96 protein-coding genes and 2 tRNA genes (2 of these 98 cut by a window edge) are annotated in these 115,343 nt (G+C 63.5%); 59 read left to right on the forward strand and 39 right to left on the reverse strand.

Going from position 1 to position 115,343, the window contains the following annotated elements; genetic code table 11:
• Together glnL and ntrC are read left to right on the forward strand one after the other, a co-directional pair.
• Positions 1–1,060, forward strand: the 3' portion of a protein-coding gene (gene glnL / locus A9179_RS20110; RefSeq protein ID WP_187807967.1) for a nitrogen regulation protein NR(II). It extends 17 nt beyond the left edge of the window; the window shows 1,060 of its 1,077 coding nt (coding positions 18–1,077); its start codon lies beyond the left edge, outside the window; its stop codon occupies positions 1,058–1,060.
• A gap of 2 nt (positions 1,061–1,062) precedes the next feature.
• Positions 1,063–2,496 carry a nitrogen regulation protein NR(I) gene (gene ntrC, locus A9179_RS20115; protein ID WP_187807968.1) on the forward strand — a complete coding sequence of 478 codons (1,434 nt, stop codon included), beginning with the start codon at positions 1,063–1,065 and terminating at the stop codon, positions 2,494–2,496.
• Positions 2,497–2,884: 388 nt separating this feature from the next.
• On the opposite strand, the gene A9179_RS20120 is transcribed toward ntrC, so the two are convergent.
• The 17 genes from A9179_RS20120 to A9179_RS20200 are packed head-to-tail and all read right to left on the reverse strand — an operon-like array spanning position 2,885 to position 19,836.
• The gene (locus tag A9179_RS20120) at positions 2,885–6,808 is read right to left on the reverse strand and encodes a DUF6701 domain-containing protein (protein ID WP_187807969.1); all 3,924 of its coding nucleotides are present in this window, start codon (positions 6,806–6,808) and stop codon (positions 2,885–2,887) included.
• Positions 6,809–6,813: 5 nt separating this feature from the next.
• Entirely contained in the window at positions 6,814–7,233 is a 420-nt protein-coding gene (locus tag A9179_RS20125) for a hypothetical protein (RefSeq protein ID WP_187807970.1), read from the reverse strand.
• Positions 7,223–8,107, reverse strand: a complete 885-nt coding sequence (locus A9179_RS20130) for a prepilin-type N-terminal cleavage/methylation domain-containing protein (RefSeq protein WP_187807971.1) — start codon at positions 8,105–8,107, stop codon at positions 7,223–7,225. The genes A9179_RS20125 and A9179_RS20130 overlap by 11 nt, the downstream gene beginning before the upstream one ends.
• Positions 8,107–8,565: a type IV pilus modification PilV family protein gene (locus A9179_RS20135; RefSeq protein ID WP_316851845.1), complete on the reverse strand. Its 459-nt coding sequence runs from the start codon at positions 8,563–8,565 to the stop codon at positions 8,107–8,109. Before A9179_RS20135 ends, A9179_RS20130 begins: the two co-directional genes overlap by 1 nt.
• Positions 8,562–8,996 (reverse strand): prepilin-type N-terminal cleavage/methylation domain-containing protein, encoded by a 435-nt coding sequence (locus tag A9179_RS23120; RefSeq protein ID WP_187807972.1) that lies wholly within the window; start codon positions 8,994–8,996, stop codon positions 8,562–8,564. Before A9179_RS23120 ends, A9179_RS20135 begins: the two co-directional genes overlap by 4 nt.
• Before the next feature lie 3 nt (positions 8,997–8,999).
• On the reverse strand, positions 9,000–9,446 hold the full coding sequence (locus tag A9179_RS23125; RefSeq protein ID WP_187807973.1) for a type IV pilin protein: 447 nt from the start codon (positions 9,444–9,446) through the stop codon (positions 9,000–9,002).
• Positions 9,447–9,468: 22 nt separating this feature from the next.
• Positions 9,469–9,957 (reverse strand): type II secretion system protein, encoded by a 489-nt coding sequence (locus A9179_RS20150; RefSeq protein WP_187807974.1) that lies wholly within the window; start codon positions 9,955–9,957, stop codon positions 9,469–9,471.
• A gap of 9 nt (positions 9,958–9,966) precedes the next feature.
• Complete coding sequence (locus A9179_RS20155) at positions 9,967–10,494, reverse strand: hypothetical protein (protein WP_187807975.1); 528 nt, start codon at positions 10,492–10,494, stop codon at positions 9,967–9,969.
• Entirely contained in the window at positions 10,491–11,726 is a 1,236-nt protein-coding gene (locus tag A9179_RS20160; RefSeq protein ID WP_187807976.1) for a type II secretion system F family protein, read from the reverse strand. The genes A9179_RS20155 and A9179_RS20160 overlap by 4 nt, the downstream gene beginning before the upstream one ends.
• Entirely contained in the window at positions 11,726–13,450 is a 1,725-nt protein-coding gene (locus tag A9179_RS20165) for a GspE/PulE family protein (RefSeq protein WP_187807977.1), read from the reverse strand. Before A9179_RS20165 ends, A9179_RS20160 begins: the two co-directional genes overlap by 1 nt.
• Positions 13,447–14,820 carry a tetratricopeptide repeat protein gene (locus A9179_RS20170; RefSeq protein WP_187807978.1) on the reverse strand — a complete coding sequence of 458 codons (1,374 nt, stop codon included), beginning with the start codon at positions 14,818–14,820 and terminating at the stop codon, positions 13,447–13,449. The genes A9179_RS20165 and A9179_RS20170 overlap by 4 nt, the downstream gene beginning before the upstream one ends.
• Positions 14,817–15,749, reverse strand: a complete 933-nt coding sequence (locus A9179_RS20175; protein ID WP_187807979.1) for an ExeA family protein — start codon at positions 15,747–15,749, stop codon at positions 14,817–14,819. The genes A9179_RS20170 and A9179_RS20175 overlap by 4 nt, the downstream gene beginning before the upstream one ends.
• A gap of 4 nt (positions 15,750–15,753) precedes the next feature.
• Positions 15,754–17,343, reverse strand: a complete 1,590-nt coding sequence (locus A9179_RS20180) for a pilus (MSHA type) biogenesis protein MshL (RefSeq protein ID WP_262410625.1) — start codon at positions 17,341–17,343, stop codon at positions 15,754–15,756.
• 5 nt (positions 17,344–17,348) lie between these two features.
• Positions 17,349–17,639, reverse strand: a complete 291-nt coding sequence (locus A9179_RS20185) for a Type II secretory pathway component (RefSeq protein WP_187807981.1) — start codon at positions 17,637–17,639, stop codon at positions 17,349–17,351.
• A gap of 16 nt (positions 17,640–17,655) precedes the next feature.
• On the reverse strand, positions 17,656–18,357 hold the full coding sequence (gene gspM / locus A9179_RS20190; RefSeq protein ID WP_187807982.1) for a type II secretion system protein GspM: 702 nt from the start codon (positions 18,355–18,357) through the stop codon (positions 17,656–17,658).
• Entirely contained in the window at positions 18,350–18,958 is a 609-nt protein-coding gene (locus tag A9179_RS20195) for a PilN domain-containing protein (RefSeq protein ID WP_187807983.1), read from the reverse strand. Before A9179_RS20195 ends, gspM begins: the two co-directional genes overlap by 8 nt.
• The gene (locus A9179_RS20200) at positions 18,958–19,836 is read right to left on the reverse strand and encodes a type IV pilus biogenesis protein PilM (RefSeq protein ID WP_262410626.1); all 879 of its coding nucleotides are present in this window, start codon (positions 19,834–19,836) and stop codon (positions 18,958–18,960) included. The genes A9179_RS20195 and A9179_RS20200 overlap by 1 nt, the downstream gene beginning before the upstream one ends.
• 131 nt (positions 19,837–19,967) lie before the next feature.
• On the opposite strand from A9179_RS20200, the gene trmL reads away from it, so the two are divergent.
• Positions 19,968–20,429 carry a tRNA (uridine(34)/cytosine(34)/5-carboxymethylaminomethyluridine(34)-2'-O)-methyltransferase TrmL gene (gene trmL, locus A9179_RS20205; RefSeq protein ID WP_187807985.1) on the forward strand — a complete coding sequence of 154 codons (462 nt, stop codon included), beginning with the start codon at positions 19,968–19,970 and terminating at the stop codon, positions 20,427–20,429.
• Positions 20,430–20,493: 64 nt separating this feature from the next.
• Here the strand turns inward: trmL and secB are convergent, their stop codons facing one another.
• From secB to A9179_RS20220, 3 genes are read right to left on the reverse strand one after another with little or no spacing between them, the layout of a single operon-like run.
• Complete coding sequence (gene secB, locus A9179_RS20210; protein ID WP_187807986.1) at positions 20,494–20,964, reverse strand: protein-export chaperone SecB; 471 nt, start codon at positions 20,962–20,964, stop codon at positions 20,494–20,496.
• A 52-nt stretch (positions 20,965–21,016) separates the two neighbouring features.
• Positions 21,017–21,271: a glutaredoxin 3 gene (gene grxC, locus A9179_RS20215; protein WP_187807987.1), complete on the reverse strand. Its 255-nt coding sequence runs from the start codon at positions 21,269–21,271 to the stop codon at positions 21,017–21,019.
• Between the two features lies 1 nt (position 21,272).
• Positions 21,273–21,686 carry a rhodanese-like domain-containing protein gene (locus A9179_RS20220; protein ID WP_187807988.1) on the reverse strand — a complete coding sequence of 138 codons (414 nt, stop codon included), beginning with the start codon at positions 21,684–21,686 and terminating at the stop codon, positions 21,273–21,275.
• 146 nt (positions 21,687–21,832) lie between these two features.
• On the opposite strand from A9179_RS20220, the gene gpmI reads away from it, so the two are divergent.
• From gpmI to A9179_RS20235, 3 genes are all read left to right on the forward strand, one after another.
• The gene (gpmI, locus tag A9179_RS20225; RefSeq protein ID WP_187807989.1) at positions 21,833–23,368 is read left to right on the forward strand and encodes a 2,3-bisphosphoglycerate-independent phosphoglycerate mutase; all 1,536 of its coding nucleotides are present in this window, start codon (positions 21,833–21,835) and stop codon (positions 23,366–23,368) included.
• Positions 23,369–23,476: 108 nt separating this feature from the next.
• Complete coding sequence (locus A9179_RS20230; protein ID WP_187807990.1) at positions 23,477–24,721, forward strand: murein hydrolase activator EnvC family protein; 1,245 nt, start codon at positions 23,477–23,479, stop codon at positions 24,719–24,721.
• Between the two features lie 31 nt (positions 24,722–24,752).
• Positions 24,753–26,078 carry a S41 family peptidase gene (locus tag A9179_RS20235; RefSeq protein ID WP_187807991.1) on the forward strand — a complete coding sequence of 442 codons (1,326 nt, stop codon included), beginning with the start codon at positions 24,753–24,755 and terminating at the stop codon, positions 26,076–26,078.
• Positions 26,079–26,133: 55 nt separating this feature from the next.
• Here A9179_RS20235 and A9179_RS20240 read toward each other — a convergent pair whose 3' ends face one another.
• Complete coding sequence (locus A9179_RS20240; RefSeq protein ID WP_187808642.1) at positions 26,134–26,892, reverse strand: substrate-binding periplasmic protein; 759 nt, start codon at positions 26,890–26,892, stop codon at positions 26,134–26,136.
• Between the two features lie 337 nt (positions 26,893–27,229).
• On the opposite strand from A9179_RS20240, the gene A9179_RS20245 reads away from it, so the two are divergent.
• The 3 genes from A9179_RS20245 to A9179_RS20255 are packed head-to-tail and all read left to right on the forward strand — an operon-like array spanning position 27,230 to position 31,609.
• Positions 27,230–28,951, forward strand: a complete 1,722-nt coding sequence (locus tag A9179_RS20245) for a type I secretion system permease/ATPase (RefSeq protein WP_187807992.1) — start codon at positions 27,230–27,232, stop codon at positions 28,949–28,951.
• A gap of 4 nt (positions 28,952–28,955) precedes the next feature.
• A complete protein-coding gene (locus tag A9179_RS20250; RefSeq protein ID WP_187807993.1) occupies positions 28,956–30,284 on the forward strand; it encodes an HlyD family type I secretion periplasmic adaptor subunit in 1,329 nt (442 codons plus the stop codon).
• A 2-nt stretch (positions 30,285–30,286) separates the two neighbouring features.
• Positions 30,287–31,609, forward strand: coding sequence for a TolC family outer membrane protein (locus A9179_RS20255; RefSeq protein ID WP_262410627.1), 1,323 nt, complete (start codon positions 30,287–30,289; stop codon positions 31,607–31,609).
• Positions 31,610–31,738: 129 nt separating this feature from the next.
• On the opposite strand, the gene A9179_RS20260 is transcribed toward A9179_RS20255, so the two are convergent.
• The 8 genes from A9179_RS20260 to hisB all read right to left on the reverse strand — a co-directional run bounded on the left by A9179_RS20260 (position 31,739) and on the right by hisB (position 54,261).
• Positions 31,739–32,566, reverse strand: a complete 828-nt coding sequence (locus tag A9179_RS20260; RefSeq protein WP_187807995.1) for a hypothetical protein — start codon at positions 32,564–32,566, stop codon at positions 31,739–31,741.
• Positions 32,567–32,586: 20 nt separating this feature from the next.
• Complete coding sequence (locus A9179_RS20265; protein ID WP_187807996.1) at positions 32,587–34,428, reverse strand: O-linked N-acetylglucosamine transferase, SPINDLY family protein; 1,842 nt, start codon at positions 34,426–34,428, stop codon at positions 32,587–32,589.
• An 83-nt stretch (positions 34,429–34,511) separates the two neighbouring features.
• Positions 34,512–50,894, reverse strand: a complete 16,383-nt coding sequence (locus A9179_RS20270; protein ID WP_187807997.1) for a beta strand repeat-containing protein — start codon at positions 50,892–50,894, stop codon at positions 34,512–34,514.
• A gap of 331 nt (positions 50,895–51,225) precedes the next feature.
• On the reverse strand, positions 51,226–51,984 hold the full coding sequence (hisF, locus tag A9179_RS20275) for an imidazole glycerol phosphate synthase subunit HisF (protein ID WP_187807998.1): 759 nt from the start codon (positions 51,982–51,984) through the stop codon (positions 51,226–51,228).
• Between the two features lie 11 nt (positions 51,985–51,995).
• Entirely contained in the window at positions 51,996–52,733 is a 738-nt protein-coding gene (gene hisA, locus A9179_RS20280) for a 1-(5-phosphoribosyl)-5-[(5-phosphoribosylamino)methylideneamino]imidazole-4-carboxamide isomerase (protein ID WP_187807999.1), read from the reverse strand.
• A 37-nt stretch (positions 52,734–52,770) separates the two neighbouring features.
• On the reverse strand, positions 52,771–53,028 hold the full coding sequence (locus A9179_RS20285) for a DUF2164 domain-containing protein (RefSeq protein WP_061902555.1): 258 nt from the start codon (positions 53,026–53,028) through the stop codon (positions 52,771–52,773).
• A complete protein-coding gene (gene hisH / locus A9179_RS20290) occupies positions 53,029–53,667 on the reverse strand; it encodes an imidazole glycerol phosphate synthase subunit HisH (RefSeq protein WP_187808000.1) in 639 nt (212 codons plus the stop codon).
• Positions 53,668–54,261 (reverse strand): imidazoleglycerol-phosphate dehydratase HisB, encoded by a 594-nt coding sequence (gene hisB, locus A9179_RS20295; protein WP_043308064.1) that lies wholly within the window; start codon positions 54,259–54,261, stop codon positions 53,668–53,670.
• Positions 54,262–54,408: 147 nt separating this feature from the next.
• On the opposite strand from hisB, the gene A9179_RS20300 reads away from it, so the two are divergent.
• Positions 54,409–54,807: an acetyl-CoA sensor PanZ family protein gene (locus A9179_RS20300; RefSeq protein ID WP_187808001.1), complete on the forward strand. Its 399-nt coding sequence runs from the start codon at positions 54,409–54,411 to the stop codon at positions 54,805–54,807.
• A gap of 9 nt (positions 54,808–54,816) precedes the next feature.
• Here the strand turns inward: A9179_RS20300 and A9179_RS20305 are convergent, their stop codons facing one another.
• Positions 54,817–56,034 (reverse strand): sterol desaturase family protein, encoded by a 1,218-nt coding sequence (locus A9179_RS20305; RefSeq protein ID WP_187808002.1) that lies wholly within the window; start codon positions 56,032–56,034, stop codon positions 54,817–54,819.
• 209 nt (positions 56,035–56,243) lie between these two features.
• Here A9179_RS20305 and A9179_RS20310 point away from each other — a divergent pair, with 209 nt between their 5' ends.
• The 6 genes from A9179_RS20310 (at position 56,244) to A9179_RS20335 (ending at position 63,357) form a co-directional block, all read left to right on the forward strand.
• Positions 56,244–58,469: an AsmA family protein gene (locus tag A9179_RS20310; protein ID WP_187808003.1), complete on the forward strand. Its 2,226-nt coding sequence runs from the start codon at positions 56,244–56,246 to the stop codon at positions 58,467–58,469.
• The gene (mutY, locus tag A9179_RS20315) at positions 58,466–59,545 is read left to right on the forward strand and encodes an A/G-specific adenine glycosylase (protein ID WP_187808004.1); all 1,080 of its coding nucleotides are present in this window, start codon (positions 58,466–58,468) and stop codon (positions 59,543–59,545) included. The genes A9179_RS20310 and mutY overlap by 4 nt, the downstream gene beginning before the upstream one ends.
• Positions 59,542–59,814 (forward strand): oxidative damage protection protein, encoded by a 273-nt coding sequence (locus tag A9179_RS20320; protein WP_187808005.1) that lies wholly within the window; start codon positions 59,542–59,544, stop codon positions 59,812–59,814. Before mutY ends, A9179_RS20320 begins: the two co-directional genes overlap by 4 nt.
• A 124-nt stretch (positions 59,815–59,938) precedes the next feature.
• Positions 59,939–60,014, forward strand: a tRNA-Phe gene (locus A9179_RS20325).
• 238 nt (positions 60,015–60,252) lie between these two features.
• The gene (locus A9179_RS20330; RefSeq protein WP_187808006.1) at positions 60,253–61,281 is read left to right on the forward strand and encodes a WD40 repeat domain-containing protein; all 1,029 of its coding nucleotides are present in this window, start codon (positions 60,253–60,255) and stop codon (positions 61,279–61,281) included.
• Positions 61,282–61,401: 120 nt separating this feature from the next.
• The gene (locus A9179_RS20335) at positions 61,402–63,357 is read left to right on the forward strand and encodes an HD domain-containing phosphohydrolase (protein ID WP_187808007.1); all 1,956 of its coding nucleotides are present in this window, start codon (positions 61,402–61,404) and stop codon (positions 63,355–63,357) included.
• A 6-nt stretch (positions 63,358–63,363) separates the two neighbouring features.
• Here A9179_RS20335 and A9179_RS20340 read toward each other — a convergent pair whose 3' ends face one another.
• From A9179_RS20340 to A9179_RS20350, 3 genes are read right to left on the reverse strand one after another with little or no spacing between them, the layout of a single operon-like run.
• Positions 63,364–64,266, reverse strand: coding sequence for a M48 family metalloprotease (locus A9179_RS20340; RefSeq protein ID WP_187808008.1), 903 nt, complete (start codon positions 64,264–64,266; stop codon positions 63,364–63,366).
• 13 nt (positions 64,267–64,279) lie between these two features.
• Positions 64,280–64,792 (reverse strand): SH3 domain-containing protein, encoded by a 513-nt coding sequence (locus A9179_RS20345; RefSeq protein ID WP_187808009.1) that lies wholly within the window; start codon positions 64,790–64,792, stop codon positions 64,280–64,282.
• Positions 64,789–66,588, reverse strand: coding sequence for an adenylate/guanylate cyclase domain-containing protein (locus A9179_RS20350; RefSeq protein WP_187808010.1), 1,800 nt, complete (start codon positions 66,586–66,588; stop codon positions 64,789–64,791). Before A9179_RS20350 ends, A9179_RS20345 begins: the two co-directional genes overlap by 4 nt.
• A gap of 405 nt (positions 66,589–66,993) precedes the next feature.
• Here A9179_RS20350 and A9179_RS20355 point away from each other — a divergent pair, with 405 nt between their 5' ends.
• The 9 genes from A9179_RS20355 (at position 66,994) to A9179_RS20395 (ending at position 73,857) form a co-directional block, all read left to right on the forward strand.
• Positions 66,994–67,767, forward strand: a complete 774-nt coding sequence (locus A9179_RS20355; RefSeq protein ID WP_187808011.1) for an ABC transporter ATP-binding protein — start codon at positions 66,994–66,996, stop codon at positions 67,765–67,767.
• Positions 67,768–67,780: 13 nt separating this feature from the next.
• Positions 67,781–68,533, forward strand: a complete 753-nt coding sequence (locus A9179_RS20360; protein WP_187808012.1) for an ABC transporter substrate-binding protein — start codon at positions 67,781–67,783, stop codon at positions 68,531–68,533.
• A gap of 54 nt (positions 68,534–68,587) precedes the next feature.
• Positions 68,588–69,280, forward strand: a complete 693-nt coding sequence (locus A9179_RS20365; protein WP_187808013.1) for an ABC transporter permease — start codon at positions 68,588–68,590, stop codon at positions 69,278–69,280.
• Positions 69,280–70,035: an ABC transporter permease gene (locus tag A9179_RS20370; protein WP_187808014.1), complete on the forward strand. Its 756-nt coding sequence runs from the start codon at positions 69,280–69,282 to the stop codon at positions 70,033–70,035. The genes A9179_RS20365 and A9179_RS20370 overlap by 1 nt, the downstream gene beginning before the upstream one ends.
• A 71-nt stretch (positions 70,036–70,106) precedes the next feature.
• Entirely contained in the window at positions 70,107–71,312 is a 1,206-nt protein-coding gene (locus tag A9179_RS20375) for a methyltransferase (protein WP_187808015.1), read from the forward strand.
• A 290-nt stretch (positions 71,313–71,602) separates the two neighbouring features.
• Positions 71,603–71,678 (forward strand) — tRNA-Thr (locus A9179_RS20380).
• Positions 71,679–71,784: 106 nt separating this feature from the next.
• Entirely contained in the window at positions 71,785–72,855 is a 1,071-nt protein-coding gene (locus A9179_RS20385; RefSeq protein WP_187808016.1) for a tyrosine-type recombinase/integrase, read from the forward strand.
• Between the two features lie 155 nt (positions 72,856–73,010).
• Positions 73,011–73,256, forward strand: coding sequence for a hypothetical protein (locus A9179_RS20390; RefSeq protein WP_187808017.1), 246 nt, complete (start codon positions 73,011–73,013; stop codon positions 73,254–73,256).
• Complete coding sequence (locus A9179_RS20395; RefSeq protein ID WP_187808018.1) at positions 73,246–73,857, forward strand: helix-turn-helix domain-containing protein; 612 nt, start codon at positions 73,246–73,248, stop codon at positions 73,855–73,857. Before A9179_RS20390 ends, A9179_RS20395 begins: the two co-directional genes overlap by 11 nt.
• 162 nt (positions 73,858–74,019) lie before the next feature.
• Here A9179_RS20395 and A9179_RS20400 read toward each other — a convergent pair whose 3' ends face one another.
• Positions 74,020–74,451 carry a hypothetical protein gene (locus A9179_RS20400; protein ID WP_187808019.1) on the reverse strand — a complete coding sequence of 144 codons (432 nt, stop codon included), beginning with the start codon at positions 74,449–74,451 and terminating at the stop codon, positions 74,020–74,022.
• A gap of 969 nt (positions 74,452–75,420) precedes the next feature.
• Here A9179_RS20400 and A9179_RS20405 point away from each other — a divergent pair.
• From A9179_RS20405 to A9179_RS20445, 10 genes are all read left to right on the forward strand, one after another.
• Positions 75,421–76,353: a phage integrase N-terminal domain-containing protein gene (locus tag A9179_RS20405; RefSeq protein ID WP_187808020.1), complete on the forward strand. Its 933-nt coding sequence runs from the start codon at positions 75,421–75,423 to the stop codon at positions 76,351–76,353.
• A 20-nt stretch (positions 76,354–76,373) separates the two neighbouring features.
• A complete protein-coding gene (locus tag A9179_RS23065) occupies positions 76,374–76,508 on the forward strand; it encodes a hypothetical protein (protein ID WP_256578161.1) in 135 nt (44 codons plus the stop codon).
• Entirely contained in the window at positions 76,505–76,720 is a 216-nt protein-coding gene (locus A9179_RS20410; RefSeq protein WP_187808021.1) for a hypothetical protein, read from the forward strand. The genes A9179_RS23065 and A9179_RS20410 overlap by 4 nt, the downstream gene beginning before the upstream one ends.
• A complete protein-coding gene (locus A9179_RS20415) occupies positions 76,720–78,681 on the forward strand; it encodes a hypothetical protein (protein WP_187808022.1) in 1,962 nt (653 codons plus the stop codon). The genes A9179_RS20410 and A9179_RS20415 overlap by 1 nt, the downstream gene beginning before the upstream one ends.
• 104 nt (positions 78,682–78,785) lie before the next feature.
• Entirely contained in the window at positions 78,786–79,157 is a 372-nt protein-coding gene (locus A9179_RS20420; RefSeq protein WP_187808023.1) for a hypothetical protein, read from the forward strand.
• Positions 79,157–79,411: a hypothetical protein gene (locus A9179_RS20425; protein ID WP_187808024.1), complete on the forward strand. Its 255-nt coding sequence runs from the start codon at positions 79,157–79,159 to the stop codon at positions 79,409–79,411. The genes A9179_RS20420 and A9179_RS20425 overlap by 1 nt, the downstream gene beginning before the upstream one ends.
• On the forward strand, positions 79,411–79,833 hold the full coding sequence (locus A9179_RS20430) for a hypothetical protein (RefSeq protein WP_187808025.1): 423 nt from the start codon (positions 79,411–79,413) through the stop codon (positions 79,831–79,833). The genes A9179_RS20425 and A9179_RS20430 overlap by 1 nt, the downstream gene beginning before the upstream one ends.
• 165 nt (positions 79,834–79,998) lie before the next feature.
• On the forward strand, positions 79,999–80,229 hold the full coding sequence (locus A9179_RS20435; protein ID WP_187808026.1) for a hypothetical protein: 231 nt from the start codon (positions 79,999–80,001) through the stop codon (positions 80,227–80,229).
• A gap of 76 nt (positions 80,230–80,305) precedes the next feature.
• Complete coding sequence (locus A9179_RS20440) at positions 80,306–80,665, forward strand: hypothetical protein (RefSeq protein WP_187808027.1); 360 nt, start codon at positions 80,306–80,308, stop codon at positions 80,663–80,665.
• A gap of 415 nt (positions 80,666–81,080) precedes the next feature.
• Positions 81,081–82,511: a hypothetical protein gene (locus A9179_RS20445; RefSeq protein ID WP_187808028.1), complete on the forward strand. Its 1,431-nt coding sequence runs from the start codon at positions 81,081–81,083 to the stop codon at positions 82,509–82,511.
• Here A9179_RS20445 and A9179_RS20450 read toward each other — a convergent pair.
• Positions 82,508–83,212, reverse strand: coding sequence for a hypothetical protein (locus A9179_RS20450; protein WP_187808029.1), 705 nt, complete (start codon positions 83,210–83,212; stop codon positions 82,508–82,510). The two genes, A9179_RS20445 and A9179_RS20450, sit on opposite strands and share 4 nt — an antisense overlap.
• Positions 83,213–83,670: 458 nt before the next feature.
• Between A9179_RS20450 and A9179_RS20455 the strand changes: the two genes are divergently transcribed.
• From A9179_RS20455 to A9179_RS20515, 13 genes are all read left to right on the forward strand, one after another.
• Positions 83,671–85,101: a mannose-1-phosphate guanylyltransferase/mannose-6-phosphate isomerase gene (locus A9179_RS20455; protein WP_187808030.1), complete on the forward strand. Its 1,431-nt coding sequence runs from the start codon at positions 83,671–83,673 to the stop codon at positions 85,099–85,101.
• A gap of 79 nt (positions 85,102–85,180) precedes the next feature.
• Complete coding sequence (locus A9179_RS20460; protein ID WP_187808031.1) at positions 85,181–86,332, forward strand: glycosyltransferase family 4 protein; 1,152 nt, start codon at positions 85,181–85,183, stop codon at positions 86,330–86,332.
• 72 nt (positions 86,333–86,404) lie between these two features.
• A complete protein-coding gene (gene gmd / locus A9179_RS20465) occupies positions 86,405–87,526 on the forward strand; it encodes a GDP-mannose 4,6-dehydratase (RefSeq protein WP_187808032.1) in 1,122 nt (373 codons plus the stop codon).
• A gap of 14 nt (positions 87,527–87,540) precedes the next feature.
• Positions 87,541–88,524, forward strand: coding sequence for a GDP-L-fucose synthase (gene fcl, locus A9179_RS20470; RefSeq protein WP_187808033.1), 984 nt, complete (start codon positions 87,541–87,543; stop codon positions 88,522–88,524).
• A gap of 7 nt (positions 88,525–88,531) precedes the next feature.
• Positions 88,532–89,329, forward strand: a complete 798-nt coding sequence (locus A9179_RS20475) for an ABC transporter permease (RefSeq protein WP_187808034.1) — start codon at positions 88,532–88,534, stop codon at positions 89,327–89,329.
• Positions 89,329–90,681, forward strand: coding sequence for an ABC transporter ATP-binding protein (locus A9179_RS20480; RefSeq protein ID WP_187808035.1), 1,353 nt, complete (start codon positions 89,329–89,331; stop codon positions 90,679–90,681). The genes A9179_RS20475 and A9179_RS20480 overlap by 1 nt, the downstream gene beginning before the upstream one ends.
• Positions 90,682–90,689: 8 nt before the next feature.
• On the forward strand, positions 90,690–91,736 hold the full coding sequence (locus A9179_RS20485; protein ID WP_187808036.1) for a sulfotransferase domain-containing protein: 1,047 nt from the start codon (positions 90,690–90,692) through the stop codon (positions 91,734–91,736).
• Entirely contained in the window at positions 91,733–92,527 is a 795-nt protein-coding gene (locus A9179_RS20490) for a hypothetical protein (protein ID WP_187808037.1), read from the forward strand. Before A9179_RS20485 ends, A9179_RS20490 begins: the two co-directional genes overlap by 4 nt.
• Positions 92,527–93,960, forward strand: coding sequence for a glycosyltransferase (locus A9179_RS20495; RefSeq protein WP_187808038.1), 1,434 nt, complete (start codon positions 92,527–92,529; stop codon positions 93,958–93,960). The genes A9179_RS20490 and A9179_RS20495 overlap by 1 nt, the downstream gene beginning before the upstream one ends.
• A 16-nt stretch (positions 93,961–93,976) precedes the next feature.
• The gene (locus tag A9179_RS20500) at positions 93,977–95,173 is read left to right on the forward strand and encodes an NAD-dependent epimerase/dehydratase family protein (RefSeq protein ID WP_187808039.1); all 1,197 of its coding nucleotides are present in this window, start codon (positions 93,977–93,979) and stop codon (positions 95,171–95,173) included.
• A 45-nt stretch (positions 95,174–95,218) separates the two neighbouring features.
• Complete coding sequence (locus tag A9179_RS20505) at positions 95,219–96,034, forward strand: glycosyltransferase (RefSeq protein WP_187808040.1); 816 nt, start codon at positions 95,219–95,221, stop codon at positions 96,032–96,034.
• A gap of 6 nt (positions 96,035–96,040) precedes the next feature.
• Positions 96,041–97,957, forward strand: a complete 1,917-nt coding sequence (locus tag A9179_RS20510) for an acyltransferase family protein (protein ID WP_187808041.1) — start codon at positions 96,041–96,043, stop codon at positions 97,955–97,957.
• Positions 97,954–98,739 carry a glycosyltransferase family 2 protein gene (locus A9179_RS20515; RefSeq protein WP_187808042.1) on the forward strand — a complete coding sequence of 262 codons (786 nt, stop codon included), beginning with the start codon at positions 97,954–97,956 and terminating at the stop codon, positions 98,737–98,739. The genes A9179_RS20510 and A9179_RS20515 overlap by 4 nt, the downstream gene beginning before the upstream one ends.
• Here the strand turns inward: A9179_RS20515 and A9179_RS20520 are convergent.
• Entirely contained in the window at positions 98,736–99,821 is a 1,086-nt protein-coding gene (locus A9179_RS20520) for a glycosyltransferase family 4 protein (protein ID WP_262410628.1), read from the reverse strand. The genes A9179_RS20515 and A9179_RS20520 overlap by 4 nt on opposite strands.
• 126 nt (positions 99,822–99,947) lie before the next feature.
• Between A9179_RS20520 and rfbB the strand changes: the two genes are divergently transcribed.
• The 11 genes from rfbB (at position 99,948) to A9179_RS20575 (ending at position 113,925) form a co-directional block, all read left to right on the forward strand.
• The gene (gene rfbB, locus A9179_RS20525; protein WP_187808044.1) at positions 99,948–101,012 is read left to right on the forward strand and encodes a dTDP-glucose 4,6-dehydratase; all 1,065 of its coding nucleotides are present in this window, start codon (positions 99,948–99,950) and stop codon (positions 101,010–101,012) included.
• A complete protein-coding gene (gene rfbA / locus A9179_RS20530; RefSeq protein ID WP_187808045.1) occupies positions 101,009–101,881 on the forward strand; it encodes a glucose-1-phosphate thymidylyltransferase RfbA in 873 nt (290 codons plus the stop codon). The genes rfbB and rfbA overlap by 4 nt, the downstream gene beginning before the upstream one ends.
• The gene (gene rfbC / locus A9179_RS20535) at positions 101,878–102,423 is read left to right on the forward strand and encodes a dTDP-4-dehydrorhamnose 3,5-epimerase (protein ID WP_187808046.1); all 546 of its coding nucleotides are present in this window, start codon (positions 101,878–101,880) and stop codon (positions 102,421–102,423) included. Before rfbA ends, rfbC begins: the two co-directional genes overlap by 4 nt.
• A complete protein-coding gene (gene rfbD / locus A9179_RS20540; RefSeq protein WP_187808047.1) occupies positions 102,420–103,286 on the forward strand; it encodes a dTDP-4-dehydrorhamnose reductase in 867 nt (288 codons plus the stop codon). The genes rfbC and rfbD overlap by 4 nt, the downstream gene beginning before the upstream one ends.
• 45 nt (positions 103,287–103,331) lie before the next feature.
• Positions 103,332–105,140, forward strand: a complete 1,809-nt coding sequence (locus A9179_RS20545; protein ID WP_187808048.1) for a sensor histidine kinase — start codon at positions 103,332–103,334, stop codon at positions 105,138–105,140.
• The gene (locus A9179_RS20550; protein ID WP_187808049.1) at positions 105,137–106,501 is read left to right on the forward strand and encodes a sigma-54-dependent transcriptional regulator; all 1,365 of its coding nucleotides are present in this window, start codon (positions 105,137–105,139) and stop codon (positions 106,499–106,501) included. Before A9179_RS20545 ends, A9179_RS20550 begins: the two co-directional genes overlap by 4 nt.
• Positions 106,502–107,046: 545 nt before the next feature.
• Positions 107,047–108,474, forward strand: coding sequence for an arginine-ornithine antiporter (gene arcD, locus A9179_RS20555; protein WP_394354744.1), 1,428 nt, complete (start codon positions 107,047–107,049; stop codon positions 108,472–108,474).
• Between the two features lie 15 nt (positions 108,475–108,489).
• Entirely contained in the window at positions 108,490–109,740 is a 1,251-nt protein-coding gene (gene arcA / locus A9179_RS20560; protein WP_187808051.1) for an arginine deiminase, read from the forward strand.
• Between the two features lie 69 nt (positions 109,741–109,809).
• A complete protein-coding gene (locus tag A9179_RS20565) occupies positions 109,810–110,820 on the forward strand; it encodes an ornithine carbamoyltransferase (RefSeq protein WP_187808052.1) in 1,011 nt (336 codons plus the stop codon).
• A gap of 75 nt (positions 110,821–110,895) precedes the next feature.
• Positions 110,896–111,822: a carbamate kinase gene (gene arcC, locus A9179_RS20570; protein WP_187808053.1), complete on the forward strand. Its 927-nt coding sequence runs from the start codon at positions 110,896–110,898 to the stop codon at positions 111,820–111,822.
• 222 nt (positions 111,823–112,044) lie between these two features.
• The gene (locus tag A9179_RS20575; protein ID WP_187808054.1) at positions 112,045–113,925 is read left to right on the forward strand and encodes a beta-ketoacyl synthase; all 1,881 of its coding nucleotides are present in this window, start codon (positions 112,045–112,047) and stop codon (positions 113,923–113,925) included.
• A gap of 63 nt (positions 113,926–113,988) precedes the next feature.
• Here A9179_RS20575 and A9179_RS20580 read toward each other — a convergent pair whose 3' ends face one another.
• The 3 genes in view from A9179_RS20580 to nudE are tightly spaced (at most 31 nt apart) and all read right to left on the reverse strand, a layout consistent with a single transcriptional unit that may run on beyond the window.
• On the reverse strand, positions 113,989–114,438 hold the full coding sequence (locus A9179_RS20580; RefSeq protein WP_187808055.1) for a YiiD C-terminal domain-containing protein: 450 nt from the start codon (positions 114,436–114,438) through the stop codon (positions 113,989–113,991).
• A gap of 31 nt (positions 114,439–114,469) precedes the next feature.
• Positions 114,470–115,291 carry a 3'(2'),5'-bisphosphate nucleotidase CysQ gene (cysQ, locus tag A9179_RS20585; protein WP_394354745.1) on the reverse strand — a complete coding sequence of 274 codons (822 nt, stop codon included), beginning with the start codon at positions 115,289–115,291 and terminating at the stop codon, positions 114,470–114,472.
• Positions 115,288–115,343 carry the 3' end of an ADP compounds hydrolase NudE gene (gene nudE, locus A9179_RS20590; RefSeq protein ID WP_187808056.1) on the reverse strand. 511 nt of this gene lie beyond the right edge of the window, so 56 of the gene's 567 nt are visible here — the last part of the coding sequence; its start codon lies beyond the right edge, outside the window; the stop codon is at positions 115,288–115,290. Before nudE ends, cysQ begins: the two co-directional genes overlap by 4 nt.

Here is a 115,343-nt window from a genome sequence, read left to right on the forward strand (position 1 = left end):
GCACCGCCTACTGCTCGACAACCTGACCACCGCCACCATTCTGCTCAATGCGGAACTGCGCCTGGAGTACATGAACCCGGCCGCGGAAATGCTGCTGGCCGTCAGTGGCCAGCGCAGCCATGGCCAGTTCATCAGCGAGCTGTTCACCGAATCGCCGGAAGCGCTCAGCTCGCTACGCCAGGCGGTGGAACAGGCCCACCCGTTCACCAAGCGCGAAGCCATGCTCACCTCCCTGAGCGGGCAGACCCTCACCGTCGACTACGCGGTGACGCCCATCCTCAACCGCGGCCAGACCCTGCTGCTGCTGGAAGTGCATCCGCGCGACCGCCTGCTGCGCATCACCAAGGAAGAGGCCCAGCTGTCCAAGCAGGAAACCACCAAGATGCTGGTGCGCGGCCTGGCCCACGAGATCAAGAACCCGCTCGGCGGCATCCGCGGCGCGGCCCAGCTGCTGGCCCGCGAACTGCCGGAAGAGAACCTCAAGGATTACACCAACGTGATCATCGAGGAGGCCGACCGCCTGCGTAACCTGGTCGACCGCATGCTGGGCTCGAACAAGCTGCCCTCGCTGGCCATGACCAATATCCACGAAGTGCTGGAGCGGGTCGGCAGCCTGATCGAGGCGGAAAGCCAGGGCAGCATCACCCTGGTGCGCGATTACGACCCGAGCATCCCGGACGTGCTGATCGACCGCGAGCAGATGATCCAGGCCGTGCTCAATATCGTGCGCAACGCCATGCAGGCGTTGTCCGCGCAGAGCGACCTGCGCCTGGGCCGCATCAGCCTGCGCACCCGTACCCTGCGCCAGTTCACCATCGGCCACACCCGCCACCGCCTGGTGGTGAAGATGGAAATCATCGACAACGGCCCGGGCATCCCGCAGGAACTGCAGGAAACCATTTTCTACCCCATGGTCAGCGGGCGCCCCGACGGCACCGGCCTGGGCCTGGCCATCACCCAGAACATCATCAGTCAGCACCAGGGCCTGATCGAGTGCGAGAGCCATCCGGGCCATACCGTGTTCTCGATCTTCCTGCCCCTGGAACAAGGAGCTTCTTAGTCATGAGCCGCAGTGAAACCGTCTGGATTGTCGACGACGACCGCTCGATCCGCTGGGTACTGGAAAAAGCCCTGCAACAGGAAGGCATGACCACCCAGAGTTTCGACAGCGCCGACGGCGTGCTGACCCGCCTGACCCGCCAGCAACCGGACGTGATCATCTCCGACATCCGCATGCCGGGTGCCAGCGGCCTCGACCTGCTGGCGCGCATCCGCGAGCTGTATCCACGTCTGCCGGTGATCATCATGACCGCCCATTCCGACCTGGACAGCGCGGTGGCCTCCTACCAGGGCGGTGCCTTCGAGTACCTGCCCAAGCCATTCGACGTCGACGAGGCGGTGTCCCTGGTCAAGCGTGCCTTCCAGCACGCCCAGGAGCAGCAGGGCCTGGAAGTGCCGACTGCCCAGGCACGCACCCCGGAGATCATCGGCGAAGCACCGGCCATGCAGGAGGTGTTCCGCGCCATCGGCCGCCTCTCTCACTCCAATATCACCGTGCTGATCAACGGCGAGTCCGGTACCGGCAAGGAGCTGGTGGCCCACGCCCTGCACCGTCACAGCCCGCGCGCCGCTTCGCCGTTCATCGCCCTGAACATGGCAGCGATTCCCAAGGATCTGATGGAGTCCGAGCTGTTCGGCCACGAGAAAGGCGCCTTCACCGGCGCGGCCAACCAGCGCCGCGGCCGCTTCGAGCAGGCCGACGGCGGCACCCTGTTCCTCGACGAGATCGGCGATATGCCGGCCGACACCCAGACCCGCCTGCTGCGCGTGCTGGCCGACGGCGAGTTCTACCGCGTCGGCGGCCACACCCCGGTGAAAGTGGACGTGCGCATCATTGCCGCCACCCACCAGAACCTCGAATCCCTGGTGCAGGCCGGCAAGTTCCGTGAAGACCTGTTCCACCGCCTCAACGTGATCCGCATCCATATCCCGCGCCTGTCGGATCGCCGCGAAGACATCCCTACCCTAGCCCGCCACTTCCTCGGCCGCGCCGCCCAGGAACTGGCCGTCGAACCCAAGCTGCTGAAGAGCGAGACCGAGGACTACCTCAAGCACCTGCCCTGGCCGGGCAACGTGCGCCAGCTGGAAAACACCTGCCGCTGGATCACCGTAATGGCTTCCGGCCGCGAAGTGCACATCGACGACCTGCCGCCCGAGCTGCTCACCCAGCCCCAGGAAAGCGCGCCGGCGACCAACTGGGAACAGGCCCTGCGCCAATGGGCCGACCAGTCCCTGGCCCGCGGCCAGTCGAGCCTGCTGGACAGCGCCGTACCGGCTTTCGAGCGGATCATGATCGAGACCGCCCTCAAGCACACCGCCGGCCGCCGCCGCGACGCCGCCGTGCTGCTGGGCTGGGGGCGCAACACCCTGACCCGCAAGATCAAGGAACTGGGCATGAAGGTCGACGGCGCTGATGACGACGACGGCGATGAATAAGCCGCACGCTTAGCAGCGCACCCTACAAACGGGCCCAGCAGGGCCCGTTTGTTTTTCCCGGGCCGGTAAATCCTGCCCGCAATACGCCCCGGTCAGTTCCTCTCCGCCCCGACAGGAAATGCTCCAGAGCAATGCACCTGCACCAGCCTGTTGCACTGCAGCAGTTCAACCACCCGGCCCGCAGCTGCTCCGGAAAACACCGATAAAATCGCTGAAACCCAGGATTCACAAGGCCTGCAGACGAGGTAATAAAACTGGCACACGCCCTGCATAGGCTAAAGCAATCCCAGTTTTGGGGACCTTGGTACAGGCAGGCCGGGGAATCCCCTCTTTTACAAGCCCAGCAAAAAGGCCACCTTCGCAGGTGGCCTTTTTGTTTTCCGCCGATCTAGCGGTACAGCTCGCGCCGGTAGATCAAGGGCGTCGCCCCCCGGTAGATACCGAAGCTGGCCAGCCCGCGCGCCGCGCTGCGAGTGGCGCCATCCCAGGCGAAATACAGCCAGCTCGGCATCGTCTGGTAGCTGGCCTGCACCGAGCCATCGTTGCCGCTGCCCGGCGCACTGAGCAGCAGGCTGCCGGCACCTGACGACGGCGCCGTCGAGGCCGGCGTGGTCTCTCCAAGCGCCAGGTTGCCGGTGAAGTTGTCCAGGGTCACCGTCCCCAGTGCTGCCGCCGTGGTGCAGGTATCCAGGGTCTCGGCCTGAAAACTGCCGCCGGCCACGTTCTGCCAGCTTTCCAGGGCAACCGGCAGGGTCAGGCTCTGTAGCTCGGAGCCCCGGGCATTGCCGATGCGCAGGCGGCCCAGGCGCACATTGCTGCCGCCGAAGTCGAAACTGAAGGTCGTACAGGCCGAACCACCACCGAAGTAGCAGGCCCCGTCCTGATCGGTCAGGTTGGCGGCGGAGAAGCCCTGACGGATGCTGGCCGCCACCGGGTAATCATCGCTGACCGGCAGCGGCGCCGGGGTGTACTGCAGTTGCTCGCCACTCCAGCGGAAGGCCTTGAGCCCATCCCCGGTGCTGGCATCGACGGTGGTCGTCGTCACCGTACCCTGACTAGTCAGGCGGCTGTTGAGGTTGGTTCGCCCGCTGATCACCGACAGATAGGCATCGCGCGTCGGCGTGTTCAAGCGCCAGAAAGCGCCACGATCATAGTTGCTGGTCACCGCCCCTTGCCGGTTGTAACCGGTCACTGTCAGTAGCGGCTCCTGACCACTGGCAAAGGCTATGGGCTGGCCTTGATAGCTATAAGCGGTGCCGCAGCTAGGCGTCAGGCTGGCGCTGCCCGTCACCCCCAGATAGGCGGGAATGAAGCGCCCGACCAGGTCGCTGGTGCCACCGCTGACCGTTTCCGAGCCCAGGTAGCTCGATGCCGTTGGCGTGGCCGTAAAGCGAAACACGCCAACTTCGGAGACGGACATGCTGGCAGTGGTCTGGCTGCCCAACACGTGGTTGTAGCTGGCCGGCGTGACGCTGCCATTGGCGCCGCCGGCTGGTTCGACCAGAGCGCTGCTCAGAGCAATGCTGCTCAGTTCGAACTTGGGCGTGACGATATTGCCCGTGCACAGGGCCGCAGCCGTCAGCGCCTCACCATCGGCCTGCCAGCCCACTGCCTTGACCCGCAGCGGGAAACTGTCGCCCGCGCGGATGCCACCCGGGAAAGCGACGCAGTTGGAGCTGACCCCCGCCACCGTGCAGGTCGAATCGGTCTGCAGGCACAGGCCATAGGGGCGGCTCCTGAAGGTGGTCGAGCCCGTCATGCTCAACCCCGCGTCGCTATTGGCCGCGCTGCCGGTATAGGTCGCACTGAGCGCCATCTGCCCGGCATCGTCGTAGCGCACAGTCAGTGGCGCCGAACCAGTGGCATCGAAAGCCAGGCTCAGGCTGGTGGCGCTCGTGGTGACATTGGTGCCGTTGATCACCACCGGCTGGTTGGCGGTTACCCCGGCAGCAGTACTGGCCGCCAGCGTCGGATTGCTATAGCCCGAGGTGAAGCTGAGTGTGCGGGTGACGCTGGCGAACCCCGGCACACAGGCCTGGGTGGCATCGTCCTTCTTGATTGCCTTGATGCTGCCGGTGACCGGCTTGACCGCGATCATGTTGGGTACGCTGATCAGGAAACCGCTGTCGGCGTAGCTGATCGTACAACCCGAGGTCGAACATACCGGCGTGCTCAGCGGCTTGGTCGCCGGGATCGAAGTGTTCGCCACCGTACCAACCACCACATCGCCCACTGCCGTACTGCGCAGCTGCGCACTCGCCGTCCCGCCACTGAAGGTGATGGTGCTACCGCTGATGGTGGCCGGAGAAGTGGCCGTCCAGCCACTGGCAGGGCTCAGCTGGACACTGACCGGGTCGGTGTAGAGGCTGCTGCAACTGCTATCCAGGCAGGCCTTGATCGTTACCGGCTGCGGGCTGCAGGTCAGCGCCGGGCTGGCATAGCTGAACTCGTAGTGATCAATCTGCGCGCCAATCGGGTTGAGTTTGCTGGCGCACACCTGCAGGTCGTCCAGCTCGTGGATATTGTTCGAGCCGCCCGTGGAGCCGGTGAACGACAGGTAGAAGTCGCTGGGCAATGCGGCCTGGTTGGTACCGGTCAGCGCGTCGAACGAGGAAATCAGCGTGGTGAATCCAGACCCCGTGTTGCGCTCGACCCGTACCATGGTCTTGCCGACCACCGTACTGTCCAAGGTGATGCGGTAGGTATGCCCAGGGCCGGCCGTGGAGCCCGACACGTCGAGGCTCGGGTTCAGGTTGGCCGAAGTACCCGCCAGGTAACGGTAATCCGAAGTGCCGCTACCGGAGCCACGAATCGACACCGAGTCCTGGCGCAATCCCGGGCCACCGATGCGGGTTTCGGTGGGGTTGGAGAAGTTGCCGTATTCGTCCAGCGCAACGCCCAGCCAGCCGCCGGCGAAGCCACTGGTACCGTTGAGCTGGGCATAGCCCAGCGACCCACCGTAGCCACCAGGTTGTGGCGTTTGCGTGGCGTTGGAGAAGATCACCGCTACCCCATCGGCACCGTTGCCGTTGTAGGCGTAGTACTTGAACTGCACCTGCACATAGTTGGTCTTGGCCGGTAGCAGGCGCTGCAGGGTGGCGGCCGTTGCCACGTTGCCGGTGTTGTCGGTCAGGCGCAGACGGTTACTGACGATCTTCGGTACACCGAAACTGCCGTTGCGCGTAGTCACCGCCCAGTCACTGGTGCCCAGATCGGTGCGGTTATAGCTATCGGTGAAGCACACTGGCGTCACGCTGGCATTACAGGCATTGGCCGGTGTGGAGTTGGGCAGGCAGGTGCCGGTGACCGAGCTTGAGGTGCTGACATTGATGGTGGAGTAGTTGGGAGCGGTGAAGTCACCATAGGCAACCGTATTGTTCAGGTTCACCGCGCCGCTCTGCGTGGTGACCGTCACCTTGCTTTCGGCACTACCCAGATAGCTATCGGTGAAGGTCGCGCTGCTGGCACCACTGACCGAGCCACTGGTCATGGTCACCCCGGTGAACGTGGCGGGGTTGTTGCCGGCATAGAAAGTACCGGCAATGGTGCCGCCGGTAATGCTCAGGCGGTCGGAGTCGGAGCGTGCCCCGCCGGAGAGATCGGTTCCGTTGGTAGTCACGCTGCAGCAGTTGCTGCGTACTAGCCCGGTTACGCTCCCTCCAGTGAGACTGATGGAGCCGCTAGTACTGGTCAGGGTGCCGCCGAAGCTGGTGCCGTTGGTGGTAATCGCTCCTGAATTGCTGACATTACCGGCGATGCTGCCACCGGTGGTATTCAATGTGCCCGAGCTGATCGTCAGGGTTCCGTCGATGATGGTGCCATTGATCACGGTATTGCCACTGGCGCTGACATTTCCTGCCACGCTGCCACCACTGAGGTTGAGCGCCCCGGTGCCCGCAACCGCCCCACTGACCGTTGTGCCACTGAGACTGATAGTGCCGCTCGACGCAGTGACCGAGCCGTAGATGGTGGTGGTGCCAGAGGTGGTCAGGGTGCCGGATCCCGTTTGCAGGCTGATGTTCCTGGCGCTGCTGCCTGCCGTGGTGGACACCAGGCTGATGGTGCCAGTGGCCACTACGGTAATGTCGCTATTGTTCGACACGCTCAGCACATCCCCGGCGGCCGTGCTGATATTGCCGTTGCAGGTAAAGGTACTGCCACTGCGCGACCAGGTGCCGGAACAGATCGACGGCGTACCGCTGACTCCCGAGTTGCTGAAGGTGTAGTTCACCGCCCAGGCATCAGTGCCCAGTAGCCATAGCAAGGGCAGCCACCAGCAGCGGCACAGCCTGCCGAAGGCTGACCGGCTCATCGTAATCATCGCTCCACCGTTGCAGTCAGTTGCCGGTAGGCATAGTCGGGACGGGCAGCCGGGTTGCCGTTCTGCGCCGTAGCGGTAAAGCGGAATATCTGCACGGCGCTGCCGTCGTCATCGGTGTAGCTGGTGCTGGCACAGGTCACCGCCACCGTGAAGTCACTGAGATTGCTGCCGGCCAGGCTTGGCGCGCCTGCCGCACAGGTGCCGGCGTTGAAGGCCTGGGTGATGCCCCACTCCAGCCCGGCTCGTGCCGCCTGGTAGGCCCGCGCCTGCTGGATGGCCAGACTGTTGGTGCCGTGCTGGGTCGCCGACAGTTTCGCCATGGCGGCGATCACCAGGGTCACGATGATGATCAGGAACATCGCCGCCACCAGGCCGAAGCCACGCCCGTGCTGTGGGCTCGTCCAGTCAGGGCGCATTGTCGACGTGTACCTGTTGCAGCAGTTGCAGGGATTCCCCGTTCTGGGTCAGGCCCAGGTTGAGAGTCAGCAGGCCGGCACGCTGGGTGCTGCCGGCCTGGTAGATGAAGCTGCAGCTGGCAACGTTGGCCACCACCGGCTGCGGATTGGAACCAACCGGCGGCGAGTTGGAAATATTGCTTTGCAAGGCGGTGTAGCTGTAACGCACCAGCTGGCCGTTCTGGCAGCGGTAGCCGACCACGCTCTGGGCCAAATACAGGCGCCGCTCCGGCGAAGCAAAGGCGAAGCGGAAACCTCCGCTTGGCAAGTTGCCGAGAATGATCTGGCTCTCCCCCGTCGGCGTGCCGTTGACCACGCTGAAAGTGGTGCCGGTGGGGGTGATCACCCCGGGGTTGTTGCTCGTCGCCCAGACATTGCTGCCCGGGGTTGGATTGCCACCGGTCTCGGCACCAATGTTGTACAGCACCATCCAGTTGGCGCCGGCCGGGTTCAGCGTGGCGTCCAGCACCTGCACGCTGTCGCAGCGCCCGCCCGTGGTACTGCTACCGCAGGTGCCCGCAGTATCGCTGGCAAAACGCAGGCCCTCGCTGCCGGTACGATTGGGCCGGTAGCGCGCCGCGCTGTGGATCAGCAGCAACTCCACCGCCAGGCCATCGGCCGAGACCCGCAGCGAGTTGGGCACCGCCAGGCGCACATCGCGGGTGATGCGGTTCAGCGCCCCGGCCGCCTGATCCACCAGCAGAGCGCGCCGGCTCTGCCCGGCGAAGCCCTCCAGCGGCCGCGACAGCACGGTACCGATCATCATCGCCACCAGCCCGGACAAGGCGATGACCATTACCAGCTCGACCAGGGTAAAACCAGCACGGCGCCGCATCAGTAGCGCGTCCTGTAGCCGCCCAGCACCAGCTGCTGGCCGGCTGGATCAGTCACCGTGACCTGCACATAGAGCACATCAGCCGAAGCCAGGCTCTCCCAAGCCTGGGCGGCTACACTGGCCTGCACGCGGTAGGCGGAAAGCGCAGTAATGGCCTGGCCACGAGCATCGCGGGCGCCGTTGTCGTTCAGGCCGTTGTAGTCGCAGACATTGTCGTAACTGGCCCGACTGGCAGGTGCTGCCGGGCACACCGTACCCGCCGCCGGATCGAGAAAGGGCTGCAGCAGGATTTCTTCCAGATAGGCCTCGGCGATAGCCAGGCTCTGCTGGCGCAACAGAGGATCTGCCGAGCGGCCCGTGATGGCAGCCATGGCGCTGAACATGGCCGCGGCGGCAATACCGACGATCACGATGGTGATCACCAGCTCGACCAAGGTCATGCCGGCCTGGCGCTTCACTGCACCATGCCCGTAGTGGCAGTCACGCTGATGGAAAACGTCCCGATAGTCGCACTCGCCGCCGCGGAGGGCTGGCCCTGCGAGTCGAACACAACAGGAAATGCAGTGGGATCTGCCGTCACGCTGACACCGGAAGGTACTGCCCCCGCGAGAGACTGGCCATCCGGCCCTGGCACACTGACGTTATAGGCGCCACTGGTGCAATTGGCCGCCTGCAGCACACTATAGCCGGCAGCACTCAGGCTGACCTGGATCAGGCAGCCGCTGGACACCGCCAGTTTCTGCCCATAACGCACCGCGGCCAGGCTTTCTTCGTAGAACAGGCGCTCGTCGAACACCTTTCTATCGAAGAAGCGCGGCCCCACCACCACGGCGAGTATGCCGATGATGACAATCACCATCACCAGCTCGACCAGGGTGAAGCCGCGCATACCTTAGTTGCAGTTGGCAGCAGTGAGCGCATTGGAGGTAAAGGTCGGCGCAGTATCGGCAGCGGCCATCTTGTAGCTGAACGTGCAAGCCGCCTTGCCGTTGGCCTGCACCTCATAGGTATCGGCAGTGCTGGTCACAATGGTGAAGTCCGACGCCGAAATCTGCGCAGCAACAGCGATACCAGCAGCAGTCGGGGCCGGATACTTGTTGACCATGGTAATAGTCGCGCCCTCAAGCGTAATGTTCCCAGTCGAGTTATTGGCTAGCGCATAGGAGTGGGCAATAGCCGAAGCCGACTTCATCGCTCCCAGGGCCCCTTGGGATGCAGCCAGACGAGCATTGCCGGAAAGATCGGCAAACTTCGGCAGCGCAAACGCCGCCAGAATGCCGAGAATCACGATAACCATGATCAGCTCGATCAGGGTGAAGCCGCTCTGTTGCTTTTTCATCTTCTCAATCCTCAGGGTCGAATTATTCGACGAAGGTGGTGGTAACGGTGCCGTTGGCGGAGTTGTAGACGATGGTGTCATCACCCTCGTCCAGTTGGTAGGTGTAGGTGCACTGGGTAGTGGTGCTGGTGACGACGTAGTCGACACCACTGGCAGCTGCAGCCGCCACGACCGGCGCGGAGCCTTGCAGCACGGCGCTCCACAGCCCCACGCAGTCGAGTGCGCCGCCGGTGCCGAGCGGCCAGCCGGAGCTGTTGACGTCGACATCGTTGTTGCCGAAGCCGGCCACGTTGGTATCCGGGGTGGCCACGCCCTTGCTGCGATTGACCTCCCATTGAGCGCGCACCAGCAGCACGGCGGAAGCCAGGGCACCGCCGGCACCTTCCACGGCGGCACGGTGGGCGTCCTTGGTGACGGTGATCATGCGCGGCAATGCCACGGCGGCGAGGATGCCGAGAATCACGATCACCACGATCAGTTCAACCAGAGTGAAACCTTTGCTGCTCTTCATAACCTTCCCTCAGTGATCCAACAAACCCGCGGCGGACAGCTCCGTCAGGGGTACTTCCTGCAACTCCAGGGCAAAGGTCGCGCCCTTTGATTGTGGCGTAGCCAGCTGCACGCCGGGAACCGCCAACAACCGATAGACCTGCAACCCACCCCGCGTTCTCGTCCACTCGTCGCCGAAGCGGCTGCGGTACAGCACCCAGGCCCGCTGCGGCAGCCAGTACCAACAGCCGCGCTCTGGCTGTTCGCCTGCGGCCAGTTCGCCGCAGTAGTTGTCCTGCTGCCAGCGCAGCAGGGTGAACGGATTGCGGCTTTTCCACGCCGCCTCCAGCACCTGCTGCTTCGCCAGCCGCTCGCTGACCAGGCTGCCCAGGCTGCTGGCCAGATGCTCGCGGGTCGCCTGCACCGCACGCCGCTCGCTGACCTGGGCGATCTTCCAGGCCAAGGCCAGAACAACCCCCAGCAGTATCGCCAGCCCCAATCCGCGCCCCAGCCAGCGTGCCCGCCGCACAGTCTGGTCGACCTGGTAATCCGGCCTCACATCTGGCCCTTGGCCGCGGATGCCAGCTCCCACATCGGCAGGAACACCCCCAGGGCCAGAATCAGTACCAGCACACCCATGGCCACGATCAGGATCGGCTCGATGGCATCGGCCAATTGCTTGAGATCGTAGTCCACCTCCTGTTCGTAGAAATCGGCCACCTCGACGAACAGATCGTCCAGCGCGCCGGTTTCCTCGCCTACCGCCATCATCTGCAGCACCAGCGGGGTGAACAACCCGCTGCTCGACGCGGTACGGGTCAGCGCCTCGCCGCGCTCGACCCCCTCGCGCATGGTCAGGATGGCCTGGCCGATATGCAGGTTGCCGACGCTGGCGCTGTTGATCGACAGGGTCTGCAGCAACGGCACGCCGGCGCGGTACATCATGGCGAAGGTGCGGGTGAAACGGGCCAGGGCGATGCGCTCGAAGATGCCGCCGACAATCGGCAGGCGCAGCTTGATCGCGTCCCACTTCAGGGCACCCTCGGCGCTGGCCTGCCAGCGGAAGAAGGCATAGAAGGCGCCGATCAGCAGCAGGCCCATGGCCCACCAGTAATGCTGGAAGAACTGCGAGGTGCCGATCAGGATCCGCGTGGGCAGCGGCAGTTGGGCATGGAACTGTTCGAACACCTTGGCGAAGGCCGGGATCACGAACAGGTTGATCACCACCAGCGCCACCGCCATGGCGGCCATGACGAACAGCGGGTAGCGGGTGGCCTGCTTGATCCGCTTGCGCGTCTCGCGCTCCAGCTCCAGGTAGCCGGACAGCTGGCGGAAGGCCTGATCGAGCTGGCCGGTGTTCTCGCCGACGCTGATCATGCTGATGAACAGGGTACCGAACACCTTGGGGTGGGCATGCAGGGCCACGGCCATGCTCATGCCGCCTTCCAGGTCGGCACGCACCGCCTGCAGCACTTCGCGGAAATACAGATTGCGGTGCGACTCGGCCAGGCCGCCGATGGCGCGGATGATCGGCACCCCGGCCTTGCTCAAGCTGTACATCTGGCGGCAGAAGATGATCAGTTCCTCCAGGTCGACGCTCTTGCGTCGCAGGCGTTCGCGCAGATCGGCGAAGACATCCTCGCCGGCCTGCACGGCCTGTTCCTCGATGGTCAGCGGGGTGATCTTCAGCCCCAGCAGTTCACTGGCCACGCTGTCGCTGCTGGCACCCTGCAGGGTGCCGGCGACCTTGCCGCCCTGGGCATCGCGACCGGTGTAGCGGAACTGCGCCATCAGCCCAGCACCTCATCGGTGAGGGTGGCGCAGACCTTGAGCACTTCCTCGACGCTAGTCACCCCGGCCAGTGCATAGTCCAGCGCACAGGCCGCCAGCGGGCGGTAGTTGGCGCTGGCCTTGGCCGCTTCGGCAAAGCCTTGCGGGTCGCTGCGGCGCAGCGCGGCGATCATCGCCTCGTCCATTTCCAGCAGCTCGTAGACCCCCAGGCGCCCGGCATAGCCGCTGTTGTGGCACTGGTGGCAGCCGCTGCCGCGCTTGAACGCGCGCCCGGCCAGCACGCTGCCGTGCAGGTTCTCCAGCCAGGCCAGCTGCTGCGGCTCGGGCTGGTGGTCTTCCATGCAGTTCTCGCACACCCGGCGTACCAGGCGCTGGGCCAGCACCGCGTTGAGCGAGGTGGCGACGAGGAACGGCTCGGCGCCCATGTCGATCAGGCGCATGGCCGAGGTCAGGGCGTCGTTGGTGTGCAGGGTGGACAGCACCAGGTGGCCGGTGAGCGCGGCGCGCAGGCCGATCTCGGCGGTCTCCTGGTCGCGCATTTCGCCGATCAGCACGATGTCCGGGTCCTGGCGCAACGCGGCGCGCAGCACGCGGGCGAAGCTCAGGTCGATCTTGGTGTTGACCTGCACCTGGTTGATCCGCGGCAGGCGATATTCCACCGGGTCTTCCACGGTGATGATCTTCTTCTCCGGGCTGTTCAGCTCGGTGAGGCCGGCGTACAGGGTGGTGGTCTTGCCCGAGCCGGTGGGGCCGGTGACCAGCACCAGGCCATAGGGGCGCTGCAGCAGGCGGCGGAAGCGCGCCAGCATGTCCGGCGGCATGCCACTGGCATCCAGGCTGGCCACGCCGCTGCTCTGGTCGAGCAGGCGCATCACCACCGACTCGCCGAACTGCACCGGCATGGTCGACACCCGCACATCGATGTTGCGGTTCTTCACCCGGATGTTGAAGCGGCCGTCCTGCGGCAGGCGCTTCTCGGAGATATCCAGGCCGGACATGATCTTCAGGCGCATGACCAGCGCCGAGGCGATGCGCTGCTCCTTCATCACCTGCTCGTTGAGCACCCCGTCGATGCGCTGGCGGATGCGCACCACGCCCTCGTCCGGCTCGATATGGATGTCCGAGGCCTTCATCTGCACCGCGTCCTCGAACAGCGTCTGCAGCAGGCGCACCACCGGTGCATCGCTGGTGTTGTCGGCGCCCAGCTTGGACAGGTCGAAGTCGCTGTCCTGCAGCTCGCCTTCCAGCTCGCCGGCGATCGAGGCGATCTCGCTGGTGCGCCGGTAGACCAGATCGAGGGTGGCCAGCAGCTCGGCCTCGCGCACCACCGCCGGCAGCACGCGGGTCTTGAGGATGCGCTCCATCTCGTCGAGCGCGAACAGGTCGAGCGGGTCGGACATGCCGACCAGCACCCCACCGCCCTCGCGGCTCAGGACGATGGCGCGGAAGCGCCGGGCCATGGCCTCCGGCAGGCTCTGCACCAGCGGCAGGTCGAACTTGAAGTGCTTGAGTTCGATAAAGGGAATCTTCAGCTGCTCGGACAGCGCGGTGAGCAGTTTGACCTCGGCGACGAAGTTGAGGTCGACCACCGTGCGGCCGAGCTTGGAGCCGGTGCGCTTCTGCTCCTGCAGGGCCAGTTGCAGCTGCGCCTCGCTGATCAGCCCGGCCTGGATCAGCAGGTCGCCCAGGCGCACCTTGCGCTGGCGTACGTCATCCGGATTCATCCGCGACCTCCCAGCGCCGTGGCGCGTTCACTGGCGAAGCGCCGAGCGCCGTCGTCCAGTCCCTGCCCCTGCAGGGCCAGGCGATAATGACGAGCGGCCTCACTCGGCCGATCAAGCTGTTCCAGGGCAATGGCCAGGCCCAGTTGCCAGGTGGCCTGGCTGGGGCGCAGGGCGACCATCTGCTGGTACAGCGCGGCGCTTTCCTGCCATTGCCCGGTCTGCTGGTAAGCCGCGGCCAGCAGGGCGTGGTAGGTCGGTTCCTGCACCAGGGCCGGCGCACTCTGCTCCAGGGTGGCGACCGCCGCCTTGGTCTCGCCGGCCTGCAACTGGGCGCGAGCCAGCAGCAGGCGCAGCTCGCTGTCCTGCGGGTGTTGCGCCAGCTGCGCCGGCAGCCAGCCCAGCAGGCGCTGCTGCTGACCGCCGGCCAGGTAGGCGCGGGCCAGCCAGCGCAGCACTTCCTGGTCGCCGGCGCGGCTCTGCTGCAAGTCTTCCAGCAGGCGGATGGCGCGCGGGTAGTCGCCCTCCTGCAGGGCCTGGCGCGCCTGATTCAGGCTGTCCGGCTGGGCAGCGCTGATCTTCACTTCGGGCGGCCCGCTGGGGGCGGTCGCGGCCGGCTCGGCCACTGGCTCGCGGGCCGCTGGCGGAGCATCGGCAGCCGGCACCGGGGCACTGGCCCAGGCCGGCAGGGGCGCCTCGGCAGCCGGCTCGCTGGCAGGAACGGCCGTCGGCAATTGTTCCAGCTCCAATGGCGCCTCGGCCTTCTGCGCCGGCGCCGCCAGCGGCACCTCGACCCACAGCAGCCAGCGGTCGCCAGCCGGTTCCAGGCGGTCGCTCACCTGCAATTCTTCGCCCAGGCCGACCAGCAGCACCTGGACATCCTGCCCCTGCTGCTCGACACGCCAGGACAGGCTGTTGCCTGTGCTCTGCACGCGCCCGGACTGGGTCTCGCCGGCCAACTGCACGCCCGGCAGACGCAGGCTTACGGCGCCGCTCTCCTCGCTGCGGCGGTAGGCCACCGAGCGATCCAGCAGCAACTGCAGGATCAGGGTGCGGCCATCGTTCTGCGGCAGCACCTCCAGCAGGCGCGGCAGCGGCACGGCCGGCAACGCCGCTGGTGCAGCAACACTCGGCTCGACCGGGAGCAGCCGCTCCGGCAGTGGGTTGACCAGGCGGCCGATCATCAACCCCAGCAGCACGCCGAACAGCACCACGGCAGCGAGCCAGACCAGGCCGCGGCGCACCCGCTCGTAACGTTCGCGCCGCTCCGCACCGGCCTCGTCCACCGGCTGCAGGCCTTCCAGGCTGAGGCGTTCGGACGGCGCTGCCCGGCGCTCTTCGAGATCGCGCAGCATGTCGTTGACCAGGCTCATGGCAGCAGCTCCCGCCAGTGCGCCAGCCAGGGCCAGGCGCCGATCAGGGCGAGCAGCGACAGGCTCATGGCCGCCAGGCTCCAGCCCAGCCAGAGCGGGCGCCGGCGCAGAAACGGCTGGGCGCCTTCGGTATCCAGCTGGGCGCGCTGCACCTGGCGCGCGCCGACCTGCCGGCGACCTTCACCAAAGGCCACCATCAGCGCCTTATGCGCGAGGATGTTGATCAGCCGCGGGATGCCGCCGCTGCCGCGCACCAGGCGGCGCACGGCGGCCCCGTCGAACAGCGGCTCGCCACGGTAGCCGGCCACGGCCAGGCGCTCGCTGAGGTAACGGTTGGTGTCCTTCACGTCCAGCGGGCGCAGGCAGTAGGAAAAGGTGATGCGCTGGCGCAGCTGACGGAATTCGTTGCGCGCCAGGGTGGCGTCCAGCTCGGGCTGGCCGAACAATACCACCTGCAGCAGCTTGGCCTGCTCGGTCTCCAGATTGGTCAGCAGGCGCAGGGCTTCCAGGGTGGCCGTCGGCAGGGCCTGGGCCTCGTCGATCAGCAGCACCGTGCTCTTGCCGGCGGCGGCCAGCTCGATCAGGCGCCGGTGCAGGGCATCCAGCACGCCCTGGGCGTCCAGCTCCTCGATACCCTCGACGTGCAGCTCGCGGGCCAGGGCCTGGCGCAGGCCCACCGGGCTCATGCCCGGGTTGGGCAGGTAGGCGGCCTGGTAGCGCTCGCCATCCAGCTCGTTGAGCAGCGCGCGGCACAGCAGGGTCTTGCCGGTGCCGACTTCGCCGGTGACCTTGATGAAGCCCTCACCCTCGCCCAGCGCCACGCGCAGCAGGTTGAGGCACGCCTGGTAGGGCGCCAGCTGCACCAGGAAGCCGGTGTTGGGCGTCAGCGCGAAGGGTTTCTCGCGCAGACCGAAGAAGGCTTCGTACATCGCCTTATCTCAGTTCCTTAAAGGTTTCCGCGCTCTTGCGCAGTTCATCCAGCCAGACGTCGTCGCTGACCACCTGGGGGCGCAGGAGGATCACCAGCTCGCTCTTCTTCAGGGCCTTGCGCTGTTGCTTGAACAGCGGGCCGACGAACGGCAGGCTGCTGGCCCACGGCACTTCGGCATCGTTGTTCTCGTTGTTGTTCTGCAGCAGGCCACCGATCACCACCACCTGGCCGCTGCGGGCACGCACGATGGAGTCGGACTGGCGCGAGGTGGACAGCGCCAGCGGTAGGTTGAACACGTTGTCTTCGCCGAGCACGATGGTCTTGTTCTGATCGACCACGCGGCTGACGGTCGGCCGCACGTGCAGGGTAACCACGTCGTTCTGGTCGATCTGCGGGGTGACGTCCAGCGAGATGCCGGAGAAGAACGGGGTCAGGGTCAGATCCTGGGTCGGTTCGGTGACGCCGGCGGCGGTGGTAGTGGTGCTGCTCGACGACACCTCGGTGACGAAGAATTCGTCGGTGCCGACCTTGATCACCGCCTTCTGGTTGTTCAGCGTGGAAATCCGCGGGCTGGACAGCACCCGTACTTCGCCCTGGGTCTGCAACAGCTGGATAATCCCGCTGAAGTCGCCGAAGTCGAACGCACCGCTGAACACCCCGCCGATATCGGTGGGCCCGGTCAGGGTATCGCCATCCAGGGCGCCGCCGATGTGACTGCCGATCTGCGACCAGCTGACACCGGCCTGGAAGCCGTCGTTGAGCTCCACTTCGAGGATCTTGGTCTCCAGGATCACCTGGCGCTGCAGGTTGCGCTGGGCCTGTTCGAGGAAGCGCGCGACGTTCTCCTGGTCGGCACTGTTGGCGCGCACCACCAGGAGGCTGGCCTGCGGGTTGACCACCACGCTGTTGCCCTGTTCGCCGCCGACTATGGTCTTGACCACCCCCTCCACTTCCTTCCAGAAGTCGACGTTGCTGGTGGTGACCACCTTGCTCGCATTGAGCGTGGTCACCGTGCTGTCGCTGCTGCTGGTGCCGTTGCTGTCATTGCTGTCGTTGTTGCTGGTGCTTTCCACCTGCCCGGAGCTGACCCGCGTGTCGGACTCGCCGAGGCGCTGCAGGTTGAGGTAGTTGAGGTCGTAGCTGCGGGTGATCACCTTGTTCGGCAGGATCTGGTAGCCGTAGCTGGTACGCCGGTAGTCATAGCCGTAGCTGTCGCGCACCGCCGCCAGGACTTCCTCGAGGGTGACCCGGCGCAGGCTGAAGGTGATGTTGCCGGTGACTTCCGGATGCACCACCAGGTTCTGCCCGGCCCCGTCCATCAGACTGAGGAAGAAGTCGCGGGCCGGCATGTCCTTGGCCGCCACGTCGAAGCGCGGGCCGCTGCTGAAGCTGGTAGCGCCGGTCAGCGGCGGCAGCAGCGCGGCCTGCACGGCCGGCGGCGGCGTCACCTTGGCCTGGGCCTGCTGGATGCTCTCGTCGAGCAGCTTGCCGCTCTGCTCGTAGAGCTGCTTGTCGCCATCGATGAAGGTCTGGCAGGCACTCAGCAGGCAAGCCAGGCTCAGCAGGGCGAAGCTGGGTAGGCGTTTGGTCATGGGCATCATCGACTCGGCTTCACTACAGGTTCGGCCAGGCGCAGCAGCTGTTGCTGGCCCTGGCGCTCAATCAATACGGCATGCGGATAGATGGCCAGCACGCGGGCGTCGCCGTGGCGGTCGTTGACCCGCAGGGTTTCGCCATCGATCACCACCCGGCTGCCACTGGGGCCATGCAGGATCGCCTGCAGGCCCAGCGCCGCTGGCGCCTCGGCGCTGGCCGCCGGCAGCAGCCCCACCGGGGGCTGGGTCGGGTCGATTTCCACTGCGGCAGCCGCGCTGCCGCTCAGCAGCATTATCAGGAACCAGGCTCTAGACACCGACCCACCCCGCCTGGCTGCTCACGGTATAGAGTTTCAGGCTGATCTGCGCCTGCCCCGGGCCGCCTTCGCCGACCTGGTAATCGAGGTTCTCCCAGTTCAGCTTCCAGCCACCACCCTCGCTGGCCGCGCGCAGGGTCTGCGCTTGCTGCACCGAGTCGAGGTAGCGGATCAGGTCGAAGAAGCCGCCCTCGAGCTTGAGCACCAGGCCGTGGCGGTACAGCTTGACCGGCATGGCCACGGCCTGCTGTGCCTCGCCCGTAGCGGCGCCCTCGGCCGCCAGCTTGAGCGGCTCGCTGAAGCTCTCCAGGCCCACCAGGCGCAGGCCGTCCTGCTCGCGCAGCAGCGCCTGCAGGACTTCCTTCATCTTCTCCGGGGTGATCATCGTCGCGGTTTCCCGGGCGATCGCCTGCGTCAGCTCCTCGCGACTGGCCGAGGCCAGCTGCAGCGCCGTGCGGTAGGGACTGTTGGGGTCGTTGGCGGCGCGGTTCTGCAACTCGAGCAGGCCGGACTGCGCCTCCAGCTGGCGGCCCTCGGCCAGCTTGAAGGCCGCGTCCTGGCGGGCCAGGCGCTGGCTCAGCGGGTCGCCAAGCAGCAGCAGATAGAGTGCGCCGAGCAGGGCCAGGCCCACCCCGTAGGTCAGCCATTGCTCGCGCGGAGCCATGCCCTGCCAGCGTTGCAGCCACTTATTCACCGGCTTTCTCCTTGTCGTCGAGGCGGGAGGAGAGATCGAAGTGGAGCAACTGGTCGTCCTGGCGCTGCACCTCGAAACGGGCGAACTCGCGGCCCTTGAACTGCGGGCTCTGGCCCAGGCGTTCGAGGTAGCGCGGCAGATCCTCCTGGCCCTGGCTGCGCCCCTGCAGGCGCATCTGGCTGCCACCTTCGCTCAGGCCGATGGCGGTCAGCCACAAGCCGCTCTGCGGGTGCTGGGCGGACAAGGCGCGCAGCGGCGCGACGAAGCCGGCCGCCTGCTGACCGTCCAGCACATTCAGGTAGGTGAGCAGGCGCTGCAGTTCGCGGTTCTCCGCCTCGCGGGCGGCCGCTTCCTTGGGCAGGCTGGGATCCAGCACGGGGTCGACAAAGCTGGCCTTGGCGGCGGCCAGGCGGGTTTCCTGCTCCTGGGCATCCTGTTCTTTCTGCGCCAGCCGCTGCTCGCCGCTGTGCAGCTGCCAGGCCTGCCAGGCGGCGTGCAGCAGGCACACCAGCACCAGCACCAGCAGCCCGGCGATCATCTCGGTCTGGCGTGGAGCGCCGCGGCTCTTGCGTTCGACCTGGTAGAGGTTGAGGTTCTGCATCAGCGAACCTCCTGGCGCAGGGCGGCGCCGACCGCTGCCATGCAGTAGGCCTGGGTCTGCTCATCGAGCTCGGCGGTGGCCTGGCCGGGGAACAGCTCGCGCAGGTCGAGGGCCTGCAGCTTCACCGCCAGCCCGCTGGACAGCGCCTGCAGGGTCGCCGCGCCGTTGCGCTTGGCCGGTAGCAACAGCAGGCGGTTGATATAGCCCTTGCCCAGCTGGCTCTCGAAATAATCGAGCGAGCGCTGGATCTCCAGGGTTACGGTGGCGAAGTCGTTGTCGGCCTTGTCCAGGCCCTGTTCAATACGCCGCGCCATGTACAGGTCGGCGCCGTTCTGCACGCAGATCAGCCCCTCGCTGGAGCGCAGGCGCAGCAGGGCGATGTTCATGCCCTCGGCACCGGCCAGCAGGCCGAGGTTGCGGAAGGCCATCTCGGTCACGTCGATGCTCTGCACGCGCAGCCCGGCCTGCTCCAGCATGGCGCTCCAGGCCTGCATGCGCGCCTTGCCCAGCACCGCGCAGTAGGCCATGCGCGAGCGCCCGCGGTAGGCGTCGTCGGGCAGGCTGAAGGCATCGACCACCACCTGTTCGAGCGGCTCGGCGATCAGATCCTTGACCCGCCAGCGCAGCGCATCGCGCAGCTCTTCGGCCGGCACATCAGGACTGTCGAGAAGGATCATCTGGTAGGTCGCGGGGTGCAGCAGCAGGTTGACCCGCATGCCGCCAAGATCCAGCTCGCCGACCAGGCGCTTGAGCAGCGCCGGCTGCTCGGCCGGGGTGGCCTGATGAAACTGGCAGTCGAGCAGGCGTGGCGCCTCGCCGGGCAGACGCTGCACGCGTGCCAGGGCAATACCTTCCGGGCCCGTTTCGATGCCCAGCAAGCCGTCCGCTTTAGTTCTTCTTTTTGCGAACCACACCAACTGCACTCCCCCCTGGTGCTCAGGCATTCTCGGCAGCCCGGTCGGATGGCGCGCTAGAATGGCACCTTTCCGCCTTGCTCAGAGCCTGATCAATGTTCCATGTCGTTCTGTTCCAGCCCGAGATTCCCCCGAATACCGGCAACATCATCCGTTTGTGCGCCAACACCGGTTGTCAGTTGCACCTGATCGAACCGCTGGGCTTCGAGCTGGACGACAAGCGCTTGCGCCGTGCCGGACTGGACTACCACGAATACGCGACATTGAAACGCCACCATTCATTGGCCGACTGTATCACAGAGACCGCCAGTGACAGGATATTGGCATTTACTACAAAAGCCAGCCACAGCTACGCGCAGACCGAGTTCCGCCGCGGCGATCTGCTGCTGTTCGGCCCGGAAAGCCGCGGCCTGCCCGCCGAGATCCTGGCGCAGATTCCCGACCCGCAGCGCCTGCGCATGCCGATGCGCCCGGAGTGCCGCAGCCTCAACCTGTCCAACGCGGTGGCGGTGGTGGTGTACGAGGCCTGGCGGCAGAACGGCTTCGCCATGGACTGAGCGGCGCCACCTGCGCCGATAAAAAAAGCGCCCCGCGGGGCGCTTTTCTGTGTCGCTGCCGGACTCAGGCTTCGGCCGGTGCGGCGGCGCCTTGCAGGCGTTGCAGCTCCTGGGCGTACAGCGCGTCGAAGTTCACCGGTGCCAGCATCAGGGCCGGGAACGAACCGCGGATCACCAGACTGTCCAGCGCCTCACGGGCGTACGGGAACAGCAGGTTCGGGCAGAACGCGCCAAGGGTGTGGCTCATGGAGGCGGCGTCCAGGCCTTTGATCAGGAAGATGCCGGCCTGCTGCACTTCGGCGATGAAGGCGATCTCTTCACCGTTCTTCACGGTCACCGAGAGAGTCAGCACCACTTCGTGGAAGTCGCCTTCCAGACCTTTCTGGCGGGTGTTGAGATCCAGGGCGACGCTCGGCGTCCACTCCTGGCGGAAGATTTCCGGGCTCTTCGGCGCTTCGAAGGACAGATCCTTGACGTAGATACGCTGCAGGGAGAACTGTGGGCCTTCGGCGCCGTTGTTTGCTTGTTCGGTCATGGCGGTTCTTCTTATTGCGGGTTTCTGAAAGGGTTCAGGGCTCGGAAAGAGCTCAGGCGCTCAGCAGGGCGTCGAGCTTGCCGGCGCGCTCCAGGGCGTAGAGTTCGTCGCAGCCGCCGACATGGGTGCTGCCGATCCAGATCTGTGGCACCGAGGTGCGCCCGGCCTTGCGGGTCATCTCGGCACGCACGCCCGGCTGGCCGTCCACGCTGATCTCGGTGAAGGCCACGCCCTTGCCACTGAGCAGCTGCTTGGCGCGGATGCAGTAGGGGCACCAGGCACTGGAATAAACGAGCACCTCAGGCATGTCACTTGACCACGGGCAGGTTGTCGCCACGCCAGCTGGCGATACCGCCACCGAGCTTGGCGGCGGTGAAGCCGGCTTTCTGCAGGATACCGGCGACGGTGCCGGCATGCTGGCCCATGGCATCGACCACGATGATGGTCTTGGCCTTGTGCTTCTCCAGCTCGCCAATGCGCGCGCCCAGCTTGTCGTAGGGGATATTCAGGGCATCGACGATATGGCCGGTGGCGAAGTCCTTGTGATTGCGCACGTCGAGGACGATGCCTTCGTCGCGGTTGACCAGGGCGGTCAGCTCGCGGGTGGACAGGCTCTTGCCGCCCTTGTTCAGTTCGGTGACCAGCAGCAGCACCAGCAGAACGGCGAAAGCGCCGGTCAGCAGATAGTGGTTGGTGGCAAATTCAATCAGGTGGGCCAGCATCGCGGGGTTCCAGGGCGGTAAAATGCCGGCCAGTATACACAGCGCGCCCCGTCGGCCAAGCCCCGCCCGGCGGTGACGGCGTCGGCCGTTGGCCGTAAGATATGCGGCCTTTTTCGACCCATTCCATGCACAGCGAGCCAGCTTCCATGAGCGCCACGCCCAAACCCCTGGTCCTGATCATCCTCGACGGCTTCGGCCACAGCGACAATCCCGAGTACAACGCCATCTATGCGGCCAACACCCCGGTCTACGATCACCTGCGCGCCACCCAGCCGCACGGCCTGATCTCCGGCAGCGGTATGGACGTGGGCCTGCCGGACGGCCAGATGGGCAACTCCGAGGTCGGTCACATGAACCTCGGCGCCGGGCGCGTGGTGTACCAGGACTTCACCCGGGTGACCAAGGCGATCCGCGACGGCGAGTTCTTCAGCAACGCCGAGATCACCCAGGCGGTGGACAAGGCGGTCGGCGCCGGCAAGGCCGTGCATATCCTCGGCCTGCTGTCGGATGGCGGCGTGCACAGCCACCAGGATCACCTGGTCGCCATGGCCGAGCTGGCCGCCCAGCGCGGCGCCGAGAAGATCTATCTGCACGCCTTCCTCGACGGCCGCGACACCCCGCCGAAGAGCGCCCAGCCATCCATCGAGCTGCTCGACGCCACCTTCGCCAAGCTCGGCAAGGGCCGCATCGCCAGCCTCACCGGGCGCTACTTCGCGATGGATCGCGACAACCGCTGGGATCGCGTCGAGCAGGCCTACAACCTGATCGTCGACGGCGTCGGCCAGTTCAATGCCGCCAGCGCCGTGGAAGGCCTGGCCGCCGCCTACGAGCGTGGCGAGAGCGACGAATTCGTCAAGGCCACCACCATCGGCGCGCCGGTGAAAGTGGAAGACGGCGACGCCGTGGTGTTCATGAACTTCCGCGCCGACCGTGCCCGCGAGCTGACCCGCGCCTTCGTCGAGCCCGAGTTCAAGGAATTCGCCCGCGCCCGCGCCCCGCAGCTGGCCGGCTTCATCATGCTCACCCAGTACGCGGCGAGCATCCCGGCGCCCAGCGCGTACAAGCCGGAGCCGCTGACCAACGTGCTCGGCGAGTACCTGGCCAACAACGGCAAGACCCAGCTGCGCATCGCCGAGACCGAGAAGTACGCCCACGTCACCTTCTTCTTCTCCGGCGGCCGCGAAGAGCCGTTCGCCGGTGAAGAACGCATCCTGATCCCCTCGCCGAACGTCGCCACCTACGACCTGCAGCCGCAGATGAGCGCCCCGGAAGTCACCGACCGGATCGTCGACGCCATCGAGAACCTGCGTTACGACGTGATCATCGTCAACTACGCCAACGGCGACATGGTCGGCCACACCGGCGTGTTCGAAGCTGCCGTGGCGGCCGTGGAATGCCTGGACACCTGCGTCGGCCGTATCGTCGCGGCGCTGGACAAGGTCGGCGGCGAAGCGCTGATCACCGCCGACCACGGCAACGTCGAGCAGATGGAAGACGAGTGCACCGGCCAGGCGCACACCGCCCACACCTGCGAGCCGGTGCCCTTCATCTATGTCGGCAAGCGCAACGTCAGCCTGCGCCAGGGCGGCGTGCTGGCCGACGTGGCACCGACCCTGCTGACTCTGATGGGCATGCCGATTCCGCAGGAAATGAGCGGCACCAGCATCATCACCCTGCAATAAACACGCTCCGCGTCGCGAAACGCCTGCCGGCTCCCGTCGGCGGGCGTTTTTTTTGCGCGGCGCCACGGGCATACTAGGCCGACTCTCACCCCAGGTGCCGCATCGCCCATGTTCCGCGCCCTCGCCCCACTCCTCCTGACCCTCCTGCTCGCTCCCGCCTACGCCGATGACAAGGCCGACGCCCAGAAGCAGCTGGATGCCGCGCGCGCCGATGTCGCCGAGCTGAAGAAGCTGCTCGAGCAGTTGCAGAAGGAAAAATCCGGGGTACAGAAGGATCTCAAGCGCACCGAGACCGAGATGGGCACCCTGGAGAAGCAGGTCAAGGGCCTGCAGCAGGAGATGAACAAGAGCGAGCAGGAGCTGCAGCGGCTCGACCAGGAGAAAAAAAAACTCCAGCAATCGCGCCTTGAACAGCAGCGCCTGATCGGCATCCAGGCCCGCGCGGCCTACCAGGGCGGCCAGCAGGAACCGCTGCGCCTGCTGCTCAACCAGCAGCAGCCGGAGAAGTTCTCGCGCACCCTCACCTACTACGACTACCTGGGCAAGGCGCGCCTGGAGCAGTTGGCCACCTTCAACGAAACGATCCGCCAGCTGGGCAATGTGGAAAGTGACATCGCCACCCAGCAGAACCAGTTGCAGGAGCAGAAGAGCGCCCTCGACGGCCGCCGCGAACAGCTCGCCGCCGCGCGCAAGGAGCGCCAGCAAGCCCTGGCCAAGCTCAACCAGGAATTCGCCGCCCGCGACCAGAAGCTCAAGGCCCGCCAGCAGGAACAGACCGAGCTGACCCAGGTGCTCAAGACCATCGAGGAAACCCTCGCCCGCCAGGCCCGCGAAGCCGCCGAGGCACGCCGCCTGGCCGAGCTGGAGCAGCAGCAGAGCCGCGATCCCAAGCGTAAGCCACTACCGCTCGGCCCCGCCGTGTCCAGTGCCGGCGCCACCTATGGCGGGCCCTTCGCCAGCGCCAAGGGCAAGCTGCCCTGGCCGGTGGACGGCCGCCTGGTGGCGCGCTACGGCTCGCCGCGCGGTGGCGATGAACGCGCCAAGTGGGACGGCGTGCTGATCGGCGCCGCCGCCGGCAGCCAGGTGCATGCCGTGCACGGTGGCCGCGTGGTGTTCGCCGACTGGTTGCGCGGCGCCGGCCTTCTGGTCATCCTCGACCATGGCAACGGCTTCCTCAGCCTGTATGGTCACAACCAGAGCCTGCTGAAAGATGCCGGCGACATCGTCAAGGCCGGCGAAGCCATCGCCACCGTCGGTACCAGCGGTGGCCAGGACACGCCGGCGCTGTATTTCGCCATCCGCCAACAGGGCCGCGCGAGCGATCCCGCCAAGTGGTGCCGCGCGCAGGGATAAGCGCGATCTTCTCAATCCCGGGAGCCTGTACATGCCGCATTTCCGCCGCCTCACCCCTCTCGCCCTGGCCCTCGGCCTGCTCACCGGCAGCAGCGCCCTGCTGGCCGCCGAGCCGGCCGGCGCGCCCGCCGCTGCCGTGGAAAACGGCAAGGCGCCGCTGCCGCTGGACGAGCTGCGCACCTTCGCCGAGGTGATGGATCGCATCAAGGCCGCCTACGTCGAGCCGGTGGATGACAAGACCCTGCTGGAGAACGCCATCAAGGGCATGCTCAGCAACCTCGACCCGCACTCCGCCTACCTGGAGCCGGAAGCCTTCGCCGAGCTGCAGGAAAGCACCAGCGGCGAATTCGGCGGCCTGGGCATCGAAGTCGGCATGGAAGACGGCTTCCTCAAGGTGGTCTCGCCGATCGACGACACCCCCGCCTCGCGCGCCGGCATCCAGCCCGGCGACCTGATCATCAAGCTCGACGGCCAGCCGACCAAGGGCCTGTCGCTGATGGAAGCGGTGGACAAGATGCGCGGCAAGACCGGCAGCAAGATCCTCATGACCCTGATCCGCGAAGGCGGCAAGCCGTTCGATGTGGAACTGACCCGCGCGGTGATCAAGGTCAAGAGCGTCAAGGCCCAGCTGCTCGACGACGGCTACGGCCTGGTGCGCATCACCCAGTTCCAGGTCAACACCGGCGAGGAAGTCGGCAAGGCCCTGGCCAAGCTGCGCAAGGACAACGGCGACAAGAAGCTGCGCGGCCTGGTGCTCGACCTGCGCAACAACCCCGGCGGCGTGCTGCAGGCCGCCGTGGAAGTGGCCGACCACTTCCTCAAGAAGGGCCTGATCGTCTACACCAAGGGCCGCATCGCCAACTCCGAGCTGCGCTTCAATGCCGACCCGGCCGACGCCAGCGAAGGCGTACCGCTGGTGGTGCTGATCAACGGCGGCAGCGCCTCGGCCTCGGAAATCGTTGCCGGCGCCCTGCAGGATCACAAGCGCGGCGTGCTGATGGGCACCGACAGCTTCGGCAAGGGCTCGGTGCAGACCGTGCTGCCGCTGAACAATGACCGCGCCCTGAAGCTCACCACCGCGCTCTACTTCACCCCCAGCGGCCGCTCGATCCAGGCCCAGGGCATAGTGCCGGACATCGAAGTGACCCGCGCCAAGCTGACCCGCGAGCAGGACAGCGACGTGCTGCTCAAGGAAGCCGACCTGGCCGGCCACCTGGGCAACGGCAACGGCGGCGCCGACCGCCCGAGCAAGAGCGAGAAGGCCAAGGCCGCCGCGCCACGCCCGCAGGACGACGACTACCAGCTGAGCCAGGCCCTCAACCTGCTCAAGGGCCTCAGCGTGACCCGCGGCGACTAAATCGCCAGGCCATAAAAAAACCCAGGCTGGCCCGGGTTTTTTTATGGCTTCGCGCTTACTGCACGTAGCTGTTCATGACCTTGTCGAGGAAGCCCTCGGCGCGCATCTTGTCCAGGCTCTCCTGCAGGCGGGTGACCACCTCGTCCGGGGTGTCCGGGTTGAGGGCCAGGTACAGGTGGGCAGTGTTGAAGCGCAGCACGGTCTTCAGGTTGCTGACGCCTTCCTGCTTGGCCAGGTAGCGCCCGGCGGGGTCACCGGTGGCCCACAGGTCGATCTCGCCGGCCAGCAGCTTCTGCACGTTTTCCTGGTCGCGGAACGAGCTCTGCGGGGTCAGGCCCTTCTGGATCAGCGACTCCTCGATGGCATCGTCCTTGTAGGCGCCGACGCGGTACTGCTTGGCATCGTCCAGGCTGCCCAGGACGATCGGGCTGTCGGCCTTGGCCAGCATCACCCAGTCGTCCGGCCCGATCGGCCCGACCCACTTGAACAGCTTCTCCCGCTCTTCCAGGCGGGCGGTGACGAACACCCCGGTGTTCGGCGTTTCCAGGGCCATCTTGTAGATCCGCGCCCAGGGGAAGCGCAGGGTCAGGTTGTACTTGATGCCGGCGCGCTTGAACATTTCGCGCACCACCTCGACGGCGATACCGTTGAGGTTCTCCTCGCGTGCGTAGTTCTTGCCATTGGTCGCCATGTTGTACGGCGGGAAGTTCTCGGTCATCAGCACCACCGAGTAATCGGCGGGCAATTCGGCACGGGCCGCGCCGCCCCACAGCAGCCCCAGGCCCAACAGCAGCAACATCAGACGCTTCGACAACATATCCATTTCCTTCGCAGACACGGAGAGAGCGGGAGCCAGCGGCTCGACCGGCAGCCAGCCACAGCATGCAGTGCCGGCGGCGGGCGGCCAAGGGTAGCACGAAGCACGGCCTGCCTCTCGCAGGATAGGCGGCCGGCGACGGATGATGCCAGGCCACGCGGCGACGCCGCGGAACTGCGTCACGCAGGACGCCACGGCCATTGCCGGCCACACTACAGACAGGCGGCCAGACAGGTTAAAGAGCCGGCCCGGCACGCCGAAACAGAAGCATGCATGCCAAGCCAGGCCGATAGTGGCATCATGCCCCGACCGGCAGAGAGACCGTTTTCCCCTTATGCGCCTACGCCTTGATCCCAAACGCGACATCGATGCCGCTCTGCTGCGCTACCGCAGCCTGTTCTGGGTGATCACCCTGTTCAGCGGGGTGATCAACCTGCTCACCGTGGTACCGGCCATCTACATGATGCAGGTGTTCGACCGGGTCATGGCCAGCCGCAACGAGATGACCCTGCTACTACTCACCCTGCTCGCTCTCGGCCTGTTCCTGCTCAGCTCGCTGGTGGAGTGGGTGCGCGGCCAGGTGATGATCAAGATGAGCGTCGGCATCGACCTCGACCTTGGCGAGCGCCTGTTCGGCGTGGCCTTCCAGAAGAGCCTCAAGGAGCACAACGCCAACCCGGCGCAGGTGCTCGGTGATCTCAACGTGCTGCGCCAGTTCCTCACCGGCTCCTCGCTGATCGCCCTGCTCGACCTGCCATGGATGCCGATCTTCCTCATCGTCACCGGCCTGCTGCATCCCTGGCTGGGGCTGTTCACCCTGCTTGGCGCGCTGATCCTGTTCGGCCTGGCGATGTGGAACGAGCACTCCACCCGCAAGGGCCTGGCCGAGGCCAACCAGATTTCCGTGATGTCGGCCAAATACGTCAACAGCACCCTGCAGAACGCCGAAGTGATCCAGGCCATGGGCATGCTCGGCAACCTGCAGCGGCGCTGGGCCGGCATGCAGCAGCGGCTGATCGGCGCGCAGACCGGCGCCAGCGACCAGGCCGCGCGCATCTCCACCATCACCCGCCTGGTGCGTACCGCCTGGCAGTCGCTGGCCATGGGCCTGGCCATGCTGCTGATTCTCGACGGCAAGATTTCCGGCGGGGTGATGATGGCGGCCGGCTTCCTGATCAGCAAAGCCATGCTCCCGGCCGAACAGGCGATCGGCTCGTGGAAGCAGCTCGACAGCGCCAAGGCCAGTTACCAGCGCCTGTGCCAGCTGCTCGACGAATTCCCGCGCAAGATCGAGCGTATGAGCCTGCCGGCACCGACCGGCGCCATCCGCATCGAGCGCCTGGTGATCACCCCGCCCGGCAGCAAGCGCCCGGCGGTCAACGGCATCGACCTGGCCCTGGCCAAGGGCGAAGTGCTGGCGGTGATCGGCCCCAGCGCCTCCGGCAAGTCGTCCCTGGCCCGCGCCATGGTCGGTGTGTGGCCGGCCAGCCACGGCTCGGTACGCCTGGACGGTGCCGAGATCGGCCAGTGGGACAGCGAGCTGCTCGGCCAGCATATCGGCTACCTGCCGCAGGACATCGAGCTGTTCGACGGCACGGTGGCGGAAAATATCGCCCGCTTCGGCGAGACCAATTCGGATCAGGTGATCGAGGCCGCCACCCTGGCCGGCATCCACGCCATGATCCTGCGCTTCCCGCAAGGCTACGACACCCCGCTGGGCCCCGGCGGCCTCGGCCTGTCCGGCGGGCAGAAGCAGCGCATCGCCCTGGCCCGCGCGCTGTACGGCAAGCCGGCGCTGATCGTGCTCGACGAGCCCAACTCCAACCTCGACGATGCCGGCGAGAGTGCCCTGGTCGCCGCCATCGGCGCCCTGCGCAGCCACGGTTCCAGCGTGGTGCTGGTGACTCACCGGCCGAACGTGCTGGCGGTGGTCGACAAGCTGCTGGTACTGCAGGACGGCACGCAGAAGCTGTTCGGCCCGCGCGACCAGGTGCTGCAGGCCCTGCTCCCGGCCAATCCACCGGCCAGCGCCACACCCACCGCCCAGACGAGTTGAGTTAATGTCCGTCACCCCGCTCAAGGCCCCGCTACCGGCCGATATCCGCGATGCCACCAAGACCGCCAAGTTCGGCCTGTGGATCATCGCCATCGGCCTCGGCGGCTTTCTCCTGTGGGCCAGCCTGGCGCCGCTGGCCCAGGGCGTGGCCGGGCAAGGCACCGTGGTGGTGGCCGGCGAGCGCAAGACCGTGCAGGCCCTGGCAGGCGGCGCGGTGAACGATATCCTGGTGCGCGAAGGCGACCATGTGCAGGCCGGGCAGCTGCTGATCCAGCTCAACTCGGTGCAGGCCCAGGCGCAGCTGGAAGTGGCCCTCGGCCAATGGTTCAGCGCCCACAGCAGCGAGGCACGCCTGAGCGCCGAGCGCCACGGCCTGGACAGCATCCTCTGGCCGGACGACCTGCTGGCCCGCCAGGACGACCCGCGGGCCAAGCGCAACATGGAGCTGCAGGGCACCCTGTTCGAGACCCGTCGCGCCGAGCTGGCCAGCCGTCAGCAGATCATGCAGAACCAGACTGCCTCGCTGCAGGAGCAGCTGCACGCCTACGAGCAGATCAAGAACCACCTGGACACCCAGCTGGAATTCCAGCGCAAGGAGCTCAGCGGCCTGCGCGAGCTGGCTGCCGAAGGCTATGTGCCGCGCAACCGCCTGTTCGAGGCCGAGCGCAACTCCGCCCAGCTCAGCGCCCAGCTGACCTCGGGAATCGCCGACATCGGCAAGACCCGCCAGAGCATCGCCGAGAGCAAGCTGCAGGCCCTGCAGCTGCAGCAGACCTTCCGCATCGAAGCCGAATCGCAGCTGGCCACCACCGCCGCCGAGGCTTCCAGCCTGTCCGAGCGGATCAAGGCGCTGGAGTTCGAGGTGAGCAACGCGGCGATCCGCGCACCGGTGGCCGGCCAGGTGATCGGCCTGGCGGTGCACACCGAAGGCGGCGTGATTCCCGCTGCCCAGCGCCTGATGGACATAGTCCCGGAAGGCTCGGCGTGGATCATCAAGGCCAAGTTCGAGCCATTGGTGGCCGACCGCCTGAAGACCGGCCTGCCGGTCAACCTGCGCTTCTCCTCGCTGAACAGCTCGACCCTGCCGGTGGTGGAGGGCAAGGTGCTCACCGTGTCCGGCGACCAGTTGCTGGACGAGCAGACCCACCTGCCCTACTTCGCCGTCGAGGTGGAAGTCGGCGCCGATGCCGTGGCCAAGCTGCTGGCCCACGGTCTGGAAGTGAAACCGGGGATGCAGGCCGAAGTCATGGTGCAGACCGGCGAGCGCACCTTCCTCAACTACCTGCTCAGCCCGCTGGAAAAACGCATCCGCGGCGCCCTCAAGGAAGAATGAGCATGCGCCTGGCCCTCGCCCTGTGCACCCTGCTGAGCCTGCCGGCCCTGGCCGAGGAGGCAGCGCCGCTGTCGCTGCTGGATGCCTACGACAACGCCCTGTACCACGACCCGAGCTTCCAGGCCGCCACCTACGACTTCCAGGCCAGCCAGCAGGAAAAGGACATCGGCCTGGCCAACCTGCTGCCGCAGATCGCCGCCAGCGGCAGCTACGGCAGCACCCGCCAGCTCAGCGGCCGCGACCTCGACGGCAGCAACGAGAACGACCGCTTCACCAGCAGCGGCCTCAGCCTGAACGCCCGCCAGGTGCTCTATGACCGCGCCAAGGCCGCCTACTACGCCCAGGCCAAGGCCCGCAGCCGGCTCGGTGAGGCGGTCTACGACGACGCCTTCCAGGAGCTGTTCCCGCGGGTGGTGGAGGCCTACTTCGAGGTGGCCCGCCAGGAGAACGAACTGAGCCTGAGCGTGCAGCAGAAGATCGCCATCGAAGGCCTGGTCAAGCAGACCCGCCGGCTGTTCGAGGTCGGCGACGGCACCATTACCGACACCGAGGAGGCCCAGGCCCGCCTGGATCTGGTCAAGGCCCAGGAGATCGAGGCCGAGGCGCGCCTGCAGGCGGCCCGCCACGCCCTGGCCGGGCGCACCGGCGTGCCTGTCGAGGCGATCCTGACCATGCACGAGGAGCTGCCGGCCAGCCCGCCGCTGCGCAGCGAGGAAGACCTGGCGTTCTGGCAGCAGCAGGCGCGCGATGCGGCGCCGCGCCTGGATGCGCGGCGCGACTCGGTGAACGTGGCCGAGGCCGAACTCAAGGCGCAGAAGGCCGGACACTACCCGCAACTGGCTCTGGTCGGCACGCTCAACCACAGCGACCGCGACGACCTGGCCGACGACTACCGCCGCCAGTCCACCTCCTACCTCGGCCTGTCGCTGGATGTGCCGCTGTATGCCGGCGGCGGGGTCAGTGCCTCGGTGAACAAATCGCAGTTCGCCCTGTCCAGCGCCCAGGCCCAGCTCGACGACGAGACCCGCCAGCTGTCCGAAGACATCGAGCGCTATTACCTCGGCGTGGTCAGCGGCTTCGCCAAGAGCAAGGCGCTGCAGACCGCCGTGCACTCCAACCAGCGCGCCCTGGAATCCGCCGAGAAGGGCTACCAGGCCGGCGTGCGCTCCACCGTGGACATCCTCAACGCCCAGCAGACCCTGTTCATGGCCCGTCGCGACCTGCTCAACAGCAAGCTGCTGATGCTGCAGAGCCTGGTGACCCTGCATGCGCGCAGCGGGCTGATGCACCGCGGCGTGCTGCAGCAGGTGGAAGCGCTGTTCTAGGTGTCGCTTTACTCCCTCTCCCTCCGGGAGAGGGCCGGGGTGAGGGGCCTGTCGAGCGCTTGCGCACTGAACTGCCCTCCCCTCACCCACCCTACGCCCCCCCTCTCCCGAAGGGAGAGGGAATAGACCTCACACGCCCGGCACGTAGCTGCGCTCGCCGCTCTTCACCAGCAGGTTGAGCTGACCGGTATGCCGGCTCAGCCAGTCGCCATTGGCGCTCGGCAGGCTGCGCAACTGGCGCAGCAGGTAGTAGCTGCCCAGGCGCTCGGCGCAGAAGGCCCAGACCCGCGCCTGCACATCCGGACGCTGGGTCGGGTGCAGCTCCACGCAACGGCGCACCACCGCCTCGATGGCGGAGATATGGCACAGCCAGAAGTCCGCCGGCAGCACGCCCAGCTCGATGCCGCCGGGGAAGAAGATCTTCTCGTCGAAGAACGGAATGACTTCCTGGCGATCCAGCACGCCGAGCTCCACCGCCACCGCGGTGAAGCGCAGCAGATCCTCGATGTGGTGCACGTCCTTGTACTGGTACAGGTAGCCGTGGTTGACCCCGTTGAGGGTGAACTGGCCGGGCTTGCCGATCAGGAAGTCCGAGCCCTGCGGCAGCATCTGTTCGCTGAGTACCTGGCGGTCGATCTGTTCGGCCGACAGCACGTCCATCACCTGGTAGTTGTCGGCCTGCACGCCGATGCGCTCGCGGGTCATGAACTTGCGGTACTGGCAGATGCCCACGTAGCGCACCTGTGGGCGCTGCAGCAGCAGGTTCTTCAGGGCGAAGGCGCCGGCGATCGAACCCAGCACCGGGTGATGGGGCTCCCACTCCGGGGCCAGGTCGCGCAGGTTCAGACGCCCCTCGCCCTGGGCCTCGCCCATGTAGATCGGCGTGACATAGTCCGGGTAGTGCATTTCCAGCGGCACGTGGGTCAGGCAGGCGTAGAGCAGGCTCTCGGGCGACATCGATGGTTTCCGTTCCGCAATCAGGCGTCAGCGCGGGCTGACGCAGTGGCGCTCAGCAGCGCGTCTTCGAAACTGCGCACGAAGCGCGGCATGTCGAACAACAGGGAATTCTCGCGACCCGCCGCCAGGCGCTGGCGCAGCGCGCGCAGCTGCTCGGGGTGGCGCGCCAGCTCGATGGCCCGGCGCTCGTAATCGGCCAGGTTGTCGGTGATCAGCTCCGGCAGGTCGAGGGCGGTGAGCAGGCTGCCAGCCATGCGCGAGGCGAAGGTACGGCCGGAACGGGTCAGCACCGGCAGGCCCATCCACAGCGCGTCGTTGGCGGTGGTGCCGCCGTTGAACGGGTAGGCATCGAGGAACAGGTCGGCCACCGTGTAGCGCGCCAGGTACAGTTCCGGCGCCACCCGCGGGGCGAACACCAGGCGCTCGGCGGCAACCCCGTGGCGCTCGGCACAGGCGATCAGGTTGGCCTGCGACCACTGGTTGTCGGCCAGCAGCCAGAACAGGCTATCGGGCACCGCGGCGAGGATGCGCATCCAGCAGGAGAACATTTCCTCGTTGAACTTGTAGTTGTTGTTGAAGCAGCAGAACACCACGCGGTCGTCCGGCAGGCCGCAGTCGGCGCGGCTCGGCAGCGGCGCCACCGGGCGCTGGCGGTCGCTGCACTGGAACACCGGCAGGTACAGCGGCTTCTCGCTGTAGAAGGGTTTCTCGTCTTCCGGGATCAGGTAGCGGTCGGCGATCACGTAGTCGACGCAGGGCAGCCCGGTCGGCCCGGGGAAGCCCAGGTAGGTGAGCTGCAGCGGCGCCGGGCGGTAGGCCAGGATGTTCGGCCGCGCCCCGGAGGTCAGGCCCTGCAGGTCGACCAGGATGTCGATCTCATGCTGACGGATCAGCTGGGCGGCCGTGCCATCGTCCAGGCCGCCGATGGAGACGAAGTGATCCATCGCCGCCTTGACCCGCGCGCGCAAGGCCGAGCCGTCCTCGCGGCTCCAGCAGAAGCCGTAGACCTCGAAGCGCTGGCGGTCGAGCAGTTCGAACAGCTCCACCGTCAGCAGCGACACCGCGTGCAGGCAGAAGTCGGAGGACAGGAAGGCGATGCGCAGGCGCTCATGGCCATAGCCCTGCCTGGCCGCCAGCTCCGGCACCCGCTGGTTGACCCGTTCGGCGACGAAGTGTTGCGCGGTGGCCAGCTGCAGCCCGGGGTCGTCGCTGGCCGAAAGCATCGCCAGCGGCGAGGTGGCCTTGAGCAGGTCGCCGCGCGACAGGCCGTCGAGGGCGGTAAACACCGGCCACTCGCACTGCTTCTGGCGCAGGTGCACCCAGTGCTGGATCACCTTGGGCTGCGCCGGATCGGCCTGCAGGCTGGCCAGCAGCTTGGCTTCGGCGCCGTTCAGCTGGCGGATCTCCTCCATCAGCCGGCCCATGCTGTTGAGCACCATCAGGTACAGCTCGGGATTCAGCTGCGGCCCCACCAGCGGGTGGTCAAGCATCGACTGCCAGATCACCAGGGCATTCTCCGCCCGGCCCTGGCGCTCGATCACCGCGCCCAGGTTGAACCAGGCCTGGGTGAAGTCCGGCTTGCGCTGGATCGCCGCCCGGTAGGCCTGTTCGGCCGCCGGCAGCTGCTCCAGCTGCGACAGGGTCACGCCCAGGTTGAACTGCACGATGTAGTCGGCGCTGGAGCTGCAATGCCCCAGCCAGGCCTGGTACAGCCGCGCCACGTCTGCCGGGCGCCCGGCCTGGCCCAGGCGCTCGGCCACGGCGATCAGCTGCACCGGTTCGAGGCGGGCCTGTTCGGCCGCCTGCAGGGTGTTGAGCAGGGCGATATCGAGGTTCGGGTTGTCGAGCAATTGTTCAGGCATGGCACGCCTTGGCAAAGAGTGGTTGACGAGGTGCGACGAAACCCCGGCGACGCCTGCGCGTCGCCGGGGTTCGCTACCAGCTACTAGGAGTAGAAGCTGGTGTGCACGCTGCTGGCCACCAGGAGCTGGATGTCCCCGTCGTTGTACACGTCGTAGCTGGTGCCGTCGACCTGTACGCTGCCCGCTGCATGCCAGGCACCGGCCGGATCGCTGATCTGCACGCTGTCATGGGCATCGCCATTGACGATCAGCTGCACCGGATGCGAGGCGCCCAGGCCGCTGGTGTCGACCAGGCCGGCCTGACCGAAGTGGCTGACGCTGTCCGCATCCAGCTTCAGGGTGCTGGTGTGGCCGGCGTCGGAACCCAGGTCGATGCGGCTGAGGCTGTGCTCGCTCACCGACTGCGGGTTGAGCGCGGTCAGGTCGATGGTCTGCTCGCCGTCGCCGCTGCGGAACCAGGCGTCGACGATGCTGTGCACCCCGCCGTCGGTGGTTTCGTAGCTGCCGCTCAGGCCGATCCAGTTGCCGTTGTTCAGCTCGCTGGTCTGCTCGGCGCCCAGGTTGATGCTGGCGATGCCCAGGCTCGACAGGCTGTACAGCTCGCCGGTCTGGCTCACCCCGTCCTTGTTGGCATCCATCCACACGCGCAGCGAGGAGAAGGCCTGGTCGTTTGCATCAATGCGGCCATCGGCGTTGCTGTCCAGCTCGGCCAGGGCGGCGAAGCCGTTCTGTGCCTTGCTGCCATCGGCCAGGGTGGTGGCGGTACCGAACAGCTCGCTGCCGTCGTTGATGCTGCCATCGCCGTTGCGGTCGAGTGCCAGCAGGCCATCACCCTCGCCGACCCAGCCGGTGGCGTCCAGATCGCCGTCGCCGTCGATGTCGAAGCGGGTGTTGGCCGCCCAGTGCAGGGTCTGCACACCATCGCCGTTGAGATCGAGGATCAGCGGCGAGGTGTTCAGCACACTGAGCTGCTCGGTGCTCATGGCTGCCAGCTGCGACGCGGTGAAGGCGTCCGCCTGGCTCATGCTCAACGCCGTCAGCTGGTCGGTGGTCAGCGCGGCGATGTCCGCCACGTCGATCGCCACCAGCTGCGCGGTACTCAGGTGGGAGAAGTCACCGGCCTCGATGGCCCCGATCTGCGCCGAAGTCAGCGCGACGATGTCGGCCGTCTCGATGGCGGCGATCTGGTCGCTGGTCAGCGCCACGATCTGATCGGTGGTCAGCGCCTTGATCTGCGCAGTGGTCAGCGCCACTACCTGCTCGGTGGTCAGCGCCTGGATCTGGTCGGTGGTCAGCGAGGCCAGGTCAGTGTTCTGCATCGCCTGGATCTGCGCGGTGCTCAGCGCCTGCAGGTCGTCGGTGGCCAGGGCCGCCACCTGCTCGGTGGTCAGACCGTAGATCTGCGCCGCGGTCAGGGCATGCACCTGGGCCGTGGTCAGGGCGACGATCTGCGCGGTGGTCAGCGAAGCCAGGTCGGAGATCTGCATGGCCTGGATCTGCGCCGTGCTCAGGGCTGCCAGGTCGACAGTTTCCAGCGCGGCCACCTGGGCGGTGGTCAGCGCCACGATCTGCGCGGTGGTCAGGGCATGCACCTGAGCGGTGGTCAGCGCCTGAATCTGGTCGGTGGACAGCGCCGCCAGATCGGAACCCTGGATTGCCTGTACCTGAGTAGTGCTCAGCGACGCCAGGTCACCGACCTGCATGGCCGCGAACTGCTCGCTGGTCAGAGCGACGATCTGGCTGGTGGTCAGCGCCTGCACCTGGGCGACCGTCAGGGCGACGATCTGCGCGGTGGTCAGAACCGCCACATCGGCCCCCTGCATGGCCGCCACCTGCTCGGTGGTCAGCGCCTGCAGCTGATCGGTAGTCAGCGCCTGGAACTGGGCCGTGGTCAGCTTGACCACCTGGTCGGTAGTCAGTGCGCCGACCTGGGCGACAGTCAACTCCACCAGCTGATCGGTGCTCAGCAGGGCCAGGTCGGTGGCGTCGATGGCGCGGATCTGGTCGGTACTCAGGGCCGCCAGATCTGCGGTTTCCAATGCCTCGACCTGGGAGCTGGTGAGCCCCTTGATCTGCGCCGTGGTCAGCGCCTGGAACTGATCGCTGGTCAGGTTGCGGATCTGTGCCGTGGTCAGCGCCGCGAGGTCGCGGGTTTCCATGGCCTGCAGCTGGTCGGTAGTCAGTGCCTGCAGCTGGGCGCTGGTGAGCACGGCAGCCTGGGCAGTGGTCAGACCGACGATGGCCGCCGTCGACAGTGCGGCAAGGTCGGCCACCTCCATCTGCACCAGTTGCGTGGTGCTCAGTGCCGCCACCTGGGTGGAACCGAGTGCCGCGGCCTGGGCATTGGTCAGCGCCACCACCTGGGCGGTGGTCAGCGCAGCGACATCAGCCGTCTCCAGAGCGGCGATCTGCGCTGTAGTCAGCTCGGCGAAGTCGGCCACTTCCAGGGCAGCCACCTGAGCCGTGGTCAGCGCCTGCACCTGAGCGGTGGTCAGCGCGGCAACCTGATCGCTACCCAGGGCGACGATCTGCGCGGTGGTCAGCGCAGCCAGGTCGGAGGTCTTGATGGAAACCAGCTGGTCGGTAGTCAGCGCGGCGACCTGGGCAGTGGTCAGCGCAGCCGCCTGCTCGGTACTCAGCCCCTGCAGGGTGGCAGTGGTAATAGCCACTAGGTCGGCAGTCTCGATCCGCACCAGTTGGGCTGTGGTCAGCGCAGCCAGTTGGGCCGAACTCAGCGCCTCGGCCTGCGCCGTGGTCAGCGCAACGATCTGGGCCGAGGTCAGTACCGCCACATCGCGAGTCTGCATGGCCGCGATCTGTGCCGTGCTGAGCAGGGCGACATCAGCGGCATCCAGAGCCGGAATCTGATCGGTACTCAGTGCAACGATCTGCGCCGTGGTCAGCGCCACCACCTGGTCACTGGTCAACGCAGCAATCTGCGCGGTGCTGAGCACAGCCAGATCGCGGGTTTCCAGGGCGCGGATCTGGGCAGTAGTCAGCGCGGCCAGGTCGGCGGTTTCCAGGGCCTGGAACTGCGTGGTAGTCAGCGCCACCACCTGAGCGGTGGTCAGCGCGGCAACCTGGGCCGTGGTCAGGGCGACGATCTGCGCGGTGGTCAGGCCGCTGATGTCGGCGGTCTCGATGGCGCGGATCTGCACGGTGTTGAGCAGTGCCAGGTCGGCCGTCTCCAGCTGCGACAGCTGGGTCTTGGTCATAGCCTGAATCTGCTCGGCGGTCAGCACCTTCACCTGATCGCTGGTCAGGGCAATCACCTGCGCACTGGTCAGAGCTGCCACATCCTGCGCCTCCATGCCGGCCACCTGGGCGGTGGTCAGGGCCTGGATATCGGCAGTCTCCAGCGCGGCGACCTGGGACGCGGTCAGGGCCTGAATCTGATCGTTGCTGAGTGCCTGCACCTGAGCGGTGGTCAGGGCCACGATCTGCGCCGTGGTCAGCGCACTCATCTGGTTCAGCTGCAGTCCTGCCAGCTGGGCACTGCTCAGCAGAGCCAGATCACCAGTTTCCAGAGCGCGGATCTGCGCGGTGGTCAAAGAGCCGATCTGATCCTGTGTAAGAGCCTGAATCTGCGCCGAGGTCAACTGCGGAATCACCGTAGTGGACATCGACGCCAGATCCTGAGGCTCCAGCGCCGCGATTTGTGCAGTGGTCAGGTTAATCACCTGGGTCGCCGTCAACGCGCCGACCTGGGCAGTGGACAGCAGCTGGATCTGGTCGATGGTCAGCGCGGAGATATCCGCGGTTTCCATCAGCACGATCTGGTCTGTGGTCAGGGCAGCCAACTGCTCGAACACCAGAGCCTGCACCTGGGCAGTGGTCAGTGCCACCAGTTGCGCAGCACTCAGGGCCTGGATGTTGGCGGTGGAGAGTGCAGCAATCTGCGTCGCCGACAGGCTGGCGAACTGCGCGGTGCTCAGGGCAGCAGTCTGCAGAGTGGTCAATGCCGCCACCTGCTCTTCGGTCAGGGCTGCGATATCGGCAGTGGCCAAGACCTCGATCTGGGCGGTGGTGAGCTTGCTGATCTGGGTTGCCGAGAAGCCGTTGGCGAACTGTGCCGGAGTCAGCGCAACGATCTGTGCGGTGGTCAGCGCCTGCACCTGGGCAGTGCTCAGGGCATCGAGCTGGTTCACCGTCATGATGGCGACATCTTCCGTGCTCAACGCTTTGATCTGCGCAGTGCTCAGCGCGGCGACCTGGGTGTCGGTCAGGGCCACGACCTGGGCACTGGTCAGCGCGGTGATCTGCTCGTTGGTCAGCGCCAGCAGATCCTCGGTCTCGATGGCAGCGACCTGATCGGCCGTCAGCACGGCCAGATCGGCGGTTTCCATGGAGCGAATCTGCGCCGTCGTCAGGGCCGCAATCTGGGTCTCGGTCAGTGCCACGACCTGGGCCGTGGTCAGCCCCTGGATCTGCGCACCACTGAGGGCTGCAACCTGCTCGGTGCTCAGGCCGGCGATACGGCCGGCACTGAGCGCAGCCAGGTCGGCCACCTCGAGCGCACGGATCTGCGCGGTGCTCAGGGCATCGATCTGGCTATCGGTCAATGCGGCGGCCTGGGCAGTGGTCAGCGCCACCAGCTGCGCATTGTTCAGCGCGGCGACGTCCTCACCCTCCAGCGCGGCGATCTGCGCCGTGGTCAGCGCCTGCAGCTGCAGCGTAGTCAGGGCTTGCATCTGCTCGGTGGTTAGCGCCTGCACCTGAACGGTGGTCAGCGCGGCCAGATCCTCGGTCTCCATGATACGGATCTGCCGGGTGGTCCAGGCCGCCACCTGGGCGGTGGTCAGGGCCGGCACACTGTCAGTGGTCAACCCCTCTATGAAGGCAACCTCACCTGCGGTCAACGCCTCCGGATCCAAGGCAGCCTGTTGTTCGGGGCTGAGCGCGTTGAACTGCGCACTGCTCAGTGCGGCGGCCTGGGCCGTACTCAGCTCGGCCAGTTGCTCGGGAGTCATCGCGGCCAGATCCAGTACTTCCATGGCAGCGATCTGAGAGCTAGTCAGCGCGGCGATCTGCGCCAGAGTCAGATTGGCCACCTGGGCGGTGGTCAGGCCGACAATGGCGGCGGTGGACAACGAGGCGAAGTCCTGGGTCTGCAGTGCAGCGACCTGGTCGGGACTGAGCGCGGCGATCTGTGCACCGGTCAGCACGGCAGCCTGGGCAGTGGTCAGAGCCACCAGCTGCACATCGCTGAACGCGGCAAGGTCGGTGGTCTGCAGTGCCGCCACCTGGGCGGTGGTCAGGGCAGCGACCTGGCTGACGGACAGCAGCTCGACCTGGGTGCTGGTCAGCGCCACGATCTGTGCAGTGTTCAAGGCCGCAACCTGGGCGGTGGTCAGGGCAGCGACCTGATCCTCGTTCAGTACCGCAATGTCGGCGGTTTCCAGAGCACGGATCTGCGCCGTGGTCAGGGCCGCCAGATCGGCCACTTCCAGCGCAGCGACCTGGGCCGTGGTCAGAGCAACGATCTGCGCGGTAGTCAGGGCAGCGCTCTGCGTCGGGGTCAGGGCCTCCACCTGATCGGTGCTCAGGGCCGCGATATCGGCAGTCTCCAGGGCGCGTACCTGAGCAGTGGTCAGTGCAGCAACCTGCTCACCGGTCAAGGCACGTACCTGGGCAGTGCTCAGGGCAACGATCTGCGCCGTGCTCATGGCCTGCAGATCACCGCTTTGTAGGGCAGCAACCTGTACGGTGGTCAGTGCGGCAATCTGGGCAGTGCTCAGGGCAGCCACCTGGGCCGAGGTCAGTCCGGCCACCTGCTGCTGGCTCAGAGCCACCAGATCAGCGGTTTCCAGGGCACGGATCTGCGCTGTGCTCATGGCCGCCAGATCGCCGGTCTGCAGCGCCGCCACCTGGGCAGAGCTCAGGCCAACCACTTGAGCGGTGCTCAGCCCGGCCACCTGGTCACTGGTCAGGGCCACCACCTGGGCGGTACTCAGGGCCTGGATGCTGGCCGTCGACAGAGCCGCCACCTGGGCGGTGCCGAGGGCAGCAATCTGCTCAACACTGAGTGCGCGCACCTGTGCTGTACTCAGCGCTTGCAGCTGAGCATTGGTCAGTGCAGCCAAGTCGGCAGTTTCCACTGCTGCCACCTGGGCAGTAGTCAGGGCCACGATCTGCGCAGTACTCAGCTTCGCCAGCTGAGCGGTGCCCAGGGCAGCAATCTGCTCGACTGTCAGGGCCGCCAGGTCAGCGGTTTCCAGGGCGACTATCTGCGCGGTAGTCAGCGCAGCCACATCGACAGTCTCCAGGGCGGAAACCTGGGCAGTAGTCAGAGCCACGATCTGCGCCGTGCTCAGGGCCTGGATCTGCGCCGTGGTCAGCGCCGCCAGCTGGTCGCTGGTCAGGACGACCACATCGGCATTCTCCAGCGCCCGCACTTGAGCGGTGCTCAGCGCAGCAATCTGCGCCTGGCTCAGAGCCCGTACCTGGGCAGTGGTCAGGGCAACGATCTGCGCCGTGCTCAGGGCCTGCAGATCGGCGACCTCCAGCGCCTCGATCTGCACCGTGGTCAGCTTGGCCAGCTGCGCGGTACTCAACGCGGCCACCTGGGCGCTGGTCAGAGCCACCACCTGGTCGGCACTGAGGGCGGCCAGGTCGGCGGTTTCCATGGCAGCAATCTGGGCGGTGGTCAGAGCGGCCACCTGGGCATCGCTCAGCGCGCCGATCTGAGCCACGGTCAGGCTCGGGATCATCAGGGTGCCAATCGCCGCAAGGTCAGCCGTTTCCAGCACGGCGACCTGATCGACGGTCAGCGCCGCGATCTGTCCGGCAGTCAGCGCGGCGGCCTGCGCAGTGCTCAGGGCGACGATCTGCGCAGCCGTCAGGGCTGCCACATCGGCAGTTTCCAGAGCCTGGATCTGCGCGGTAGTCAGGGCAACCACCTGGGCAGTGGTCAGCGACTCGACCTGGGCAGTGGTCAGAGCCACCAGCTGGGCCGTGGTCAGCGCCTGGATCTGGGCAACCGTCAGCTTGTTCACCTGGGTGCCGCTGAGGGCCGCCAGATCAGCCGTTTCGATGGCCTTGATCTGCGTCGGCGTCAGCGCCTGCAGCTGAACGCTGGTCAGAGCGGCCAACTGAGCCGAGCTCAGGGCGACAATCTGGGCAGAGCCCAGCGCCGCCAGATCGGCCGTTTCCAGGGCACTCATCTGGCTCGGCGCCAGAGCCGCCACCTGAGCGGTGGTCAGCGCGGCCGCCTGGGCGGTGGTCAGGGCAATCAGCTGGCTGCTACTCAGCGCAACCAGGTCAGTGGCATCAATGGCGCGGATCTGGGCAGTGGTCAGGGCATGCAGGTCAGCCGTAGTCATGGCGGCCAGCTGGTCGCTGGTCAGGGCGGCAATCTGCGCGGTGGTCAGGGCGACCGCCTGGGCGGTGGTCAAGGCCGCGATCTGCGCCGCCTGCAGGGCAGCGATATCGGCATTTTCCAGCTTGGCGATCTGGCTCGGGCTGAGCGCAACCACATCGGCCGTCTGCATCGCAGCGACCTGCTCGGTGGTCAGCGCCACCAGCTGGGCGCTGGTCATCGCGGCAAATTGTGCGGTGGTCAGGGCCTCGATCTGATCAGTGCGCAATGCAGCGAGGTCGGCCGTTTCCAGAGCAACCAGCTGCGCCGTGGTCAGCGCCTGCAGATCGACCAGCTCCAGCGCCTGTACTTGGGCGGTGGTCAGGGCAACGATCTGCGCCGTGGTCAGCGCCTGGATCTGCGCCGTGGTCAGCGCGGCCAACTGCTCGGCGCTGAGTACCGCCACGTCTGCCGTTTCGATGGCACGTACCTGGGCCGTGGTCAGAGCAGCAATCTGGGCAACGCCCAGGGCCTGGATCTGTGCCGAGGTGAGGGCAACGATCTGATCCGTGCTCAGGGCACGCAGGTCAGCACTCTCCAGAGCAGCGACCTGGCCAACGGTGAGTTTGCTGACCTGAGCAGTGCTCAGGGCCGCCACCTGGGCGGTACTCAGGGCGACGATCTGGCTATCGGTCAGGGCAGCCAGGTCGGCGGTTTCCAGCGCGCGAATCTGGGCCGTGCTCAGCGCCTGCAGGTCAGCGACTTCCAGCGCGGCAACCTGGGCAGTGGTGAGCGCCACGATCTGCGCGGTACTCAGGGCAGCCACCTGCACAGTGGTCAGGTTGGCGATCTGCTCGGCAGTCAGCGCCGCCAGGTCGGCGGTTTCCAGGGCACGGATCTGCGCCGTGGTCAGGGCCGGAACCTGCTCCAGAGTCAGGGCCTGCATCTGTGCAGTAGTCAGCGCCACGATCTGCGCGGTGGTCAGGTTGACCAGATCGGCGGTCTGCCAGGCAGCGATCTGCGCGGTCGGCAGGCTGGCGATCTGGGCGGTGGTCAGGGCAGTCGGTTGTGAGCCGCTGAGGGCGAACACCTGCTCCTGGCTCAGAGCAGCCAGGTCGGCAGTTTCCAGGGCAGCAATCTGGACACTGGTCAGCTGGGTGATCTGGGTGGTGGTCAGGGCCTGGATCTGCGCGGTGGTCAGCGCCACGATCTGTGCCGTGGTCAGGGCACGCAGGTCGCTGCTTTCCAGGGCGGCAATCTGGGTCTGGGTCAAGCTGGCAACCTGGCCGCTGCTCAGGGCCACAACCTGTGCGGTGGTCAATGCCTGAACCTGTGCCGTGGTCAGTGCGGCTAGGTCGACCGTCTCCAGAGCACGTACTTGGGCCGTGGAGAGAGCCTGCACCTGGGCGTTGGTCAGAGCGGCAACCTGGGCACTGGTCAGAGCCACGATCTGCGCCGTGCTCAGCGCAAGCAGCTGAGTGCTGCTCAGCGCAGCGATCTGCACGGTGGTCAGGGCGGCCAGGTCATCAGTCTGTAGGGCCTGCATCTGAGCGGTGGTCAGACCCGCCAGGTCGGCCACCTCGATGGCCGCAACCTGGGCGGTGGTCAGCGCCACCACCTGGGCATTGCTCAGGGCGGCGACCTGATCCTGGGTCAGGGCGGCAATCTGGTCGGTACTGAGAGACGCCAAGTCATCGGTGGCCAGTGCACGTATCTGGGTGGTCGTCAGACCGGCCAATTGATCGGCGCTCAGCGCCCGCACCTGGGCCGTGGTCAGCGCAACAATCTGCGCGGTGGTCAGGGCCTCCAGCTGAACAGTCGACAGGGCGGCGATACGGTCGGTGACCAGTGCCGCCAGGTCAGCGGTTTCCAGGGCTCGAACCTGGGCAGTGCCCAGTGCGGAGACCTGGTCGATAGTCAGTGCTGCGGCTTGGGCGGTCGTCAGAGCAACCACCTGGGCTGCACTCAGACCAGCCACATCACCGGCTTCCAACGCGGCGATCTGCGCGGTGGTCAGGGCAGCGATCTGCGCCGTCTTCAGTGCCGCGACCTGCGCGGTGCTCAGAGCCTGCAGTTGGTCGGTGCTGAGCGCCACCAGATCAGCGGTTTCGATGGCAGCAACCTGGGTACCACTTAGTGCCTCGAGCTGGTCAGCGGTCAGCGCCTGTAGCTGGGCGCTGGTCAGCGCAGCGATCTGCGCAGTGGTCAGGGCGGCGATCTGCGCGGTATCCAGGCCCACTAGCTGGGCGGTGCCCAGCGCGGCCACATCCTCGGTTTCCAGCGCGCGTACCTGTGCCGTGCTCAATGCCTCGAGCTGGCCGAGGGTCAGCGCGGCGACCTGGGCAGTGGTCAGCGCCGCAATCCGAGTATTGCTCAGCGCAGCGACATCCACGGCATCCAGCGCGACTATCTGGGCGGTGCTCAGCGCCGCCACTTGGGTCACGCTCAGCGCTGCCACCTGCAGGGAGGAAAGGGCGGCCACCTGGGCGGTGTTCAGCCCGGCCAGGCTGGCCGAGTTCAGTGCGCCCACCTGGGCAACAGTCAATGCCGCCACCTGATCGATGCTCAGGGCCGCCAGCTGCGCCGAAGACAGGGCCGCCACGCTGATGGTGGTCAGCTTGGACAGGTCGGCGGTTTCCATGGCCGCCAGTTGCTCGGTGCTCAAGGCCGCCACCTGGGCGGAGGTCAGGCCACGCACTTGGCTCTGAGTCAGGGCCACGATCTGTTCGGTGGTTAGCGACGCCAGATCGGAGGCGTCCAGGGCAGCAATCTGCTCGGAAGTCAGCGCAGCGATCTGGGCGGTGCTCAGGGCCGCCATCTGTACCGAGCTGAGTCCGGCAATAGTGGCTGGCGCCAGGGCGGCCAGATCGGAGGGTTCGAACGCAGCGACCTGTTCGGTACTGAGCGCCGCCATCTGGGCGCTGGTCAGTGCCGGTACCTGGTTCTCGGTCAGCGCGGCAATCTGTGCTGTGCTCAGGGCCTGGGTCTGGGCCACACTCAGACCCGCGATGGCAGCACTGGTGAGAGCCGCCAGATCCTGGACTTCCAGGGCACGGATCTGATCGGTGGTCAGGGCAGCCAGTTGCGCGGAGCGCAGGGCAACCACCTGATCCTCGGTCAGGGCAGCGATTTGGGCAGTGCCCAGCGCGCGGATATCGGCGGTCTCCAGGGCACCCAGCTGGTCAGAGCCGAGGTTGGCCACCTGCTCGATAGTCAGTGCAGCCACCTGGGTAGAACTCAGAGCCACGATCTGCACGGTGCTCAGCAGCGCCAGATCTTCGGCATCCAGAGCCACGATCTGATCGGTGCTCAGGTTGGTCAATTGGCTCGTGCTCAGGGCCACCACCTGCGCCCCGGTCAACGCCTGCACCTGGTCGGTGGTCAGCGCCTGGATCTGGGCATTGGTCAGATTACGGATGACAGCGGTGGAGAGCTGCTGCAGGTCGGAGGTTTCGATGGCTGCGATCTGCGCACTGCTGAGTGCCGCCAGTTGAGCGGAGCCGAGGGCCGCCATCTGCTCGTTGGTCAGGGCAACAATCTGCTCGGTGCCCAGGGCAGCCACGTCCTGGCTATCCAGCGCAGCCACCTGGGCAGTGCCGAGCGCGGCAATCTGGTCGGTGGTCAGCGCGGCAACCTGGGCACTGCCCAGCGCCTTGATGCTGGCAGTGGAGAGCACGATCAGGTCGTCGATTTCCAGAGCGGCCACCTGGTCGCTGGTCAGCGCGGCAATTTGACTGGTGGACAGCGCGACAACCTGAGCCGTGGTCAATACCTGGATCTGTTCGGCGCTCAGGGCTCGCAGATCCGCGGTTTCCAGCGCACGCACCTGGGCCGTGGTCAGCACCTCGATCTGCTCGGTGCCCAGTGAAGCCAGCTGGTCGGAGCCGAGCGCCGCTATCTGGGCGGTGCTTAGGGCACGCAATTGACTGCTGCTCAGAGCCAGGAGCTGCTCCTGGCTCAGCGCGGCGACATCCACAGTATCCAGCGCCGCCACTTGGGCAGTCACCAGAGCCGCGACCTGTTCGCTGGTCAGAGCAGCCACCTGAGCCGAACTCAGGGCCTTGATAGCGGCCGAGTTCAGCTGGGCCAGGTCGGCCGTCTCGATAGCGGCAACCTGCTCCGCGCTCAGCAGACCAATCTGCTGGGTGCTCAGGGCAGCCAGCTGGGCGCTGGTCAGCGCAGCGATCTGCTCCGAGGTCAGGCCCTGCACCTGGCTGCTGAGCAGAGCGGCGATGCTGGCCGTGGTCAGCACGGCCAGATCTGCGGTTTCCATGGCGGTCAGCTGGCCAACGGTCAGGGCACGAATCTGGGCAGTCGTGAGGGACGCCGCCTGAGCGGTGGTCAGAGCAGCCATCTGCTCCTCGCCAAGGGCACGCAACTGGGCAGTGGTCAGCGTCTTGAAGGCCGCCAGGCCCATACCCGCAATATCTTCGGCCTCCAGTGCAGCCACCTGGGCGGTAGTCAGGGCGACGATCTGCGCAGTGCCGAGCGCAGCCACCTGGGTGCTGCTCAGGGCGGCAATCTGGTCTTCACTGAGCGCACTCAGATCAGTCGTTTCTAGTGCCGCCACCTGAGCGGTGGTGAGGGCTGCCAGTTGCTCGGTGGTCAGTTCCGCCACCTGACTGGAGGTCAGCGCCTTGATCTGCAGGGCGGACAACCTGACCAGATCTTCCGTCTGCAGGGCAGCGATCTGCTCCGGCGTCATACCGGCCAGTTGCAGAGTGGTCAGCGCAGTGATCTGGGCAGTAGTCAGCGCGGCGATCTGGGCGCTATCCAGCACCGCCAGATCGCTGGTCTGTAGGGCCGCAATCTGCACCGGAGTCAGCGCCGCGATCTGCGCGGTACTCAGTGCAGCCACCTGGGCATTGCTTAGCGCAACGATAGCCGCAGTACTGAGAGCCACCAGATCCTGGGTTTCGATGGCAGCAACCTGCCCGTTAAACAGCTTGGCAATCTGATCGGTGCTCAGGGCCGCAATCTGGGCCGAGCTCAGGCTGGCGATCTGCGCAGTACCGAGCTGGCGCAGGTCGGAGGTTTCAATGGCGCGCACCTGAGCCGTGGTCAGCGCAGCCAGTTGCGCTGTGCTCAAGGTGGCGAAGTGAGCCGTGGTCAGCGCAGCAATATCCGCGGTCTGCATGGCCCGTATCTGGACAGAGTCGAGAGCCGCGACCTGCGCGGTGGTCATGGCCTTGAAGTCTTCGCTATCCAGGGCAACGATCTGCGCGGTGCTGAGCACATCGACCTGGGTGGTCGTCAGTGCAGCAATCTGCTTGCTGGTCAGCGCAGTGATCTGCGCGGAGCTGAGGGCAGCCACCTGGGAAGTCGTCAGCGCAGCAACCTGGGCAGTGGTCAGGGCCACCACATCGGCGGTTTCCATGGCCGCGATCTGCGCCGAGCCCAGTGCAGCAAACTGGGCCGAGCTGAGCGCCTGCATCTGTGCAGTGCTCAGGGCCTTGACCTGGGCAGCCGTCAGGGACTGGATCTGAGTCGTAGTAAACGCCCCGACCTGGGTCGGGGTGAGCGCGGCAATCTGGGCCACCGTCAGCTTGCTCACCGCAGCAGTGCTCAGAGCAGCCAGATCGGCCACTTCCAGGGCCCGTACCTGAGCACTGGTGAGCGCTGTCACCTGGGCGCTATCCAGCGCCGCCGCCTGGGCGGTTTTCAATGCGACGATCTGCGCGGTAGTCAGCGCCTGGATATCCACCGTCTCGATGGCATCGATCTGTGCCGTGGTCAGCGCGGCAACCTGGGCATTGGTCAAGCGGGAAATCTGGGCAGTACTCAGGCCCGCAATCACGCTCTGCGACAGGGTCTGCAGATCCTCGGTTTCGATGGCACGGATCTGCACGGTGGACATGGCCGCCACCTGCACCGAGGTGAGGGCCGCGGTATGCGCGGTGGTCCAGGCGGCGATCTGGGCGGTGGTCAGGGCCTGGATATTGGCAGTGGTCAGGGCCCCCATTTCACGGGCGACCAGTTGCTCGCTGCTCAGCGGCGAGCTCAGCGCGCCGATCTGCGTGGTGGTCATGGCCACCAGTTGCGGGATGGTCAGGGCCGCCACTTGCTGGGCGGTCAGGGCAGCCATCTGCTGGGTGCCGATGACCTTGATGTCGGCCGTTTCGATGGCGGCGATCTGCGCCGTGGTCAGGTTGTCGATCTGCGCCGCGGTGATGCTGGCGATCTGCGCGGTGCTCATCCCGGCAATCACCGAGGTCGACAGCGCGGCCAGGTCGGCCACTTCGAGCTGGGTGATCTGCGCGGTGCTCAGGCCACTTACCTGGGCCGAGCTCAGGGCTGCGGCCTGGGCAGTGGTCAGCGCCTGCAGCTGGTCGCTGCTGAGGCTAGCCAGCTGGGCCGAGCTCATGGCCTTCACAGCCAGGGTGCTGAGGGCAGCCAGGTCGGCCACTTCCAGGCCGTCCAGCTGGGTCACGCTGAGGGCGGCGACCTGCGCCGAGGTCAGCGCGGCAGCTTGGGTTTGGGTCAGTGCGGTGATCTGCGCCGAAGACAGGCCGGCCAGGTCGGCCACTTCCAGAGCGGCGACCTGGGCGGTCGTCAGAGCCGCCAGCTGTGCGGTGGTGAAACCACCCAGCTGGGCCGCGCTGAGGGCCTTGAGGGCGGCGATGGACAGCGACGGGATATCCGCCACGTCGATGGCCTGCAACTGGGCGGTACTCAGGCCGGAAATCTGCAGGGCGGTGATGGCGCCGATCTGCCCGGCATTCAGCAGGGTGATGTCGGCAGCGCTCAGGGCCTTGAAGTCAGCTGCTTCCAGAGCAGTGATCTGCGCCGTGGTCAGGGCCTGCACCTGGGCGTCGGTGAGCGCAACCACCTGGGCACTGGTCAGCCCGGGAATGGCGGCGGTTGACAGCTTGGCGATATCGACCACTTCGATGGCGGCGATCTGCGCCGTGCTCAGCGCGGCCAGCTGGGTGCCGGTCAGCGCCGCCACCTGGGCGGTGGTCAGGGCCACCAGTTGATCGGTAGTCAGGCCACGCACCTGGATGGTGGTCAGGCCCTGGATGGTAGCCGTGCTCAGGGCCGGCAGGTCGGCCACCTCGATGGCCTGGATCTGCGCCGAGCTGAGGGCGGCGATCTGCCCGGCGGTCAGGGCGCCGATCTGTGCGGAACTCAGAGCAGTGATGCTGCCAGCGCTCAGCGCCGCCACATCCACTGCCTCCATGGCACGGATCTGCACGGAAGTCAGGGCCGCTACCTGGGCGCTGGTCAGCGCCTGCACCTGGGTCGTGCCCAGGCCTTTGATGGCGGAAGTATTGATCGCGGCGAAGTCGGTCGGCTCGATGGCCACCAGGCTCGCCGTGGTCAGTGCTGCTACCTGTGCCGAGGTCAGAGCCGCGGCCTGTCCGGTGGTCAGGGCGACAAGCGCCGCCGTGCTCAGGGCGCGTACCTGGGCGGTACTCATGTTGGCGATGGCGCTGGTCGACAGCGCGCCGATATCGGCCGCATCGATGGCCGCCACCTGTACGGTGGACAGGGCCAACAGCTGGGCACTGGTCAGGGCGCCGATCTGCGCCGAGCTCATGGCGGTGATCTGGGCAGCCGAGAGTGCCTTGACGTCGGCGGTCTCCAGCTGGGCGATCTGCGCCGAAGTCAGGGCCTGCACCTGAGCATTGGTCAGGGCCACCATCTGCGCGGTGGTAAAGCCCGTCACGCTGGTCGGAGCCAGGGCGGCGATATCCGCCGTTTCCATGGCAACCACCTGGGTCGTGCTCAGGGCAGCCAGTTGGGTGGCCTTCAGCGCCTTGACCTGCAGGGTGGTCAGTGCCTCGACCTGGGCGGTGGTCAGCTTCGCCACCTGGGCAGTAGTCAGGGCACCGACAGCGGCCGACGACAGACCCGCCAGCTCAGCGGCATCGATAGCCGGGACTTGCGCGGTGGTCAACGCGACCACCTGAGTCGAAGACAGAGCGCCCAGCTGGGCACTGCTCAGGGCGCCCACCTGGGCGGTGGTCAGCGCGGCCAGATCGGCCGTTTCCAGGCGCTGCACCTGGGCGCTGGTCAGAGCCTGCACCTGGTCGGTGCTCAGCCCGGCAATTTGGGCAGTGGTGAAGCCGGCGATGGCGACAGTCGCCAGGGCCGCCACATCTTCAGTTTCCAGTGCCTTGACCTGGGCTACGGTCATGCCGGCCAGTTGGCTGGCGGACAGCTTGCTGACCTGCAGGGTAGTCAGGGCCTCGACCTGGGCCGTGGTCATGCCGGCCAGCTGAGTCGCACTCAGGGCCGCGATGGCAGCCGTCGACAGATAAGCCACGTCGCCTGCTTCGATGGCAGCCAGCTTGGTCGGCGTCAGGGCAGCGACCTGGCTGGAGCTCAGCACGCTGATCTGGTGGGTACCCAGCGCCGCCAGCTGGGCGGTACCGAGGGCGGCGAAGTCGGCGGTTTCCAGGCGTTGAATCTGCGCCGTGGTCAGCGCGGCCGCCTGGGCAGTGGTGAAGGCCGCCAGCTGGGCGGTTTCCAGGCTGGCGATGACACCGGTGGCCAGCGCCACGATGTCGGCAGTTTCCAGAGCGGCCACCTGGGCAGCGCTCAATACCTTGAGCTGGGCACCGCTCAGCGCCGCCACCTGGGCAGTGCTCAGAGCGACGATCTGCGCAGTGGTCAGGGCTTGCAGCTGCACGCTAGTGAGGTTCTGCACAGCCGCCAGGCTGATGGAGGGGATATCGGCCGCATCGATGGCGGCAATCCGATCAGCGGCCAGCGCCTTGATCTGCGCGCTGGTCAGCACGCCAACCTGGGCAGCGTCCAGCGCCGCGATCTGGGCAGTGCCAAGCGCGGCGAAATCGGCCGTTTCGATCTTCTGAACCTGGGCAGTGGTCAGCGCGGCAACCTGGGTGGCGCTCAGGGCAGCAGCCTGAGCCGTGGTCAGCGCGACGATCTGTGCGGTGGTCAGCGCAGCCGACTGGGTGGCATCCAGCGCGCCGATCTGCGCGGTGGTCAGCACGGCGAAGTCGGCCGTCTCCAGCGCCCGCAGCTGGGCGGTATCCAGGGCCTCGATGGCCGTGGTGGGAATCACGCGAACCTGAGCAGTCGTCAGTGCGACCACCTGAGCCGTGGTGATGCCGGCAATGTCATCTGTCGTCAGCGCGGCGATCTGCGCTGTAGTCAGTGCGGCTACCTGGGCGGTGGTCAAGCCAGTGAAGATGCTGCTCATTGTTGTTGTACCTGCGCAGAGTGAATCGCCGCAGCTTCGCCACCCACTGGCAAACCGCAGCGGAAAAATCCCATTTCGGGGTTGACGGCAGGATTCTTGAAACCTTGAGAGGTAGAACGAAGAAAATTTGCCGTCTTTTTAGCCTGACAAAAGATCGCGACAAAATTTTGGCGATTCTTTTACGCCATGTAGCATAGCACGCTGGCACATAGCCACTTATAGGGGGATTCCCCAGGCCGACAGAAGGCGTACCACGCTGACAAACAGCATGGTAGACGGGAAAAGAAGGGGGAGAAGCCGGGCGGAAACGCCCGGCGCAGATGACCGCTGGTCAGCGCACCACGATGCCACGGCTGGCCAGGTAGGCCTTGGCCTCCGGCACGCTGTATTCGCCGAAGTGGAAGATGCTGGCGGCCAGCACCGCATCGGCCTTGCCTTCGAGGATACCGGCAGCCAGGTGCTCCAGATTGCCGACGCCGCCGGAGGCGATCACCGGGATGCCCACGGCTTCACTGATGGCGCGGGTGACGCCGAGGTCGTAGCCGCTCTTCACGCCATCCTGATCCATGCTGGTCAGCAGGATTTCGCCGGCGCCGAAGTCTTCCATCCTCTTCGCCCACTGCACGGCATCCAGGCCGGTTGGCTTGCGCCCACCGTGGGTGAAGATCTCCCAGCGCCCCGGCGCGACCTTCTTGGCGTCGATGGCAACCACGATGCATTGCGAGCCGAAGCGAGCGGCAGCCTCGCCGACGAACTCCGGGGTGAACACCGCGGCGGTGTTGATCGACACCTTGTCGGCGCCGGCATTCAGCAGGTTGCGGATGTCCTGCACGGTACGCACGCCGCCACCGACGGTGAGCGGGATGAACACCTGGCTGGCCATGCGCTCCACCGTGTGCAGGGTGGTGTCGCGGCCGTCGACGCTGGCGGTGATGTCGAGGAAGGTAATCTCGTCGGCACCCTGCTCGTCGTAGCGGCGAGCAATTTCCACCGGGTCGCCGGCGTCGCGGATGTTCTCGAACTTGACGCCCTTGACCACGCGACCGTTGTCCACGTCCAAGCAGGGGATGATGCGTTTCGCCAGCGCCATGTCAGCAGTCCTCAGCCTTTATAGGAGTCGCAGAAGGCTTGCGCCTCGGCTACATCCAGGGTGCCTTCGTAGATCGCGCGGCCGGTGATGGCGCCGATGATGCCGGGCGAACGGGCCAGCAGCAGCTTCTCGATGTCGCCGAGGTTGTGGATGCCGCCGGAGGCGATCACCGGGATCTTGCTGGCGGCGGCCAGGGCCGCGGTGGCCTCGACGTTGCAGCCCTGCATCATGCCGTCTTTGGCGATGTCGGTATAAACGATGGCGGACACGCCGTCGGCCTCGAAGCGTTTGGCCAGGTCGGTGGCCTGTACGCTGGACACTTCGGCCCAGCCGTCGGTGGCGACAAAGCCGTCTTTGGCGTCCAGGCCGACGATGACCTTGCCCGGGAAGGCCTTGCAGGCCTCGGTGACGAACTCAGGCTGTTTAACCGCCTTGGTACCGATGATCACGTAGCTGACGCCAGCGCGCACGTAGTGCTCGATGGTCTCCAGGGTACGGATGCCGCCGCCGATCTGGATCGGCAGGTTCGGGTAGCGCTTGGCGATGGCGGTGACCACCTCACCATTGACCGGCTGGCCTTCGAAGGCGCCGTTGAGGTCGACCAGGTGCAGGCGACGGCAGCCGCCCTCGACCCACTTGGCAGCCATGCTCACCGGGTCATCGGAGAATACGGTGGAGTCTTCCATGCGGCCCTGGCGCAGACGTACGCAGGCGCCGTCCTTGAGATCGATAGCGGGGATAATCAGCATCGCGTGAACCTGCTCAAATCGTGAATTCGGTGATGGGTCAGCTCTTCTCGAGCGCCCACAAATCGCTTTCCAGGCTGGCGAAACGCTCGGCCAGCAGGGCCTGCGTATCGGCAATCGCCTTGTTGTAGTAGTGCGGGGCAATCTCGCGGCCGATCAGGTCGAGCACTTCCTGCACCTCGAACGAGCCCAGTTCGAGCTCGAAACGGTCTTCCAGGAAGTTCTTCAGCACCTGCAGCGCGGCCTGTTGCTGGCCACCCTCGAGCTCCAGCAGCGCGACCTTCTTGCCCCGGCTCATTTACCGACGGCCATCCCAGCCGACGAAGTTCTGCAGCAGCTGCAGGCCATGGGTATGGCTCTTCTCCGGGTGGAATTGCACGGCGAAACGCGAGCCCTCGGCCAGCGCCGCGGCGAAATCCTTGCCGTAGTGACCGCCACCGACCACCTGCGCCGGGTTGCCGGCCTCGATGTAGTAGCTGTGCACGAAATAGAAGCGGCCGTTGTCCGGAATCTCGTGCCACAGCGGGTGATCGACCACCTGCGCCACTTCGTTCCAGCCCATGTGCGGCACCTTCAGGTGCTCGCCGCCTTCATGCAGATCCTTGCCGAAGAAGCGCACCTGGCCGGGGAACAGGCCAATGCAGTCGACGCCGCCGTTCTCCTCGCTGCGCTCCAGCAGGGCCTGCATGCCGACGCAGATACCGAGGAACGGGCGATCCTGGCTGACTTCGCGCACCAGGGCATCGAAGCCCAGGCGCTTGATCTCGGCCATGCAGTCGCGGATCGCACCCACACCGGGAAACACCACGCGATCGGCCTCGCGGATCACATTGGCGTCGCTGGTCACCAGCACCTTGCCGGCGCCGACATGCTCGAGGGCCTTGGCCACCGAGTGCAGGTTGCCCATGCCGTAGTCGATTACTGCAACTGTCTGCATTTACAGGCAGCCCTTGGTCGACGGCATCTGTCCGGCCATGCGCGGATCCAGCTCGACGGCCATGCGCAGGGCGCGGCCGAAGGCCTTGAACACGGTCTCGATCTGGTGGTGGGTGTTAGTGCCACGCAGGTTGTCGATATGCAGGCTGACCAGGGCGTGGTTGACGAAGCCCTGGAAGAATTCCTGGAACAGGTCTACGTCGAAGCCGCCAACCACCGCGCGGGTGAAAGGCACGTGCATCTGCAGGCCGGGACGGCCGGAGAAGTCGATCACCACGCGCGACAGCGCCTCGTCCAGCGGGACGTAGGAATGGCCGTAGCGGGTCATGCCCTTCTTGTCGCCGACGGCCTTGGCAAAGGCCTGGCCGAGGGTGATGCCGACGTCTTCCACGGTGTGGTGGTCGTCGATATGCAGGTCGCCCTTGCAGTAGATATCCAGGTCGATCAGGCCGTGACGGGCGATCTGGTCGAGCATGTGCTCAAGGAACGGCACGCCAATATCGAACTTGGCCTTGCCGGTGCCATCCAGGTTGATCGAGACCTTGATCTGGGTCTCCAGGGTGTTGCGCTCGACGGATGCCGTACGTTCGGCCATCTCCAGCTCCACAGGCTGCTCACGGGAAAAGGCGGTCATTATAGGCGGGGCGGGGCTTGGGCGGCTACCGCGACGGGCGAACGGCAAGGCTTTCGGTGCGCCCGGGCGAACCTTACACTGCGCAACCTGCCCGCCGAGGAAGCCGCAATGCCCGTTCTGGTCGAAACCGTCAGCCGCCCATCCGCCCAGGATCACACCGACCTGGGCAAGATCTACGCCGATGCGCCGGACTGGCTGCTGGCGCCCTATGCCAGTGCCGATGCCCTGATCGCCGGCGGCATCGGCGAGGGCCGGCTGATCGCCGGGCGCTTCAACGACCGCCTGCTCGGCGCCGCCCTGCTACACCGCGACGACGACTGCTGGCGCCTGTCGCACCTGTGCGTGCGCAAGGTCACGCGCAAGCGCGGCGTGGCCCGGCGCATCCTCGACGAGGCCAAACACCTGGCCGCCGCAGCCGGCAAGCCGCTGCACCTGGCCGCGCCCAAGGATCATCTGGAAAGCCAGGCCCTCGCCGCACGCACCGGCCTGCCGCTGGACAGCCTCTAAGCCCGCCACCTAGGACGCCCGCGCCACCTGCGGGCGCGCCGCCAGCCAGGTCAGCCACAGCAGGCTGGCCGCACACAGTCCGGCCAGGCCCAGACCGAGCGCCCACTGCGCCGGTGCCAGCCACAACCCCCAGAGCAGCGCCGTGCTCGCCATGACCAGCAGACGCAGGGCCTCCAGGCGCCACAGCCCGATGCGCCCCTCGAACAGCCGGCCCAGGCTGATGCAACCGAACAGGATCAGCGGCACCAGCAGCAGCGGCGGCCAGCCGCCGGCGCCCTTGATCGCCACCAGAAAGCACAGGGTCAGGCCATTGATTGCCACGAACTGCAGCAGGGCATAGCCGCGCAGGCCAGTCGGATAGACGCAGTCGAACTTGTCCGTACCCATCTTCGGCCAGGGCCGCTGGCGCACGTCCGCCGGGCGCCAGCCGGTGGGCATCCACCACAGGCGCAGCTTGTCCCACCAGGAGCGGGTCGCCACGGCGTCGGCCCACAGCAGGCGCCACCAGGAGAACTGCAGGCGCAGCGGGTCGAAGGTGCGCACCGGCGTGGTGACCCCGTAGCGCACCGGCTCGCCCTCGTCGGCGAAGGTGCCGAACAGGCGATCCCAGACGATGAACACGCCACCATGGTTGCGGTCGATGCAGTAGTCGTTCTGCCCATGGTGCACCCGGTGGTTGCTCGGCGTGACCATGAACCACTCCAGCACACCCAGGCGGCCGACATGCTGCGAGTGAATCCAGAACTGGTAGACCAGCTGCGCGCCGAGCAGGATCAGGAACAGCGGCAGCGGCACGCCGAGCAGCGCCAGTGGCAGATAGAACGGCCAGTCGAAGGCGGTCTGGAAGGCGCCCTTGCGTAGCGCGGTGGACAGGTTGAAGTCTTCGCTGGAGTGGTGCGGCTGGTGCGCGCCCCACAGCAGGTTGAAGTGGTGCAGGCTGCGATGGGCCCAGTAGAAACAGAAGTCCACGCCGATAAAGCCCAGCAGCCATACCCAGGGCGACTGCGCATCCAGCTCCAGCAGGCGCGCATGCTCGTACAGCCAGGCGTAGGGAATGATCAGCAGAAGGCGCAACGGCCCTTCCAGCAGCACCCGCAGCACGGCGGTGTTGATGCTGGTGGTGGCATCAGCCAGGCGATAGGTGTGGCGGCCGCTCCAGCGCTCGTAGGCGAGCTCCAGCAGGATCAGCAGGATGTACAGCGGCACGGCCAGCACAGCGACATTCATAGTGGGTTCCCGGTTCTTGTTATGCTGCCAGCCTAGCGCCGGATCGCCTGTGGCGGTGTGGCCGCAGCCGCCATTCGGCACCACTCCAGGCGCCAGCCCGGCGGTGCCGCGGAACTGCCTGGCGTCACACCCATCCAACCCCAGATGCGCACGCCGCTGACATATACTCGCGCCCTGATGCAACGCCCACCCAACACAAGGACTCGTCCATGAAAGCCTTCGGCAAAATCCTGGGTCTGCTACTCCTCGGACTCTTGCTGATCATCGTCGGCCTGGGCTTCGCCCTCACCCACCTGTTCGACCCCAACGACTACAAGGACGAGATCCAGCAACTGGCCCGCGACAAGGCCAACCTGGAGCTTAAGCTCAATGGCGACATCGGCTGGAGCCTGTTCCCCTGGCTCGGCCTGGAGCTGACCGACGCCACCCTGGCCAGCGCCGCCAGCCCCGACAAGCCATTCGCCGACCTGCGCCTGCTCGGCTTCTCGGTACGCGTGCTGCCGCTGCTGCGCAAGGAAGTGCAGATGAGCGACATCCGCATCGACGGCCTCAACCTGACCCTGCAGCGCGACGAGCAGGGCCACGGCAACTGGGAACAGGTCGGCAAGCCGGCCAAGCCAGCCACCAGCGCCCCGGCCGACGCCAGCAGCACCAGCAACGCCGACACTGCCGCAAGCGACAGCGCGGAACGCAACGAGGCGCCGCTCAAGCTGGACATCGACAGCCTGACCATCAGCAACTCGCAGGTCGACTACCACGACGCCCGCAACGGCAAGCAGTTTAGCGCCGAAGGCATCGAGCTGAGCACCGGCGCCATTCGCGAAGGCGCCAGCATCCCGCTCAAGCTGAGCGCCTTCTTCGCCGCCAACCAGCCGCTGCTGCGCGCCAAGACCGAGCTGAAGACCCAGCTGCGCTTCGACCGCGCCCTCAAGCGCTACCAGCTGGAAGACCTCAAGCTGTCTGGCGAAGTCTCCGGCGAGCCGCTCCAGGGCAAGACCCTGACCTTCGCCAGCGAAGGCCAGCTGCTGCTCGACCAGGCCGCCCAGGTAGCCGAGTGGAACGGCCTCAAGCTGTCCGCCAACCAGCTGCGCGCCCTCGGCGAACTCAAGCTGCATGACCTCGACAAAACCGCCCAACTGGAAGGCAACCTGTCGATCGCCCAGCTCAACCTGCGCGAGTTCCTCACCGGTCTCGGCATCCAGCTGCCGGCCACCCGCGATGCCGCCGGCCTCAGCCAGTTCGAACTGTCCAGCCGCCTGGCTGGCACCCCCAACAGCCTGGCGCTCAACGACCTCAATCTGAAGCTCGACGGCAGCAGCTTCAGCGGCAGCCTGGCCGTCAGCGACTTCGCCAAGCAGGCCGTACGCGCCCAGCTCAAGGGCGACAAGTTCGACCTCGACCGCTACCTGCCGCCCCAGGACAAGGACGCCAGCGCCGGCGCGGCGCGCAAGAACGAGGTCAAGCAGGCCGTGGCCGCCGCCGGCAAGAACGGCACCAGCGAACTGCCCAGCACCCCCAGCCAGCAGGCCTGGAGCGATGCCCAGCTGTTGCCGCTGGATCAGCTGCGCAAGCTCGACCTGCAGGCCAGCCTGAGCCTCGGCCAGCTGACCATCAGCAAGCTGCCGATCGAAAGCGCCAGCCTGCAGGCCGGCGGCAAGGACGGCGTGCTCAAGCTGGAAGAACTGCGCGGCGACCTCTACGGCGGCGAATTCAGCGCCCAGGCCCAGCTCGACGCACGCCCGGCCGTCCCCGTGCTCACCGCGCAGAAGCGCATCAGCCACATCCCGGTGGAGAAACTCATCGAGGCCCAGGGCGAGAAGGCACCACTGCGCGGCCAGCTCGACCTCAACGCCGACATCCGCACCCAGGGCAACAGCCAGAAAGCCTGGATCGATGCCCTCAACGGCAAGGCCGATTTCAGCCTGAGCAACGGTGTGCTGGTCGACGCCAACCTGGAACAGCAGCTGTGCCAGGGCATCGCCACCCTCAATCGCAAGTCGCTGTCCGGCGAGGCTCGCGGCAAGGACACGCCCTTCGAGGAGCTGGACGGCAGCCTGACCTTCCGCAATGGCGTGGCCAGCAACCCCGACCTCAAGGCGCGCATTCCCGGCCTGACGATCAACGGCCAGGGCGATGTCGACCTGCGCGTGCTGGGCATGGACTACCGCGTCGGCATCGTTATCGAAGGCGACAAGGGCGCCATGCCGGATCCGGCCTGCCAGGTCAACGAACGCTATGCCGGCATCGAATGGCCGCTGCGCTGCCGCGGCCCGCTGGAGCTGGGCGCCAAGGCCTGCCGCCTGGACAAGGACGGCATGGGCAAGATCGCCGGCAAACTGGCCGGCGCCCGCCTCGAAGAAAAGATCGAAGAGAAGCTCGGCGACAAGGTCAGCCCGGAACTCAAGGAAGCGCTCAAGGGCCTGTTCAAGAAATGACCCCCACGCAATTCAACGGCGCCGTGCTGGCCTGGTATGACCAGCACGGACGCAAGGATCTGCCCTGGCAGCAGGACATCAACCCGTACCGGGTGTGGGTCTCGGAAATCATGCTGCAGCAGACCCAGGTCAGCACCGTGCTCGGCTACTTCGACCGCTTCATGCACGCCCTGCCCACGGTCAGGGCCCTGGCCGAAGCGCCGGAAGACGAAGTGCTGCACCTGTGGACCGGCCTCGGCTACTACACCCGCGCACGCAACCTGCAGAAGACCGCGCAGATCGTCATGCGCGAACACGGCGGCGAATTCCCCCGCGACGTCGAAGCCCTCACCGCACTGCCCGGCATCGGCCGCTCCACCGCCGGCGCCATCGCCAGCCTGAGCATGGGCCTGCGCGCGCCGATCCTCGACGGCAACGTCAAGCGCGTGCTGGCCCGCTACGTGGCCCAGGAGGGCTACCCGGGTGAGCCCAAGGTGGCCAAGCAGCTGTGGGCGGTGGCCGAGCGCTTCCTGCCCGACGAACGGGTCAACCACTACACCCAGGCGATGATGGATCTGGGCGCCACGCTCTGCACCCGGAGCAAGCCCAGCTGCCTGATCTGCCCGCTGCAGAGCGGCTGCCAGGCGCACCTGCTGGGCCTGGAGATCCGCTACCCGATCGCCAAGCCGCGCAAAGAGCTGCCGCAGAAGCGCACCCTGATGCCGATCCTGGCCAATCGCGACGGCGCCATCCTGCTCTATCGCCGCCCCTCGAGCGGCCTGTGGGGCGGACTGTGGAGTCTGCCGGAACTGGACGACCTCGACGCCCTCGCGCCACTGGCCAGCCAACACGCCCTGCAGCTGGGCAGCCGTCGCGAACTGGATGGTTTGACCCATACTTTCAGCCACTTCCAGCTGGCCATCGAACCCTGGCTGGTGCACGTGGAGCAGGCCGCGCCTGGCGTGGCCGAGGGCGACTGGCTCTGGTATAACCTCGCCACCCCGCCGCGCCTGGGCCTGGCCGCCCCGGTGAAGAAGCTCCTCAAACGAGCCGCACAGGCACTGAATACCGAATCGATTACTGGAGAGCAGCCATGAGCCGCACCGTCCACTGCCGCAAGCACAAGCAAGACCTCCCTGGCCTGGATCGCCCGCCCTATCCAGGCCCGAAAGGCGAAGACATCTTCAACAACGTCTCCAAACAGGCCTGGGACGAGTGGCAGGCCCACCAGACCATGCTGATCAACGAGCGCCGGCTGAACATGATGAACGCCGAGGATCGCAAGTTCCTCCAGGGCGAAATGGACAAGTTCCTCTCCGGTCAGGAATACGCCCAGGCCGACGGCTACGTGCCGCCAAGCGCCTGAGCCCGCGAACGGGTGCGCAGCCCCTGCGTACCCACGCAAAAATCGTAAGCGCCCGTTTGTACTGAATTTTTTTCTTCCCCTCGCTTGACACCACCCGACCAAATCCGTTTAATAGCGCCCCGTTGCCCAGGTAGCTCAGTCGGTAGAGCAGGGGATTGAAAATCCCCGTGTCGGCGGTTCGATTCCGTCCCTGGGCACCACCTTTCGTTTTCAGGTGGTGCCAAAACCACCCGAAAGCCTTAAAGAACCCGCCTAGTGCGGGTTTTTTATTGCCTGCAATTTATCGCTTCATCTATAGCCCTAGCTTTAGGGGCATTCTTGAGGGCATGCCGACGCGACTCGCCCCACCGACCTCCGCTCTGGCAAACTCGTCTCACGACACGACCACCGCCATGCGGGAGGCCGTTGCAGTGAGGCAAACATGCGCAAGGAGGCGTAATGCAAAACAACCGTCACAGATGGCTGCTCTCAGCCCTCTTCCTGCTTTTGCTGGCCGGTGCCGCCGGCTTGCTCTGGCGCTTTGTCCTGTTCCCGCCGATTCACCCCGAGTTCACTCAGGCGCTGTTCAAGCAACGCTTTGCCGACGGCGATCGCGTGGCCTCGATACGCTTTCATAGCGCCAGCAAACACCTACTGGTCGGCATGGAGTCCGGCCTTGTGCATATCTGGGATGCCACCCAGCGTGAGGCGCGCATAAGTCTGCGCGCGCATCCGAACCGCACGGATCAGCTGCAGTTCAGCCGCGACGGCTCCAGCTTCTTCAGCAACTCCTATTTCGACGATGTCACCCGCCTGTGGGATAGCGAGAGCGGTGAGCTACTCGCCACCATTCCCGATGCCCGCGGCCCCGTCGCCCCGGGCCCACGGGAAGCGCTGTACCTGATCGCCGGCGCCCATGGCGAACTGCTGCTCTACGACCTGGAGCAACGCCAACTGCTGGCGGGACGCTACAAGTCCCTGGATGGCGTAACCGCCCTCGCCAGCAGCCCGCGCGGCGACCTAGTCGCCGTTGGCAATGCCTCGGGCGCGATCCAGCTGTGGCAGGTCACGGAACAGGGCGGGCAACTCCAACTCAACCTCAAGCAGGAGAGAAAACCCTACGAGACCGGCAACTGGCTCCTCGCCCTGGGCTTCAGTGCCGACGGCCAGAGCCTGATCAGCGCCAACCGCCAGGGCACTGTCGTCGAGTGGAGCAGCGCCGACCTGAGCAAACGCCGGGACATACCCAGTACGCTGAAGTGGCTGCACCAGGCCACCTTCGCCGACGGCATGCCCTGGCTAACCCTGGCCGGCACCCTCGACCCACGCGGCCTCAAGGATGGCAAGATCGAACTGATCGACCTGACCCGCGGCGAGGCGCTGCGCTTCTCCGCTCGTAGCAATTTCGCCGTCGCTGAGATGGTGGTGCCCCTGCAGCTCGGCCTGATTGCCCACGGTCGCCGCATTACTGGCGCGACACTCGACTAGCACGCCGCGGCGACCGAGCCGGCGTACAAGCCAAACGGCCTGGAAGGGGTCAGGTAGCGGTGCAATACTCGGACGAGCCTACTCCCGTCCGAGCCGGCACGCCGCCGAGGGTAATCAGTGATGACAGCCAGCTTCACGGTGGGGCACAGCCCACTGCTTGCCGATGCCAGTCTGCTCGATCGCCTGCACCATGAGGGCATCGCCCTGCGTTGCCTGGAGCAGCCGGACGACTTTCCCGCCAACAGTCTCGAGGTGCTGCTGCTCGACAGCCAGTTGCTGACCAGCCAGCCGCTGGCCGCCTGGCAGGCCACCGGCGCCAGCCTGGTGGCCTTCAGTGCACCCGCCGGGGTGCTGCCGCTGCCCGCCGGCGCCAGCGAGGATGAGCTGGTCGCCCTGCTCGGCTTCGCCGCCGAGCAGTTCCGCCTGAAGCAGAAGACCAGCCAGCTGGCCGCCGCCCTGCACGACAAGGACGGCGACCTGCAGAAACTGGTCGACGTCGGCCTGGCACTGTCCGCCGAGAAGGATCTGGAGCGCCTGCTGAGCAAGATCCTCACCGAGGGCCGGCGCCTGTCCAACAGCGATGCCGCCTCGCTGTTCCTGGTCGACAACAAGGGCGAGCAGGCCCAGCTGATCTTCAAGCTGACCCAGAACAGCTCGATGCCAACCCGCTTCCAGGAACAGCGCATGCCGCTGACCAAGGCCTCGATCGCCGGCTATGTGGCGCTGACCAGCACCGAACTGAATATCGCCGATGCCTATGCCATCCCTGGCGAGGCGCCCTACCGCTTCAACCGCTCCTTCGACATGCAGGTGGGTTACCGCACCATGTCGCTGCTGGCCATTCCCATGCTCAACCATCGCCACGAGGTGGTCGGCGTGCTGGAGTTCATCAACTGCCAGGACGATCAGGGCCAGGCAATTGCCTTCGACGAGGTGATGGCTGCTTCATTGCGCGCCCTGGCCAGCCAGGCCGCGGTGGCCATCGAGAACCGCCAGCTGCTGGACGACATCAGCCAGCTGTTCGACGGCTTCGTGCAGGCCTCGGTGTTCGCCATCGAGCAGCGCGACCCGACCTCCAGCGGCCACTCCTTCCGCGTCGCCGACCTGTGCATCGCCCTCGCCCGCCAGCTGCCGGCCGCGCCGCAGTCGCATATCCGCCGCCAGGCATTCAACGACGAGGGCTTGCGCGAGTTGCGCTACGCTGCCCTGCTGCACGACTTCGGCAAGGTCGGGGTGCGCGAGCACGTGCTGACCAAGGCCAAGAAGCTGCCCGAACCGGTGATCGACAACCTGCGCTACCGGGTGGCACTGGCCAAGGAGAGCCTGCACAACCAGATGCTCAAGCGCATGCTGCACGCCTACCGCCACCATGGCGGCCTGGCCGACGAGCAGCGCCTGCTGTGGGAGAGCGAACTGGCCCAGGAGTGCGACCACCTCGACCATTACCTGCGCGACATCCTCAAGGCCAACGAACCCAGCGTGCTGACCGAGGGCGACTTCCACCACCTGCAGGAGATCCAGGGCCACGTGGTGAAAAGCCACGACGACAGCCTGATCGGCCTGCTCTCGGATCAGGAGTTCTGCGCCCTGGCCATCCGCCGCGGCAGCCTGACCGAGGAAGAGCGCGCGGAGATCGAGCGCCATGTGGTGCACACCCGCGACTTCCTCAAGCTGATTCCCTGGACGCCGGCACTGCAGCGCATTCCGGAGATCGCCGCGGCGCACCACGAGAAGCTCGACGGCAGCGGCTACCCCAAGGGGCTGGCCGGCGATGCGATTCCCTGCGCCTCGCGGATCATGACCATCTGCGACATCTACGACGCCCTGACCGCTTCCGACCGCCCGTACAAGCCAGCGGTACCCACCGAGCATGCTCTCGACATCCTGCAGTCGGAGGTCAAGAGCGGCCTGCTCGATGGCGACCTGGTGCGGGTGTTCATCGAGTCACGCTGCTACCTCAACCCTGGCCAGTACCAGCAGCTACCCGCACCCAGCAGCACCCTGGCGAGCGGCAGCGGGCCGACCTACGCCCACCATGTCTGCGACTTCGAGCCCAGCGGCAGGCACAGCCACTGAGCCCCCTCAGCGCCCTGACAGGGCCTGGCGATAGCGCTCGGCCAGGGTCTGCTGGCTGCCGCTGGCGGCGACCCGGTCGAGGTACTGGTAGGTCGGCTGCAGGCGGGTCAGGCGGTCGCCGATATTCGGGTGCACCTTGAGGAAGGTCACCAGGGTGGCGTCGTCCTGCTTCATGGTCGCCATGCCCTGCAGCACCGTGGCCAGACCATAGGGGTCGTAGCCGGAACGGGCGGCGATGACCGCGCCCATCTCGTCCGCCTCGTACTCGTCACCGCGATCCAGCCCGCGGGTATAGAGGTTGCCGACCAGGGTATCGAACTTCTGGTTGGCCAGCGGATCGCTGCCGCTCAGGTCACCCGAGCTGGCCTGGTGCACCTGCAGGGCCAGGCGCGACATATCCGCCAGCAGGCCGGCGCCGGCGCTCTGCTTGATTGCCTTGAGGTGATGCTGACGCACCACGTGCGCCACCTCGTGGGCCAGCACGCCGGCCAGTTCGGCCTCGCTGTCCATCCGCGCGAGCAGGCCGCTGGTGATGAACACGTAGCCACCCGGTGCGGCGTAGGCGCCGACGGCGCGGTTGTTGAGCACGGCGAAGCGCCAGGGCAGATCGGGCCGCTCACTGTTCAGCGCCACCCAGCGCCCGACCTGATTGACGTAGCTCTGCACGCCCGGGTTGTCCAGCAGCGGCGCCTGCTTGAGCAGCAGGGCGGCGGTATTGGCACCGATCACCTGCTCCTCGTCCTCGCTCTTGTCTTCGGTCATCGCACTGAGGTTCTTGCCGGCACTGGCCAGGCGCCCGAGATCGACACCCTGGATATTCACGCCCTCGAGCGCATCCAGACTCTGGCAGCCGCTCAGGGTAGCGCCGAGGGCCAGCAACAGCACCGCAGGATAGAGATTCGCGTTCATCGGCAGGCTCCGTTCACTGGGCGTCGGCGGGATAGGCGATGGTCTGGTTGCGCAGGCCGCCGGCCTGGGCAAAGGCGCGCGCCGTGCCGGGCTGCACGGCATAGCGGTCGAGCTCCTGCAGGGCGCTGCTGCCCGCGCCGCCGGCGCCCCCCTCCAGCTTGTCGTCGCTGACGCCGCGTACGCCGGTGGCCACCCCGGTGGCCGGCGCCACTGCAGTACTGCCATCGAGCAGGTCGGAAATATTGCCGCCGGTGGCCGCCGCGCTCTTGTCGAAACGCACCGCCAGCAGCGCCACCCACCCCTGCTGGCCGGCACTGGTCTGCACCTGGTACCAGCCGCCCTGGCGCGTGAGGATGCTCAGGCGGCTCTGCGCCGGCAGCTGCTGCAGCACCGCGGCACTGGCCCCGGGTTTGTCGCGCAGGGCCGTGGCCTCGACGGTAATGCCGCCGCGCACCTCGGCCAGTGCGGCGCCGCAGGCCAGCACGCCGGCCAGCAGCAACAGAACCGCGCTCAGGGCTTTTCTCATGTTGGTTTTCTCCTGGGTTCGAAGAGGCTCACGGGTTCGTCACGGCCTTTGACCTGGAAGTCGCCGTGGGCAATGAAATCGAAATGTTCGGCACAGGCCTGCATGGTCGCCGCGGACACCAGCAGGCGGGCACGGCCCTTGGTCAGGCCTTCGATGCGGCTGGCCAGGTTCACCGTGTCGCCAATCGCAGTGTAGTCATAGCGCTTGCTGGTTCCGACCATGCCGACCACCGCCGGGCCGGTGTGCAGACCAATGCCGATATCGAAATCCGGGTGGTCGAAGTCGCGCCGGTAGCGCTCGACGTTGTCGAGCATCTCCAGCGCCGCATTGATCGCATCGCGCGCCTGGTTGGGGTTGTCCTGCGGCGCGCCCCAGAAGGCCATGATCGCGTCACCGATAAACTTGTCGAGGGTCGCATGGTGCTTGAACAGCACATCGACCTGGCCGGCGAAGTAGTTCTCCAGGATCTGCATGATGGCCTGAGCGCTGTGCCGCTCGGACATGGTGGTGAAGTTGCGGATATCGGAGAACAGCACGGTGAGCTGGCACTCGCGGCTGGCCAGCAGTGCCTGAGGGTCTTCGCGAGCCACCAGCTGGGCCACCACCTGCGGGTCGAGGAAACGGCTGAACATGCTGATGGTGGTGTTCAATTGCTGGCGCCGGCGCCGGTAGAACACCGCCAGGGCCAGGGCCAGCAGCAGCCATAGCAGGAGCAGGGTCGGCAGCACGCCGACCAGCACGCCGCGCAGCGCCAGCAGGTAGGCCCCGCCGAACAGCGCCAGGCTCAGGCCGGCGGTCGTCAGGCTGGCCAGCAGCAGGCGCTCGCGCAGCAGCAGCTGCAGCACCAGCAGCAACAGCAGCCCGCCGAGCAGCGGCATCAGCCAGGCCGGAGCGGCCTGCAGCTGTTCGCCATTGAGCAGGTTGTCGACCGCGGTGGCGAGGATGAACACCGCCGGGTAGAGATCGTCCAGCGGCGTGCGGCGCAGGTCGTAGAGGCCCGCCGCAGTGGTGCCGATGACCACGATCTTGCCGGCGAAGTAGTCCGCCGGCAGCCGCCCCGGCTCGCCGCGAGCCTGGGCCAGCGCCTCGGCGAAGGACACCCGCGGATAGGCCAGGCGCTGTGCGCTCTGCCAGTCGAGCAGGAAACTGGGTTGCGCCGGCAGGGCCACGCCGCGATCGCGGGCCAGGCGCGCCGGCAGCGACGGCATGTGCCAGTCGCCGAAGGCCCTATAGAGGTCATAGCGCCGCCCCACGCCATCGGCATCCGGGGTGAAGTTGATGGTGCCGGTCTTCCAGCTGCTCGCCGGCAGGGCCCGCGGCAACAGCAGCAGGCCGCGCTGCTCGGCATCGCGCCCCGGCTGCAGGCCGGCCTGCGCCGGGTAGCTGCGCAGCAGCGGCGCCCTGGTCGGATCGCTGGCCTGCTGCTGCAGCGCCGCCAGGTAGACCCGGTCGGTCTGCGCCAGCACTTCGCCCAGATAGGCATCGGCATCGGGATGGAAGCGATCGGCCTCGCTGAACAGCACGTCGAACAGCACCGCATCGGCCTTCTGCGCCAGCAGGTATTCCACCAGCTCGGCATGCAGCGAGCGCGGCCAGGGCCATTTGCCGGCCTCGCCGACCAGCGCCTGCAGGCTGGTGTCGTCGATGTCGATCACCACCAGCCGCGGATCAGGCACCTGCTCGGCCGCGCGCTGGCGGATCAGCCAGTCAACCTGGCTGTTGCTCCAGCGCTGCACCGGGGCCCACAGATGCACCACCGGCAACAGCAGCACCAGCACGGCGCACAGCAGCCACAAGGCTGTGCGAAAAGCCCTCGATGATTGCGGCGCCTGCGGCATGCGTCCCCCCTGGATAAGTGCCCTGGCCACCCGCTCCCCTGGGTGGACTGTGCCGACTCTAGCAGATGGCGTGGTGCCACCCCATCGAGCGGGTCGCTTCACCTGTCGGAAACGCTCCAGTACACTGCGCGCCCCGCCGCTTCCCGCTGCGCAACCGGGCGGGAACTGCTGCAGAAATACCCGCCAACCACGCTCTTCTTGTGCCCGCGCGACAAGCAACTGCATCCATGCGACACCGACCCGCCACGCCTGGCCCGGGGCCGGGAGCTGCGCTTGGCGCGGCCGCGGACGCTATGCTAGGTTGGCGCCACGCCAGGATGGCGACCTGCAGCCGGAGCGCATCCGAACCCAAGAGGACACCCCATGGCCGAGGCAACGCCTGCGCTGGAAATCCGCAATTTGCACAAACGCTACGGCGACCTGGAAGTGCTCAAGGGCATCTCCCTGACGGCCCGCGACGGCGACGTGATCTCCATCCTCGGCTCCTCCGGCTCCGGCAAATCGACTTTCCTGCGCTGCATCAACCTGCTGGAGAACCCGCACCAGGGCCAGATCCTGGTAGCCGGCGAAGAACTCAAGCTGAAAGCCGCGAAGAACGGCGACCTGATCGCCGCCGACGGCAAGCAGATCAATCGCCTGCGCAGCGAGATCGGCTTCGTGTTCCAGAATTTCAACCTGTGGCCGCACATGAGCGTGCTCGACAACATCATCGAGGCACCGCGCCGCGTGCTCGGCCAGAGCCGCGCCGAAGCCACCGAGATCGCCGAGGCGCTGCTGGCCAAGGTCGGCATCGCCGACAAGCGCCACGCCTACCCCAACCAGCTTTCCGGCGGCCAGCAGCAGCGCGCCGCGATTGCCCGCACCCTGGCCATGCAGCCCAAGGTGATCCTGTTCGACGAGCCGACCTCGGCCCTCGACCCGGAAATGGTACAGGAAGTGCTTAACGTCATCCGCGCGCTCGCCGATGAGGGCCGCACCATGCTGCTGGTCACCCATGAGATGAACTTCGCCCGGCAGGTGTCCAGCGAAGTGGTATTCCTCCACCAGGGCCTGGTGGAAGAGCAAGGATCGCCAGAGCAGGTGTTTGACAACCCGCAATCGGCGCGCTGTAAACAATTCATGTCCAGTAATCGCTAACGGAGCACCAACGATGCAGAACTATAAGAAGATCCTGCTGGCCGCCGTCGCCACCCTGGCTTTCGGTACCAGTGCAGTCGCCGCGGACAAACTGAAAATCGGTACCGAAGGCGCCTACCCGCCCTTCAACCTGATCGACGCCAGCGGCAAGGTCGGTGGCTTCGACGTGGAAATCGCCCAGGCCCTGTGCGCCAAGATGAAGGCCGACTGCGAAGTGGTCACCTCCGACTGGGACGGCATCATCCCGGCCCTCAACGCCAAGAAGTTCGACTTCCTGGCCGCCTCGATGTCGATCACCGAAGAGCGCAAGCAGGCGGTGGACTTCACCGACGCCTACTACACCAACAAGCTGCAGTTCATCGCGCCGAAGAGCGGTGACTTCAAAACCGACAAGGCCAGCCTGAAAGGCAAGGTGATCGGTGCCCAGCGCGCCACCATCGCCGGCACCTGGCTGGAAGACAACCTGGCCGACACCGTCGAAATCAAGCTGTACGACACCCAGGAAAACGCCTACCTCGACCTGTCCTCGGGCCGCCTCGACGGCGTGCTGGCCGACAAGTTCGTCAACTGGGAATGGCTGAAGAGCGATGCCGGCAAGGACTTCGAGTTCAAGGGCGAGCCGGTGTTCGACAACGACAAGATCGCCATTGCCGTGCGCAAGGGTGACCCGCTGCGCGAGAAGCTCAACGCTGCGCTGAAGGAAATCGTCGCCGACGGCACCTACAAGCAGATCAACGACAAGTACTTCCCGTTCAGCATCTATTGATGCCCCTGACCGCCGCCCGCTGGGCGGCGGTCGCTTCCTCGCAGTAGCCCTCAGATGATCTTCGACCTTCACGGATTCGGCCCGGCGCTGCTCGCCGGCACGCTGACGACCATCCAGCTGGCGCTGTCCGCGCTGTCCCTGGGCCTGGTGCTCGGCCTGCTCGGCGCCCTGGCCAAGACTTCCTCGCGCAAAACGCTGCAGTGGCTGGGCAGCAGCTACTCGACCATCGTCCGCGGCGTACCCGAACTACTCTGGGTGCTGCTGATCTATTTCGGCACGGTCAACCTGATGCGCTCGCTGGCCGAGCTGCTCGGCGTGGCCAGCCTCGAACTGAACGCCTTCGCCGCCGGCACCATCGCCCTCGGCCTGTGCTTCGGCTCCTACGCCACCGAAGTGTTCCGTGGCGCCATCCTGGCCATCCCCAAGGGCCATCGCGAAGCCGGCATGGCCCTCGGCCTGTCCGACGGGCGCATCCTGTGGAAGCTGATCCTGCCGCAGATGTGGCGTATCGCCCTGCCCGGCCTGGGCAACCTGTTCATGATCCTGATGAAGGACACCGCCCTGGTCTCGGTGATCGGCCTGGAAGAGATCATGCGCCGCTCGCAGATCGCCGTGACCGCCAGCAAGGAGCCCTTCACTTTCTTCATGGTCGCCGCCTTCATCTACCTGGGCCTGACCATCATCGCCATGATCGGCCTGCATTTCCTCGAGAAGCGCGCCAGCCGCGGTTTCGTTCGGAGCGCCTGATGAACTGGGAAGTGATCTACAAGTACCTGCCCAAGCTGCTCGAAGGTGCCGTGCTGACCATCGAGCTGGTGGCCATCGCCGTAATCGCCGGGCTGATCCTGGCCCTGCCCATGGGCATCGCCCGGGCCTCGCGCCACTGGTACGTGCGCGCCCTGCCCTACGGCTACATCTTCTTCTTCCGCGGCACGCCGCTGCTGGTGCAGCTGTTCCTGCTCTACTACGGCCTGTCGCAGTTCGACGCCATCCGCCAGAGCAGCCTGTGGACCGGCACCATCCTCGCCCACACCTTCAGCCTGGGCGACTGGAGCTGGGACTTCAGCCTGCGCATCAAGGGCCTGCGCGACCCGTTCGTCTGCGCGGTGGTCACCATGACCCTGCACACTGCGGCCTATATCGCCGAGATCATCCGTGGCGCGATCCAGGCCGTACCGCCCGGCGAGATCGAGGCGGCCCGCGCCCTCGGCATGTCCCGCGCGCAGGCGATGACCTACATCATCCTGCCGCGCGCCGCACGCATCGGCCTGCCGGCCTACAGCAACGAGGTGATCCTGATGCTCAAGGCCAGCGCCCTGGCCAGCACCGTGACCCTGCTCGAGCTGACCGGCATGTCGCGCACCATCATCGCCCGCACCTACCTGCCGGTGGAGATCTTCTTCGCCGCCGGCATCTTCTACCTGGTCATCGCCTACGTTCTGGTGCGCGCCTTCAAGCTGCTGGAGCGCCGGCTGCGGGTCGACGCCTGCCAGGGGCGCTGAGCCTCGCCGCCCCTCCCACCCGGGAGGGGCGCGGGTAGAATGAGCGTCTCTTCCTGCCCGCCACCGCCACCATGCCCCTGACCGGCCCCGACCTGCTGCCCCGCTTCCTGGCCCTGGACGACTTCCTCGTCGCCCACCAGGCGCTGTGGCGCCCCAAGCCCTTTACCAGCCTGAGCCTGCCCTGGGAGCGCGATCACCCCGAGCTGGCCCGCTGGCTGCGCGCCCGCAGCCTGGAACAGGCCGAAGCCAACCACAACCAGCCGCACCTGCTGGAGGCACCCGCGCCCTTCCCCGAGCTGGCCGCCACGGCCCAGGCACTCAGCATGCTGGACGAACTGCCGGGCCATGACCTCGAGGCCCTCTCGCCGCGCCTCAGCCTCGACGTACCGGGACGCAAGTGGCAGCAGATCGAGGCCTTCAGCCAGCGCCTGGCCTTCCGCCAACCCACCACCCACTGGCTGGACTGGTGCGCTGGCAAGGGCCACCTCGGTCGCCTGCTGGCTCGCGACGGCAGCCGCCTGACCTGCCTGGAACAGGACGCCGCCCTGATCGAGGCCGGGCAGCAGATGAGCCAGCGCCTGCACATCGACGCCCAGCACCTGCAGCAGGATGTACTGGCCGCCGATGCTGCCACCCGCCTGCACGCCGAACACAGCCCGGTGGCCCTGCACGCCTGTGGCGACCTGCACGTGCGCCTGCTGCAGCTGGCCAGCGCCAAAGGCTGCCGGCAGCTGGCCGTGGCGCCCTGCTGCTACAACCGGATCGGCGCCGCACAGTACCAGGCGCTGTCGACCGCGGCCCGGCAGTCGACGCTGCAGCTGTCGCGCAGCGACCTCGGCCTGCCACTCAGCGAAACCGTCACCGCCGGCCAACGCCAGCGCCAGCAACGCGACCAGTCGATGGCCCGGCGCCTGGCCTTCGACCTGTGGCAGCGCGACCAGCGCGGCAGCGACGACTACCTGCCCACGCCATCGCTGCCAGTCAGCTGGCTGGCCAAGGACTTCCCCAGCTACTGCCGCGACCTGGCCGAGCTCAAGGCCCTCTCCCTGCATGCGCCCCACTCCTGGGACGAACTGGAGGCCGCCGGCTGGCTGCGCCTGGCCCAGGTGCGCAACCTGGAACTGCTGCGCAACCTGTTCCGCCGCCCCCTGGAGCTGTGGTTGCTGCTCGACCGCGCCCTGTACCTCACCGAGCAGGGCTACCAGGTACGCCTAGGCACCTTCTGCGCGCACCAGCTGACCCCGCGCAACCTGCTGCTGCTGGCCGAGCAGCCCTGACGGATCATCCACAGAAGCTGTGGATAACTCTGTGAGCAGTTTCTGGAGAAAGCGCTGCAAAGCAGGCGCCATCACCCCCTGGCGCTCTTGCGGCTTTTTTGATCAGCTTAAAAAAATCAATAAGAACATATGCTTAGAACAATCCGCGGAGTAGCGCACAAAAGCCGCGCATAACCGCCGCCGCTGCCGCCTGATTGTGCATAAGCAAAACCGTGCTGATAGCCGGAGCCGATTTCTTCTACCGCGCGGCGGTTTACTCCGCGCGGCCAATGGCTATAATGGCGCCCCTTGCCGGTATAGCTCAGCTGGTAGAGCAACTGACTTGTAATCAGTAGGTCCCGGGTTCGATTCCTGGTGCCGGCACCATCTACATCAAGCCTTTACGGGCTTTGGAATTTCCTAACCCCGTAATCAGATGTTCCCGAGGTACAGTTTCGGTACAGTCCCGTACCGAGCCCACCTCGGAGAACATATGGCGACCCTCGTAAAAACCCCTTCTGGTACCTGGAAAGCAGTCATCCGCAAGACTGGCTGGCCAACCTGCTCCAAGTCCTTCCGAACCAAGCGTGATGCCGAAGACTGGGCACGCCGCACCGAAGACGAGATGGTGCGTGGCGTCTATATCGAACGCAGCAGCTCGGAGCGCATGACACTAGAGAAAGCTCTCAACCGCTATCTCGCGGAGGTCTCCCCCACCAAAGCCCCCAAGACTGCGAAATCTGAAGCCGGTAGCGCAAAGATACTGATACCTCGCCTTGGCAAATACTCGCTGGCCGCTCTGTCTGCAGACATCCTGGCCGACTACCGAGACTCTCGGCTAGCTGAGCGCAGCCGGCGCAAAACCCTAGTCAGCCCCAACACAGTCCGACTGGAGCTAGCCCTTCTAAGTCACCTATTTACGGTGGCAATCCAAGAGTGGCGGATTGGGCTTCCAATGAACCCTGTTCTCAACATCCGTAAACCTAGCCCCGGCCAAGGCCGTGATCGCCGTCTCTCTGCCGACGAGGAACGCCGCCTGGTAGCAGCCGTAAATGCGCACAGCAACCCTATGCTCGGCTGGATCGTGCGCATAGCCATTGAAACGGGTATGCGCTCGTCAGAGATCACCGGCCTACGCTGCCAGCAGGTCGACCTGCAAAAGCGCGTAGTACGCCTTACAGATACCAAGAACGACAGCGCCCGAACCGTCCCCCTCACAAAGGTGGCTACCGAGACTTTCAGAGCGGCTTTGGACTACGCCGTTCGCCCCAAGGATTGCGGCCTCGTGTTCTTTGGCGAACCAGGAAAGGATCAGAAACGCCGCCCCTATGCCTTCAGAAAAACCTGGGGGTTGCTGAAGAAGGACCTCGGCATGCCCGACCTACGTTTCCACGATCTGCGGCATGAAGCGGTCAGCAGGCTGGTCGAGGGAGGCCTATCCGATCAGCAGGTGTCGGCAATCAGCGGGCATAAATCGATGCAGATGCTCAGGCGCTATACACACCTCAGGGCGGAGGATCTGGTAGAGCGACTCGACCAAATTGAGGGGCGAAGCGGGGCTTAAAGGGGTTTACCGACATTCAGAAAGATTCTGCATGCAGAATCTTTCTGAACCGGGGCTTACTTTCATGAGCAGGGTTTTGTCGGGGCTAAAAGCACCGATTTGGGGTAGTCGCTTCCCACTATTCATTGCATCCAGACAGAAAGCGGATGCACGCAATGAGTATTGAAACTACGCACCTAGAACAGCAACTGATCGAACGCTACGGCCTCCTAATCTCGCGTAAACAGCTAGCAGAGCTGCTGCATCGCACCGAGAAAGCTCTTGATCACACCCTCTATCACCCAGCTGGCTGCCAATTGGCCGTCGCACTCAATGCCGTTAAGGTCAAATTCGGTCGAAGTGTCTATTTCCCCGCTGCAGATGTTGCAGCCCTGCTATGCGGTGGCCGAAATGAGCGCTGATGGTCACCTGAAAGCAGACTTATTCTGGAGCCAGTTCTTCCGGAGCTTCGTGACAAGTGGAGATCTGGCTCGCCTGCAGGGCTCAGCGGTGAAGGTCTACCTCTCCCTGAAATCACGCGCCCACCTAAGCTCTGGAGAGGCCGAGATCCAGCATGAGCAATTGGCAAGGGAAACGGGGCTTTCTGTTGCGACAGTCAAACGGGGCTTACGCGAATTGACCGATGCTGGCTATCTCAGCCGCGACGAGCGACCAGGACAGAGGAATCGCTACAGGTTGATCGAGCAGTTTCCCCTCTCCAGAGGAGGCCAGCAGATCGGTACCGCCCGATTTCTCTATACGGGCTCGACCGCACAGGATCGACGCGAACAGTTAATGCAGCTCATTGAGCATGGAAAGTTCGACGGCACAGCAGAGGCCAATAGCAGCGTTAGGATTGAGCTCACCGTCAATAACATCACGATCAACAACATTATCGACTCCAGAGATGTGAGCTATCCATCGGCCCGCAGCAGGACTGTCCTCGAGTCGCATCTGCGCCGAACCGGTAACCTCTCCGAACCTATCCACAGCCAGCTCACCGATGACCTAGCTCATCAGTGAGCCAGGTCATCGGTGAGCCACTTTACCCACAAGGCGGGTCATCCACGAGCTGGGAGGTGGGTCACTGGTGACCTGACATAAATAGAACATAGAGATTAATAGATACAGGCAGCATGACTTCGCCCTGTGGCGAGGCCAAGCGGCCACCTCGCCGTAAACCGCTTAGGCTGCGAAGACGAATGTCTCTTCAAATGGATGCCAAATAGCCCCACCTTGGTTCGCTGCTTCAACAGCAGTGCAAAGAGAGCTGTCGAGAAGCACACCATTGCCGCGAGTAGATTTACTCCCGTGGGTGACAATCATTCGGCAACCAAAGCCGTGAAGTGCAGAGACTGCATCCGCTACGTACTGTGGAATTTCGTCGCTAATGACCTCAATCCATAATGAGTCACCTCCAGCGGACAGCCTGGTAACACCTTCGATCGCATCTGCGAGAAGCTTTTCCGGGGACCCGCTGCCTGGCTGACCAGGGCATTCAATTTTGTTCAGCATCACTTGGCGCCCATTATCCCCGACGACGCCAATAGCGAAGCATTTGATGCCGGCCGCAGTCGCGGCATTCAGCGCAGCAGTATCACGTGAGTCCCAGCCCATTTGTTCACCTCATTGATTAATGGCCACTAGCCTAACGGCGCATCCCGTTCGGATGCTAGAGCGGGCAGGTACTCTCACTGATGCTGTGCGTCACTACCTCCGGGTAGTGACGCACAGCGTAGGGCCGCGTAGAGCGGCCCCAACGGCTCGCGGAGCGAGCCGAAGAAAAGCACCTAGGAAGAGAGAAAGAGCAGTATTTTCGAGCCCTCCAGACCATGCGAATTTCCTGCACGATTATGAGTTGCAGTGTTCGCGGATTCAGATATTTTGCAGTGACAGCTAGGTGATAAACCCTCATTCGCCAGCCGTACGATCAACAAGTCTGTCAGCTATTTCTGTTCAGATTTTTTGATCGGCTGGCGAAGGGGCGATGCGTAGCAAGCATTCTTGCAGCATCGTCAGCCCGCTCTGCTTACGTGGCTACTGCGCGTATTCAGAGCGGCAAGAGCGAGTCGATTTGGCAACCGACCCGTTCGCTACACCGCCCTCCGATAGCCGCTCGCTCAGCGTCTGTCGGGGTTTTCACAATGAGCAAAAGGTCCAGCTCCGGACCTAAAAAACTGAGTCGTGCCCCGCGTAAACGGCCTGAAGAATGAATGGGACATTTTTCAGAACCAGGGACCGCTCAGTTTGAGCCCCCCCCCCCGGCGCTGCGTGGCGTCCGGGTATCCCTTCCGATCCCCGAGATCGGAATGAGTTTGTCGATCCACGCTCGACGAGAAATGGCATGCCTCGCATGCCCGCAGACAACGATGGTGCAGCTCATCGACTTGATTGAGCGCCTGTCGTCGTAATCACCGCCCGCTGCCGGGCTGGTCGTTGCGAGCCACGTTTGGCCGTCTGTGTGAAACGCCGTTCCGCTCCTGAGTGAAAGCTCAGCTCCTATCGCACGCGCGACTAGGACAGGAACAAACACTTACCTCGAGATTGGCGTTTCGAACCTCGTTCATCAGCAAGTGGATCGTGAACATGGACAAGCTCGGCTGGGATTTCGTCCAGCAACAGAAACATAACCGAGACGGCTCGTATTCAACTCAGGCCGCGCGCTCAGCAACGCTGAGCCTCAGCGCCCGCCAGTTGCGCGAGCTGGGTTACCGCAACCTACGAGCCAACACACTCGGCCAACGCCACCTCCGCGCGCTGGTTCAGCATTGGCAAACCTCCGGCGTATCTGCAGCAACTATCAAAAACCGCATGGCCCATCTGCGCTGGTCGTGCGAGAAAGCCGGCCGCGCAGGTGTTGCCAAGATCAGTAACGACGACCTGGGTATCGCTCGCCGCTCATACGTCGCCAAAGAAAGCCGTGCCCGGGATCTGCCGAAGGCAAACCTCGAAGCGATCACCGATCCGTACGTTCGATTCAGCCTCCGCCTGCAAGCCGAGTTCGGACTACGCAGGGAAGAGTCCATCAAATTCATCGCCGCAGTTGCCGACAAAGGCGGACACCTTGAGCTCAAAGGCAGTTGGACGAAAGGCGGGAAAGCCCGAGAAATCCCGATCCGTACGCGGGCCCAGGAAGAGCTACTCACCGAAGTACATGCCTTCACTCGTATGAGAAGCCTCATCCCAGCCGAGCTCAGCTACAAGCAACAGCTGAAGCAGTACGAACGCCAGATTGCTGCAGCTGGCCTCAGCAAGATGCACGGGCTGCGGCACCTCTACGCCCAACGCCGTTATCTCGAGTTGACCGGCAAGCAAGCACCGGCAGTGAAGGCCTCAATCAACGGCCATCTGCTTGCAGGAGCGGAGTCCGGCTGGCTTGGAAAGGTCGCCATTCCCAGCGCCGAAGCAGCAATAACGCCCCCTCTTAGTGATCGCGAAGCCCGGCTGCTTATCTCGCACGAACTCGGCCATGAGCGGATCGCAATCACTAACACCTATCTCGGCTCCCCTAACGCCTGATCACGCAAGGACAAAAGCCCATGAGCATCCGCAGCCTTCTGAACATGCTTAATCGTCTCGAAAGCAGCAACACACCGAGAAAGCGCAAAAAGCCTAAGAAACAGCGCCGTACTGAGGAAAGGAAACAGGAATCCAGCCAGGAGCATCAGGCATGAAGCTCTTCGGCCACGATTACTCGCCGCTCCGCCTAGCTCTGCTCGCTGCAAGCTACATCGTCGGCACCTGGATAGCGGTCCATGGACGGTCGCTTTTCCCCTGGCTGGGCCCATTCGCCCATACGCCTGGATTGGTGCTGAGCGTCCTTCTCTTCTATCGGCTCACGCCAACAGCTGATGCAGCGCAGACGACCAGGGAGGGAGATGCGTAATGGATAGCAACTCGTTAGCCGGCCTATCGTGGCTGTTCAGTTTGTTCGATGGCGTGGTCGACTTCCTCTTGCTGGCTACAGAGCCATTTGTGGCCATGATTGGCGCAGAGATCAGTGGGTGGCTAATCGCTGTTGGCTACATAGCCATGACCATCATCATCTTGCGCATCCCCTTCGATGGCCCATGGCGCGCAGTCGGTAGCGGTCTTTTTATATTCATGATGATCACCTACGGCTTACAGCCGACCACGCTTACGCTGACCAGCGGCGCGACCGTCCAAACTACCCACGCCCAGCGCATTAGCTACAACCTGATCATGAGCTTCAACCAGACGCTCAATAGCGCCATCAGCAAGACCATGGCGACTGTGAACGTGGATGGACAGTTCATTCCAACAGCTGCCCTGGTCGACCACAGCGTTCAACGCACTGCTGCCCAGTACGCCAATAGCGATTTAGGCAGACTGATCCGTGACTACAACGAGCAGTGCTCCCCTTCTCCAAACCTCTATGCAAACCCAGCGAGTAGCACAGAAGTACAGGCCTATCATGCAATTGGCCTCCTTGGCGGTGCGGGGCTGGGCATACCTGACGATCAAGTCAGCAGATGGGCACAAGTCAAAATTGTCGGTCGCGGGCTCGCCGATATAGCAGCAGCCCTCAATCCTTGGTCCAACAACACGGGCGGCGTGGACACGATCAACAGCGTCCTGGATGCAGACGCCATCAGAACACGACGCGCAGAGGGTCTTGCGGCGCTAGAGAAAGAAAACCGGGTGTTTGTAGCTAGCTCCCGCCCATACACCCTACCCACTCAAGAGCATTGGGCCGCGCTCGCCTCCGGTCAGTCCGATGCCAAACTCGGCTATCTCAGCCTCTCAGAAGCCCCCGAGGACATTCGTGAGAACCTGGTAGCTCACGCAGTAGTCTGGACCCCGGAAGGAGGTAAAGAGGCAGGGTTTGGATACAACCCCATGTCATGCGTAGAGGCCTATAAGGTTGCTCAGTTCGCAGCGGAGCAGGCATACCGCGCCTTCACCGAGATCGGGGACAACCGCGCATCCAATGGACAGAGCACAGATACCGAGGCGGGCTCCATCGCAGCAGGCCGCTCCTGGATGAAGATCCAGCAAGCTGTTTTTGCCGGGGGGCCAGAGCAGCAGCCGGGCCATTGGAATACTCTTTTTGCAGGCACCGTCGCCAGTTGGCAGATGCTCAAATCATACTTGGGCTGGCTGGAGCTTCAGACTCTTCTACCCGCCTATGTGGCCGCCCAAGCCGGCTTTTTCTGGCTGGTTTTCCTTACTAGCCCCATTGCACTAGCCATGTCTCCAATAATGGGGGTAGAGAGCCTGGCCCAGTGGTTTGGCAGACTGTTCTTCCCTGTGCTGTGCATCATCTTCGCTCACCTACTTGCAGTCTCAGCCTCCGTAGCGATGAGCTCGGTTGCACTGGCACAAGCGGCACTTTCAGCGGGCTGGCAAGGCGGTGGGGCTGACCTCGATTTGCTGTATGGCGCTCTGCAGATGGTCTTCGGCGTCCTTCTGGCTGCCAGCACCTGGCTAGCAGCCTCAATGACTCGCGTCTCCGTTAGCGCCTTGGCTAGAACCGCAAGAAGCAGCGTGGTTTCTGGCCCAGAGGCGGTCAGTGCATCCCTCAACCTACTCGCGAGATCTCTGTCCTCAATAGGCCTTGGGTCAGACGCGAGTAAAGGTAAACGTCCTGGGCCGCGCAACAACAATGGTGGAGGCGGTGGCGCAAATCGAACGGAGCAACACCCTGGCCGATCAACCATCATGCAGGATGCCTACTCATCTGCAAGAACCCGCAGTTGGACGTCCAATCCGGGGCTCGCCCGCCCACCTCAACTGAACCAACCTGCCAGCAACAGTGATCGATTCGCTACAGGGCGCATACCTCGCAGCCAGAAGAACCGTCCCTCAGAGAAAGATCCGACATGACCGCTGCACCGAAATTCAGTGCCCCAGGCCGGGAATGGAAAATAGCTTCTGGCACGCATAGCAGCGAAGTAAACAGGCAGCTCGAACACCTACTGGAGCCCATCATGTTCAGCTTCCCTGCCTGGTTAACCGCCGACTACGCGTCACATTGGGAAACCCCTATCGACGTCCGCTACATCCTGGATCAAGCAGCCATGCACAAAGACCTGTGCTGGCTGCTCAGGGGCGATCCTCATCATCAGCGACCACAGCTGAGTGCGATTGCCTGTGGCCGGGTCAAGACTGGAAGCACTCCCGTAGAAATCCGGCCAGTTAGCTCACCGGACCTAGATGCTATCGACTGGTTCCTGATCGTCAGCGAGCTGAATAGGCGAGCCGGGATCGATGCCCGCCGGGAAGATATCCACGAAGAACACTACGAGCAGGTGCTCGGCATGCTGCCGCCCGTCACTGTGCCGTATTGGGGGAAAGCCTGATGAACGCCTCAATCGTGCGACGTAGCTGGTTTGCATCGGTGCTGCTCTCAATTCCGGCAGCTAATGCAGTCTCGTGGCTAACGGCATTCCCCGCACACAGCATCTACCTGGCCCTCCTGTTGATGGCTACAGCTACTGCAATAGCTGCGCTTCACAAGCGCCACCAAGCCAATCAAAAGCAGCAGTTCACCAGCATTTTCTTGGGCCTTTCGATGGCCCTGTTACTGTCCGCATTTGCGGCTGGAGGGAGTTGATGAGTCTTGGAAAAGCAGGAGACCCTTTGCGCGTTGTTGCCTTGCTCACCAGTGATGCGGCAGCTAGGGCTGCCCTGTTGGCGATCCTTGGCGAGAGCATAGAAATGGCAACGGAGGCGCTGGCCAGTTCCATCTGGAGATCAACTTTGTACGCCGGCCTGCAGGCGCTGGAGATAAACCTAATGGTCTGCAGCCCTCTCCTGCCAGCCGACGCTCCAGAGCGGCACCGTATCCGCGCTACCGCCCTTATGACAGATGAACAACTGATCCGAGTGGTGCTATTGCAGATCTTGGGCGAAACCGAGCCGCAGGCGCGGATTGAGCTTGCAGAAAGCTGCTGGGCACACGCAATTGACGATAGGACGCTCGAGCGAGAACGACTGGCCAGTGAGCTCGGAGTCAGGCTCGCGAATAATCAATAGACAAACTTTGATAAATCAATATTGATCTATTGACGGATCTCGCGGCACCAATATACTGACCCACAGCAGCGCAACAGAGTATGTAGAGGCTCTGCTGCTAGTGAGAGGGAGGAGGACCTACGGGCCGCCTCCCTTCGCTTTTTCAGCCCCGAGAAAAGGTGGCCCATGCCAGTCAAAGAGGCCGATCTGCGCCAATACGTAGCTGCCGGCATTGTGCAGCGCACTGTGATAAAGAAGGCCGCCGATGGTTGGTTGCTGCAGATCCAGCTCGGAAGCGAGCTACATCCCCTCCAGAGGCAACGCGGTGGTAACCGCATCTTCAAAAGCCTCGATAAGCTCGCCGCTCTGATTGAAGAGCTCGGCCTGGGCGCATTCGAAGTCCAGCTAGCGGATTGAAAACTCATCTGACAGGCTTCTGTCACGGCGATTTAGCGCGAGGATGCGCCAGTAGTAGCCAACATGGAATAGAGATATGCCCGTAAAGTACCTGAGAGCCTGCACCCTTACTGCAGCTATGGCCGTCCTGGCCGGCTGTGGGAATGACTATGACGGTGGCTATTCAGCCGTCAGCGGATTCATGGGGCCGCTCGTTGTGATACAGGTTGCAGGAAGCGAAGCCACAGTTTCCCAAGTGGATATGATCAGGAACCGCGTCATGCACGCGGAGGTCTGGAGCGCCGAGAGCAAGGCCGAAAAGCTCTTGCTCACAAACACACAGGGAAAAACCTACGCCTTCGTGCGGGCCGTCGACGAGAAAGGCTTGGAGTGCCTGAACTGCGGTCTAGGCACCGGTCTTCCGAAATCGTGGCAACCACTCAAAAAACCGGAATAGGGACATCCGCTATGGGCTTTGTAGTTTTCTGCTGGCTAGTGATGGGAGTGATATGCGCGGTTATCGCCCTGGCCAAGGGGCGTAGCGCTATCGGGTGGTTTCTCTTGGGATGCCTCTTTGGCCCTCTGGCCCTGCTGTTTGCAGCAGCCATGTCAGCAACCCCGAGGCACCTACCCGCCCAGCCGGCACATGCTCTTAAAACGTGCCCCTATTGCGCTGAGCAGGTTCAGCGGCAGGCTGTTGTTTGCAGACACTGCGGGAAGAGCATCGGGGACATCATCAATCAACATCCGATGAAAGCTCAGTGGGACCATGAGTTAGAAAAGCTTCCACCTCGAAAGGTTAATAGGTGGGGATCATCTCCCGACTAAAAATAACTACAAAACCGCTGCCCTGCTCCCAAAGGATTAGTGAGATGAGCAAGCCGCTTAATGTAGAGAAGCAGAAATTTTTAGGAATATGGCGCCGCGCATTAGCTCTACCTGCCTTAAGCGACCTTAGTACGGAACTTGTTTCGGATTGGGCTAATCAAGCAGGACTGCATGTGTTGAGCGTAACGGAGCAGGACGCCGGAGCATTCCGACCAGTTCGAGCCATCGTATTGGCTACAAATCAAGGCGCAGCATGCTTTCCCAAAGTTCTTCATGAAAATGACTCGCAGTGGCTAGAAAATAGAAAAGCTGCCGACCACCAGGCTGGCCTATGGAAAAAGATGGAGTGGTTTTGCCCGCTCTGGATCGCTCAGGGAAAAATTAGCGAGCTACTCAGAGATGTAGAATACCGATCAAAAGACGAATCAATAAAACTATTCGACTATCACACATCAACTCTCTACACATTGCCATTTCAAGCTGTCTGCATCGCACAGCTTATTCCAAGCTCCAGAAGCCTAGCCGACTTCGCCCCTATTGCTAGAGAAGCATATCTAGCCTTCTACTCCGGACATAGAGCATCAAGTATCGCTGCACTGATCCCCGTTATAGAAGGTGGGCTTCAAAGGATATCTGGCTCGACGGCAAGCCTGCCGATTCCAGACCAGGTTGATCGAATCATTGATAGAGCCTGCACCCTTGCAGGACGCCTGCATTTCGACGATATGTGGGTGCCACGAGAGTATCTCACTACAAATTACTTATATGGCCAAGATGAGCGAGTTTTCGTCTTCGAAACTTTCCGCTCCTGGCTGAAAGACTCATTCTTCTGCCGAACAGGAGAATATGATGGAGTGACATGGTTAAATCGGCATCTTTTTGCCCATGGCACTTCAACCGAGTGGCAAAACTCCGCAAACTTCTGCCGACTAGTTGTTGCTCTGGCTACTCTGGGAGTGATTGAGTCTTGGCATGATGAATCACATCGTGTCTCGCTCTTCTTCCCAGAAATGAGCGAAGACAGCAAGCTGCTCTGGCAACAAGCCTTACTTCAAGCCCAAGCCCAGTTCGTCATAAAAAATCTAGAAGAGAAGATGTATCACTCGGAGGGGCGGACAGTACCAATTATGCCCACAGATGACGGAGTGTTGCTTCGTAAGGCTCGCCTACAGGATGAATGTATAAATGACTTGGTCCGCCCGCTGCGAAACGCAGGCTGGAGTGTTGAAGTCGGTGAGCCTGACGATAGAGCGCTACATATAAAAGTGATTGCAAGATCAGAGCACAAAAATATGTGCATCGCGCTTTTGTATAGTTGCGCCACCGGAAACAAACTCTACCGCGAGTTGGCCCAGTCCTGCGATGCAATACTCTATATCGGCGCTCCCTATCACCAAGACCAGTATGCATATGGCATTGATGTGCACGTTGGGCCTGTCGCAGGGTGGCAACCACCCAAGGCGTCTTCGGCCTAGGCGCGCCCCAAAGAGCAAGGCTTAACCAGCTTGTGAATGGCCACACCAGCCTCTGAAAGCTCGCATAGCCATGACTCGTCATGGATGAAGACCTTATCAAAAATCGAAAAAGCCTCCATCTGCACCAGTAACGGAGCCAGATACGACGCGGCGGCAACATAGTCCACAGCAGGGAGAGGCCAATTGTCATAGATGAGTAGCCAGTTGCTGGGGTACCGCTCAAAGCCGCCCTCCACCACCTTAGGAAGCTTTTCCGCTGCGTGATAGGCCATCGCACTAGCCCACTCGCGCTCCGGAGAATCACCACACCACCCTTCTCCTGGTAGATCCGCCTCGATATCGCTTCGTAGAATCTCAGCCGCCTTTCTCGCCTCTCCAGGCTTGAAATGCGGTGTGAAGTAGATATCCGGTCCAAGCCCGCTCTCACGCATAGCCTGGCCACGTGCAAAGTTAACTGGGACTGCCTCTGTATGCTCCACACCTATGGAGCTATCTGACATCGACAGGTGGAAGTCAGGCTTATCCCGGTGAACGAGAATCAGAGGGAAAGCAAGGCTTGTAGTCGGCAGGGTCGATAACAGATGGGCAATACAGTAGCGCTCCACGTGATGGCTCTGGCGCCGCTCTGAGCGCGCCGGAACACCAACCTCCATAACAGCAAGCTTAACCGCCAGCTCCTCGAAACTATTCGCAATGAGCATGATGCTCGCCCCCCAGCAAAGCCGAGCCTCGGCATTAATGAAATACCAGTCCACATGAGATTGGCAGAGGTACAGCAGAGGTACAGTGCCTGTATGGAGCGGCCGGTCTAAAATTGATCAAAGCCCAGTATATTCAATGGCTTAGGCTGTTGTATCCGGGTCTTGCAGGGTCTAGACTGGACGAGCCTCGGTGCATTGGGCTACGACTTGTAATCAGTAGGTCCCGGGTTCGATTCCTGGTGCCGGCACCATACGTATAAAAGCCCACCACTTGGTGGGCTTTTGCATTTCTGGCCAGCCGGCCAGAAATGCGGTTAAATTGTGTGGTTTTTCACACATTATTTGCGCCCTGCGCAGCTAGGAATGCCCTCCGTCGCAGTGATCGACCGACCACGTCATTTTCAAGTGATAATTCGGCACTAGTGATCAGCCTGATAGGCGAGCCTTAAGGACGATAGATGTTGTACCCCGTGATTATCTGCGGTGGCGCTGGTAGCCGCCTGTGGCCCGCCTCCCGCGAGAAGCACCCGAAACCGTTCCTGCCGCTGCCTGACGGCCAGTGTTTGCTCCAGAAAACCCTGCTTCGGGCGGCCCGCCTTGAGGGCGTTAACGACATCCTGACCGTTACCAATCAAGAGCTGTTCTTCACCACCGAAGACCTCTACCGGACAGTCAAACAGTCGCCAGAAATTGCGCTCAACTACATTCTCGAACCGACTGGCCGTAACACAGCAGCGGCCATTGCTAGTGCGGCGCTCTATCTACTGCGTCGCCACGGTCCTGATGCCACCATGCTGGTGCTTCCTGCCGACCATCTGATCCAAGATGAAAAAGCCTTCGCCAATGCAGCCCAGCAGGCCAAGGCATTAGCTCAGGAGGGTTATCTGGTGACCTTCGGCATCGAGCCGACCTATGCCGAAACGGGTTTTGGCTATATAGAAGCCGACACCAGCGGCAACCTTGAGCAAGGCATGCGCGTCACGCGCTTCGTGGAAAAACCGGATTTGGCGACCGCACAAGGCTATTGCGCTGCCGGCAACTTCTACTGGAACTCGGGCATGTTCTGCTTCCAGGCCGGCGTACTGGTCAATGAGATGCGAGCTCACTCCCCGGATGTACTTGATGCAGTGGAGGCCACGCTCGCAGCTTCGACCTACTCGGATAACGACCAACGGCTCCGCCTTGATGCCAGTAGCTTCAGCAAGGCTCCGGACGTCTCTATCGACTATGCCTTGATGGAGCGCTCCGATCATGTCGCGACTGTTCCCTGCGCCATCGGCTGGAGCGATATCGGTTCATGGTCCGCCATGAGCGAGCTAGTCAAGGCTGACGCACAGGGCAATCGCTTCACCGGCGAGACAGTGCAGCACTCTGCGACCAACAACTTCGTGCATAGCCCTGATCGCCTGACGGCACTCGTTGGCGTACAGGATCTCATCGTGGTGGACACTCCCGACGCGCTTCTAATCACGCATAGAGCACATGCCCAGGATGTCAAACACATTGCAGGGCAACTCAAGCACAGCGGGCATGAGGCCTATCTGGCGCACCGCACTGTTCATCGCCCCTGGGGAACCTATACAACACTTGAGGAAGGCGAGCGCTTTAAGATCAAGCGCATCGTCGTTAAGCCTGGAGCCTCACTCTCCCTACAGATGCATCATCATCGCAGCGAGCACTGGATTGTGGTCAGCGGCGTAGCACTGGTCATCAATGGTGATAGCGAGCTGATCCTGAATAGCAACGAATCGACGTTCATTCCCGCGGGCCACAAGCACCGCCTCGCCAACCCCGGGGTCATCGAGCTAGTCCTCATTGAGGTGCAGAGCGGTGACTATCTGGGCGAAAACGACATCGTGCGATTCGATGACAAGTACGGCCGGTCATAAGCCATCCGGACTCTCTACCGCATAAGCACCTGCTAGAGCCCTCGGGCTGGCCGGTCTCTGACGAATCAAGACACTACCGATGAAGGTATTGCACTTCTATAAGACCTATTATCCCGACTCTGTCGGCGGGGTCGAACAGGTCATTTTTCAGATCGCCAGCGGCGTTGCCGACTTGGGCATCAGCACTGATGTGCTCTCGCTCAGCAAACAAGCCACCCCGCAGCCTGTCGATCTGGGCAGTCACAAGGCTTACAAGGCCAAGTTGAACCTGCAGATAGCGTCTACTGGATTCTCCCTCTCAGCATTAGGCATGTTCCGCAAGCTGGCTAGGGAGGCCGACATCATCCACTACCACTTCCCCTGGCCCTTCATGGATCTGGTGCATCTGGCCAGCCGCCCGAACAAACCCAGTCTGGTCACTTACCACTCCGACATTGTGCGCCAGGCGACGCTACTCAAACTGTATCGCCCGCTGATGCACAGCTTCTTGGGCAGCGTCGACGCCATAGTGGCAACATCACCGAACTATCTGTACAGCAGCCCGGTCCTTCGGCGACATTGCGACAGAACCCGAGTGATCCCCATAGGGCTGGACAAGGCTGCCTACCCCGCGCCCTCACCAGCCAACCGTAATCGCTGGCGGCAACTCTGTGGCGAACGATTCTTCCTATTCGTGGGCGTTCTACGCTACTACAAAGGGCTGCATATCCTACTTGAGGCGATGAAAGGTGCGCCCTATAAGCTAGTGATAGTCGGTGCGGGCCCGGTTGAGGAGGAGCTCAAGACCCAGGCTCAAGCCAACCGACTGGATAACGTTTTCTTTGTCGGCGCCGTATCCGACGACGACAAGGTTGCCTTGCTAGACCTCTGCTATGCCGTTACCTTCCCCTCCAACCTGCGCTCGGAAGCCTTTGGCATCTCCCTGCTGGAAGGCGCCATGTACGGCAAGCCGATGATCTCCAGCGAGATAGGCACAGGCACTAGCTACATCAACCAGCATGCGCAAACCGGGCTGGTAGTCCCCCCGAGCGACCCCGTGGCTTTCCGACAGGCCATGGATCACCTGTGGGCACATCCCGAGCAGGCCAAGCAGATGGGACGCCAGGCAGAAAACCGGTATTGGGAATACTTTACCGCCAAACGCATGGCGGAAGGTTACGACAACCTCTACCGACAACTGCTTGCCCAGCACGGCCAGAACAGCAGCAGGGTGGCTACCCCCACGTCCTGAACCCGGCCACTACGAGCCTATATTTCTCATTAGTTATCCGCCGGAATGCCCGGCCGAACAAGGAAAGACACCATGCCCCGTAAAGTTGCACTCATTACTGGCGTAACGGGACAGGACGGCGCCTACCTCGCGCGCTTCCTGCTGGAAAAAGGCTACGAAGTTCATGGCATCAAGCGTCGCGCCTCCTCCTTCAATACCGATCGCATCGACGATCTGTACCAGGATCCGCACACCAAGAACCGCAACCTGATCCTGCACTACGGCGACCTGACCGATACCAGCAACCTGGTGCGCATCATCCAGCAGTGCCAGCCGGACGAGATCTACAACCTCGGCGCCCAGAGCCATGTGGCTGTTTCCTTCGAGTCCCCCGAGTACACCGCAGACGTTGATGCCATGGGTGCCCTGCGAGTTCTCGAAGCCATACGCATCCTCGGCCTGGAAAAGAAGACCCGTTTCTACCAGGCCTCGACCTCCGAGCTCTATGGCCTGGTGCAGGAAATCCCACAGAAGGAGACCACGCCCTTCTACCCGCGTTCACCCTATGCAGTTGCCAAGCAGTTCGCCTTCTGGATGACGGTCAACTATCGCGAGGCATATGGCATCTACGGCTGCAACGGCATCCTCTTCAACCACGAATCGCCGCTGCGCGGCGAAACCTTCGTCACCCGCAAGATCACTCGCGGCCTGACCCGTATCGCCGTAGGCCTGCAGGACTGCCTGTACATGGGCAACATGAACGCCCTGCGCGACTGGGGCCATGCCCGCGACTACGTGGAAATGCAGTGGCTCATGCTGCAGCAGGACAAGCCTGACGACTATGTCATCGCCACCGGCCGCCAGTACTCGGTACGCCAGTTCATCGAAGTCTCGGCCAAGGAGCTGGGCGTCAGCATCGAGTGGCGCGGCGAGGCCGAGGAAGAAGTCTGCGTGGTCGTCGACGTGGCCAACGAGGCCGTGACCGGCATGAAGGCCGGAGACATCATCGTGCGCGTCGACCCACGGTACTATCGCCCGACCGAAGTGGAAACCCTGCTCGGCGACCCCTCCAAGGCCAAGCGCGACCTAGGCTGGGAACCGAAGATCAGCTTCGAGGAGCTGGTGGCCGAAATGATCAGCGAAGACCTCAAGCTGGCGCAGCGTGATGCGCTGGTCGAGCAGAGCGGCTACAAGATCATGTCCTACCACGAGTAAGAGGGGAGTCCGATATGCACAAGCTCCCTCTCAACACCCGTATCTACGTGGCCGGTCATCGTGGCATGGTCGGCTCCGCCATCGTGCGCAAGCTCCAGGCCGAGGGTTACCAAAATATCATCACGCGCACCCACGCCGAGCTGGATCTGACCTCGCAGCCGGCCGTCCAGGCATTTTTCCAGGAGAACCCGGTCGACTACGTCGTGCTGGCCGCCGCCAAGGTCGGCGGGATACATGCCAACAACGAATATCCGGCCGACTTCATCTACGAAAACCTGATGATCCAGTGCAACGTCATTCATCAGGCGTTCGCAGCCGGGGTTCGCAAACTGCTGTTCCTCGGCAGCTCCTGCATCTACCCGAAGCTGGCCAGCCAGCCCATGCAGGAAAACGCCTTGCTGACCGACGTACTGGAGAGCACCAACGAGCCCTATGCGGTAGCCAAGATCGCCGGCATCAAGCTCTGCGAGTCGTACAACCGGCAACATGGCACCGACTACCGCTCGGTTATGCCGACCAACCTCTACGGTCCGTACGACAACTACCACCCGGAAAACAGCCATGTGATTCCGGCACTGATTCGCCGTTTCCACGAGGCCAAGCAGGCCAAGGCTGAAGAGGTAGTGATCTGGGGCACAGGCACGCCCATGCGCGAGTTCCTGCATGTCGATGACATGGCTGCAGCCTGCCTGCATGTCATGAATATCGATACCGATACTTATCAGGCCAACACGCAGCCCATGCTGTCCCACATCAATGTGGGTACCGGGACTGACGTCACCATCCACGAGCTGGCCCAGACCCTGGCCGAAGTCGTTGGTTTCAGTGGCAAAGTGGTCTTCGACACCAGCAAACCTGATGGCACGCCTAGAAAGCTGATGGATGTTAGCCGCTTGAAACGACTTGGCTGGCAGGCCTCGATTGAACTGAAGGAAGGGCTGGCGTCTGCATATGAGTGGTATGTGGCCCACCAGCACAACCACACTACTCGGCTCTAGGCCCGTTATGCTTTTCACCTTCACCAAAGACCTTTACAAGCTCAGAAATATAATTCTCGAGCTTGTAAAGCGAGACTATCAGCAGCAGAACCAAGGCTCCTATTTGGGGTTCATCTGGAATTACCTGCAGCCCCTGCTCTTCGTCAGCGTGCTGTATGGCGTTATTGCATTTGGCTTCCGACATACTCCAAACAATACCGAAATTCCTTTTGGCCTATACCTTCTCAGCGGCATGACCTGCTGGCTATATTTCTCCTCCAACTTGATCTCGATAACCGGTGTCATTCGATCCTATTCCTTTCTTGTGAAAAAAATTGAATTCCGCCTGAGCATCCTGCCCTTGGTCAAGCTATTGAGCTCACTGCCTCCTCATGCCGTGCTTGTAACGCTGATGCTACTGCTGGCCCATTTCAATGGCTTTACCCTCGGCCTCCACAACCTGCAGCTGCTCTATTATTACCTCTGCATGGCAGTCTTCTTAATGGGCTTTGGCTGGATTACCTCTGCCGCCAGCCTGTTCGTACGCGACATCACGAATGGCATCGCGGTGATCACCCAGTTCGGCCTTTGGCTAACGCCTATATTCTGGAACGCGCAGACCCTGCCAGAACAGCATCAATGGTTGCTTCGCCTGAATCCGGCAAACTACCTTGTCACCGGTTATCGGGACAGTCTCAGCGGCGGCCATTACTTCTGGGAGCGCCCCGAAGACATGCTGGCATATTGGGCCATCACAGCCATTACACTCGTTATTGGCGCGATCACCTTTAAACGATTGAAACCGCATTTCGCAGAGGTGATCTAGTGGATAACCTTGCCATCAGCATACAAGACGTATCCAAGGCTTATAAACTTTATAAGTCGAGCTCCGATCGACTAAAGGAAGCGCTGCATCCGCTCGCCAGGAAATACCATCGCGACTTTTATGCAGTCAGGAATCTCAGCCTAGATATTGGCAAGGGCGACATTATCGGAATACTGGGCCGCAACGGTTGTGGCAAGTCCACCCTGCTCAAGCTCATCAGTGGCGTACTACAACCCAATACCGGCAGCATCCGGGTGAATGGCAAGATCACGGCACTGCTGGAACTGGGCGCAGGATTCAACCCAGAGTTCACTGGGCGACAGAACATCGCGTTCTACTCGACCCTGCTTGGCCTGGACAGCGCACAGGTCGCTGCGGCAACGCCCAAGATTATTGAATTCGCGGAACTCAATGAATTCATAGATCAGCCCGTTCGCACTTACTCCAGCGGCATGAAGTCTCGACTCGGCTTTGCCGTGGCCATTCATGTCGACCCAGACATTCTCATCCTTGACGAGATATTGGCCGTTGGTGATGCGCTGTTCAAGCGCAAGTGCTACGCCAAAATGCAGGAATTTTTCGAGGCCGGCAAGACCATCATCTATGTCTCGCATGAAATCGATTCGATTTCCCAACTTTGCAAGCGCGCCATCTTCATGGATGCCGGCGAAATCATCTGCGACGGCCCAGCCAATGTGATAGTAAAAAAATACCACCAATACCTCTACTCTCCGCCCGAGACGCAAAAGATACTCAAGGCAACATTTAAAGATTCTGGCAATGTGCCCGACCAGCATACCCCCGCGGCCACCCACTCGCCGAACTCGGCATATCACATCGATAACTTCACCCCCAAATCGCTCATTGAATATCGAAATGAAGATATCGACATAGACACACCACTCATTCTCGACGACAGCGGCAAACCGGTGAACGTACTGGTCTTTGGCCAGCGCTACAAATATGTCGTCACCTACACATCCCGCTCGCAGAAGACCTTCTCAAACGTCGCCTTCGGCTTCGAAATAAAGAACCAGAAGGGGCTCGCGATCTGCTCGATAGAATCGACACGCTCATATACGCAAGGCCTGACCTGTAAACAACTCATGCCAGGCGAGAAGATCACCGCATCCTTTGAGTTTCATGCTCGATTCCCCGGCGGCGTATATTTCACCAACCATGGCATCTCTTCATTTGCCAATGGTGAACAACAAGTTCTTAACCGGAAGGTCGACGCATACTGTTTCAAAGTCATGGATTCGTCACAGCGCATTTACGGCGGCCTGTACTCCGGAATCGACACGGTCTTTATTGACTCTTATAACAACCAACTAGAATTCCCTGTCTGCTAGGCTAATCGATGATCATCTGGCTCGCCTCTTACCCCCGCAGTGGTAATACGTATTTCAGGGTACTCCTGAATAGCATTTTTGGAGTAAGAACCTACTCCATTCATAATGACACCCATGACATCGCCGCGGATCAACCCACGTCAGAAGTTGTCGGCCACGAGCATCTCCCGGATAATTTTGACCTGGCGCATGCCCGCCTTAGCGACAACATCTACGTCATAAAGACACATACTCCGCCGCAGAACGAAACTGACAAGGCAATCTACCTTGTGCGCGATGGCCGGGAGAGCACCGTCTCTTACCACAAGTACCTGAAGAACTTCTATTCCTCTCCGCTTGCTCTGTACGACGTCATTACCGGCGCAGCCGCTTTCGGTACATGGGGGGAGCATGTCAACAGTTGGTCACCTCAAACCCGGCCAAACACCCTGCTGATAAAATTTGAAGATCTCGTCAGCGCCCCGGAAGAGTTCTATCCTCGCATAGCCGACTTTATCGGGATCCCCGCGTCAAAACAGCAAGCACCCTCATTCAAAGAACTGCAGGCAATCAATCCGAAATTCTTCAACTCCGGCAAGAAAGACTCTTGGCTCCATCGGATGTCAGAGGAAGAGCAGCTTGCATTCTGGATGACGAACCACGAACAAATGAAAGCCATGGGGTACTCAGATAACACCCCCGCGCTTCTCAATAGCGAATACGCTCCATTCTTCCTGTCGCTCGGCCGCCAGTTCAACAAGCAGTTCCAGCGCGCCAATGCTGCTGCCCAACCACGCATACAAAAACTGGAACAAGAAAAAGCCGAACTTCTTGCAGACCTAGAAGCCACCAGAAAAAAATTTGATGAGATGAAGCGTCAACAGCGGGAGACAGATGCGCAACTGACCGAGCTAAAGCAGAGCAACAGCGCCATGGGCCGAGAAATAGAGTCGCTCATGAAGATCAAAAGACACGTTGACCTATTGGCCAAACAGTCCGCTCTCCGAACCCCACGAAAAGCCTGGCACATTTACAGACAACTTATCGAAATCTCCAATACTGCAGATCACACATGAACGAACTCGGAATACTTGTCTTCGGACACACCAGACCTCTTCTTCTGGCTGACACTCTGGAAAGCCTGAAAATCCAAGGGCACATAGACAAAGTCGACCTCTGGATTGATGGTGACCAGGGTATTTCCGACCTGCGCAACAAGATTGCCCTTTGTCACAAAATAGCTGACGACTACCAGGTTCGGAACAAGTTCTATCATCGCGGCCAACTGGGCTTTCGCAAGATGATCTTGTTGGCAATGCAGCATGCCGTGCAGAACTACAAGTACATCATCCTCCTTGAGGACGATTGCTTCCCCACTAAGGATGCAGTCGATATCTTTATTTCGGAGCTGCAGGCCGTCGAGCATGATGAGCAGGTGTTTTCCGTCTATGGCCACCCCTTCCTGGTCGCTGAAGAGAGTGGCTACTGCTCACGCTTCCAAGGCTGGGGCTGGGCCACGACCTCGGAAAAACTTGCTCCCTATCTCAGCAAGTTGATCGACTGCTATTCGATGTATGAAAGAGATTTCCTGGCCTTTACCCGTGACGCGCTGACGCCGGAAATCCTGGAGCGTCTCGACGTGACCCCGCCACGCCTTCCCTCCGAGACTCTAACCAAGTTCTTTGCCTGGGATGAAACACTGGCCTTGCTCACGGCACTGGATAAGCGCACACACAAGCCCACGGCCAAGCGCATTATTTATAACTGCGGCATCGGTGAGGGTGCTTCTCGCTTTGCTATTGATCCCAAATTCTTGGCTCCACCTTTCAACCTTGTACCTCACAAGGAAATCTGGAGCTATTTCTGATGAAGCTGTTCATCGCTGACCCGGCCTTATCCAGCTTTCAAGGCCACCATTTTTCGCTGACCCGTACCTTCAGCGAAGCCGCCAGCAAGCACGACTTGCGCATTATTTGGCTGGTAAGCAAGCGCCTTCCGCATGGCGACTACAACCTCTCGGGGAATGTGACCATTGAGCGCGCATTTTCCGAAGGGACCTATGACGCTTATGCGCAAGCCAAAAAAAGTGCGAGCCTGATTCAGCCGCCCCCCAAAAGCCGGCTCTATCGGAAAGCCCAAGTACTGTACATGCGCATGCCGGCACCTTTGCGAATCATGGCGAAGACTGTTCTGCGGAGAATAAAGCCATTTGACCGGCTCATTTCCGCCACTGCGCAATCGCATGCACCACAGGCACCGACAAAGCGCCAGCATGAAGAGCTCATGCATACGCTCAAAAAGTATCCGTACTCCCCCGAGGACAGTATTTTCTTTCACACCAGCGATGCTCAAACCTACTTCACTATCGTCGAGCTCTTCGTCAAGTCGTTGCCCCCAGAGCAATGGCACACACTGCCCAGCCTTCATCTTTCGACTCCTTACGATGAAGGCATAATGCCGCACAATAAAACGACCATCACCGCGGCCACCTCTATCCGCTACCTCCGGTCTCTCAACCTCATTGACCGCCAGGTTTTCCTGCATGCCGAGAACGACTTGCTGGCCGAGCACCTGTCACAACAGTGGTCCGCACCGGTCAAACCTCTTTTCATTCCTCAAAGCCCCCTGCCGGGCGAAGCTCAGGCCCGGCCAACACGGGCAATTACCTTTTCCTATCTAGGTGCGGCCCGCGAAGAGAAAGGCTTTATTTATCTTGCCGGCGCCATCGAGGAATTCCTCGCCGCCTGCAAGCGCGACGATATTCGATTCGAACTGCAGGCCTCTCCGCAGATTGTGGGCTATGCCCCGGCCATCAAGGCTGCAGTTGACAGGCTCATGTCAATTAGTGACTCGCGCCTGCATATCATTACCCGGCCACAAAGCCCCGCAGACTACGACGCCGCCTTGAGCCGATCCGACGTCCTGCTGCTTTGCTACGACCCCAGTCGTTATGCCGTACGCAGCTCCGGCATCATTTTCGAGGCACTGGCAAACGGAAAGATCGCCATTACCACGGAGGCGACCTTTCCCAGCCACATCGCTCAGGAAGCCGGCCTGTCCGTCAGCTACTTATCCAACAGCGACTTTATCAACTGCATCATGAAGATCGCGGACAACTACGACCATTATCAGAAAAATGCCCAGGCACGGAGCCGCAGATTCTTGGAGGAGGTTTCACCAGATAAATTTTTCATGGACATTCGGAGCGGTAGAGCTTCTGCGCACAGCTTCGAAGAGCAACAATCAACCGCAATACCAGCGGAGCTCCCGCTTGGAACTCCCTATAGAAAACTGATCTAAACATTTGGAGATGCATATGACAAAAGTACTGATTCTCGGTGGCGACGGATTTTGCGGCTGGCCAACCGCCCTGCATCTCTCGGCACAGGGGCATGAGATTGCAATAGTCGACAATCTTTCCCGTCGTAACATCGATAACGAACTGGAGGTCGACTCGCTGACCCCGATTCGCCCAATCGGCAAGCGTCTCTCCAAGTGGAAAGAGCTGAGCGGAAAGAATATCGAGTTCTACAACATCGATATTGCCGATAACTATGACCGCCTGCTGAATCTGATCAAAGAGTGGAAGCCAGAAGCTATCGTGCACTTTGCCGAGCAGCGTTCCGCACCTTATTCGATGAAATCCTCGCAGCATAAGCGCTATACCGTTTCGAATAACATCAATGCCACCCACAACCTCCTGGCGGCGGTTGTTGAGTCCGGTCTGGACATCCACCTGATCCACCTGGGCACCATGGGCGTTTACGGCTACGGCACCGCCGGCATGAAAATCCCAGAAGGCTACCTGGAAGTGAATGTCACCACGGACAGTGGCGAACAGATCAAACAGCAGATTCTGTACCCAGTTAATCCTGGCAGCATCTACCACATGACCAAGACGCAGGATCAGCTGCTCTTCTCCTACTACAACAAGAACGACAAGACCCGTGTCACCGACTTGCACCAGGGAATTGTCTGGGGTACCCAGACCGAACAGACCAAGCTATCGGAAGACCTGATCAACCGCTTCGACTACGACGGTGACTATGGCACCGTACTCAACCGTTTCCTGGCACAGGCAGCCGTCGGCTATCCCCTGACCGTGCACGGTACTGGCGGGCAGACCCGTGCCTTCATCCATATTCAAGATACGGTGAAGTGCATCGAGCTTGCGCTCAACAACCCGCCGAAGCACGGGGAAAAGGTCAAGATCATCAATCAGATGACCGAAACCCATCGTGTGCGCGACCTTGCCCAGATGGTTGCACGCATCGCCGGCGCCACAGTTGAGCTGGTGCCCAACCCGCGCAACGAGGCCGATGAAAACGATCTGATCGTCGAGAACGAGACCTTCCTCAACCTCGGTCTGAACCCGATTAAGCTGGAAGATGGACTGCTGGACGAAGTCACCTGCATTGCCAAGAAATATGCTGATCGTTGTGATCGCAGCAAAATCCCGTGCTACTCGACATGGACTGCAGCGAACAAGGCAGGCAAGCCGGCTACTCACTAACGCTCGAGCAGATGCAGGCTTGGCAACGGGCCTGCATTGGACTAGATGATCAGTATTGTTATCCCCACATTCAATGCCGCGCCCTATATCGGGGACACCCTTCGTAGCCTGCTATCACAACAGCTGCATGCCCCACTCGAACTCATTATCGTGGATGGCCAGTCCACGGATGACACCTTGCAGATCTGCCAGTGTTTTAGAGAGGAAGTAGCAAGCACATCTTGCATGAGTCCCAAGCGAGATATTTCCATATCGATTTACAGTGAACCAGATACTGGCATGTATGACGCATTGGCCAAAGGATTGCGGCTAGTGCAAGGCGATATCGTGGGCTACCTCAATGCCTCTGACATCCTGCTACCCGGCGCCCTGATCGCTGTTGAGCAAGCATTCTCGAAGCATCCACATATCCGCTGGGTGACCGGCTGGAACAGCTTCATGGACGTTGACGGAGTTATTACCTCCTCCAAACTGCCATTCGGCTACCCTCGGCAACTCATCCAGAGCTATTTCTATGGTCAATATAACAATCACATCCAGCAGGAAAGCACCTTTTGGTCACGTTCTCTGCTGGCAGACATAGATTTCTCGCGCCTGAAAAGCTACAGGTATGCGGGTGACTTTTATCTATGGCACTGTTTTTCCGAGAATCATACTTTGTGGACCCTGAACGCCCTTGTCGGTTGTTTCAGAAAGCATCCTGGGCAACTGTCTAGCGCTCTTGAGGGCTACCATGCAGAAGCGCTTCGAATTACTGGAGGGGAAACCAGCGGCATCTTGATTGCAGGCATTTACCGAATGCTTAATCATTTCCCCAACTTCATCAAGACGCGCATCCACCCCACATTAATTCGCCGATAATAACTGATGCATATCCAAGCCAGAAAATTCATCCCCCCTATCGAGAGCCTTCGTGCACTGGCAGTTTCCCTTGTCGTACTTTTTCACCTTGAGATCGACTTGTTCAAAGGTGGCTTCATCGGTGTCGACATATTCTTTGTCATATCTGGATTTCTAATTACACGTAATCTGGCCGAGGAGATCAATGCGGGGAAATTCAGTTTCTATCGATTCTATACTCGACGAGCAGCACGACTACTCCCGGCACTCTTCACCGCCACACTCATTACGCTGGCCGGCGCATACCTAATCCTCGCCCCAGCAGACTTGGAAAACCTCGGCCACAGCGCCATTTATGCTGTCTTGTCTCTGTCGAATATTTTCTTTCTTCTCGACTCGGGCTACTTCGATATCAACTCCCAACTCAAGCCCCTGCTACATACTTGGTCGTTGTCCGTTGAAGAGCAGTTCTACCTGCTATGGCCACTCTTCGTCTTCCTCACCGTACGACGCCTGGGCCATAATGGACTTAAAAACACGGTACTGATTGTCGGCGGACTGTCTCTGTTGGCCGCACTCTATTACGCCAATCGCCAACCGGAAGCCGTTTTCTTTTTGACCCCCTTTCGAGCCTATCAGTTTGCGCTAGGTGCCATTGTCGCCCTACTTCCCGTTCCACGCCCCGGCAATACTCAGAGACTCGTCAGTCTCGCCAGCATTTTCTTCATTCTTCTGCTCGCCTATTTCATCACTCACTCCAGTCGGTATCTCATTAGCGCAGTAGCACCCGCAGTCTGCACTTCGACATTCATCTGGGCCTGCCAAAGCAGCACTAACAGCCAATCCTTTTTTACACGGCTCACCCAATGGATAGGCCGCAGGTCGTACTCCATATACCTAGTGCATTGGCCACTTATTGTGCTCTGGAAAATTGCCACGGACTACAGTCTATCAATAGCCGACACCGGAGTGCTCCTAACGCTCACCATAGTGGGCGGCGCTCTATTGCACGAGAGCGTGGAAAAGAAATTTCGCTTCCATTCCGGGCGCTCCAGCCATTTCAAAGCTAATACATTAGCAATGACTTTCGCCTCTATGCTGGCAATTTGTTTTATTGGCGCGCATTACTGGGGCATGGATGGCCTAAAGTCACGCGTCCCACAGGAAATGCAAATTTTTTCGAAAGGGCTAGATAAGGAATGGGAGTCTCGACAGACCGCATTAAGAACAGGCCGATGCAACCTCCCGCCCAACACATTCACCTATAAAACTTACGACGCCGATTATTGCTCAAACCCGCCAAAGGGTAAGAGGTCGTATTTAATTATTGGCGACAGCTTTGCCTCTGATGCATACCTTGTTTTCAGCAAAGCTTACCCAGATATATATTTTGGCCAACTCACCTTGCCAGGGTGTTTGCTTCAGCTCCCCAAACGTTTCGAGAATCAGAAGCAAGCCGAGTGTATTCATCTATACCAACTCGCTCTCGACAACCTCGTCAACAACCCAAACTATACGGGCATCATTCTCTCATCAAACTGGGCGCACGGCCATTATTACAAGATTGAGGACTTCTATAGTTTCTTCAAAACAAAAAAACTCGACATCTATCTAATTGGGCAAAGAATCAGATTTCATAATTCACTCCCATCCATACTCAGCTCCTCTACCTCTATGAAGCTAGGAATTGAGCGTGCGAATCACTTGATACGCGAACATGAGTTTATGGTTAATGAAAACATCCGAAAGAAAATTGACGGAAAGCTAAACTTCGTTGACTTCATCAAGCTACAGTGCCCAGACCAATGCAGCATCGTCGATAGCAACAACCAGATGCTCTACCTCGATGACAGCCATCTTTCTATGGCTGGGGCCCAGCTAATCGCAAGCAGAATAAAAGAACAATTTCCCAATATTGAAGACCTGAAGACACTCACTCGATGAGCATTACACTTAGCGTCATTATGGTCGTCAGGAATGACAAGCTGCGTTTCCGCCGAGCACTCGCCAGTGTAATGGCACAAAAAACCGAGGAGTTGGAAATCATCGTTATCGACGGTGGCTCTACCGACGGAACTCTGGATGAGATCACGGCGCATCAAGATCAGCTTCATTACTGGGAGTCGGGTCTCGACAAGGGCATTGCGGATGCCTTCAATCGAGGCATAGCGCGGGCTCGCGGTGAATTTGTCTCCACCCTCAACAGCGACGATATCTGGGAGCCTGACACCCTGCGCCAGGTATTGGAGAGCCGCAAACGTCATCCACAAGCCTCAGTTCTCTGTGGCGCTATACGCTATCTGGATCCCGACAGTGGCTACAGCTACACGCGCTACCCCTCCCCCGCGGCACTAAAGTACAGGATGTGGGTATTCCACCCTTCGCTGTTCGCCTCCCGTGCCGCCTATGCGCGGGTGGGTGGCTATAAGCCACAATACACGCACGCCATGGACTCGGAGTGGTGCCATCGGGCACTGGCTCTTGGTGAGCAGTTTGCAGTCGTGCCTGCCGTACTGGCAAATATGTCGCTCGGCGGCCTGAGTGATCGCGACTTCACGATAAGCTTGCAGCAGTATCGTGACTCAGTCATCCGCAACGGGCTGTGCGGTCGCCTGGAGGCATGGATCTACTATGCATTCTTTCTCACCCTGAAGAAGGCGATGCAGTTCTCCCTGTTTACCCCCATCAAGAAACTACGCGACCTTTTGATTCACAGGAATGACTAAGTAGAAACCAGTACCTCAAGGGTACTCCGCGCTGTTCGCTTCCAATCAAATCGTGCGAGCTGCTCGGGAATACGAGCAACGCATTCTGCATAGGCATCCTGATCGATCAACAGCCGCTCGATACCGGCGCAAATGCTCGCGACCTGCAACGGATCGACCAGACACCCACCACCACCGGCGACTTCAGGCATCGCGCTGCAATTGCCAGTGACAACCGGTACGCCGAACTGAAAAGCCTCTAGTATCGGCAAGCCGAAGCCTTCATAGAGCGAAGGCATCAGTAGCAGTCTGGCTTGCGAGTACAGGTATCCAAGCTCGTCCGCGCTGACGGCCCCGAGGACAACTACATCCGGCCGAATACCTAGTTCCTCAACCCACTGTTCGAGATCAACCAGCCAGCCATGCCCACCCGCCAGCACCAACGGATAAGATGACCTCAATGTGGTCGGAAGTTGCGCATAAGCCCCGAGCATGCGCCGAATGTTCTTGCGCGGCTCGGGCGTACCGACGAACAAGAGGTACTGCTGCGGCAGAGGACGTGTAAAGGCTCCTGGCTGCAGGCGAGTCACGCCACTGGGTATGACCCGGATTTTGTCCCGGGCTCCGGGAAAATAGTGTTCGAGATCGCTGCGACTCGACTCGGAGATGGTAATAATACGCGCAGCCTGACGCAGCGAATGCGGCATCTGCAGACGCTCGGACCAGTACTGTAGGCGCTTCATCGTCTCGGGGAAGCGTTTCCAGGTCAGGTCGTGGATCGTCACGACGGTCCGTACGGATGAGGGCATAAACAGCGGCAGGTGATGTCGTGGCGACCAAAACACATCGATTGCGTCGCGCCGGAGCTGACGCGGTACGCCAACTTGGTACCAGAAGTGCTCGGCCAGTGTGCCGATCTGTCCGGAGAGGCGCACGGTGACGTTCGACTTGTTTATGAATGGCGCGTCGAAGGCCTGGTCACAGTAGAGAAACCACTGCACGTCTTGCGCGTCGGTGAGAATGCTCAACAACTCCCAAGTATAACGACCTATACCTGACAGAGGCCTGCTTAGCGGCCTGCAATCGACACCTACTCTCAACATCTGCGTCTCTTCTGTACGGGGAAGGGCAAGAACAGCCCGCTAAACGGCTGGCGAGTCCCTTGCAAAGCATAATTACACCCGACAAGCTAGCCGCCTTCAATTTCAATCCGACACTTTGGGCATTGCATGCGCATTCTGGTTACCGGCGGAGCCGGTTTCATCGGGTCTGCTTTGGTTCGCCACCTGCTGAACCATACTGATCACGAAGTACTCAACCTCGACAAGCTCACCTACGCCGGCAACCTCGAGTCGCTGGCCAGCGTCGAACACCACCCGCGCTACCAGTTCGTCCAGGCCGATATCGGCGACCGTGCCACCGTCGGCCGGGTGCTGGGCGAGTTCCAGCCGGACGCGATCATGCACCTGGCGGCCGAATCCCATGTCGACCGCTCCATCGACGGCCCGGGTGAGTTCATCCAGACCAACATAGTCGGCACCTACAACCTGCTCGAAGCCACCCGCGCCTACTGGTCGGCCCTGCCGGAGGCGCGCAGGCAGGCCTTCCGCTTCCACCACATATCCACCGACGAGGTGTACGGCGACCTGCATGGCGTGGACGACCTGTTCACCGAAACCACGCCCTATGCCCCCAGCTCGCCCTACTCGGCCAGCAAGGCGGCCTCCGACCACCTGGTACGCGCCTGGCAGCGCACCTACGGCCTGCCGGTGCTGCTGACCAACTGCTCGAATAACTACGGGCCGTTCCACTTCCCGGAAAAGCTCATCCCGCTGGTGATTCTCAATGCCCTCGACGGCAAGCCGCTGCCGGTCTATGGCGACGGCTCGCAGGTACGCGACTGGCTGTTCGTCGAGGATCATGCTCGCGCCCTGTTCAAGGTGGTGAGCGAAGGCCAGGTCGGCGAGACCTACAACATCGGCGGCCACAACGAGCAGAAGAACATCGAGGTGGTGCGTAGCATCTGTGCCCTGCTGGAAGAGTTGGCGCCCAACAAGCCAGCCGGCCTGGCGCGCTATGAAGACCTGATCACCTTCGTCAAGGATCGACCCGGCCACGACCAGCGCTACGCCATCGATGCCGGCAAGATCCAGCGCGAACTGGGCTGGGTGCCGGAGGAAACCTTCGCCAGCGGCCTGCGCAAGACCGTGCAGTGGTACCTGGACAATCTGGAATGGTGCCGCCACGTGCAGGACGGCAGCTATCAACGCGAACGCCTGGGAGCCAGCGCATGAAAGGCATCATCCTCGCCGGTGGATCCGGCACCCGCCTGCATCCCATTACTCTGGGCGTATCCAAGCAGCTGCTGCCGATCTACGACAAGCCGATGATCTACTACCCGATCTCGGTACTGATGCTGGCCGGTATCCGCGACATCCTGATCATCTCCACGCCCCACGACTTGCCGCAGTTCGAGAAGATGCTGGGCGACGGCAGCCAGTTCGGCGTGCGCTTCCAGTATGCCGAGCAGCCCTCGCCGGATGGCCTGGCCCAGGCATTCCTGATCGGCGAGCAGTTCATCGGCAAGGATCCGGTGTGCCTGATCCTTGGCGACAACATCTTCCACGGCCAGCACTTCAGCGAAATGCTCCTGCGCGCCGCCGCCGAGCCAACTGGCGCCTCTGTATTCGGTTACTGGGTCAGCGACCCCGAGCGCTTCGGCGTGGTCGAGTTCGACGCCCAGGGCAAAGCCATCTCCATCGAGGAGAAGCCCAAGCAGCCGAAGTCCAGCTATGCAGTGACCGGCCTGTACTTCTATGACAACGACGTGATCGAGATCGCCAAGGCGGTCAAGCCGTCGCCACGCGGCGAGCTGGAGATCACCGACGTCAACAACGCCTACCTGCAACGCGGCGACCTGCGCGTGGAACGCTTCGGCCGTGGCTTCGCCTGGCTCGATACCGGCACCCACGACAGCCTGCTGGAAGCCTCGCAGTATGTGCAGACCATCGAGCACCGCCAGGGTCTGAAGGTCGCCTGCCTGGAAGAAATCGCCTTCCAGCATGGCTGGATCGACCGCGACCAGCTGCTGGTACAGGCCAAGGCCTTCGGCAAGACCGGCTACGGCCAGTACCTCTACCAGCTGGCCGGGGAACACGCATGAACGTCATCCGTACCGAGCTACCGGAAGTACTGATCCTCGAACCCAGAGTCTTTGGCGACGAGCGCGGTTTCTTCTACGAGAGCTTCAATGCTCGTGCCTTCGCCGAGGCCACCGGCCTGCAGCCCGAGTTCGTCCAGGACAACCACTCGCGTTCGCAGCGCGGCGTGCTGCGCGGCCTGCATTACCAGATCCAGCAACCCCAGGGGAAACTGGTACGGGTCAGCCACGGTGAGGTGCTGGACGTGGCCGTGGACATCCGTCGCAGCTCACCGAACTTCGGCAAGTCGGTGACGGTGCGCCTGTCGGCCGAGAACAAGCGCCAGCTGTGGGTACCAGAAGGTTTCGCCCACGGTTTTGTGGTGCTCAGCGAATACGCCGAGTTCCTCTACAAGACCACCGACTACTACGCCCCTGCCTTCGAGCGCAGCATCCGCTGGGACGACCCCACGCTGGCCATCGACTGGCAGTTCGACGGCGTTCCGCAGCTGTCGGCCAAGGATCAGGCCGGCGTGGCCCTGGGCGAGGCCGAGCCGTTCCCATGAGAGTGCTGATCACCGGCCGCCATGGCCAGGTCTCCCGCGAGCTGCAGGCTGCCCTGAGCCAGCATGAACTGCTGGTGTTGGGCCACGAGCAGCTCGACCTGGCCGATAGTGAAGCGATCCGTCAGCAGGTGCGCGCGCTGCGCCCGAATCTGCTGATCAACGCCGCCGCCCACACCGCCGTGGATCAGGCCGAGAGCGAGCCCGAGCTGGCCTTCGCGATCAACGCCACGGCACCCGGCGTGCTGGCTGAGGAAGCGGCGGCGCTCGGCGTGCCGCTGATCCACTACTCCACCGACTATGTGTTCGACGGCAGCAAGGACGGCGCCTACGGTGAAGACGACGCCACCGGCCCACTGGGCGTCTACGGCCGCAGCAAGCTGGCCGGCGAAGAGGCCATCCGCGCCGTTGGCGGCCAGCACCTGATCCTGCGCACCAGCTGGGTCTACTCGCTGCACGGCAAGAACTTCCTGCTGACCATGCAGCGCCTACTGCAGGAGCGCGAGGCGCTGCGCGTGGTCGCCGACCAGATCGGTGCGCCGACCTGGGCCGGCAGCATCGCCCGCGCCACTGGCGAGCTGATCCAGCACTGGCAGGCCAGCCAGGCTGGCCCCTGGGGTACCTACCATCTGAGCGGACTGGGCGAGACCTCCTGGTTCGGCTTCGCCAGCGCCATCGCTGCGCAGCTGCGCGCCCAAGGCAAGCCCTGCGCGCGCCTGGAGCCGATTCCCTCCAGCGCCTACCCGACCCCGGCGCAGCGCCCGCTCAATTCACGCTTGGATTGTTCGCGCCTGCAGCAGGCCTGGAACATCCGCCTGCCGGACTGGCACGCCGCCCTGCTGGAATGCCTGGCCAGCCCGCGCTGATGCTCTGCGGTGCATAATGCGTCTGTCCCCCAGGCGCATGACTGCATGACTCAGACCTCGCCCCCTCATCGCCCGCGCTGGCGCAGCCTGGCCCTGCTGGCACTGCTGCTGGCGCCGTTGTTGTGGCCGTTGCAGCAACTGGCCGAGCGTTACTACCGCGATCAGCTGATCGAGCAGAACCGCCAGACCCTCGACCTGTATGTCGCCAACCTGCTCGGCACCCTGCACCGCTTCGAGGTGCTGCCGAACATCCTCGCCGACTTGCCGCCGCTGCGCGCCCTGCTCGCCGCGCCGGATGACCGCACCCAGCAGGAACGCGCCAACCAGCTGCTGGCGCGGGTACGCAAAGACACCGGTGCCGATGTGATCTACCTGATGAGCCCGGCGGGCCTCACCCTAACCTCGTCGAACTGGGATCAGGCGGACAGCTTCGTCGGCCGCGATTTCAGCTACCGCCCGTACTTTCGCGAGGCGCTGGCCGGCAAGCAGGGGCGCTTCTTCGGCCTCGGCACCACCTCGCGCAAACGCGGCTACTTCTTCTCCAGCCCGGTGCGCGACGGCCAACGGGTGATCGGCATCCTGGTGGTCAAGGTCGACCTGGACGACTCCGAAGCGCTGTGGGGCAACACCCCCGAGCAGTTGATGGTCACCGACGGCAACGGTGTGGTGATCATCTCCTCGCGCAGCGACTGGCGCTTCCGCGCCACCCGCGAGCTGGACAATGCCGAGCGGGCCGCCATCGCCGCCAACCAGCCCTACCCGACCCAGGCCCCCGCGCCCCTGCAGCTGCAGGACAACGCCTGGCTGATGCAGAGCCGCGAGCTGCAGGAAACCGGGCTGACCGCCAGCATCCTCGCCCCGCGCCAGCTGGTCGACCGCCAGGTGCGCATCAGCCTGGTCGTCGCGGGCACCACCCTGCTGGTCGGCCTGCTGCTGCTCGGCCTGTTGCTGCAACGCCGCCGCCACTACATCGAGCGCATCGCCCTCGATGCCCGCGCCCGGCGCGAACTGGAGATACGCGTGCTGGAGCGCACCCGCGACCTGGAGACGCTGAACAACCGCCTCAAGGACGAAGTGCTGGAGCGCGAACAGACCCAGCAGGAACTGCTGCGTACCCAGGACGAACTGGTACAGGCCGGCAAGCTCAGTGCCCTGGGCACCATGAGCGCCAGCATCAGCCACGAACTGAACCAGCCACTGGCGGCGATCCGCAGCTATGCCGACAACGCCGGCGTGCTGCTCGACCACCAGCGCACCGACGATGCCCGCGACAACCTCAGGCAGATCAGCGAGCTGACCGGGCGCATGGCCTCGATCATCGCCCACCTGCGCGCCTTCGCCCGGCGCGACCGCCACGCCCCGGAGAATGTCGCCCTGCAGCCGGCGCTGGACGATGCCCTGGCCCTGCTGGCCAAGCGCCGCCGCGCCCTGGATGTAGAGCTGATCCGCGACCTGCCGGATGCCACCCTGTGGGTACAGGCCGGCGAAACGCGCCTGCGCCAGGTGCTCGGCAACCTGCTCGCCAATGCCCTCGACGCCCTCGCCGAAAAGGCTCCACCGCGGCGCATCTGGCTGAGCAGCGAGGTCACCGCCAGCGGCGTCAACCTGCTGCTGCGCGACAATGGCCCGGGCTTCTCCGAGCAGGCGCTGCAGCATGCCCGCGAACCCTTCTTCACCACCAAGACCAGCACCCAGGGCCTCGGCCTCGGCCTGGCCATCTGCGAGACGCTGATGCGCGCCCTGGGTGGCGAGCTGCTGCTGGCCAACCACCCGGACGGCGGCGCGCTGATCACCCTGCAGCTGCGCAGCGCCACCCCCGGCGCCACCCTGCAACCGCCCGAGGAGTTTTCATGAGCGCCCTAGATGCCCGCACCCAGGTGCTGCTGATCGACGACGACGCGCACCTGCGCCAGGCCCTGGCGCAGACCCTCGATCTCGCCGGCCTGCGCGCCGAAACCCTGGCCGATGCGCGCGGCGTGGCCGAACGCATCGGCGCGGACTGGCCCGGCGTGGTGGTCAGCGATATCCGCATGCCCGGCATCGACGGCCTGCAACTGCTGGAGCAACTGCAGCAGCGCGATGCCGAGCTGCCGGTGCTGCTGATCACCGGCCATGGCGACGTGCCGCTGGCGGTGCAGGCCATGCGTGCCGGCGCCTACGACTTCCTGGAGAAACCCTTCGCCAGCGAGGCGCTGATCGATGGCGTGCGCCGCGCCCTGGAACTGCGCCGCCTGGTACTGGAGAACCGCAGCCTGCGTCTGGCTCTGGCCGATCGCAACGAGTTGGGCGCCCGCCTGATCGGCCAGTCGGCGCCGATGCTGCGTCTGCGCGAGCAGGTCGGCGCGCTGGCGGCGATCCACACCGATGTACTGATCCTCGGCGAGACCGGTGCCGGCAAGGAAGTAGTGGCGCGCGCCCTGCACGAGCTGTCGGCACGCAAGAAGGGCCCGTTCGTGGCGATCAACGCCGGCGCCCTGGCCGAGTCGGTGGTGGAGAGCGAGCTGTTCGGCCACGAACCAGGGGCCTTCACCGGCGCGTCGAAGCGGCGCATCGGCAAGTTCGAGTTCGCCAACGGCGGCACCCTGTTCCTCGACGAGATCGAGAGCATGAGCCCGGACGTGCAGGTCAAGCTGCTGCGCCTGCTGCAGGAGCGGGTGGTCGAGCGCCTCGGCGGCAACCAGCTGATCCCCCTGGATATCCGCGTGATTGCCGCAACCAAGGAAGATCTACGCGTGGCCGCCGATCAGGGCCGCTTCCGCGCCGACCTTTATTACCGCCTGAATGTGGCGCCACTGCGCATCCCGCCGCTGCGCGAGCGCGGCGCCGACATCCTGCTGCTGTTCCAGCACCACGCCGAGGCCGCCGCCCAGCGCCACGGCCTGCCGATTCGCGAGCTGCAGGCCGGGCAGCGCGCACAACTGCTCAGCCACGCCTGGCCGGGCAATGTGCGTGAGCTGCAGAACGCCGCCGAGCGCTTCGCCATGGGTCTGGAACTGGGCCTCGACCTGCCCGGCGCCAGCCTCGCCGCGGCACCGGGCGGACACAGCCTGGGCGAACAGGTGGAAGCCTACGAGCGCGCCTTGATCACGGCGGAAATGGCCAAGGGCCATGGCTCCCTGCGCAGCCTGGCCGAGGCCCTCGGCCTGCCGCGCAAGACCCTCCACGACAAGCTGCGCAAGCACGGCCTGGACAGCGCCGGCGACGAGCCGGACTGATTCCTCACCGCCCCGCCCGGGCCGGCTCAGTGCAGACAGCAGCCTCCCAGTCCAGCGGCCAGCACTTGCCAGCAAGTTGCCAGGCCGCCACGGGCAAACCACCTCCTCGTGGCTCAGCCCAGCGCCCATACCGACACGCAATCCATGCGCCACGGAGCGCGCTCACAGCGTATCGCGACAGAGCGGACGAAACTTGGCCCCCGCCTCGCCTGTGGTTTTCCAATAATCAGTGCTGGAAATACCGGTCACTTTTCAATCAGCAAGCGATGAAAGCTATTCGCCATTACGAATAACAGTCGTACGACTGAAACTTGCAAGCGATAAAAGCTCAACTAGCTTTTCCTGCACGCCTGATCAAAAACGGGCCAGGGCCGTCTAGCTGAAGCCCTGCCGCTATATCTGGGGTGCCCCTGCGCAACACCTGGCAGTACAGGGACAGTAATACCGAGCGATGGATAGCGAGCTATTGATAAAAATCAATATCGCCCTCTCCGATAAGGAGCCCAATAGCTCCTAACTTCTCTCCGCCATTTTGGAGGTGTTTGATGTCCGACTCAGCAAACAAACTTCGCCTGGGGGCGTTGATTGCCCTGGTGGTGGGTTCGATGGTCGGTGGCGGGATCTTCTCCCTGCCACAGAACATAGCCAACAGCGCCAGCGCCGGTGCCACCCTGATCGGCTGGCTGATCACCGGGGTCGGCATGCTGACCCTGGCCTTCGTCTTCCAGACCCTGGCCAACCGCAAACCCAACCTGGATGGCGGGGTGTATGCCTACGCCAAGGCCGGTTTCGGCGACTACATGGGCTTCTCCTCGGCCTGGGGTTACTGGATCAGCGCCTGGATCGGCAACGTCAGCTACATGGTGCTGCTGTTCTCCACCCTCGGTTACTTCTTCCCGGTGTTCGGTGAAGGCAACACCCTGCCGGCCGTGATCTGTGCCTCGGTGCTGCTCTGGTTGCTGCACTTCCTGGTACTGCGCGGGATCAAGGAAGCCGCCTTCATCAACACCATCACCACCATCGCCAAGATGGTGCCGCTGGCACTGTTCATCGTCATCGCCGCCATCGCCTTCAAGATGGACGTGTTCACCACTGACTTCTGGGGCAGCGGTAACAGCGAGCTCGGCAGCGTGATGGATCAGGTGCGCAAGATGATGCTGGTCACCGTCTGGGTGTTCATCGGCATCGAGGGCGCCAGCATCTTCTCCGCCCGCGCCGAGAAACGCAGCGATGTGGGCAAGGCCACCGTGCTGGGTTTCGTCGGTGTTCTGCTGCTGCTGGTACTGGTCAACGTGCTGTCCCAGGGCATCATGGCCCAGGCCCAGCTGGCCGGCCTGAAGAACCCGTCGATGGCTGGCGTGCTGGAGCATGTGGTTGGCCCCTGGGGTGCCCAGCTGATCAGCATCGGCCTGCTGGTTTCCCTGGCCGGGGCCCTGCTGTCCTGGACCCTGCTGTGTGCCGAGATCCTCTTCGCCAGCGCCCGTGACCACACCATGCCGGAGTTCCTGCGCAAGGAGAACGCCAACCAGGTGCCGGTCAACGCGCTGTGGCTGACCAATGCGCTGATCCAGCTGTTCCTCATCATCACCCTGTTCAACAGCTCGACCTATCTCAGCCTGCTGTACCTGGCCACGTCGATGATCCTGGTGCCGTACTTCTGGTCGAGTGCCTATGCGGTGCTGCTGGCGTTCCGCGGCGAGACCTACGAGAACGCCGGTGGGGAACGCAACAAGGATCTGGCCATCGCCCTGGTCTCCACCCTCTATGCCGTCTGGCTGGTGTATGCCGCCGGCATCCAGTACCTGCTGCTCTCCGCGCTGCTCTATGCGCCCGGCGCGATTCTGTTCGCCAAGGCCAAGCGCGAGCTGGGCCAACCCATCTTCACCGGCGTCGAGAAGATCATTTTCCTCGTCGTGCTGATCGGTGCCGCCATCGCCGCCTACGGGCTGTATGACGGCTTCCTGAGTCTGTAAGAGAAGGAGTTCGATATGTCCAAGAAAGCCCTAGGCGTCCATTCCGAAGCCGGCAAACTGCACAAGGTGATGGTCTGCTCGCCAGGTCTCGCCCACCTGCGCCTGACCCCCAACAACTGCGACGAACTGCTGTTCGACGACGTGATCTGGGTCAGCCAGGCCAAGCGCGACCACTTCGATTTCATGACCAAGATGCGCGAACGCGGCATCGAGGTGGTGGAGATGCACAACCTGCTCGAGGAGACGGTGAAGAATCCGGAAGCGCTGAAGTGGATCCTCGATCGCAAGATCACCCCCAACAGCGTCGGCCTCGGCCTGCAGGGCGAAGTGCGCTCCTTCATCGAGGGGCTAGAGTCGCGCCGGATCGCCGAGTTCCTGATCGGCGGCGTGTCCGGCTCCGACCTGGCCAAGCACAAGAACTCGGAAGTCGCGAAGATGTTCAACGCCTACCAGGGCGAGTCCAGCTTCGTCTTCCCGCCGCTGCCCAATACCCAGTTCACCCGCGACACCACCTGCTGGATCTACGGTGGCGTCACCCTCAACCCCATGTACTGGCCGGCCCGCCGTCAGGAAACCCTGCTGACCAGTGCCATCTACAAATTCCACCCGGACTTCGTCAACGAAGAGTTCGAGATCTGGTACGGCGATCCGGACAAGGATCACGGCGCCGCCACCCTGGAAGGTGGTGACGTGATGCCGATCGGCAACGGTACCGTGCTGATCGGCATGGGCGAGCGCTCCTCGCACCAGGCCATCGGCCAGGTGGCCCAGGCCCTGTTCGCCAAGGGCGCGGCGGAGAAAGTGGTGGTCGCCGGCCTCGGCAAGTCGCGCGCGGCCATGCACCTGGACACCGTGTTCAGCTTCTGCGACCGCGACCTGGTCACCGTCTTCCCGGAAGTGGCCTACCAGATCGTGCCCTTCGTGCTGCGCCCGGACGAGAGCAAGCCGGGTGGCATCGACGTGCGCCGCGAAGACAAGTCGTTCATCGACGTGGTCGCCGAATCCCTCAACCTGAAGAAGTTGCGGGTGGTAGAGACCGGCGGCGACAGCTTCGAAGCCGAACGCGAGCAATGGGACGACGGCAACAACGTGGTCTGCCTGGAGCCCGGCGTGGTGGTCGGCTACGACCGCAACACCTACACCAACACCCTGCTGCGCAAGGCCGGTGTCGAGGTGGTGACCATCAGTGCCAGCGAACTGGGCCGCGGCCGTGGCGGTGGCCACTGCATGACCTGCCCGATCATCCGCGACCCGATCGACTACTAAAAAGCCACCCCGGCGGCCAATCCATGGCCGCCGGGGCGCCGTTCAAGCCGTCCACAAGGAGAAAGAACCATGGCTTTCAACATGCACAACCGCAACCTGCTCAGCCTGATGCACCACAGCACTCGCGAGCTGCGCTACCTCCTCGACCTGTCGCGCGACCTCAAGCGCGCCAAGTACACCGGCACCGAGCAACCGCACCTGCTGCGCAAGAACATCGCGCTGATCTTCGAGAAAACCTCCACCCGCACCCGCTGCGCCTTCGAGGTGGCCGCCTATGACCAGGGCGCCAACGTCACCTACATCGACCCAGGCTCCTCGCAGATCGGCCACAAGGAGAGCATGAAGGACACCGCCCGCGTGCTCGGCCGCATGTACGACGCCATCGAGTACCGCGGCTTCAAGCAGGAAATCGTCGAAGACCTGGCCAAATACGCCGGCGTGCCGGTGTTCAACGGTCTGACCGACGAATACCACCCGACCCAGATGCTCGCCGACGTGCTGACCATGCGCGAGCACAGCGACAAGCCGCTGCACGAGATCAGCTATGCCTACCTCGGCGACGCCCGTAACAACATGGGCAACTCGCTGCTGCTGATCGGCGCCAAGCTCGGCATGGACGTGCGCATCGCCGCGCCCAAGTCCCTGTGGCCGACCGACGAGCACGTCGCCGCCTGCAGGAAATTCGCCGAGGAAAGCGGAGCGCGCATCACCCTCACCGAAGATGCCAAGGAAGCGGTCAAGGGCGTCGACTTCGTCCACACCGATGTCTGGGTGTCCATGGGCGAGCCGGTGGAAGCCTGGGGCGAACGCATCAAGGAGTTGATGCCCTATCAGGTCAATGTCGAGCTGATGAAGGCTGCCGGTAACCCGCGGGTCAAGTTCATGCACTGTCTGCCGGCCTTCCACAACAGCGAGACCAAGGTCGGCAAGCAGATCGCCGAGCAGTACCCGCACCTGAAGAACGGCATCGAAGTGACCGACGACGTGTTCGAGTCGCCCTGGTGTATCGCCTTCGAACAGGCGGAAAACCGTATGCACACCATCAAGGCGATCCTGGTCTCGACCCTGGCCGACGTCTGACGCGCGTGCCGTAGGGCGGGTGCAACCCGCGGGCTGCGCCCGCCCTACGGCCAACCTCTTTCAAGGAGAACAACCATGCGACTAGTCATCGCCCTGGGCGGTAACGCCCTGCTGCGGCGTGGCGAGGCCATGACCGCGGAGAACCAGCGCGTCAATGTGCGCATCGCCTGCGAACAGATCGCCAAGGTGGCGCCCGGCAACGAACTGGTGATCGCCCACGGCAACGGCCCGCAGGTCGGCCTGCTGGCCCTGCAGGGCAACGCCTACGATGCCGCCAACCCCTATCCGCTGGACGTCCTCGGCGCCGAAACCGAGGGCATGATCGGCTACATGATTGAACAGGAGCTGGGCAACCTGCTGCCGTTCGAAGTGCCCTTCGCCACCATCCTCACCCAGGTCGAAGTGGACAGCGGCGACCCGGCCTTCAGAACCCCGACCAAGCCGATCGGCCCGGTCTACAGCAAGGCCGACGCCGAGCGCCTGGCCGCCGAGAAGGGCTGGAGCATCGCCCCGGACGGCGACAAGTTCCGCCGCGTGGTGGCCAGCCCGCGGCCGCAGCGGATCTTCGAGATCCGCCCGGTGAAGTGGCTGCTGGAGAAAGGCTCGGTGGTGATCTGCGCCGGCGGCGGCGGCATCCCGACCATGTACGAAGGCGGCAAGCTCAAGGGCGTGGAGGCGGTGATCGACAAGGATCTGTGCTCGGCGCTGCTGGCCGAGCAGCTGAGCAGTGACCTGCTGGTGATCGCCACCGACGTCGATGCCACTTACATCGACTGGGGCAAGCCGACCCAGAAAGCCATCGCCCAGGCCCACCCCGACGAACTGGAACGCCTTGGCTTCGCTGCCGGCTCCATGGGCCCGAAAGTCCAGGCCGCCTGCGAGTTCGCCCGCAACACCGGGCAGGTCGCGGTGATCGGTTCGCTGGCCAATATCGAGGCCATTGTCAAAGGCACCTCCGGCACCCGCATCAGCACCGCCAAACCTGGCCTCAGCTACTACTAGCCTGGCCTCTGCACCCGCGCGGGGCCGCCCTGGCCCCGCCCACTCCTGCACACTCCACACGCCGAACGGCGTGACCTGCCAGTCACAACCTGCGTCATCCGGATATCCCGATTCATATTGAGTCGCCACCCGGCATCTGCCGTCTGGCCGGTGAGCCTGTTGCCCTCACGCACTCGCCACCCGCCAAGCGCCGAGGCAGACCGTTTCAAGGAGTTCCGCGTGATGTCTCGACTACCCGTCATCGTAGGGTTCGGCGGTTATAACGCCGCGGGCAGAAGTTCGTTCCACCATGGTTTCCGCCGTATCGTCCAGGAATCCCTGGACGCCGCCCGCCGCCAGGAAACCCTGGCCGGCCTGGCCGTGATGATGCAGCTGGTGCAGGTGGTCGACGGCCAGTTCCACAGCCTCGACGGCCAGGCGCTGAGCCTGGCCGAGATCGAGAGCCGCCATGGCGCCGAGATTCTCGCCGGCACCCTGGTACGGCGCATCGACAAGCGCCACCTGGACGTCGACGCCGCCCACTGGCAGAAGAACCTGGCCATCAGCAACGCGCAGTTCACCACCCTGCGCAAGCACCTGCCCGAACCGCTGCCGGCCAGCTGGCAGGTGGAGGACGTGGACGAACTGCAGGTGCGCGTCACCCTCACCGAGAGCAGCGAGTTCAAGGTCGACAGCTACCGCAGCCTGCCGGTGAAGTCGGCCGGCCAGCTGCCCAGCGGCTTCGAGCCGGGCGACCTGTACAACTCGCGCTTCCACCCGCGCGGCCTGCAGATGGCCGTGGTCGGCGCTACCGACGCGCTGCGCTCCACCGGCCTGGCCTGGCAGCACATTCTCGACCAGGTGCAGCCGGACGAAGTGGCAGTGTTCTCCGGCAGCATCATGAGCCAGCTCGACGAGAACGGTTTCGGCGGCATGCTGCAGGCCCGCCTCAAGGGTGGCCGGGTTACCGCCAAGCAGTGCCCGCTGGGCCTCAACACCATGCCGGCCGACTTCATCAATGCCTACGTACTGGGCAGCGTCGGCACCACCGGCAGCGTCACCGGCGCCTGTGCCACCTTCCTCTACAACCTGCAAAAGGCCATCGAACAGATCACCAGCGGCAAGTCGCGGGTGGTGCTGGTGGGCAACAGCGAGGCGCCGATCACCCAGGAATGCATCGACGGCTATGGCGCCATGGGCGCCCTGGCCACCGAGGAAGGTCTGCGCAAGATCGAGGGGCGCGACGACGTGGACTTCCGCCGCGCCAGCCGGCCATTCGGCGACAACTGCGGCTTCACCCTCTCCGAGTCGAGCCAGTTCGTGGTGCTGATGGATGACGAGCTGGCCTTGCAGCTGGGGGCTGACATCCACGGCGCGGTGCCGGACGTGTTCATCAATGCCGACGGCTTCAAGAAGTCCATCTCCGCCCCCGGCCCCGGCAACTACCTGACCCTGGCCAAGGCCGTGGCCAGTGCCACCCAGCTGCTCGGCAGCGATGCCGTGCGCCAGCGCAGCTTCGTGCATGCCCACGGCTCCAGCACTCCGGCCAACCGGGTCACCGAATCCGAGCTGCTCGACCGCATCGCCGCTGCCTTTGGCATCAGCGACTGGCCGGTGACCGCGGTGAAGGCCTTCCTCGGCCACTCCCTGGCCACCGCCAGCGGCGACCAGGTGATCGCCGCCCTCGGCACCTTCCGCCACGGCCTGCTGCCGGGTCTGAAGACCATCGACAAGGTGGCCGACGACGTCCACCGCCAGCACCTGAGCCTGGACACCCGCGACCGCCGCGTGGACATGGATCTGTGCTTCGTCAATTCCAAGGGTTTCGGCGGCAACAACGCCACCGGCGTGCTGCTGGCGCCGCAGATAGTCGAGCGCATGCTGCGCAAGCGCCACGGCGAGGCCGCCTTCGCTGCCTGGCAGGTCAAGCGCGAGGCCACTCGCGCGGCCGCCGCGCAATACGACCAGCAGGCCCTGCGCGGCCAGTTCGAGATTCTCTACAACTTCGGCCACGAGCTGATCGACGAGCAGCAGCTGCAGATCGACACCCGGCAGATCCGCATCCCCGGCTTCACCCAGCCGCTGGTCTACCGCAAGGACGAGCGCTACGCCGATATGCTGTGAAGGCCGCGGAGAGCCGGACGCTTATCGAAGCAACTCCCTCTCCCCCCCGGAGAGGGATGAAAGTCAGCGGTGCAGCACGTACTGGCCGCTGAAGCGCACCGCCTCGCATTCGCCGACAAGAATGCGGCTGTGCAGCCTGAGCCGAGCCAGGCCGCGGCGCCGGTAGAGGGCGAGGAACCTGTCCCACTCGGCTGCCGCCGGGGCAGTGCAGAGCGCCACCGCATCGCTCAGCACCGGCTCGGCATAATCGATCTGGCCCTGCTGGATGACAATATGGCCGTCGCTGACGCCCGCCTCGCGCAACGCCAGATGCAGCCAGCCCCAGCCGGCCAGCACCGCGCCGCAGTACAGGCTGCCGCCGAACATGCTGCTCTTGTGGTTGAGGTTGGCTGCCAGCGGCAGGCTCAGACGCAGCTCGCAAGCCTGCCAGCTCAGCACCCCCAGACCGAGGGCCTGGGTCAGCGGGATGTCCTGGTGCAGCAGTTGCTCCAGGTAGGCGCGATCATCATGCATGGCTGAGCCCTGGCCGCTTGTGCTGCGAGGCTCAGTCGAGGGCACGGGCCAGCTGGATCAGCTCGGCACGCCACTGTGCCGCCACGGGCAGGCACAGGAAAGACGGGTTGAGGAACGACTCGCGGGCCTCGTAGGTCAGGGCCTCGCCCTTGAGATCGAGCACCTCGCCGCCGGCGCCTTCCAGCACGCCCTGGGCCGCCGCGGTATCCCACTGCGAGGTGGGTGCCAGGCGCGGGTAACAGTCGGCATTGCCTTCGGCCAGCAGGCAGAACTTCAGCGAGCTGCCGACGCTGGCCAGCTGCAGGTCGCCGAAACGCTCGCTCAGACCTTCCAGCAGGCGCTCCTGGGCCGGGCTGGAGTGGCGCTTGCTGGCCACCACGGTGAAGGCCTCGGCCGGGGCCAGGCGCACGGCCACCTCTGCAGCGGCGCCATCGCGCTCCACGCGCCAGGCGCCGAGACCACGACCGCCGTAGTAGCAGCGACCGCTGGCCGGGATGCCGACCACCCCGAACACCACCTCGCCACGTTCGATCAGCGCCACGTTGACGGTGAACTCCTCGCTACCGGAGATGAACTCCTTGGTACCGTCCAGCGGATCGACCAGCCACCAGCGCTGCCAGGCAGCGCGCTCGGCGAAGGCGATGTCGGCGTCTTCCTCCGACAGCACCGGGATGTCTGCGGCCAGGGCGCGCAGGCCGTCGGCGAGGATATGGTGGGCGGCCAGGTCGGCGGCGGTCACCGGCGAGGCATCGGCCTTCTCGGTCACCGCCACGTCGTTGCGCCAGTGCGGCAGGGTGGCCTGACCGGCGCGTTGTACCAGGGCGATCACCGCCGGCAGAAAGGGATGGCTCACAGGCTGAATTCTCCACGTTGGCTTAACAGGTCGCGCACCAGATACAGCGCCG

Source organism: Pseudomonas alcaligenes, from assembly GCF_014490745.1.
Lineage (GTDB): Bacteria > Pseudomonadota > Gammaproteobacteria > Pseudomonadales > Pseudomonadaceae > Aquipseudomonas > Aquipseudomonas alcaligenes_C.

Coding starts and splice junctions, on each gene's coding strand:
- ntrC (WP_187807968.1), top strand. CDS start 1,063: ATGAGCCGCAGTGAAACCGTCTGGATTGTCGACGACGACCGCTCGATC.
- A9179_RS20120 (WP_187807969.1), bottom strand. CDS start 6,808: ATGAGCCGGTCAGCCTTCGGCAGGCTGTGCCGCTGCTGGTGGCTGCCC.
- A9179_RS20125 (WP_187807970.1), bottom strand. CDS start 7,233: ATGCGCCCTGACTGGACGAGCCCACAGCACGGGCGTGGCTTCGGCCTG.
- A9179_RS20130 (WP_187807971.1), bottom strand. CDS start 8,107: ATGCGGCGCCGTGCTGGTTTTACCCTGGTCGAGCTGGTAATGGTCATC.
- A9179_RS23120 (WP_187807972.1), bottom strand. CDS start 8,996: ATGCGCGGCTTCACCCTGGTCGAGCTGGTGATGGTGATTGTCATCATC.
- A9179_RS23125 (WP_187807973.1), bottom strand. CDS start 9,446: ATGAAAAAGCAACAGAGCGGCTTCACCCTGATCGAGCTGATCATGGTT.
- A9179_RS20150 (WP_187807974.1), bottom strand. CDS start 9,957: ATGAAGAGCAGCAAAGGTTTCACTCTGGTTGAACTGATCGTGGTGATC.
- A9179_RS20160 (WP_187807976.1), bottom strand. CDS start 11,726: ATGGCGCAGTTCCGCTACACCGGTCGCGATGCCCAGGGCGGCAAGGTC.
- A9179_RS20165 (WP_187807977.1), bottom strand. CDS start 13,450: ATGAATCCGGATGACGTACGCCAGCGCAAGGTGCGCCTGGGCGACCTG.
- A9179_RS20170 (WP_187807978.1), bottom strand. CDS start 14,820: ATGAGCCTGGTCAACGACATGCTGCGCGATCTCGAAGAGCGCCGGGCA.
- A9179_RS20175 (WP_187807979.1), bottom strand. CDS start 15,749: ATGTACGAAGCCTTCTTCGGTCTGCGCGAGAAACCCTTCGCGCTGACG.
- A9179_RS20180 (WP_262410625.1), bottom strand. CDS start 17,343: ATGACCAAACGCCTACCCAGCTTCGCCCTGCTGAGCCTGGCTTGCCTG.
- A9179_RS20185 (WP_187807981.1), bottom strand. CDS start 17,639: ATGCTGCTGAGCGGCAGCGCGGCTGCCGCAGTGGAAATCGACCCGACC.
- A9179_RS20195 (WP_187807983.1), bottom strand. CDS start 18,958: ATGCAGAACCTCAACCTCTACCAGGTCGAACGCAAGAGCCGCGGCGCT.
- trmL (WP_187807985.1), top strand. CDS start 19,968: ATGTTCCATGTCGTTCTGTTCCAGCCCGAGATTCCCCCGAATACCGGC.
- secB (WP_187807986.1), bottom strand. CDS start 20,964: ATGACCGAACAAGCAAACAACGGCGCCGAAGGCCCACAGTTCTCCCTG.
- grxC (WP_187807987.1), bottom strand. CDS start 21,271: ATGCCTGAGGTGCTCGTTTATTCCAGTGCCTGGTGCCCCTACTGCATC.
- A9179_RS20220 (WP_187807988.1), bottom strand. CDS start 21,686: ATGCTGGCCCACCTGATTGAATTTGCCACCAACCACTATCTGCTGACC.
- gpmI (WP_187807989.1), top strand. CDS start 21,833: ATGAGCGCCACGCCCAAACCCCTGGTCCTGATCATCCTCGACGGCTTC.
- A9179_RS20230 (WP_187807990.1), top strand. CDS start 23,477: ATGTTCCGCGCCCTCGCCCCACTCCTCCTGACCCTCCTGCTCGCTCCC.
- A9179_RS20235 (WP_187807991.1), top strand. CDS start 24,753: ATGCCGCATTTCCGCCGCCTCACCCCTCTCGCCCTGGCCCTCGGCCTG.
- A9179_RS20245 (WP_187807992.1), top strand. CDS start 27,230: ATGCGCCTACGCCTTGATCCCAAACGCGACATCGATGCCGCTCTGCTG.
- A9179_RS20250 (WP_187807993.1), top strand. CDS start 28,956: ATGTCCGTCACCCCGCTCAAGGCCCCGCTACCGGCCGATATCCGCGAT.
- A9179_RS20255 (WP_262410627.1), top strand. CDS start 30,287: ATGCGCCTGGCCCTCGCCCTGTGCACCCTGCTGAGCCTGCCGGCCCTG.
- A9179_RS20260 (WP_187807995.1), bottom strand. CDS start 32,566: ATGTCGCCCGAGAGCCTGCTCTACGCCTGCCTGACCCACGTGCCGCTG.
- A9179_RS20265 (WP_187807996.1), bottom strand. CDS start 34,428: ATGCCTGAACAATTGCTCGACAACCCGAACCTCGATATCGCCCTGCTC.
- A9179_RS20270 (WP_187807997.1), bottom strand. CDS start 50,894: ATGAGCAGCATCTTCACTGGCTTGACCACCGCCCAGGTAGCCGCACTG.
- hisF (WP_187807998.1), bottom strand. CDS start 51,984: ATGGCGCTGGCGAAACGCATCATCCCCTGCTTGGACGTGGACAACGGT.
- hisA (WP_187807999.1), bottom strand. CDS start 52,733: ATGCTGATTATCCCCGCTATCGATCTCAAGGACGGCGCCTGCGTACGT.
- A9179_RS20285 (WP_061902555.1), bottom strand. CDS start 53,028: ATGAGCCGGGGCAAGAAGGTCGCGCTGCTGGAGCTCGAGGGTGGCCAG.
- hisH (WP_187808000.1), bottom strand. CDS start 53,667: ATGCAGACAGTTGCAGTAATCGACTACGGCATGGGCAACCTGCACTCG.
- hisB (WP_043308064.1), bottom strand. CDS start 54,261: ATGGCCGAACGTACGGCATCCGTCGAGCGCAACACCCTGGAGACCCAG.
- A9179_RS20300 (WP_187808001.1), top strand. CDS start 54,409: ATGCCCGTTCTGGTCGAAACCGTCAGCCGCCCATCCGCCCAGGATCAC.
- A9179_RS20305 (WP_187808002.1), bottom strand. CDS start 56,034: ATGAATGTCGCTGTGCTGGCCGTGCCGCTGTACATCCTGCTGATCCTG.
- A9179_RS20310 (WP_187808003.1), top strand. CDS start 56,244: ATGAAAGCCTTCGGCAAAATCCTGGGTCTGCTACTCCTCGGACTCTTG.
- mutY (WP_187808004.1), top strand. CDS start 58,466: ATGACCCCCACGCAATTCAACGGCGCCGTGCTGGCCTGGTATGACCAG.
- A9179_RS20320 (WP_187808005.1), top strand. CDS start 59,542: ATGAGCCGCACCGTCCACTGCCGCAAGCACAAGCAAGACCTCCCTGGC.
- A9179_RS20330 (WP_187808006.1), top strand. CDS start 60,253: ATGCAAAACAACCGTCACAGATGGCTGCTCTCAGCCCTCTTCCTGCTT.
- A9179_RS20335 (WP_187808007.1), top strand. CDS start 61,402: ATGACAGCCAGCTTCACGGTGGGGCACAGCCCACTGCTTGCCGATGCC.
- A9179_RS20340 (WP_187808008.1), bottom strand. CDS start 64,266: ATGAACGCGAATCTCTATCCTGCGGTGCTGTTGCTGGCCCTCGGCGCT.
- A9179_RS20345 (WP_187808009.1), bottom strand. CDS start 64,792: ATGAGAAAAGCCCTGAGCGCGGTTCTGTTGCTGCTGGCCGGCGTGCTG.
- A9179_RS20355 (WP_187808011.1), top strand. CDS start 66,994: ATGGCCGAGGCAACGCCTGCGCTGGAAATCCGCAATTTGCACAAACGC.
- A9179_RS20360 (WP_187808012.1), top strand. CDS start 67,781: ATGCAGAACTATAAGAAGATCCTGCTGGCCGCCGTCGCCACCCTGGCT.
- A9179_RS20365 (WP_187808013.1), top strand. CDS start 68,588: ATGATCTTCGACCTTCACGGATTCGGCCCGGCGCTGCTCGCCGGCACG.
- A9179_RS20370 (WP_187808014.1), top strand. CDS start 69,280: ATGAACTGGGAAGTGATCTACAAGTACCTGCCCAAGCTGCTCGAAGGT.
- A9179_RS20375 (WP_187808015.1), top strand. CDS start 70,107: ATGCCCCTGACCGGCCCCGACCTGCTGCCCCGCTTCCTGGCCCTGGAC.
- A9179_RS20385 (WP_187808016.1), top strand. CDS start 71,785: ATGGCGACCCTCGTAAAAACCCCTTCTGGTACCTGGAAAGCAGTCATC.
- A9179_RS20390 (WP_187808017.1), top strand. CDS start 73,011: ATGAGTATTGAAACTACGCACCTAGAACAGCAACTGATCGAACGCTAC.
- A9179_RS20395 (WP_187808018.1), top strand. CDS start 73,246: ATGAGCGCTGATGGTCACCTGAAAGCAGACTTATTCTGGAGCCAGTTC.
- A9179_RS20400 (WP_187808019.1), bottom strand. CDS start 74,451: ATGGGCTGGGACTCACGTGATACTGCTGCGCTGAATGCCGCGACTGCG.
- A9179_RS20405 (WP_187808020.1), top strand. CDS start 75,421: ATGGACAAGCTCGGCTGGGATTTCGTCCAGCAACAGAAACATAACCGA.
- A9179_RS23065 (WP_256578161.1), top strand. CDS start 76,374: ATGAGCATCCGCAGCCTTCTGAACATGCTTAATCGTCTCGAAAGCAGC.
- A9179_RS20410 (WP_187808021.1), top strand. CDS start 76,505: ATGAAGCTCTTCGGCCACGATTACTCGCCGCTCCGCCTAGCTCTGCTC.
- A9179_RS20415 (WP_187808022.1), top strand. CDS start 76,720: ATGGATAGCAACTCGTTAGCCGGCCTATCGTGGCTGTTCAGTTTGTTC.
- A9179_RS20420 (WP_187808023.1), top strand. CDS start 78,786: ATGTTCAGCTTCCCTGCCTGGTTAACCGCCGACTACGCGTCACATTGG.
- A9179_RS20425 (WP_187808024.1), top strand. CDS start 79,157: ATGAACGCCTCAATCGTGCGACGTAGCTGGTTTGCATCGGTGCTGCTC.
- A9179_RS20430 (WP_187808025.1), top strand. CDS start 79,411: ATGAGTCTTGGAAAAGCAGGAGACCCTTTGCGCGTTGTTGCCTTGCTC.
- A9179_RS20435 (WP_187808026.1), top strand. CDS start 79,999: ATGCCAGTCAAAGAGGCCGATCTGCGCCAATACGTAGCTGCCGGCATT.
- A9179_RS20440 (WP_187808027.1), top strand. CDS start 80,306: ATGCCCGTAAAGTACCTGAGAGCCTGCACCCTTACTGCAGCTATGGCC.
- A9179_RS20445 (WP_187808028.1), top strand. CDS start 81,081: ATGAGCAAGCCGCTTAATGTAGAGAAGCAGAAATTTTTAGGAATATGG.
- A9179_RS20450 (WP_187808029.1), bottom strand. CDS start 83,212: ATGCTCATTGCGAATAGTTTCGAGGAGCTGGCGGTTAAGCTTGCTGTT.
- A9179_RS20455 (WP_187808030.1), top strand. CDS start 83,671: ATGTTGTACCCCGTGATTATCTGCGGTGGCGCTGGTAGCCGCCTGTGG.
- A9179_RS20460 (WP_187808031.1), top strand. CDS start 85,181: ATGAAGGTATTGCACTTCTATAAGACCTATTATCCCGACTCTGTCGGC.
- gmd (WP_187808032.1), top strand. CDS start 86,405: ATGCCCCGTAAAGTTGCACTCATTACTGGCGTAACGGGACAGGACGGC.
- fcl (WP_187808033.1), top strand. CDS start 87,541: ATGCACAAGCTCCCTCTCAACACCCGTATCTACGTGGCCGGTCATCGT.
- A9179_RS20475 (WP_187808034.1), top strand. CDS start 88,532: ATGCTTTTCACCTTCACCAAAGACCTTTACAAGCTCAGAAATATAATT.
- A9179_RS20485 (WP_187808036.1), top strand. CDS start 90,690: ATGATCATCTGGCTCGCCTCTTACCCCCGCAGTGGTAATACGTATTTC.
- A9179_RS20490 (WP_187808037.1), top strand. CDS start 91,733: ATGAACGAACTCGGAATACTTGTCTTCGGACACACCAGACCTCTTCTT.
- A9179_RS20495 (WP_187808038.1), top strand. CDS start 92,527: ATGAAGCTGTTCATCGCTGACCCGGCCTTATCCAGCTTTCAAGGCCAC.
- A9179_RS20500 (WP_187808039.1), top strand. CDS start 93,977: ATGACAAAAGTACTGATTCTCGGTGGCGACGGATTTTGCGGCTGGCCA.
- A9179_RS20505 (WP_187808040.1), top strand. CDS start 95,219: ATGATCAGTATTGTTATCCCCACATTCAATGCCGCGCCCTATATCGGG.
- A9179_RS20510 (WP_187808041.1), top strand. CDS start 96,041: ATGCATATCCAAGCCAGAAAATTCATCCCCCCTATCGAGAGCCTTCGT.
- A9179_RS20515 (WP_187808042.1), top strand. CDS start 97,954: ATGAGCATTACACTTAGCGTCATTATGGTCGTCAGGAATGACAAGCTG.
- A9179_RS20520 (WP_262410628.1), bottom strand. CDS start 99,821: ATGTTGAGAGTAGGTGTCGATTGCAGGCCGCTAAGCAGGCCTCTGTCA.
- rfbB (WP_187808044.1), top strand. CDS start 99,948: ATGCGCATTCTGGTTACCGGCGGAGCCGGTTTCATCGGGTCTGCTTTG.
- rfbA (WP_187808045.1), top strand. CDS start 101,009: ATGAAAGGCATCATCCTCGCCGGTGGATCCGGCACCCGCCTGCATCCC.
- rfbC (WP_187808046.1), top strand. CDS start 101,878: ATGAACGTCATCCGTACCGAGCTACCGGAAGTACTGATCCTCGAACCC.
- rfbD (WP_187808047.1), top strand. CDS start 102,420: ATGAGAGTGCTGATCACCGGCCGCCATGGCCAGGTCTCCCGCGAGCTG.
- A9179_RS20545 (WP_187808048.1), top strand. CDS start 103,332: ATGACTCAGACCTCGCCCCCTCATCGCCCGCGCTGGCGCAGCCTGGCC.
- A9179_RS20550 (WP_187808049.1), top strand. CDS start 105,137: ATGAGCGCCCTAGATGCCCGCACCCAGGTGCTGCTGATCGACGACGAC.
- arcD (WP_394354744.1), top strand. CDS start 107,047: ATGTCCGACTCAGCAAACAAACTTCGCCTGGGGGCGTTGATTGCCCTG.
- arcA (WP_187808051.1), top strand. CDS start 108,490: ATGTCCAAGAAAGCCCTAGGCGTCCATTCCGAAGCCGGCAAACTGCAC.
- A9179_RS20565 (WP_187808052.1), top strand. CDS start 109,810: ATGGCTTTCAACATGCACAACCGCAACCTGCTCAGCCTGATGCACCAC.
- arcC (WP_187808053.1), top strand. CDS start 110,896: ATGCGACTAGTCATCGCCCTGGGCGGTAACGCCCTGCTGCGGCGTGGC.
- A9179_RS20575 (WP_187808054.1), top strand. CDS start 112,045: ATGTCTCGACTACCCGTCATCGTAGGGTTCGGCGGTTATAACGCCGCG.
- A9179_RS20580 (WP_187808055.1), bottom strand. CDS start 114,438: ATGCATGATGATCGCGCCTACCTGGAGCAACTGCTGCACCAGGACATC.